This window comes from Mucilaginibacter sp. PPCGB 2223, from assembly GCF_001705515.1.
Lineage (GTDB): Bacteria > Bacteroidota > Bacteroidia > Sphingobacteriales > Sphingobacteriaceae > Mucilaginibacter.
The window spans coordinates 519,043-634,385 of record NZ_MDJS01000001.1 but is presented as its reverse complement, the minus strand read 5'-3'; the positions used below and the strand labels follow the sequence as shown (position 1 = coordinate 634,385).

84 protein-coding genes (2 of these 84 only partly in view) are annotated in these 115,343 nt (G+C 45.7%); 35 read left to right on the top strand and 49 right to left on the bottom strand.

The features are described 5' to 3' along the window. A protein-coding gene (locus tag BEL04_RS02440) for an amidohydrolase family protein (protein ID WP_065999815.1) crosses the window boundary here: on the top strand, window positions 1–462 show its final stretch. Its footprint begins 963 nt before the window's first position; 462 of the gene's 1,425 nt are visible here — the last part of the coding sequence; its start codon lies off the left edge, out of view; it ends in the stop codon at window positions 460–462. Window positions 463–517: 55 nt separating this feature from the next. Next, window positions 518–1,045 carry an HdeD family acid-resistance protein gene (locus BEL04_RS02435; RefSeq protein ID WP_139112898.1) on the top strand — a complete coding sequence of 176 codons (528 nt, stop codon included), beginning with the start codon at window positions 518–520 and terminating at the stop codon, window positions 1,043–1,045. 25 nt (window positions 1,046–1,070) lie between these two features. Here the strand turns inward: BEL04_RS02435 and BEL04_RS02430 are convergent, their stop codons facing one another. The 4 genes from BEL04_RS02430 to BEL04_RS02415 form a co-directional block, all read right to left on the bottom strand. Then, window positions 1,071–2,312: a hypothetical protein gene (locus tag BEL04_RS02430; RefSeq protein WP_065999811.1), complete on the bottom strand. Its 1,242-nt coding sequence runs from the start codon at window positions 2,310–2,312 to the stop codon at window positions 1,071–1,073. 14 nt (window positions 2,313–2,326) lie between these two features. Next, window positions 2,327–4,213: an alpha-L-fucosidase gene (locus BEL04_RS02425; RefSeq protein ID WP_065999806.1), complete on the bottom strand. Its 1,887-nt coding sequence runs from the start codon at window positions 4,211–4,213 to the stop codon at window positions 2,327–2,329. A gap of 99 nt (window positions 4,214–4,312) precedes the next feature. Continuing rightward, complete coding sequence (locus BEL04_RS02420; protein ID WP_083227729.1) at window positions 4,313–5,512, bottom strand: S9 family peptidase; 1,200 nt, start codon at window positions 5,510–5,512, stop codon at window positions 4,313–4,315. A 7-nt stretch (window positions 5,513–5,519) separates the two neighbouring features. Then, window positions 5,520–7,574, bottom strand: coding sequence for a discoidin domain-containing protein (locus tag BEL04_RS02415; protein WP_175403982.1), 2,055 nt, complete (start codon window positions 7,572–7,574; stop codon window positions 5,520–5,522). Between the two features lie 253 nt (window positions 7,575–7,827). On the opposite strand from BEL04_RS02415, the gene BEL04_RS02410 reads away from it, so the two are divergent. The 6 genes from BEL04_RS02410 to BEL04_RS02385 all read left to right on the top strand — a co-directional run bounded on the left by BEL04_RS02410 (window position 7,828) and on the right by BEL04_RS02385 (window position 17,072). After that, window positions 7,828–8,409, top strand: a complete 582-nt coding sequence (locus BEL04_RS02410) for an RNA polymerase sigma factor (RefSeq protein WP_065999797.1) — start codon at window positions 7,828–7,830, stop codon at window positions 8,407–8,409. A 93-nt stretch (window positions 8,410–8,502) separates the two neighbouring features. Beyond that, entirely contained in the window at window positions 8,503–9,477 is a 975-nt protein-coding gene (locus BEL04_RS02405; RefSeq protein ID WP_065999792.1) for a FecR family protein, read from the top strand. A 7-nt stretch (window positions 9,478–9,484) separates the two neighbouring features. Next, window positions 9,485–12,946 carry a SusC/RagA family TonB-linked outer membrane protein gene (locus BEL04_RS02400; protein ID WP_065999789.1) on the top strand — a complete coding sequence of 1,154 codons (3,462 nt, stop codon included), beginning with the start codon at window positions 9,485–9,487 and terminating at the stop codon, window positions 12,944–12,946. A gap of 12 nt (window positions 12,947–12,958) precedes the next feature. After that, a complete protein-coding gene (locus tag BEL04_RS02395) occupies window positions 12,959–14,527 on the top strand; it encodes a SusD/RagB family nutrient-binding outer membrane lipoprotein (RefSeq protein WP_065999787.1) in 1,569 nt (522 codons plus the stop codon). 38 nt (window positions 14,528–14,565) lie between these two features. Next, a complete protein-coding gene (locus tag BEL04_RS02390; protein WP_065999785.1) occupies window positions 14,566–16,155 on the top strand; it encodes a DUF5689 domain-containing protein in 1,590 nt (529 codons plus the stop codon). A gap of 65 nt (window positions 16,156–16,220) precedes the next feature. After that, window positions 16,221–17,072 (top strand): metallophosphoesterase, encoded by an 852-nt coding sequence (locus BEL04_RS02385; RefSeq protein ID WP_065999783.1) that lies wholly within the window; start codon window positions 16,221–16,223, stop codon window positions 17,070–17,072. Window positions 17,073–17,075: 3 nt separating this feature from the next. On the opposite strand, the gene BEL04_RS02380 is transcribed toward BEL04_RS02385, so the two are convergent. The 8 genes from BEL04_RS02380 to BEL04_RS02345 form a co-directional block, all read right to left on the bottom strand. After that, window positions 17,076–17,894 carry a heparin lyase I family protein gene (locus tag BEL04_RS02380; protein WP_065999782.1) on the bottom strand — a complete coding sequence of 273 codons (819 nt, stop codon included), beginning with the start codon at window positions 17,892–17,894 and terminating at the stop codon, window positions 17,076–17,078. 16 nt (window positions 17,895–17,910) lie between these two features. Then, entirely contained in the window at window positions 17,911–19,470 is a 1,560-nt protein-coding gene (locus BEL04_RS02375) for a putative Ig domain-containing protein (protein ID WP_083227727.1), read from the bottom strand. 36 nt (window positions 19,471–19,506) lie between these two features. Further along, entirely contained in the window at window positions 19,507–20,934 is a 1,428-nt protein-coding gene (locus BEL04_RS02370) for an alpha-L-fucosidase (RefSeq protein WP_065999780.1), read from the bottom strand. Between the two features lie 226 nt (window positions 20,935–21,160). Continuing rightward, on the bottom strand, window positions 21,161–21,853 hold the full coding sequence (locus BEL04_RS02365) for a fasciclin domain-containing protein (RefSeq protein WP_065999779.1): 693 nt from the start codon (window positions 21,851–21,853) through the stop codon (window positions 21,161–21,163). A 23-nt stretch (window positions 21,854–21,876) separates the two neighbouring features. Then, window positions 21,877–23,334, bottom strand: coding sequence for a RagB/SusD family nutrient uptake outer membrane protein (locus BEL04_RS02360; protein WP_065999777.1), 1,458 nt, complete (start codon window positions 23,332–23,334; stop codon window positions 21,877–21,879). An 11-nt stretch (window positions 23,335–23,345) separates the two neighbouring features. Further along, window positions 23,346–26,747, bottom strand: a complete 3,402-nt coding sequence (locus BEL04_RS02355; RefSeq protein WP_175403981.1) for a SusC/RagA family TonB-linked outer membrane protein — start codon at window positions 26,745–26,747, stop codon at window positions 23,346–23,348. A gap of 225 nt (window positions 26,748–26,972) precedes the next feature. Then, on the bottom strand, window positions 26,973–28,028 hold the full coding sequence (locus BEL04_RS02350; protein ID WP_065999775.1) for a FecR family protein: 1,056 nt from the start codon (window positions 28,026–28,028) through the stop codon (window positions 26,973–26,975). Between the two features lie 121 nt (window positions 28,029–28,149). Further along, complete coding sequence (locus tag BEL04_RS02345) at window positions 28,150–28,737, bottom strand: RNA polymerase sigma factor (protein ID WP_065999773.1); 588 nt, start codon at window positions 28,735–28,737, stop codon at window positions 28,150–28,152. Window positions 28,738–29,113: 376 nt separating this feature from the next. On the opposite strand from BEL04_RS02345, the gene BEL04_RS02340 reads away from it, so the two are divergent. From BEL04_RS02340 to BEL04_RS02330, 3 genes are all read left to right on the top strand, one after another. After that, complete coding sequence (locus BEL04_RS02340; RefSeq protein WP_139112897.1) at window positions 29,114–30,511, top strand: DUF4403 family protein; 1,398 nt, start codon at window positions 29,114–29,116, stop codon at window positions 30,509–30,511. A 78-nt stretch (window positions 30,512–30,589) separates the two neighbouring features. After that, complete coding sequence (locus tag BEL04_RS02335) at window positions 30,590–30,841, top strand: DUF4342 domain-containing protein (RefSeq protein WP_065999768.1); 252 nt, start codon at window positions 30,590–30,592, stop codon at window positions 30,839–30,841. A gap of 35 nt (window positions 30,842–30,876) precedes the next feature. Then, the gene (locus tag BEL04_RS02330) at window positions 30,877–31,365 is read left to right on the top strand and encodes a cupin domain-containing protein (RefSeq protein WP_065999767.1); all 489 of its coding nucleotides are present in this window, start codon (window positions 30,877–30,879) and stop codon (window positions 31,363–31,365) included. Window positions 31,366–31,367: 2 nt separating this feature from the next. On the opposite strand, the gene BEL04_RS02325 is transcribed toward BEL04_RS02330, so the two are convergent. The 11 genes from BEL04_RS02325 to BEL04_RS02275 form a co-directional block, all read right to left on the bottom strand. After that, entirely contained in the window at window positions 31,368–33,068 is a 1,701-nt protein-coding gene (locus BEL04_RS02325) for a glycoside hydrolase family 28 protein (RefSeq protein WP_065999765.1), read from the bottom strand. 13 nt (window positions 33,069–33,081) lie between these two features. Continuing rightward, window positions 33,082–35,139, bottom strand: a complete 2,058-nt coding sequence (locus tag BEL04_RS02320; protein ID WP_065999762.1) for a hypothetical protein — start codon at window positions 35,137–35,139, stop codon at window positions 33,082–33,084. After that, entirely contained in the window at window positions 35,139–36,722 is a 1,584-nt protein-coding gene (locus BEL04_RS02315) for a glycoside hydrolase family 28 protein (RefSeq protein ID WP_065999760.1), read from the bottom strand. The genes BEL04_RS02320 and BEL04_RS02315 overlap by 1 nt, the downstream gene beginning before the upstream one ends. A 28-nt stretch (window positions 36,723–36,750) precedes the next feature. Next, the gene (locus BEL04_RS02310; protein WP_065999759.1) at window positions 36,751–37,971 is read right to left on the bottom strand and encodes a glycoside hydrolase family 105 protein; all 1,221 of its coding nucleotides are present in this window, start codon (window positions 37,969–37,971) and stop codon (window positions 36,751–36,753) included. Window positions 37,972–38,002: 31 nt separating this feature from the next. Then, window positions 38,003–38,446, bottom strand: a complete 444-nt coding sequence (locus BEL04_RS24660) for a cytochrome c (protein WP_065999758.1) — start codon at window positions 38,444–38,446, stop codon at window positions 38,003–38,005. 73 nt (window positions 38,447–38,519) lie between these two features. Continuing rightward, window positions 38,520–39,800 (bottom strand): sorbosone dehydrogenase family protein, encoded by a 1,281-nt coding sequence (locus tag BEL04_RS02300; RefSeq protein WP_065999756.1) that lies wholly within the window; start codon window positions 39,798–39,800, stop codon window positions 38,520–38,522. Between the two features lie 120 nt (window positions 39,801–39,920). Then, a complete protein-coding gene (locus tag BEL04_RS02295) occupies window positions 39,921–41,612 on the bottom strand; it encodes a RagB/SusD family nutrient uptake outer membrane protein (protein ID WP_065999752.1) in 1,692 nt (563 codons plus the stop codon). Window positions 41,613–41,622: 10 nt separating this feature from the next. Beyond that, window positions 41,623–44,994: a TonB-dependent receptor gene (locus BEL04_RS02290; protein ID WP_083227855.1), complete on the bottom strand. Its 3,372-nt coding sequence runs from the start codon at window positions 44,992–44,994 to the stop codon at window positions 41,623–41,625. Between the two features lie 176 nt (window positions 44,995–45,170). Then, window positions 45,171–46,046: a FecR family protein gene (locus tag BEL04_RS02285; protein WP_139112896.1), complete on the bottom strand. Its 876-nt coding sequence runs from the start codon at window positions 46,044–46,046 to the stop codon at window positions 45,171–45,173. Between the two features lie 99 nt (window positions 46,047–46,145). Next, window positions 46,146–46,718 carry an RNA polymerase sigma factor gene (locus BEL04_RS02280; protein WP_175403980.1) on the bottom strand — a complete coding sequence of 191 codons (573 nt, stop codon included), beginning with the start codon at window positions 46,716–46,718 and terminating at the stop codon, window positions 46,146–46,148. Between the two features lie 166 nt (window positions 46,719–46,884). Further along, window positions 46,885–47,988, bottom strand: a complete 1,104-nt coding sequence (locus BEL04_RS02275; RefSeq protein WP_066003358.1) for a Gfo/Idh/MocA family protein — start codon at window positions 47,986–47,988, stop codon at window positions 46,885–46,887. Between the two features lie 210 nt (window positions 47,989–48,198). On the opposite strand from BEL04_RS02275, the gene BEL04_RS02270 reads away from it, so the two are divergent. Continuing rightward, window positions 48,199–51,141, top strand: coding sequence for an endopygalactorunase (locus BEL04_RS02270; RefSeq protein ID WP_065999750.1), 2,943 nt, complete (start codon window positions 48,199–48,201; stop codon window positions 51,139–51,141). Window positions 51,142–51,149: 8 nt separating this feature from the next. Here the strand turns inward: BEL04_RS02270 and BEL04_RS02265 are convergent, their stop codons facing one another. Beyond that, entirely contained in the window at window positions 51,150–53,141 is a 1,992-nt protein-coding gene (locus BEL04_RS02265; RefSeq protein WP_065999748.1) for an alpha-L-arabinofuranosidase C-terminal domain-containing protein, read from the bottom strand. Window positions 53,142–53,441: 300 nt separating this feature from the next. Between BEL04_RS02265 and BEL04_RS02260 the strand changes: the two genes are divergently transcribed. From BEL04_RS02260 to BEL04_RS02250, 3 genes are all read left to right on the top strand, one after another. Continuing rightward, window positions 53,442–55,187: an alpha-keto acid decarboxylase family protein gene (locus tag BEL04_RS02260; RefSeq protein WP_065999747.1), complete on the top strand. Its 1,746-nt coding sequence runs from the start codon at window positions 53,442–53,444 to the stop codon at window positions 55,185–55,187. 28 nt (window positions 55,188–55,215) lie between these two features. After that, complete coding sequence (locus BEL04_RS02255) at window positions 55,216–57,204, top strand: hypothetical protein (protein WP_065999746.1); 1,989 nt, start codon at window positions 55,216–55,218, stop codon at window positions 57,202–57,204. A gap of 152 nt (window positions 57,205–57,356) precedes the next feature. Further along, window positions 57,357–58,121: a DUF4157 domain-containing protein gene (locus BEL04_RS02250; protein ID WP_217493595.1), complete on the top strand. Its 765-nt coding sequence runs from the start codon at window positions 57,357–57,359 to the stop codon at window positions 58,119–58,121. Window positions 58,122–58,127: 6 nt separating this feature from the next. On the opposite strand, the gene BEL04_RS02245 is transcribed toward BEL04_RS02250, so the two are convergent. Further along, the gene (locus BEL04_RS02245) at window positions 58,128–58,727 is read right to left on the bottom strand and encodes a trans-aconitate 2-methyltransferase (RefSeq protein WP_065999745.1); all 600 of its coding nucleotides are present in this window, start codon (window positions 58,725–58,727) and stop codon (window positions 58,128–58,130) included. A 90-nt stretch (window positions 58,728–58,817) separates the two neighbouring features. Between BEL04_RS02245 and BEL04_RS24490 the strand changes: the two genes are divergently transcribed. Next, a complete protein-coding gene (locus tag BEL04_RS24490) occupies window positions 58,818–60,038 on the top strand; it encodes a DUF4157 domain-containing protein (protein WP_217493594.1) in 1,221 nt (406 codons plus the stop codon). A 10-nt stretch (window positions 60,039–60,048) separates the two neighbouring features. After that, window positions 60,049–60,693 carry a DUF2625 family protein gene (locus BEL04_RS02235; RefSeq protein ID WP_065999742.1) on the top strand — a complete coding sequence of 215 codons (645 nt, stop codon included), beginning with the start codon at window positions 60,049–60,051 and terminating at the stop codon, window positions 60,691–60,693. Window positions 60,694–60,739: 46 nt separating this feature from the next. On the opposite strand, the gene BEL04_RS02230 is transcribed toward BEL04_RS02235, so the two are convergent. The 15 genes from BEL04_RS02230 to BEL04_RS02165 form a co-directional block, all read right to left on the bottom strand. Next, window positions 60,740–62,092, bottom strand: a complete 1,353-nt coding sequence (locus tag BEL04_RS02230) for an ATP-binding protein (RefSeq protein WP_217493593.1) — start codon at window positions 62,090–62,092, stop codon at window positions 60,740–60,742. Next, window positions 62,089–66,252 (bottom strand): contractile injection system tape measure protein, encoded by a 4,164-nt coding sequence (locus BEL04_RS02225; RefSeq protein WP_065999737.1) that lies wholly within the window; start codon window positions 66,250–66,252, stop codon window positions 62,089–62,091. Before BEL04_RS02225 ends, BEL04_RS02230 begins: the two co-directional genes overlap by 4 nt. 2 nt (window positions 66,253–66,254) lie before the next feature. Further along, on the bottom strand, window positions 66,255–69,542 hold the full coding sequence (locus BEL04_RS02220; RefSeq protein WP_065999734.1) for a hypothetical protein: 3,288 nt from the start codon (window positions 69,540–69,542) through the stop codon (window positions 66,255–66,257). Window positions 69,543–69,545: 3 nt separating this feature from the next. After that, window positions 69,546–70,352 carry a hypothetical protein gene (locus BEL04_RS02215; protein ID WP_065999732.1) on the bottom strand — a complete coding sequence of 269 codons (807 nt, stop codon included), beginning with the start codon at window positions 70,350–70,352 and terminating at the stop codon, window positions 69,546–69,548. Between the two features lie 6 nt (window positions 70,353–70,358). Beyond that, window positions 70,359–74,150, bottom strand: coding sequence for a hypothetical protein (locus BEL04_RS02210; RefSeq protein WP_065999728.1), 3,792 nt, complete (start codon window positions 74,148–74,150; stop codon window positions 70,359–70,361). A 12-nt stretch (window positions 74,151–74,162) separates the two neighbouring features. Then, window positions 74,163–74,585 (bottom strand): GPW/gp25 family protein, encoded by a 423-nt coding sequence (locus tag BEL04_RS02205; protein ID WP_065999724.1) that lies wholly within the window; start codon window positions 74,583–74,585, stop codon window positions 74,163–74,165. A gap of 2 nt (window positions 74,586–74,587) precedes the next feature. Beyond that, on the bottom strand, window positions 74,588–74,890 hold the full coding sequence (locus tag BEL04_RS02200) for a PAAR domain-containing protein (RefSeq protein WP_065999722.1): 303 nt from the start codon (window positions 74,888–74,890) through the stop codon (window positions 74,588–74,590). A gap of 15 nt (window positions 74,891–74,905) precedes the next feature. Next, on the bottom strand, window positions 74,906–76,711 hold the full coding sequence (vgrG, locus tag BEL04_RS02195) for a type VI secretion system tip protein VgrG (protein WP_065999720.1): 1,806 nt from the start codon (window positions 76,709–76,711) through the stop codon (window positions 74,906–74,908). 2 nt (window positions 76,712–76,713) lie between these two features. Beyond that, the gene (locus BEL04_RS02190; RefSeq protein WP_065999718.1) at window positions 76,714–77,409 is read right to left on the bottom strand and encodes a hypothetical protein; all 696 of its coding nucleotides are present in this window, start codon (window positions 77,407–77,409) and stop codon (window positions 76,714–76,716) included. A 4-nt stretch (window positions 77,410–77,413) separates the two neighbouring features. Continuing rightward, complete coding sequence (locus BEL04_RS24140; RefSeq protein WP_175403979.1) at window positions 77,414–77,578, bottom strand: DUF5908 family protein; 165 nt, start codon at window positions 77,576–77,578, stop codon at window positions 77,414–77,416. Window positions 77,579–77,580: 2 nt separating this feature from the next. Then, window positions 77,581–78,021: a phage tail protein gene (locus tag BEL04_RS02185; RefSeq protein ID WP_065999717.1), complete on the bottom strand. Its 441-nt coding sequence runs from the start codon at window positions 78,019–78,021 to the stop codon at window positions 77,581–77,583. Between the two features lie 156 nt (window positions 78,022–78,177). Beyond that, the gene (locus BEL04_RS02180) at window positions 78,178–78,636 is read right to left on the bottom strand and encodes a phage tail protein (RefSeq protein WP_065999716.1); all 459 of its coding nucleotides are present in this window, start codon (window positions 78,634–78,636) and stop codon (window positions 78,178–78,180) included. A gap of 48 nt (window positions 78,637–78,684) precedes the next feature. After that, window positions 78,685–80,316, bottom strand: a complete 1,632-nt coding sequence (locus BEL04_RS02175) for a phage tail sheath C-terminal domain-containing protein (protein WP_065999715.1) — start codon at window positions 80,314–80,316, stop codon at window positions 78,685–78,687. A gap of 11 nt (window positions 80,317–80,327) precedes the next feature. After that, a complete protein-coding gene (locus BEL04_RS02170) occupies window positions 80,328–81,149 on the bottom strand; it encodes a hypothetical protein (RefSeq protein WP_065999713.1) in 822 nt (273 codons plus the stop codon). 2 nt (window positions 81,150–81,151) lie between these two features. Beyond that, the gene (locus BEL04_RS02165) at window positions 81,152–81,715 is read right to left on the bottom strand and encodes a DUF4255 domain-containing protein (protein WP_065999712.1); all 564 of its coding nucleotides are present in this window, start codon (window positions 81,713–81,715) and stop codon (window positions 81,152–81,154) included. A gap of 262 nt (window positions 81,716–81,977) precedes the next feature. On the opposite strand from BEL04_RS02165, the gene BEL04_RS02160 reads away from it, so the two are divergent. Next, entirely contained in the window at window positions 81,978–84,038 is a 2,061-nt protein-coding gene (locus BEL04_RS02160) for a glycoside hydrolase family 18 protein (RefSeq protein ID WP_065999710.1), read from the top strand. 302 nt (window positions 84,039–84,340) lie between these two features. On the opposite strand, the gene BEL04_RS02155 is transcribed toward BEL04_RS02160, so the two are convergent. After that, window positions 84,341–84,523: a hypothetical protein gene (locus BEL04_RS02155; RefSeq protein ID WP_065999708.1), complete on the bottom strand. Its 183-nt coding sequence runs from the start codon at window positions 84,521–84,523 to the stop codon at window positions 84,341–84,343. 356 nt (window positions 84,524–84,879) lie between these two features. Here BEL04_RS02155 and BEL04_RS02150 point away from each other — a divergent pair, with 356 nt between their 5' ends. The 7 genes from BEL04_RS02150 to BEL04_RS02120 all read left to right on the top strand — a co-directional run bounded on the left by BEL04_RS02150 (window position 84,880) and on the right by BEL04_RS02120 (window position 89,806). Then, window positions 84,880–85,449, top strand: coding sequence for a phage tail protein (locus BEL04_RS02150; RefSeq protein ID WP_065999706.1), 570 nt, complete (start codon window positions 84,880–84,882; stop codon window positions 85,447–85,449). 40 nt (window positions 85,450–85,489) lie between these two features. Continuing rightward, window positions 85,490–86,032, top strand: a complete 543-nt coding sequence (locus tag BEL04_RS02145) for a phage tail protein (RefSeq protein WP_065999703.1) — start codon at window positions 85,490–85,492, stop codon at window positions 86,030–86,032. Between the two features lie 37 nt (window positions 86,033–86,069). Next, window positions 86,070–86,618 carry a phage tail protein gene (locus BEL04_RS02140; RefSeq protein WP_065999696.1) on the top strand — a complete coding sequence of 183 codons (549 nt, stop codon included), beginning with the start codon at window positions 86,070–86,072 and terminating at the stop codon, window positions 86,616–86,618. 134 nt (window positions 86,619–86,752) lie between these two features. After that, complete coding sequence (locus tag BEL04_RS02135; protein WP_065999694.1) at window positions 86,753–86,989, top strand: hypothetical protein; 237 nt, start codon at window positions 86,753–86,755, stop codon at window positions 86,987–86,989. 73 nt (window positions 86,990–87,062) lie between these two features. Then, window positions 87,063–87,989: a methionyl-tRNA formyltransferase gene (locus BEL04_RS02130; RefSeq protein ID WP_254659513.1), complete on the top strand. Its 927-nt coding sequence runs from the start codon at window positions 87,063–87,065 to the stop codon at window positions 87,987–87,989. A 152-nt stretch (window positions 87,990–88,141) separates the two neighbouring features. After that, window positions 88,142–89,158, top strand: a complete 1,017-nt coding sequence (locus tag BEL04_RS02125) for a fatty acid desaturase (protein WP_065999690.1) — start codon at window positions 88,142–88,144, stop codon at window positions 89,156–89,158. Between the two features lie 15 nt (window positions 89,159–89,173). Continuing rightward, a complete protein-coding gene (locus BEL04_RS02120; protein ID WP_065999687.1) occupies window positions 89,174–89,806 on the top strand; it encodes an HAD family phosphatase in 633 nt (210 codons plus the stop codon). Between the two features lie 40 nt (window positions 89,807–89,846). Here BEL04_RS02120 and BEL04_RS02115 read toward each other — a convergent pair whose 3' ends face one another. Both BEL04_RS02115 and BEL04_RS02110 read right to left on the bottom strand, forming a co-directional pair. Further along, on the bottom strand, window positions 89,847–90,743 hold the full coding sequence (locus BEL04_RS02115) for a glycosyltransferase family 8 protein (protein WP_065999685.1): 897 nt from the start codon (window positions 90,741–90,743) through the stop codon (window positions 89,847–89,849). A gap of 65 nt (window positions 90,744–90,808) precedes the next feature. Beyond that, window positions 90,809–96,244: a PKD domain-containing protein gene (locus tag BEL04_RS02110; protein ID WP_139112895.1), complete on the bottom strand. Its 5,436-nt coding sequence runs from the start codon at window positions 96,242–96,244 to the stop codon at window positions 90,809–90,811. 279 nt (window positions 96,245–96,523) lie between these two features. Between BEL04_RS02110 and BEL04_RS02105 the strand changes: the two genes are divergently transcribed. The 4 genes from BEL04_RS02105 to BEL04_RS02090 all read left to right on the top strand — a co-directional run bounded on the left by BEL04_RS02105 (window position 96,524) and on the right by BEL04_RS02090 (window position 100,930). Next, the gene (locus tag BEL04_RS02105) at window positions 96,524–96,793 is read left to right on the top strand and encodes a YtxH domain-containing protein (protein ID WP_065999683.1); all 270 of its coding nucleotides are present in this window, start codon (window positions 96,524–96,526) and stop codon (window positions 96,791–96,793) included. Window positions 96,794–96,875: 82 nt separating this feature from the next. Beyond that, entirely contained in the window at window positions 96,876–97,541 is a 666-nt protein-coding gene (locus BEL04_RS02100) for a cytochrome b/b6 domain-containing protein (RefSeq protein WP_065999680.1), read from the top strand. A gap of 446 nt (window positions 97,542–97,987) precedes the next feature. After that, window positions 97,988–100,525, top strand: a complete 2,538-nt coding sequence (locus BEL04_RS02095; protein ID WP_065999677.1) for a DUF5686 and carboxypeptidase-like regulatory domain-containing protein — start codon at window positions 97,988–97,990, stop codon at window positions 100,523–100,525. 66 nt (window positions 100,526–100,591) lie between these two features. Continuing rightward, window positions 100,592–100,930 carry a hypothetical protein gene (locus BEL04_RS02090; RefSeq protein WP_065999675.1) on the top strand — a complete coding sequence of 113 codons (339 nt, stop codon included), beginning with the start codon at window positions 100,592–100,594 and terminating at the stop codon, window positions 100,928–100,930. On the opposite strand, the gene BEL04_RS02085 is transcribed toward BEL04_RS02090, so the two are convergent. From BEL04_RS02085 to BEL04_RS02070, 3 genes are all read right to left on the bottom strand, one after another. Next, window positions 100,927–101,724 (bottom strand): ThuA domain-containing protein, encoded by a 798-nt coding sequence (locus BEL04_RS02085; protein ID WP_065999673.1) that lies wholly within the window; start codon window positions 101,722–101,724, stop codon window positions 100,927–100,929. The genes BEL04_RS02090 and BEL04_RS02085 overlap by 4 nt on opposite strands. An 837-nt stretch (window positions 101,725–102,561) precedes the next feature. Next, window positions 102,562–105,114 carry an ABC transporter permease gene (locus BEL04_RS02075; RefSeq protein WP_065999670.1) on the bottom strand — a complete coding sequence of 851 codons (2,553 nt, stop codon included), beginning with the start codon at window positions 105,112–105,114 and terminating at the stop codon, window positions 102,562–102,564. A 60-nt stretch (window positions 105,115–105,174) separates the two neighbouring features. After that, complete coding sequence (locus BEL04_RS02070; protein WP_371327576.1) at window positions 105,175–105,906, bottom strand: ABC transporter ATP-binding protein; 732 nt, start codon at window positions 105,904–105,906, stop codon at window positions 105,175–105,177. A gap of 115 nt (window positions 105,907–106,021) precedes the next feature. Here BEL04_RS02070 and BEL04_RS02065 point away from each other — a divergent pair, with 115 nt between their 5' ends. After that, on the top strand, window positions 106,022–106,702 hold the full coding sequence (locus tag BEL04_RS02065; RefSeq protein ID WP_065999669.1) for an arylesterase: 681 nt from the start codon (window positions 106,022–106,024) through the stop codon (window positions 106,700–106,702). Here the strand turns inward: BEL04_RS02065 and BEL04_RS02060 are convergent, their stop codons facing one another. Beyond that, entirely contained in the window at window positions 106,703–107,041 is a 339-nt protein-coding gene (locus BEL04_RS02060; RefSeq protein ID WP_065999667.1) for a helix-turn-helix domain-containing protein, read from the bottom strand. It abuts the gene before it with no gap. Between the two features lie 194 nt (window positions 107,042–107,235). After that, the gene (locus BEL04_RS02055) at window positions 107,236–110,070 is read right to left on the bottom strand and encodes a hypothetical protein (RefSeq protein WP_065999664.1); all 2,835 of its coding nucleotides are present in this window, start codon (window positions 110,068–110,070) and stop codon (window positions 107,236–107,238) included. A gap of 186 nt (window positions 110,071–110,256) precedes the next feature. On the opposite strand from BEL04_RS02055, the gene hscA reads away from it, so the two are divergent. Continuing rightward, the gene (gene hscA, locus BEL04_RS02050) at window positions 110,257–112,113 is read left to right on the top strand and encodes a Fe-S protein assembly chaperone HscA (protein ID WP_065999662.1); all 1,857 of its coding nucleotides are present in this window, start codon (window positions 110,257–110,259) and stop codon (window positions 112,111–112,113) included. Between the two features lie 69 nt (window positions 112,114–112,182). On the opposite strand, the gene BEL04_RS02045 is transcribed toward hscA, so the two are convergent. Continuing rightward, a complete protein-coding gene (locus tag BEL04_RS02045; protein ID WP_065999659.1) occupies window positions 112,183–113,073 on the bottom strand; it encodes an SMP-30/gluconolactonase/LRE family protein in 891 nt (296 codons plus the stop codon). 148 nt (window positions 113,074–113,221) lie between these two features. On the opposite strand from BEL04_RS02045, the gene BEL04_RS02040 reads away from it, so the two are divergent. The 4 genes from BEL04_RS02040 to BEL04_RS02025 all read left to right on the top strand — a co-directional run. After that, the gene (locus tag BEL04_RS02040) at window positions 113,222–114,079 is read left to right on the top strand and encodes an SPFH domain-containing protein (protein WP_065999652.1); all 858 of its coding nucleotides are present in this window, start codon (window positions 113,222–113,224) and stop codon (window positions 114,077–114,079) included. A gap of 1 nt (window position 114,080) precedes the next feature. Beyond that, entirely contained in the window at window positions 114,081–114,593 is a 513-nt protein-coding gene (locus BEL04_RS02035) for a hypothetical protein (protein WP_065999650.1), read from the top strand. A gap of 10 nt (window positions 114,594–114,603) precedes the next feature. Next, on the top strand, window positions 114,604–114,777 hold the full coding sequence (locus BEL04_RS02030) for an Arc family DNA binding domain-containing protein (protein ID WP_065999647.1): 174 nt from the start codon (window positions 114,604–114,606) through the stop codon (window positions 114,775–114,777). Between the two features lie 134 nt (window positions 114,778–114,911). After that, a protein-coding gene (locus BEL04_RS02025; protein WP_065999645.1) for an acetyl-CoA C-acyltransferase crosses the window boundary here: on the top strand, window positions 114,912–115,343 show its beginning. The gene runs 747 nt beyond the window's last position; only the first 432 of its 1,179 coding nucleotides appear in the window; the start codon lies at window positions 114,912–114,914; the stop codon falls past the right edge of the window.

Sequence of the window (115,343 nt, the reverse complement as noted above, 5' to 3'; positions counted from 1 at the left end):
GCCGCATTGTTGCCTGAAGCCAAAGAAATAGTGCAGCGCAGGTGGGAAGCTGCCCAAAACCGCGACCAGGCAAGCGCCAGCCTGTTTAAAAAAGAACTGGCCTGGGAAAAGCAATATTACGACCTGGGCGGGTTGCTGGTGGCCGGCACCGACCCTACGGGCGCAGGCCGCGTGGTGAGCGGCTACTCCAATCACCGCGAGATCGAGCTGCTCACCGAAGCCGGTTTTACGCCCGAGCAAGCCATCAAAATCTGCACCCTGAACGGCGCCGTTTACCTCGGTCGGCAAGCGGATATAGGTACCATAGCCGTAGGCAAAAAAGCCGACCTGGTACTGATGAACGGCGATCTGAGCCAGGATATCAAAAACATCCGCAATACAGAACTGGTGTTTAAAAACGGTGTGGGTTTCGATTCGCAAAAGATATTCGATTCTGTGAAGGGGCATGTCGGCATGAATTGAGATCGCACCTAAAACTATTTGGCTGCTAAACAGTTATTCCATAAATTTTTTGGTTGTGGAAATTACGGTCGACCGCAGTATCAGGCATTGGTGGGTATTTGTTTTACGGGGCGCATGCTTCTTTTTCCTGGCTATATATTTGTTTGGCTCACCCGAAAATGCCCTGCAGGTAATGGGTTACCTGTTCAGCCTGGTTATCCTGTTTGCCGGCCTGACCGAAATATTCCATGCTTATAACGATGTGCTATCGCCTGTGCGGGGCTGGTATTGGATCATCGGCATCGTGGATATTATCCTGAGTATCGTGCTTTTTAGCCATGTGGGCGCAAGCATAATTATTCTGCGTATCATACTTGGCCTTTACATCCTGTTCCGCGGTATTTCTATTCTGAGCTTCCGCGGATCGTTCGGGCGCAGCTGGTGGGTTACCATCGGCGGGTTGGTCGTTTTTATTTTCGGTTTGATCGTACTGTTCAACGCCGGTTTCGGCAATATGACGATGGTAACCTGGACGGCCCTTGCCTGTTTACTGATGGGTTTGCTCAATATCCTGTTGGGGCTGCGGATGAAGCCAAAGAACTAACACAGCGCCAAAGGTCATCATCTTCTTACAAACCTTTCAGATGCCTGCGGTTCTTTTCCCAGAGCAGGCGGGCGGTTATTTGCGGCGATTGGGCGATCTTATTGGTTTTTATTTCGATACTGCCAATCAGCTGGTATGCATCCGGGCGTATACCGGCCCAGTAAATGTATTCATCGCGTACATAGTCGTCACCGCCGCCGTGGCCCGTGCCGGTTGTACCGTCAACCCTTCCGGCAAATTTACCATCCTTTACGGTGCCCAATACCACATCGATATACGTATTGGCAAAGGGCAGCAGGTCGCTTGGCTTTAAGCCGTACAGGTTGCTGTTGTAGGCCAGCACCAAACCTTCCGAATCATAAGCAAAATGGTTGGTATCTTCGGTGCCGCGTGGTTGTGCAAGCGAATAGGGATAAATCCGGCAATCCGAGCCCATGGCCGACCGGTTTGGGATCGCGGTACTGATAAACCAATCGATATTGGGTTTAGCAATGGCGATATATTTTGCCAGGCGTGCCGGGTCATCATTCAAAACCTGGTGGCATAAAGCCAAACGCGTAAAGCCGTCGGTCAATAACCAGGCCTGGTTCCATGGCGCGGGCTCGTTAGCCTTATAAGTATTGGGCGCACCCGGGAAATAATAACGGTTATGATCATTGGTGCGGATAAAATGCGGGATGATCCAGTTATCGATCACATAATCGCCTTCGGTAATGTATTTCAGGGCGCGTTCTTTATAAGTAGCGCCGAAATTGTTCGGATCGCCGATAGTTACCTTATCATTCCAGATAGCCGGTGTTTGCAGGATAAGATAAGCGCAATAAGCCATGTGCCCTAAAGTAGCGCCTTGCTCTACCCCCGCCCCGGCAGGCAGTTTACCCGGCGCAGACGAGGGCCATACCGGTTCAACTTTGCCTGTCCAGCACATCAGTTTCCCGCCTTTTTCGGCAGGTAAAATATCATCCCGGCCGGATAAGGCGTCATCGCTCAGGGCGATCATCTTATCCAGTATCTCCTTGTCGTGCGATACTTCGTACATCAGCCCGCAGGCTTCTGTCAGCTTGCCCGGGTTGCCGAAAACCCAGCCGTTACCACTGTCAGGCGGTGGCAGTTCGAGGTTGCGTATATGGTTTTTAAAAGCGTTTATCTCGTTTTGCGTTACCGAACCGCTCAGGCTTTCAATGATCATCGGGCTGCCTGCCGGCAGCGGTTTGAAGGATGCGCAACAAAACGCTAATAACAATACCAACAGCCTGTTTGCTTTCATGATGCTTAAATTGATCAGTTTACGGGTATCAGGTGAACTTCAAGCAGCTTCATCAGGTTAGCTTTGCTGATTTGCTGTGCATTTAGCTGCAGGGTATGCGTGCCGGGCTGCAGGTTTACCGTGCCCATCTCCTCTTCTTTTACCTCTTCTTTAGTTGCCGATTCAGCTTTTCCGTTCTTTACCAGGTCGCCCAGCTTCAGCTCATAAGTACCTTCGTCGGTATTATCGGCCAGGTATTTCAGCACTACCCTAAATTTAGCAGGTTGTATGAGCCTGAAATCCCACTGTATGTGCTGATCGGTGCTCTTCCATCCGTCAACGTAATAATGATTGGTTTTACCATCGCCAAAACCAAAGCCTTTACCCATTAGTTTAGCATCAAAAGCCAGTAAATGATTGGCTATAGCTGCTGATGCAAGCCTAACCGGGTCGGTTTCTATCTCACCCCTGGTTTCCAGCACGATTACCGTGTTGACGGCATCCGGGGCCTGTGCGGGCACTTTAATAGCCATATCCAGCGGATCGATGCGATCAAAGCTTAATGCTTTCTTTTCAGGATCGGTCAGTAAATAAGCTTTCGCAATATTGCTCTTCAGGCCGCCAACCACCAGGCTGCCGTTTGCCGGCCAGTTAAATACATGCAGGTACAACAGGTTGCCTTTGCGGGTTGATACGCCCCAGCTTTGAAAAGGCAGCGGGGTTTTGGTAGTTTGATAAATGCTTACCGAATTTTTGTCCATCCATTTGCCGATGCCGTTCAAAATGGCTTTGTCTTCAGGCGCAAACTCGCCATCGCCCATCGGGCCGATATTCATCAGCAGGTTGCCACCGCGCGAGGCAGCCTTAGCCAACAGTTGAATAAAAAAGCTAACAGGTTTATGGCTTTTATCGAATTTTGAGTATCCGTACGATTCGTTGGTTGTCGGGATGGCTTCCCAGTCGCCTTCCACAGGGAAGAACTCAGCGGGCCTGTCGGCAGTATTTTGATAATCGCCCATTTGCAAACCACCACCGCCACGTGCTAAACGGCCGTTCACTACTACATTCGGATCGGTTTCGCGGATCGCTTTCAGTATACGGATATTTTCGGAAAGAGGTAGCTTTTGCGGGGTATCGAACCATAAAATATCCGGATGGTATTTGCGGATCAGCTCCTTGATCTGCGGGATAGCTTTGGTGTCTACATAATTCACCGCTTTGGGCAAAAGCTCAGGGTGTATATCATACCAGTCGCGCCCGCCGAACAGGTTCAGATCGCCGCCCGGGTTCTGATAATCCCAATCGTTGCCCGGCGCATCCGGATGTTCCCAATCGAACGCATGCGAATAATAGAAGCCGAATTTGAGGCCGTATTTTTTGCAGGCAGCCGAAAGGTCAACCATCGGATCGTGCTTCCAGGCAGTTTGTTTGACCACGTTATAGTCCGTCACATCCGAGTTAAACATCGCAAAACCGTCGTGATGTTTCGATGTAATGATCATATACCGCATACCCGCCGCTTTGGCCGTTTTAACCCAGGTATCGGCATTAAACTTTACCGGGTTAAACTGATGTGCCAGCTCCAGGTATTCGGCACGTGGTATCTTTTCCTTACGCATCAGGTGCTCGGCGTAGCCGCTTACCTGTTTGCCTTTCCACTCGCCGCCGGGCAGCGAGTAAATGCCCCAGTGGATAAACATGCCGAAACGCGCCTCGCGCCACCATTGCACACGGGCCTCATGCGTTTTCATCGACTCTTTCCACCAACCGTTCTTTGCCTCGTCAATTGCCTTCTGATCGCGGCCGGTGGCCTTGTTGGCCATGGTTTTATCCTCGTCGCCTTTGTTTTGTGCTTGCGCGATGTTTAGGCCCAGGCTCAGGATAGAGAGCAGCAGGTACGGTATACCGTTTTTTAATTTCATATAGATATTTGTAAGATATGATAAGCTAAGCTACCAATGGTGCGATACATAGAATTCAATGATATTTACAATTTATTCTGCCGAATCGTAGAAAGATTGCTATTTAACAAACATAACTTCACCGGACGACTGCAACCCCCGGTTATCAGTTACCGAAACATACCACATGGTTGTACCCAATGGCAATACGGCAGCTGTTACACGGTTATTGTTCAGCACGGCTTCGGCCGATTCCCATTTCCGGTTCATCAACACGCTGGTCGTATCACAGGTAAAGTTTAGACAGGCCTTCACTACCGGTGCATGAATCTCGATTTTAGCGCTTACCCCTCTACCGGCGCGTTCAGATTTTTCTATCTTATTCAGCGGCGTAGTTTTATTGAGATAGCTGTTGATAAACGCAAATATCTCCCCATTGTCCCAGCCTGCGTGATGGCTGTGTTTTAGCCCGATCTTGATGCAAATATTTTTATCCTTTACCAGGCTATAAGTTTTCGAATAGCTGCCGAGGTAAAAATGCGGATCGTTAGCTCCATTCAAAAACAGTATCGGCATTTTGGCTTTGCCGATATAGTTCGACGGATCATATTGGTTTACCCAGGTTTGCCTGTCTTGATCATTTAGTTTTAGCAATTCTTTTCGCATCGAGCTGTTCTGCAGCAGGTAACCGCAACCGTAAACAGGCACGGCTGCTTTGTAACGGTCATCCACACCCGATAACAGGCAGGTAATAATGCCGCCCCAGCTTATTCCTGTTAAAGCTGTGCGGTTCACATCAACTTCGGGGAAACTCCTGATCAGGTTATGCGCCAGTATTACGTCGGCCACAGCCTGGAACATCCATTGTTCGCTTACCTGTGGTGTGATCGTAAAATAAGGAGTCAGCGCGTTAGGCTCATCAAAGCCACCATCGATATGTTTCTTGCCCGGACCATTGCCGCGCGTATCCATCGCAATGGCCGCATAGCCTTTCTTCGCCCACATTATTGCCCATTCGCGAAAAGCTGCTCCGCCACCGCCATGAACCAGCACCACAGCGGGCAGGTTTTTATCTTTCGAGCGGTCGCCGCTCAAGGTGCCCGGAGTAGCGTAATAAGCAAACACGTTTTGCGTTTTATTTTTATAGAGCAATCCCTCGTAAATAATACCGATAGCCGAGTCGGTACTTACTGTTTTGTACGATGGCACATCATATATGCCTTTCACGTCCCACAAAGTGCCTTTTATTTGCGCTTTTGTTTGATATGCAGATACAAGCAATATCAGAATCAGTATTGTTTTAATGATATACTTCATCATCCTCAAATTATTTGGTAGGCTTAACCAGGTATAAACCAAAATCGCTGATGGCCGGGTATGCTGATGATTTCAGGACGGTCAGCCTTACCTTCCACACCGTTGTTTTGGGAAAACGGGCTATCTTGTTCTGTCCGACGGCTGTTCCCCGGGCAAGCAGTTTCCAATCGCTGTTAACCTGTCCCTCAACCTTGTATTCCTGCACATGTTCAAGGCCTTTCGGCTCGCTTATCTGTAAAGTGTTTATGTCAACCGGGCCCTCCATGTCAACTTCAAGGTAGGGCGTGGCAGCATTATCATTTGCCGCCCAATATGTTTGTGAACTCCCGTCGAGCGCCTTATCGCCGTTATATTTCAGGCTGTTTTCGCGATTACCGCTGGTATTCACGGGCCGGTGGAATGCCTCGTCCTTACCCAGATCCTTATCTATCAATACAGGCACATACTGCGGCTTAACCTGTTTGTTTTTAAACTCTGTTATACTGTTTGAGCTATAGCCGATGTTCTTCAATGCCTGCATCCCTAAACGTTCTTTCAATTGTGCCAGGTACAAACTTTGTATGGCCACCGGTTTATTGTGCGAATCAAATGTTCCTTCGGGCTCAATTGGTGCGCTGTCGAATAAGCGCGCAGTTTGCTGGCGGGTACCTATGCAGCCGATGGCCCAATTGGTTGCGCCTGGTGGATTCTGAATAATATACGTTTTAGCGATACAATTCCAGGCAACGGCCCAGCCCATCGTCCAGCCGTGGCCCGAGCCTGCCACGCCCCGGTTCATAAAATCGATACCCCCATCAGGCACTGTGCAATTATCAACCAACATGCCGGTGGCCCAGCGCTGATGCGGCTGTATGCGGCTGCCCAATCCTGTAAAGGTGCAGTTGAGCAGCACATTCGGCCCGGGCACCAGTACCGATGTCCACACAAAATAGGTATTGCCGCCGTTTATCTCACAACGGTCAATCAGGTTCTGGCTGCCTTCCAAACTAAAATCGGTTGGTTTTGAGGCGCCCAGGTTAGTATAGGTGTGTTTTACCACAACATGCTCCATGGTAATGCGGTTACCTGCGAGCACAGTGGCATTCATGGTTTCTTCGCACAAAACATCTTTTACCCAGCAATCATCGCCCCCTACGCGTATGGCCGAATAAGGTGCATGGCCGTAATCGCTCTCCAATGGCGGGCATTGGATATGCAGGTTTTCGACACCCACCTGCGTAATTCGTTGTGAGGGTTCTGCTTTGGCGACCGTAGTGCTGGTTGCGCCTAAATATCGCGCGTCATAACAGTCGGATACCGGTATATTAAGCGCTAATTTATTACCCGTTATCGCGACTATTTTACGCCTGATAACACCCTGCCGTGTTTTAGCTATCCAGGTTTCCTTTTTGCCATCGCGATACATGTCATCCATCCGCATAAAATGCACCCAGGCATCGGTAACCGGGCGGCGGATGATCACGGTATCGCCCACCACAAATGCTTTGGCATCGGCAACCGAAATGATATTAGTGCCCGCAGGCACATAAGCATCTGTAATATAGGTTTGCGTCGAGGCTATTTCTCCGTCGTCAGCTTTTTCGGTGCTCCCCAGCCTGATATTGGTATTGTTCCTGCCGATAATAATGGCCGCATGCGGGTTGCCGGTCATGTGTATGGTAGTGCCGTTTTTATCCATTCCGCTGCCCTTTAAAATCACGCCGCTTGCCGACAGGATGATCGGGCCCGAACAGGTATAATTACCGGCAGATAACAGCACCGCTCCGCGGGATCCGTTAATCATCGGCATAGCGGCAACTTCCTCGATAGCGGCCTGTATTTGCTGCAGGTCATCAGCGCCACCCGATGGTTTTATAATTTTCTTTACCGCAATATTTGGCAATGCCACGCCTCCGCCCATATACCCTGCGTACGAAAAATCCATGATACGGTCGCCGCTTGCGGTTGTTTTGTAAGTGAGCTTTCCGTTTTTACCGGGGTGTACCCATTGGCTTTGCGGTTTGGTTTGTGCTGTTAAAACAAGGGGCAATATCGTTAAAAGAATGTTGAGTATCGCTCGGTTCATGATCGTTGATAATGTTTGGGCGCGGTTACGCCGACCATTAACAAAATAACCGATAAACGATCTGTGGTTAGTAAATGATAATGGCAATTTACTATGTTGGATAAACACACCTGTTAACTGCCGTCGGATAATTTAAGTCTCCAACAATGGCCTGGCATAAATATGTGTAACCTTTTCGTGACCGTATCTTAATAAATATTTAACACAATGTTTTTATTTCAGCAATATACCGCCGGTTACTTTTGTTGTTACAATGATCACAGAAAATATGCCAGTTTTGAGCACGCTGGACGGTTTTAAAAGCATATTTAAGGAGAATTATTCCCCCCTTTTCCGTTACGTTAACGGCATAGTGAAAGACGATGCCCTGGCGAAAGATGTTCTGTCTGATCTTTTTTTAAATCTCTGGCAGGAAAAAGACCGGCTAAGGATCAATAACATCAAACCCTATTTGTTCCGCGCGGCAAAAAACGGCGCATTGGGGGCGCTTGCCTCACGTATCCAAACCCTGTCTATTAACGACGACTTTTTTGATATCCCGTCGGACACTTTCACGCCTTTCGAAAAATTCGTGGCCAAACAATCCATCGTCATTGTCGAGGGGCTGATCAATAAACTGACACCCCTGCGCAAGCAAATTATCGAACTGCGTTTGCTGGGACTCAAATACACCGAAATAGCCGAAGCGCTGGATATCCCCGAAAAAAAGGTCGAATATCACCTGCGCGAAGCTATCGAGCAATTAACCAGGGCCATCAGGCATACCAACCTGGATAAGGCCACTGTAGCCGGCGGCCTAACGATGGTTACCCTGCTTTTCGCGATGTTAAAGTAGTTTTCTCTGCCCCTGCCATTATTAACAAACATTTAACAAACACTTAACTATTTCTTTTGGTGAAAAAGGGCGGTTTGCTGCTCTTCTCTGCAAATGACTACAATAAACTGGGAACTTTTAATCAACTACATTAACGGCAATTGCAATCGCCATGATGCTGAGTTGGTACAGAACTGGTGCGATGAGCAGCAAGAGAACCTTTATCTCTTAACCTATCTCGAACGCCGGCGGGCCGAACTGCAACAACCGCTTAAGCAGACCGATATCGACGAACAGTGGCTGCGCCTGCTAAGCAGGATGTTTCCCACCGGCCAAAGCATTACCGGCAGGGCCAACCCTTTAAAACCCTTTTGGTTTATAGGTCTGGCGGCAAGTTTATTACTTGTGAGTGCGCTGGGTTGGTTTTATTATAAAAATTCCTTAGCCACCGATCAGCTGCAGATAGTGCAAACCAATGCCAACACCCGCAACAGGGTTACGCTGCCCGATGGTACATTGGTTTACCTTGCCCCCGATTCAAAATTAACTTTCAATGGTTTTGGCGGCGAAAAACGGGAAGTGAATTTATCAGGCGAAGCTTTTTTTGATGTAAAGCACCTGGTCAACAATCCGTTTATCATCCATACCGAAGAGCATTTATCGGTTACGGTACTGGGTACTTCGTTCAACGTTTTCGTCCGCAAACACCTCAACCCCGAAGTAAAAGTGGCGACGGGTTTAGTGGGCGTAACAACTACCGGTCAACACACCCATTTCCTCAAAGCCGGCGAACAGCTCACCAGCAATGTCGACAGTCATCTCGTGAGTATCAAAACAGTAGTCGCCAAAGATGCCTCGGCATTACAAAGCGGCACCCTGTATTTCGACAACTGCGATGCGAACGAGATAGCTCAGAAAATAGAACGCTGGTATAGCATTAAAGTAAAGGTTTTGCCTGGCGCAAAAAATGCCCGCCGTTTTAGCGGCGAGATGAAAGACAACGGAGTTGCCGAGCTTTTAAAAGGCTTGAGCTACGCAACCGGTATCCGCTATCAATTTGAAAAAACAAACACACTACTCTTATTCTGATTTGCTTATGAAACAATTTAGACTACAACTAATCCCAAAAACGGTTCCCCTGCTGTTACTTTTCTGGCTGTGCTCGTTACAGCTGGTAGCGCAGGTAAAGATGCCCGCACAATTCAGCTTTCAGCAAAAACGCCTCACCGTCCAGTCAATTGCCGACAAACTTAAAAGCAATTATGGCCTCCGGGTTTCATTTGATGCCGAAGTGAACATGCAACAGGTGATCACCTTTACTTCGGAAAACATTTCCTTCGATAACCTGGCACTTGCTTTAGAGCAGCAGGCAGGTATAGGTATGAAAAATATCGACGGTAACATCGTGATCAAAAAACTCGAGATAATTTCGGTAAGCGGTACTATATTCTCTTCGGACGATAAACAGCCGCTGACTGGTGTAACCATTACCGATGCCGGTAAAAAATACCTCGGCTCAACCGATGTTGCCGGCAGGTTTTCGGTACGCATTCCGCGCGGCTCATCCATTAACTTATCGATGGTTGGTTATACCCCGCAATCGCTGATTTATAATAACAGCGTTGCCGCTTTAACCATTACCATGATGATATCCAGCTCGACGCTTAACGAAGTGCAGATCACTACGGCCCTGGGTATCAAGCGCGATGAAAAGGCCTTAGGTTATGATGTAACCGTTGTTAAAGGCGAACAACTGACTGACGCGTTATCATCCAACTGGAGCGATGCGCTTGAAGGCAAAGTAGCAGGTTTGAACCTGGTGCGTTCAAATGCGGGCCCGACAGGCACCAACAAGATCATCCTGCGCGGAGAGAATAACCTCACGGGTGATAATGAAGCGCTCATCGTGGTCGACGGTGTGGTGATCAACAACGGCAGCGGCAGGCGCACGGCTATCTCGGGCGAACAAACTTACGGCACCGGCAGTGATAACATGCCTGCAGATTATGGCAGCAGCATTGGCGACATTAACCCGGAGGACATTGAAACCGTAAGCGTTTTAAAAGGCCCCGCAGCAGCTGCATTGTACGGACAGCGTGGTGCCAACGGTGCTATCATCATCACCACCAAATCGGGGTCGGTACATAAAAAAGGCATTGGTATCACATTCAACTCCAACGCGTCAATCGAACAGGTTAACCGCTGGCCCGATTTTCAATACGAATACGGCCAGGGTTTGGGTGGCGCTACTTATTATTCGTACGGCGCAGGGCCTGATGGCGCAAGCACCAGCGGCACAAGCTCGGCTTATGGCCCAAAATTCGACGGGCAGATGTTTTACCAGTTCGACCCGGTAACGCAGGCCCAGGGCAAAACCCGTACGCCATGGGTAGCCTATCCTAACAAGATTCACGATTTTTTCAATACCGGTAATACTTTAACCAACTCGATCAGTATCGACGGTGGCTCGGATAAAACGACTGCCCGTTTTTCGGCAACCAACGTTTCCAATAATTGGATCGTGCCAAACACCGGCTACGGCCGCAACACCATATCAGCGTCTATCAACTCAAAAATGAGCGATAAGCTGACCATCACTACAAAAATCAACTACCAGAATAAATTCAGCGCTAATTTACCCGGCGCCGGCTACGGTAACCAGGCCATTATGTACTGGTTTATCTTCTGGCAGCCAAATGCCGATATCGACTGGCTGAAAAACTACTGGAAGCTTGGTCAAACCGGCCGTGTAATCGAATATCCTTACAGCTCTTTCCCCGAAAACCCTTATGCCGTTGCTTACGAATTTATCAACAAATCCAACCGGAACGCGGTCACCGGTAACGTACAGGCTACTTACAGCATTACCAAGGAGCTAAACCTGCAATTACGCTCGTCGATAGATATGTCGTACGAGAACCGCTCGCAGGATCGGCCTTACAATGCCGGTACCAAATATCCTAAAGGCTCATACCGCACACAGGATATCTTTTCGCAAGAGGTTAGCGCCGATTTCCTTTTGCGCTATAACAAAGCCATTGGCCGAAATTTCAACGTCACCGCCACGGGCGGCGGCAGCGTGCTAAAGAACACCTTCAGGGAAAACGAGATACGTGCCGATTCGCTCACCTTCCCCGGGATATACTCACTGGCTAACAGCGCCGGTCCGCTGGTTGTTAACCCCGGTACAACGCCATACTATACCCAATACGCCATCAACAGCTTTTACGGTGTAGTTTCTGGCAGTTATAAAAGTATTGTGTTTTTGGATGTTACCGGCCGGCAAGACTGGAACAGTGTTTTGGCCACATCGCAACGTACCGATAATGTAGGCTTCTTTTATCCTTCGGTAAGCGGCAGCTTCATCCTTTCGGATGCGGTTAAATTGCCCGATTTTTTCAGCTACGCTAAATTACGCGCTTCTTATTCGAGCGTGGGCAGCGGCGGAACCACACCTTACCGTACATCATTTGCTTATGTATCTGCAGGCAGTACCTACTCCGGCGGTTTGCAGAACCCCAACACATTGCCAAACGTTAACCTCGAACCATTGCGTACCGAAACCTATGAAATTGGTACCGATGTGCGTTTCTTTAAAAACCGTTTAGGTTTCGATCTCGCCCTGTACTCGGGCAATACCAAAAACCAGATCCTGAACCGAATTATCGATCAGTCATCAGGATATGGCCAGGCAGTTGTAAATATCGGTAAAGTACAAAACAAAGGTATCGAGCTGGCTGTAAACGGCACACCGGTACAAGGCGGCTCAAAAGGCTTAACCTGGATGACTAACTTTACCTTTTCGGCCAACCGCAACAAAATATTACAATTATCGGATAGCTCACTGGTGTTATTCTCGGGCCCGACAGGCGGCGGGCAGATTGTTGCCAACGTGGGCGGCAGCATGGGCGATCTTTACGGCCGCGGTTACATGCGTGCTCCTGATGGCCAGGTGGTGTTCGATTCGAAAACAGGCGTTGCCCTGCTTTCGCAGAACCTGGTATACCTGGGCAATACCCAACCAAAATGGAAAATGGGCATCAGTAACGATTTCCGTTTCCGCGGCTTCCATTTAAGCGTGTTGTTCGATGGTCAGTACGGTGCCGTAGCATACTCGCTCACCGCCTATAAACTGGCCGAGCAGGGTAAAACCACCAACACCTTACCAGGCAGGTACGGCGGTATCATTGGTAACGGTGTGGTGCAAAATCCAAACGGAACCTATCGAAAAAACGATGTAATCGCTACCGATATCGACCAGTACAACCAATCCAACTTTGGTGTCAATAATGCCGAGGGCGCAACCTTTAGTACCAACTTTATCAAATTGAGAGAGGCCCGCTTAGATTATACCGTACCGGTAAAATGGACCACCCGTGTTGGTTTACAGCGTGCAACCATCGGCGTGTACGGCCGCGACCTGTTCATCTGGACAAAATGGCCCGGGTTTGATCCCGAATTCGGTACCATAAACGGATCGGACATTGTGCAGGGCTTCGAGATCGGCCAGTTCCCGTCAACCCGTACTATCGGCGCCAATTTAATTATCACACTTTAATCAGCTATCACCATGAAAAAAAATATTTATAGTGCGATTTGTATCATCATGTTGCTGGCCGGCCTGCAAACGTCATGTAAAAAGGGTTTTGAAGATTTAAACACAAACCCTAATACCACACCCAATGCCTTGCCTCAGCAACTGCTTGCTCCGGCCCTGGTTAATACATTAACAGTTAACATGCTGCGCAACCGTTCATTTAACAACGAGCTGATGCAGGTTACCGTAGCCGAAACCGATGGCGAAGGTGCAGTGTTCAGGTACGACATCAAAAATACCTGGGGCGATTATACCTGGAACGGCTGGTACCAGCAATTAACCAATTTCAAGGATCTGTATAAAATTGCAAGCCAGCCGCTTACTTTAAACAAAGGATACCAGGGCATATCGCTCATCTGCCAGTCGTGGATCTATTCGATGCTCACCGATACATACGGCGATATACCTTACTTCCACTCGAACGAGGCCCGCGACAGCCTGATCTACGAGCCGCCCTTCGATCGCCAGAAAGATATTTACCTGGATATTTTCAATCAGTTGGAAACCGCAAATACTTTACTGAATGGCGCTGCCAACGTAGTGGGATCGAGCGACCCGGTTTTTAACGGTAACTGTGCCGAGTGGCGCAAACTGGGCAATTCGCTTTACCTGCGATTGCTGCTCCGCCTGTCGGGCAAAGCCGAAGTATCGGCACAATGTATCGCACAGATCAAAAAAATGATCGATACCAGCCCCAGCTCATATCCTGTTATGACCAGCAATGCCGATTGCGCTATTTTACGCTGGACAGGATCAGGCTACCTCACCTCGCCTTACGTAAATAACGTTCGCGAACAGGACTGGCGCTCACCTGCCATCGGCCTGTTCTTTATCAGCCACCTGGTAAACTGGTCAGATCCGCGTATCAATATCTCAACTTTTGCAACAAGCGGGTTCAACAGGTGGGGAATTGCACAGGGGCCCAACGGTTTCGATGGTGTGCCAAGCGGTTATTCTCCCGGTAACCCGCCGACAAAAGAATCATATTTTTATTCAAATACCTCGGCTGTTTCGTTAATGAGCGACCCGATGACCGGGATGATCATGAACTACTCCGAAGTACAGTTCATCTTAGCGGAAGCTTCGGTTAAAGGCTTTATTACCAGCGGATCGGCTCAAACCTATTGGGAAACCGGCGTTTTAGCCGGCTTAACCTTATGGTTGCCAACCTGGCCAAACCCGGTTGCAGCGGGTGTACCTTCACCGGCGCCAACCACTGCTTCAACTGATTTCCGCAATTATCTCACAGGTGCCAACATATCGTGGAACGACTCCGAATCGGTTGATGCCAAAATGGAGCGCATCCATTTACAAAAATACTACGCTTTGTTTTTGGAAGATTACCAGCAATGGTTCGAGTTCCGCCGCACCGGTCACCCTGTATTGCCATTGGGGCCAGGGCTGCTTAACAACAGTGTAATGCCTGCGCGCATCACTTACCCGCTGTATGTACAATCGGCCAACCCAACTAACTACAAAGCAGCCGTGGCGTCGCAAGGGCCGGATGTGATCAGTACACAGGTTTGGTGGCAAAAACCATAATTAACGAATGCGTTTTAAATTAATAAAACCTTATTAAGATGAAAAAAACAATATTTTACGCGCTTTTGCTATCGGTAGCATTTACCTGGGCCGGTTGTGGTAAGTCTAATAATTATCCGGGCGGCACGGTTAGCCCTTACATCCCGATCTACGATCTGCGTAACCTGTACAAGGGTTCGGATGTGCCGTTAAACACCAACAACATGTACGGTTGCGACAAGGTAACCGGTTTGGTAGTATCCGATTATACGGGCAATAACCTGCCTTCGGGATTGCTGATACTGCAGGATCACCGTCGTTTATCATTGCTTCGCGGTATAGCCATAAACATTGGTGCAGATGCTTCAAAATACCTGTCGGGCGATTCAGTAATTGTAACTATCGCGGGCGGTACTTTATCAAGGATCAACGGTACCCTGCAGATCACCAATGTGCCTGCCAGTGCAGTAACCAAAGTATCAAGCGCTAACGATATCGCGCCTAACCGTGTCCCGGCGAGTTCGATATTGAAAGACCCGTCGACCTACGAAAGCACCCTGGTGGATATCGTTAAAGGTGGTTTCGACCCGCTGCCTACGCCATCCGATACCTATGCCGGCGACAAAATTGTTAACGATGGTTTTGATAACATCACCCTGCATACCGAGGCAAACGCAACTTTCGCAGGCAACCCGTTACCCGGTACCGCTAATTTTAACGGCGTAGTATTTACTTCGGTAGATGCCAACAATACCCTGATACCGCAGGTACGTATGCGCAAAGCCGACGACGTTCAGATACTCAGCTCGACTATCAACGTTACGCCAATTGTGGTTGCAGGCTTCATTAACGATGTCATCGGCAGCGATGGCAATTACGAATACATCCAGTTATTAGCCACCCAGGATATCAACTTCACAACTACACCTTATTCGGTAGTGGTTACCAATAACGCAGGCGCCTCCACTCCTGCCGGTTTCCCAACAAATGGGTGGGCAACAGGCGGTGGTTCGGTAGCCAATGGTTCGGTAGCTGCCACTACTTTCCGTACTTTCAAATTCAACTTAACTTCGGGTACAGCAGCCAAAGGCACTTATTTCTATGTGGGCGGCTCAGCTAAAATGATCAATGGTTCAGGTTCGACCAGCATGGCATCATCAAACTGGATCAGGGCATTTAACTACACCACCACCGATGGCGATGGCTTCGGTATCCGTAACGGCGGTTTCTTTGCCAACAGCGGTAACGCTTTTGGTATGGCTGTATTCTCCGGCATCAACGTAACCAAGGATAGCACCCCGATCGACGTGGTATTCATCGGTTCGGGCGGTTCGCTGTTCCAGGCCGGCAACCCACCGGCAGGCTATAAAATTGCCAATAACGATTTTTATGACATTATTAACCCTATTACATTGGCGTCTCAGCCGTACTACCGTCAGGGTTCGAACACGCTTTGCTTTGCCTACACCACTCCTGCCGATCTGGGTTATTTTTACAAATTGGGCGGTGTATACAACCCACGCTTAGGTAAATGGGTTAAAGCGCGCAGCCAGCAAAACATTATCCTGACCAAAACATCTGCCATAACCGAAATTGAGGGCGAGTTCCCGGTAGGTTCGGGCATTGTGGCAACAACATTGGCAAATTAAACACACTTGTTTGAAAAGCGGATCGGATTTATCTCACCGGTCCGCTTTTTGATAAAAACACTATCATGAGCAGTCGTAAAGATTTTCTTAAATCAAGTATAGTTTGTGCCGCAGGTTTGAGCCTGCTGCCGGCTATCAATACTTTTGCGGGGCAGCCGGTACATCAGCATCGTTCATCTGCAGGGAAATTTAAACTGCGTTTTGCCCTGGCGTCCGACGGGCATTACGGGCAGCCGGACACCGATTCGGACGGCTTTTACAACGACCTGGTCAAATGGCTGAACAAAGAGCATCAGGTCAATCATTTAGATATGGTCATCATCAACGGTGACCTGGTACATAACCGCCCCGACCTTCTACTAAAAGTAAAACAGACTTACCTGGACAAACTGCCTGTGCCTTATTACACTATCCCGGGCAATCACGATTTTGCAGATGCTGCCGTATGGAAAAACGTGTTTGGCTACGAGGATAAATATGTGGTAGATAAAGGTGACATCGGTTTTGTGTTTGCCAATACCGCCGATACCAAAGGCGGTTACGTTTGCCCCGACGGGGCTTTCCTGAAAGCTTCTTTAGAACAGTTCAAAGCCAAACCCATCGTATTCGTCATCCTGCATATCCCGCCGCACCAATGGTTGCCTGAAGAGAAAACCATTTTTGTAGATTGCCCCGAAATTGTAGAACTGCTGCACAGTTATCCCAATGTAAAAGCGGCATTGCATGGGCACGATCATAGTTTAGACGGTATCCGCTATACCGGCAAACTTCCCCATCTGTTCGACTCGCATTTCGGTGGTAACTGGGGGACGGCTTACAAAGGTTACCGCATTGTGGAGGTAGGCGTGGATAATAAAATATCAACCTACCAGGTAAATGCAAGCCAGAACCCGATGCTCAATAGTTTTACCTTTTAATGGTTATTCAACGTTCTTTATAGAGAAATAGGCAAATTTCAGGTCCTCATCCCTGATGTACGACGGGGTTTTTAAGCTGCGGTATATCCCCCATTTCGGGCGGCAGAACGAAGTACCGTTTCGCCACAGATCGATATCCGGGTTACTGTAACTTAACAAAACTTTTCCGTCACTTACCCTCACGATCTCGATGCTGTAGGTACCATGGGTATCGTACTTTAATTTTTCGATCGCCTTTACCCATTGCCCCTTAAAATCAGCCAAGTCGACGCTTTTTAAAACGCCCTGGCTGGTTTCTTTACCCGAGCCGGTATGGATCACTTCCATTTTATCGGGGTTACCAAAGCGTGGCGTCAGGGTGACCACCGGCGCTCCTGCATCACCATCACCGGCCTTGATCTGATGAATATGGGTAAAGCTCGGCTGGGCTTTAAAATTACTGTCTAACTTAAACTCCCATTCATACTGCACGGTTTTGCCCTGCTCGCCTTTAACTTTCTTGTCCGACGGGCCGTACGTTTTGATCTCGTTGCGCTGGCGGTCAAAACTATGGCAACGGTCATTATCTATCGCTGCATGGATATGGAATACGAATACCCATTGCTTCAATTGCTCATCATAAGCTTCAGTTATATGTTTTACAGGGTGCACACAATCCGGCACTTCGTACGCCGTACCGCCTAATACTTTGCTGATCTGCTGGTAGGCGTCTTCGCCCCCACCATTTGCCTTTAAAACTACCTGTGCGTGTAAACCCGGCGCAGTTAAAAAAAGCAGCCCGGCTAACCAGGCTGCTTTTACTAAACAATTATTAACATTCATTTTATGAGTTCTCTTTTTATTTTGCTTTACGCAGACTAACCAAAACCACGCCATGCTGAGCTACGTCGGCTTTAAATTCACCCTCAAAGGTGCCCAGGTCCTTCTGGCGCCACAGATCGCGCACAATATATTTCCCGGTTATTTTCAGATCGGCCCAGTTTAATACCACCTGTTTGGTTCCCTCGTCGCCGGGATTGAACAGGCCAACCGCCTTCGAACCATCTTCCAGGTCTTTAGCCATTACACCGGCATCGCCCTGGCGCGAAATTACGGTAGCCTGTTTACCCAATGCATCCTGGTTAAGTGCCAAAACTTCGTCGTTAGTTAATAAGCTTAAGGTAAAGGCGTCGAGCTTGGTGAGATCGCAACCCAACAGTAACGGTACCGACATCAGGCACCAGGCACTAACGTGTGTGTATTGCTCATCAGCCGTGAGGTTGCTTGGATGATAATCCTTACCCCAGCCAACAACACCTACAACCATCATATCGGGGTCATTCCAATGACCCTGACCCGCATAGGGTTCCCACTTGTCCTGTGAGAACAAGCGAGGCTTTAAACTTTTCCAGCTATCGCGGATATCACCACCGGTACGCCAGGTGTTCGACACTTTCGACAGGTCGCCGATCGAAGCAAACGGCGTGCTGTTCGACAGGCTGAAAACGATATCGCGGCCGCTTGCCCGTAACGCGTCGAACATTTGTTTGGTTTCGGGCAGTTCGATCGGGTTCCAATCGTATTTCAGGTAATCCACTCCCCATTGGGCCCATTGTTTTACATCCTGATCTACAAACATATAGCTACCTATCTTATACGGGAAAAGCTTTTTGTTGCGCGGCACTTTATCGGTTTCGGGCGTACGCACAAATGTACCCTCCGGGTTATCGGCCGAACCGCCGACATGATGGCCGTACGATTCGATCCATGGGGTTGAGTATATACCTATTTTTAAACCCATGGCATGGATCTCGTTGCTGGCTTTCTGAATATCCGGGAAAGTTTGAGGATTAGGCTGTATCGCATGAAACTCACCCCCTCTTTCGCCCTGCCAAACATCATCGATGTTCATATAGCTCCAGCCATGATCAATCAGTCCCGATGTTACCATCGCCCTGGCATTGGCCAGCAACAAGTCTTCGGTAACCTTGGTGGCATAGATATTCCAGCTGTTCCAACCCATTGGCGGGGTAAGGCATATATTCTCGCCAACCACAATCTTAAGCGGGCGCTCGGCTTTACCGGCATTATTTTTAGCTGTAATTTTAATTTCGTATGTCCCGGGCTTATCAACCGCACCCGAAAAACGGCCGGTATTTTTGTCGAATCTTAGCCCTTTTGGTAATTTACCCACTTCAAATTGCACCGGTTTATTGCCCGATACCGGTACCGTGAATAAAACCGGATGCCCGGGGCGGACGCCGAATATTTTAGGCCCATTGATATGCGGCTCCGGTCCGGCTTTCGGAGTGAGTATATAAGCGCTGTTATCTGTTACAGCAGTTTGGGCGTTAGTAATTTCCGGGGCCGCTAAAACGCATATCAAAGCAAGGCAGGCCGGCAGTTTTTTTATGGTCATTATTCAGATAGTGATCTAATATTTATAAAATTATAATTAGTCGATCGAACCCGACTTCATTGTACCTTTAGGTGTTACATTGTCAGCACCAACGGTGCCTTTTACTTCGAGTTTAATTACCGATGCAATTTTGTCGGGAGCGTTCGCAGGTACGTCAACAATCACACCGTCACCCTCTTTTTGTGATTTCAGGGCCGCGCCATCAGCAAGTAATTTAGCTGATAAAACCTCATTTTTTAAACCTGGAACAACTAATTTACCATTAGCGGGCCAGTTAAATACCGATAGGTATAAAGTTGTTTTATCCCCTTCAATTTTTTTGGTGCAGCGCCCCCATGATAAAACAGGCAGCGGGCTTGCAGTAGTGGCATAAATAGCCTCGCTGTTCACCTTCATCCACACGCCGATCGCTTTCAGATCGTCGATGCTGCCTTGTGGGAACTGGCCAAGCGGGTCGGGACCAACATTCAACAGGTAGTTACCGCCTTTCGACGCGATATCGCACAGGTTGTGTATCAGTGTTTCAGGAGATTTCCATTTGTTATCATAACTCTTATAACCCCATGTACCATTCATGGTCATGCAGGTTTCCCAATCCTTACCATCCAGTTCGGCAAGGCTCGGTATTTTTTGTTCAGGTGTTTTGGTATCGCCGGGGAAGTTAGGGCGTTTCAGCCTGTCGTTGGTAATGATGTTGGGTTGCAGCGCTAAAACAGCGTTCAGTTTTTCGGCATACTCATCCGTCATACCGGTCGGGGTATCCCACCATAATACAGCTACATCGCCGTAATTGGTCAGTAACTCTTTAACCTGCGGCACGGCTACCTTGTCGATATACTCACCCATAGTGGCGGTAGTCTGGTACGGATCCCAATGCCCGCTGTGCTCTTTGGTGTAGGCATCTATCTTAGCCGAATCCGGGTTAGGCCAGCCTTCGGCTGCCACTTTACGGGCTACAGCGCCGCCCGGGTTGTTCCAGTCCTGCGCTTGTGAGTAATAAAAGCCCAGTTTAATACCATATTTTTTACATGCGGCGGCCAGCGGTTTTAATACATCTTTACCGTAAGGCGTTGCGTCAACGATGTTCCATTTGCTTGCATTCGATTTAAACATGGCAAAACCATCGTGATGTTTGGCCGTGATCACAATATATTTCATACCGGCATCCTTAGCCATACGCACCCATGCATCGGGGTCGTATTTAACCGGGTTAAAGTTTTTGGCTGCCGCCTGATATTCGGCTACCGGGATTTTACCCCGGTTCATGATCCACTCGCCGCCATGGCCAACTTCGTGGCCCTTGTACATGCCCGCCCACTGCGCATAATCGCCCCAGTGGATAAACATACCGAAGCGTGCTTCGCGCCACCATTTCATCCGCTCATCGCGGCTTAACTTTTTTTGGGCAAATAATGTAGTAGCACACAACATAAATGCCATCAAAACTGATAGTATCTTTTTCATAAGTTCTTAATTTCTTTGTTTTTTTGATGTATGAATAACGCATTTATTCGGTTTGCTTTGTTAGCTGTAATTTACCTGTTGTTAAGTAATATTAGCATCGTTTGTAACATATGGCTTTACATTTTGCAGTAGCCCCGGTAACCAGCCGGGGCTTTTGACTTACTGCATTTTAACCCGTAACCAATCGGGTGTGAAGGACATCAAACACCTGTTTAAGATGTTTCTATTATTTGGTTTGATAGAATAAAACCCTGTCGATAACTTGGATAGCGCCATTAGTTGGCAAAATATTGCTTGTACGCACGGTTACGTAAGCTACCGAATTCGAAAAATCGTTTAACCGCAACGGGTAGTTCTGATCGTCGTTTACCCGGAGCAGCATGATCGATGTGGGATTTAGCGGATCGTAGCCCTGCGGTTCCAGCGTATTACCGGTTACGTTGTTGGGCCCAAGGTTGTTGAATGAGTATGCCCCCTGCACAATAAGATACAACAGGTAGTTTTTAACCTGATCTTTCGGATAATCGCTCCATTTGGTACCGGGCTTGCCGTTAACAAGGTATTTGCCAAAAAAACAGTCGGTTGTTATGGTAGGCACCTTATTAACTACTGTAGTACGGTAAATGGCATCGTTGTGTAACAAGATGAACGTGCGATCCGGCTTGATATATTCGTTAGTATCAATGCCCGAGTACTCTATAGCCTGGCGCATCAGCTTAAATATGGTGTCTTTACCTGCATAGTTATAACTCCTGGTTTTAATATAATCCCAGGTAGTCATGTTGATATGCGGATCGAGCACGTAGTGTTGATAGTCGGCATTTTCCTGGTACTTTAAACCGGCCAGGTTACAACCCGAAAAGGCAAATATCGCTACCGATAAAAAAAGACCAAAACTTATATTTTTTAACTTTTTCATAATCTGTCTTCAAATGATGTTTATCAATATGGTGGATTTTGGGTCAGTTTGGTATTGGCGTTCAATACGTTCTGGTTAATTGGCCAGTATATTTTACGTGGGTCGCCAAAACCTGTTGCCGGAAAGCCTTTGGCTATATCCCTCTGATTGATGAGCGGTGTCATAGTGCTGATGATGATGCCGTTGCGTTGCAAATCGAACCAGCGTTTAGCCTCGCAGAACAACTCGATCTGGCGTTCTTTCAAAATTCCGCTAAAGCCATTATACAGGGTAGATACACCATATAGCATAGCGTCGGCTGTAGGGAAATCGGTAGCCTTGTAAGCGGGCAGGCCGGCGCGGGTATGCACCATGTTCAGGTAAGCCAGGGCATTGGTCAGGTCGCCGGTACGGTTAAGCGCTTCGGCACGCATCAGGTAGATATCGGCCAGGCGGTACAACGGGAACAACAAGTTTGCCTGGGGTGAGTTAGGATAGATCTGGTTACCGTTTTTATCCAGGTTAACTGCATAGTACTTCAATATTTTGTCATGATTACTCACTTTAAAATCAACCGTTTGCGCACCCCTTATATCGGCAGTAGTGGTGGTGTAATACGACCATAAAGCCGGGTCGACAGCAAAATCACTGTTGGTGTCGCCTGCGCCGATCTCGGTCGAGGTTTTGTTGCCGCCGTCAACTGTAAAATCCCAGTTCAGGCTCCAGATACACTCTTTAGTGTTTGATGGCGAAATGAAATTATTTTTCCAGTTAGCAGTGGCTTCGAGGCTGTACCTGTTCAATTTAAACAGGTTATCGCACCATTTGATAGCGTTAGCGTAATCCTGGTTGTACATGTACACATCCATCAGTATGGCGCAAATACCGCCGATGTTCACATTCCACACCACGTTAGCAGTCGGATCGGCCAAACTGTAAGCGTTAAGCAGGTCGGGCAATATCTCAGTGCTTACAATATCTGCGGCCGGTGTAACGCCTTTATATGGATCAGTACTTTGATTTTCATAGGGTTCCGTCCATAATGGCACATTACCCCAAAGCCTGATCAGCCAGAAATAGCAATACGCCCTGATACTGTAGGCTTGTGCCAGCAGGTCTTTAGATTGGATGGGATCCATGCCGCCAATGGTAGGAATGTATTTGATGGCAAAATTAGCACGGCTAATGGTAGCATAGATCAATGTCCAGTCGGCGCCGTTTGTAGTTGGTGTTAATGAGTTGATACATAAAGGCAATCCATCGTTATAAGTTGGGTGATAGGTTAAATTATCACTCCGGCCATCGCCCCAGTAAATGTATTGCGAGTTGAACATATCCTGCAAGCCATCGTACAAACCGGCCATACCTGCTTTGGCGTCATCAGGTGTTTTCCAAAATTTATCGGCTGCCAGTTGACTTAATGGTGGCTGATCCAACAGTTTTTTGCAGCCAAACGTTGATGCCAATATTATCAAAAAGGAGATCTTAAATATCTTTTTCATAAAGGTGCTTCTTAAAAATTAACATTTAAACCTAAACCCAATTCACGCCTGCGCGGATAGCGGCCATTATCATTACCCGGCGTAAGGGCCGAGCTGGACGAGAACTCCGGATCGTACCAGCTATAGTTGGTCCAGGTAGATAAGTTGGCTCCGTATACGTAAGCGCCAACGTTCTTCATCTTGAACCTCGTGGCTATCCGCGTTGGTAAATTGTAGGTAAGTTTGGCATAACTAAGCCTGATGAATGACGTATTCTCGAGGAACCTCGTCTGCGTTCCAGGGAAGTTGGCCGTTGAATTTTTGCGGCCCATATAAGGCACGTCGGTGATATCGCCCTGGTGCTGCCACGAATGGTAAGTGGTATAATTATCGGCTACGATACCCGATGTTGCCAGGTTATCCAGCGTTTGGCGGGGGCTGTCGTATGCGCTGCCGCCCCATACGGTATTAAAGGTAAACGACAAGGTAAACTGTTTGTAAGTTATGGTATTGATAATAGCACCGTAGAACGATGGCTGCGCGTTGCCTAATATCTGACGATCGTTGGCATCGATCACACTATCGCGCTGAACATTGTCAAATATCATGTCGCCTCCGAGCAATAAAGCGCCACCGGCATACATGTGGTGAACGGTGCCGGTATATGGCTGACCATCCAGCAAATAGCTTGAAGCGGTTTTACCATCGGGCGAAACACCAACCGGTGTCAACCTGTTCCAATTGCCGTCGTAGGCATTCGATGCATCATACTGGTAAACACCCAGGCCTTTGTAACCATAAAAATCACCAATACGGCCACCTTCCTGTACAAGGTAGGTAGCGCCGCCCGATGTGGCCAGGAACGGTTGGTGATTATATAAGCTTTTAATGGTATTACGTTCGATAGATAATGTGGCATTGATATTCCACATCAGTTTTGATTTGGCTATTGGGGTAGCGTTTACAGTAAATTCCACACCGTTATTGCTGATGTCGCCAACGTTAACATATTCCCCGGTAAACCCGGTTTCAACAGGCATGTTTCGTTGATAAAGCAGGTTTTTGGTTGTTTTTTGATAATAATCGGTAGTAAAATTAAGACGGCCGTTAAGGAATTGAAGATCTAAACCAATGTTTTTCTGAATATTGGTTTCCCATTGTAATTGCGAGTTACCAAATTGATTACTCAACACCACACCATTTATGGCGTTATAAAATGACGAGCCGAAAGTATAGAGTAATAAACTTCCATTAGGGGTAACACGGTCATTACCCACCTGGCCATAGCTTAGCCTCAACTTTGCATCCGATAAAAAGCCTTTAGACCAGTCCATAAACTTTTCGTGCGAAAAGCGCCATGCGGCCGATCCGCCATAAAAATCACCGAATTGATTGGATGATCCGAATCTTGATGAACCATCTTTACGATATACGGCGCTAAACAAATACCTGTCTTTATAAGTATATCCCGCACGGGCGTAGAATGATTCGCGGCTTGTTGCACCGGCATTGGTACCGGTATTGGTCAGGTCGATGGTACCGTCAACGTTTGATGTATAGATAGATTCGTTAGCATAATTAGAACCAGCAATTTTGAAGCTGTTATCATGTGTTTTTTCGGCGCTTACCCCGGCAACAAATGTAAGGTTACCCATTTTGCCAAGATTTTGATTGTAGTTAAAAAATCCTTGGTATGCCCAGTTGGTGTTGACGGCAAAGCTCTCTTTACCGCCGTTTACCAGTGGGTTGGCACTACTCAATAATTTCGGGTCGAAAAAAGTGTTGTGAGGTACAGACATCCCAAAATCGAAGTTGTTGGTAAAACGCAGGTTTTTAGTGATGGTATACTCTATCTGGTTAAAAACATCACCATTATAAGTATCGGTAACGTTTACCTCGAGCAAGGCCACCGTTAAAGGGTTTCGCCGCCCGCTGATATACCCCGTTAAACTACCGTCAGGATAATATAAAGCCAGGTTCGATGGTCGCTGAAAAGCCTGGTTAATGGTATTGCCCTCGTTGATGTTGTTGTTGGTATTGTAGCCAAAAGATAACCTGTTGGTATATTTAAATTTGGGGGCAACGCGGTAATCTAAATTAAAACGTGCCTGCAGGGTTTTAGAGTAGCTGTTAACGATTAAACCCTGATCGTTAATGTAACGGAGACTTGAATAATAGGTCAGATTTTTTTCACCACCGCTCACACTGAAATCCACGATGTCCCTGTTCGCGGTTTGGGTGATCACATCCTGGTTATCGTTATCCGAATTAAACACCACGTTTAGCGAGTCGTTGGTTGTAGCGGCTGTGCTTGGGGTCTTCCCGTTATATAAATTACGCTCGATACGCAGATCGCGCGAGTTAGGCTGTTCGAGTTTGTGAGCCATCCAGCCAAATATGTGCGAGTATTGTGTTGATATTAATGGCTTGCCGGCAACACCGCTTTTGGTGGTGATCAATATAACGCCGTTAGCTGCCTGTGAGCCGTAGATGGCCGCAGATGCAGCATCTTTCATTATCTCAATTGATTGGATATCGTTAGGGTTTACATTATCGCCCGATTGGCTCAGGATACCGTCTATCACATATAAAGGCGAGTTGCCCGCGCTCGAGAAGGTAGATCCGCCACGTATCTGGATCGAGCCTGTTGCACCTGGCTCGCCCGAGTCGTTAGTTACCAATACCCCCGTGGCCTGCGATTGCAACGCATCGATGAGGTTTATAGGATGACGTTCTTCGATCTGCTTGGCGCTGATAGTTGATACGGCTCCGGTCAGGTCGCTTTTTTTAACAGTTTCGCCGTAACCGGTTACTACAACCTCGTTCAGGTTGTTCGAAGTTTCGTTCAATTTCACATTCAGGGTTTTGTTGCTGCCCACAGCCTGCTCATAAGCTACATAACCGATATAGCTGAATATCAGCACAGCCTGATCGTTAGGTACGGTTATCGAATATTTACCGTTCACATCGGTAACGGTTCCCTGGTTGCTGCCTTTAACACGTACGCTTACGCCGATCAGCGTTTCGCCCTTACTATCGGTAACCACACCGGTTATAACCAGTGGTGGCGCAATAGCCGGTGCTGCTTTATCCGTTTTGGCTGGTTCTTTTTGTTCTGCTTTCTTTAAAACTATCAGGTTGTTCACCACCTGGTAACTAACGCCCTTGTTCCTGAAAAGGTCGTTCAAAACAAAGCCGAGTTTTTTATCTTTTGCATTTACAGATACCGGGGTCTGCGTCGAAATAAAATTTTCGCTGTACACAAATTTGGTATTCACCTTTTTCTCGATCATGGTTAAGGCGTCCTGCAGCGCGACATCTTTTACCGAGATGCTAATAACCTTATCAAGAGCAGCTTGTGCCCTCGATTCCTTCGCGAACGAAATACCTGTTATGGTTATTAACAGGACTATCTGGCTAAGTGTTATTTTCATTATTTTATAAATGTCAATTGGATATGGTATAATTTTTTTCATACTTTTAGTTGTTTCTTTTGTGAAAAAATTGAGACAAAACAGCCCTTGTCCTGCTAAAAAGCAGGTTTGACCGGGTGATAAACCAGGGGTGGTAACGACACCTCTGGTTTAGTTATGAAAACAAATGGTTAGGTTCTTATTTCTTCATATGCACATTATTTAGGTTTGGGTTAGCTTGGTTAGTTAATTTGGTCGTGTCTTCTTCAATTCTATATAATCGTTATTAACAGTATAATCCAGGTTCATCGACAGGTGCAGCACTTCCAGGATGTCGGCCAGATTCTGATCAGAAAAATCAGCTTTGATGCGGTACTGCCCGATATTCGCGTCGGCTGCAGTTATGCGTACGTCAAAAGTCCTGTTCAGCACCTCAATAACTTTTTTAACCGGCTCGTTATTAAACGATACATTCTCGCGTTTCCAGCATAAGATCATCGCTTTATCAGTCAGCATAGATTTTTGCAGGCTTTGATTAGTTTTCGAATAAATTGCCTGCTGGTTTGGCAACAACATTACTTCGTTCGAATGGTCGTGAACCCCAAAAAAGTTTTTTAATGATTGCATGTACGATGACGGCATGCTTACCGAAACCTTACCGGTTAATACGGCAACCTGGCTAACCGGGCTCTTATCCGAAGCGTTTACCTTAAAGCTTGTACCCCAAACGCGCGTAACTATGCTGCCGCTGTAAATAGTAAATGGGTGGGCAGGATTTTTAGTTACTTCGAAAAAGGCTTCGCCATTCATTAAAATATCCCGTTTATCTTTGGCAAACTCTTTCGGATATTCCATCACCGACAGGGGGCTTAGCCATACGGTACTCCCATCGGGCAGGGTTTGTTTAATGTACGACTGACTGGTATTACGCACCACTACTCTGTCGGTCCATTGCGGTATCTGATTAATTAGCGACTTGTTTTGAATATAGATCAATATCCCCAGGGCCATAATAAAAACAGCCGCCATAACCGATATCAGGTAAAATATATTACGTTTCGGAAACGAAAAGCGCCTTAGCCCTTTTTCAGTTTCTGCTGTAGTATCTGTATCTATATCTGCCTTTATACGTTCGAGCAACTCTCTTTTCAGTTGCTCCTTATCGTCTGCAGGTAGGTGGCTCAACAAATCCTCATCCTCTTCAAAAGCATCGTACCAAGCGTAAACCCGCGCCAGTTCCTCGTCTGTGCATTCTCCGCGCAGGTATTTTTCAAGCAATTCGGGTGCGATCTCTTTTTTCATGAGTTATTTGCAGTAAGAAAGGTTATTTACAGGTTTATATAAGTACAGTGCGTTGGGAAGGCTGTACCCCCTACTCTCTGATAAAAAAAATTTCAGATCGGCAAATTAACAGCATGATGGATCAAATATTGATCATTACCCAGATCAGGAGTATGGTAATAAATTCCTTCAGATGAAGCTTTAATATCTTTAAAGCCTTGGTCAAATGGTTTTCCACTGTTTTTTCGGAAATACCCAATTGCAGCGCAATCTGTTTGTTGGATTGAAATTGTTTACGGCTTAGTTCGAACACCGAACGGCATTTATCGGGTAGTAAGCTTATCCCTTCTTCCAGGTTTAATACCAGGTCGCGCAGTTCAACTTCCTGTTCGGTGCTGTTATCATATACGCGAGATAAATGAGTTATCGACTCCGTGTAGTTTTTGTGAAGGCATTCTTTTTGATAGTAAGAAATGACAATATATCTTACAGACGATTTAAAATAGGCTGCCACTGACGTATTGATAACGGTTGTTGCTCTTGTTTTCCACAGGCTCACAAAGTATTCCTGCACTATCTCTTCTGCTATCTCTCTCGATTTTACCCTGCGGTATGCCGCCGAGAACAACACCGACCAATACCGCGAGTAAAGCTCATCAAACGCTTTTATATCGTTGTTTTTCAACAATTTAAACAGATCTTCATCAGATAGTTGTTCGGGTGTGTTCATTCAGTCATCAGCCTTTATCAGGTACTCACCTATCCGTGCTTTAAAAGCCAATAGGTTGTGTGTAGTAACGGATCAGTATCCTCGTTTAAATACCGATCACATCATTTACAATTGGTATACTAAAATAGATTTAGTACCCCTTTACAGGCTATTGTTGTTTGGCTTTTTATTAAGTATAATTGGCATCGCCGCTATACTTTTATTACTAAAACGTGTAAATACAACTGAAGTTCCGGGTAGCGCCCGCATTGGCTTAACCTCCTGCAAAATCAACTCTCAGGTCTTGGTAAATATATATTGTGAACAACTGCATACAAAAAATAAGCCGGGAGCCGCCAGGGTTTTTTATTTTTACAGAGGTTTAAACTCTGATATAATGAAAGCCAAGTACCTTATCACTATTCTGTTATCATCATTTGGGCTATACTCGTGTAAAACGTTACAGCCACTTGCACCGGCTGCCAGTACGGCCAGCATCCCTAACATCATTCAGCCTGTATCCAATATCGAAGTGCCTGTAACCGCCGATCTGAAAAGCTATTTTGTACAGGCCGAAAACTCGGTTCCCAATAAATACGCCGATAACCAGCAGCCTTGCCAGGGCCTGCGCTACAGTTATACTTTTACCCGCACACCTTTTACCATTACCGGCGCTAATAACATAGTTAATTTGAAGTTCATCGGCAGCTATGGTTTTACCGCATCGTACTGCGCCAAATGCGCTACTTTACTCAGCTCCGGCCCGCAATGTGTCACTCCGGTGATATCGGCGCAATGCGGTGTGGGCGAACCGCTGCGCCGGATGGAGATATCCTATCAATCCACGATCAACGTGATGCCCGATTATCACCTGCGCTCAAAAACTATCCTGTACCCCGCTCCCAATCCCCTTGACCGCTGTAATGTGTTTTTAGGCAATATCGATGTTACCGACAGGCTGATCAGCTATCTCAATCAACCTTTGAACGACCTCGGTAAGCAGGTAGATGCCAAAATCGCGGCATATAATATTAAACCAATGATCGAAGAATTGTGGAAAAGCATTGCCGGCGAATTTAAAATACCCGGCGTGGGCTACCTGTATGTAAACCCACAGGCCGTACGCTTAAGCAATTTTAACCTTAGCGGAACCCTGCTTAATTTTTCAGTGGGTCTGTCGGCAAAACCTGTAGTAACTACAACCAGCGTTTCGCAGCCTGCAAAACCATTGCCTGATTTGAGCACTTATGTACCTGCCAAAGGCTTTAACGTTTACCTCGACCTGGTTGAAAATTATGAGCACCTAACCTCGATGATCAACCACGAAGTTACCGGCCAGAAGATACCCGCAGCCGGCAAGGTGTTTATTGTTGATAGTACCAAAGTTTATGGCCTGGGTACCAAAGTGGCTATTAAAATCAACTTCAGTGGTTCGAACAACGGAGTGATTTACCTGGTGGGAACGCCAACTTACGATGCCGTAAAACATGAGCTTTCGTTCCCCGATCTGAGCTTCGACCTGCAAACACGCGCCTGGATGCTCAAAGCCGCCAACTGGATGTTTAACGGTAAGATAACCGATGTTATCCGTCAGAAAGCCATTTATAACTTCACCAGGTTTATTGCCGATAACAAGATCAGGTTGCAAAACCAACTGAGCCGAAACCTGGGCAACAACGTCCATTCGGATGTTACTGTACAGGATATGGATATCCGGGCCATCTTCCCGACTGCTGAAAAACTGATCGTTCGTACTTTGCTGGATGGACAGGTGAAGGTTAAGGTGGTGATGTAGTATAACTTTGCCTGTGAGGGGATGTAACAATACTTACCGGCTATAGTCAAAACGCTATACAATTTAAAACACAGCATCATGACTATAAAAGAAACCTTCGCCATGCATGGCGAAAACCTGTTGAAAAAAGTAAAAGAGCTCATCGCCGAAGGGAATGTTACCCGTATCACCATCACCGATAAAAACAATAAAGAGATCGCTACTTTCCCCCTCACCATCGGTGTGGTTGGCGTGCTGCTTGCCCCGGTATTTGCCGCTGTAGGCGCAATTGCCGCTTTTGTTGGCGATTGCAGCATTATTGTTGAAAAAGAGGTCGACGAGGCAAAATAAAACCCCTATACGGTAAACCTCTTTTATATTTGTGCATGGATATACAAAACGCCGCACGCTGGATTGCTAAGCTTAAATTACAGCCACATCCGGAAGGGGGCTATTATAAAGAGGTTTACCGTTCTGAAAACCAGGTGCTCAGGCCATCGTCTCCCGACTTAAAGCAAGCCTGCACCTCCATATACTACCTGCTTGAAGATGATGATTATTCGGGCTTTCACCGCCTAAAATCCGACGAGCTTTGGTACTTCCATAAAGGCGCATCGCTCCATATCCATGTTATCGACGAACAAGGCAACTATTTAGTGCACGAACTTTCGGATGAACCGACAGGCAGTCTCTCTGTTGCTCTTAAAGGCGGTCAGTGGTTCGCATCGCAAATCCCGTCAAAAACAGGTTATGTACTGATGAGCTGCGTTGTAGCGCCCGGCTTTGAGTTCTCAGAGTTCGAAATGGCAAAAACGGATGATCTTTTGGCTGCATATCCACAGCATGCGTCTATCATCAGCCAATTGTGTCGATAGGCTTAGTCGCGTAGCTTTACCGCCTTTGCCTCTGCCCCGTTACTAAATACCAGGTGCTTTTCTGCTTTCGACAGGTCGCCACCGTCAATTTTAATATTGCTGCTTTCGGCACCTTCAACCTGCAATAAATTGGCCACCGGGGTCAGCACACGTAAAGCCGTCAGCAATACATCCTGAGTTTTGATGAATCGCAGTAACGACTCTGCCCCATTTTGCCCCTGGACGCTCAGCCCGTTAACGGCGGCATCCTGTACCGTATCAAATATCAGCGCCGGGCGCAAATCGGGGCTTGCCATTTCAAAACGCATATTGTGCATGGTCAGCCCACGCACATTGCGTGCATACATACCATAAGCAGGCGGCACACCTATCTGGTAATATTCGCCGGCAACCTTAGGCACATCCCTGACCGCGCCCTGCTCGGCTGTTCCTTCACCGGGATAAGTGATATGCACATCATTAAACGAGATATTCTCCAGGTAGCTTTGGTTCATCCCGTTTAAAACGAGGCACGAGAATATTTCACCCGGATTATAATTGCTCGGGTGCTCCGAATCGCGCAACGGCACCGGTTTCACTACCGTAGCGTGAATATTATTGAACGATATATTTTTAACGATGCCCGGCGTTTTTGGCGTACCCACATTGGCCGAATCGCGCTCGCCGTTACCGATGGAGATCGGCCCGGTAACATCTTTCATGACGATGTTCGAGAACGAGATGTTTTCGAAGCGAGACCCCGGCGAACAGCGCATTTTTATCGGGCAACCATATACTTCGTAAAGCAGGCAGTTTGAAATAGTAATATTCTCAGCCACACCGCCGCCGAAACGAAATACCGACCAGCGCGTACTAAAGGAGCAATTGGCAATCGTAATAAACTTACAACTGCCGAATAGCGCACAGGCGTCGTCCTGGCTTTCCACATCGCAATTGCTTACGTGCACATACTCGCTCCCAATAAAATGGAAACCGTCGTTATTGTTGATCACCTTGCCGTGGATGTGCAGCCCTTCCATTTTTACATAACTGCACAGGCATACCCTTACCGAGTGGTAAGCGCTATCCAGCAAAGTCAGATCGCGCACCGTAAGGTTTTTGCATTTGTAAAAAAGCAAGTGGTACGGCCGGTGGTTACCCGAAATACCCGCAGGCGACGGCGCACCTTTTACCGGGCTGCGGAACCTGCGCCCCTGCCCGTCGATAATGCCGTTACCCTCGATGGTGATATTATCCGCATTGGCAGCAAAAAATAAACCCACGTTGCCGTCGTTCATCGTCCAGCCTATATCCAGCGGGATAGCTTGTGCAGCATAATACTGCTTGCCATCATCTGTACCCAGTATTTTACCCTGGGCGGCAATATGTAAAGTTACATTGCTTTTTAACTCAACGGTACCCATAACAAATACGCCAGCCGGTACCAATACCGTACCGCCCTGGTCGGCCGTGCAGGCATCGATAGCGGCCTGTATTGCTTTGGTATCCAACGTCTTGCCATCACCTTTGGCGCCAAAATCACGGATGTTATAAACCCTGCTTCCTGTCAAATTATCTCCTTTAGCAGCTTTAGGCGCAGCCACCGCTGTATTGCCAAACAGGTTAAAACCCATCGTGGCGGCTACCGCCGGAACAGAAACCCGGCCTATCCATTGGCGGCGCGAAAGTTCATTTTTTTGCTGATCGTTATCGGTGTTGCTCATAATTGTGAGATTTCTATAGGTTTATTGATGTCATTGCGCCATCGGTAATGGTATAGGTGTGTTTCTTATCTCCCTGTGTTATAGTAATAGCTATTTTATCTTTCCCTTGCCGGGATATTTTCAGATCGAACACCTTTCCAAACGAATGGATATTATTCAAGCTCATTTCGTTCCAATCTTTCGGCAATCGTGGCGTACAGTTGAAACTGCTAAAGCCGATTGGCCGGATGCCGAATAAGCCTTCGATAAAAATGCGGCAATACAAACCGCTTTCGGCCGAAAGATGCCTTTGATTTCCTTCGGGATAAGCTTCAACCGGGTACGGCACGTGCTCGCCTAAAAGCCTGCGGCGCGAGTAATAGCGTAAAAAGTTCATGGCTTTTTCCGTCTCGCCCGTTTGCAGTACGCCACGCAGAGCATAAAGGGTCGAGCGGTCCCAGAAAGTTTCTTTGCCGGCCTGGGTAGCCAGGCCATCGGCAGTCCACAGTCGTGGCGAAAACAAAGCATCAATCGTGCCTTTGCTGCGATCAAAAATACCGACGGTTAGCGGCAGGCATATCCAGGCTCGTAAAACATCATTGGTTTCGTAATAGCGATAAGTATCAAATCCTTCTACTTTGGCTCCAAAGTATTTTTCCATAGCTGCTCTTAACTGAATTGCCTGTGCCGTGTAAGCATCGGTTTGTGCTTTTGGCTGATGCAATTGTTTACCCAGGAAAGCGGCCGAGATCAAACCATCATAATACAGGCAATTAGTTGATAAATTAGCTTTACCCGATGGGAACCGGCCTTCCAACTCATCGCTTTTTGATTCGACAACACCCTCGCTGTTGATGTGCCTGCGGCTATACTCCAAACACCAGGTAATGAGTGGCCATAAAACCTTTGCCGAATCCACATTACCGTAAGTCAACGCATACCGTGCCGCACCCGAAGCGATCATATCCTGGTCGCCCCTGTCGCCGGCCCCTTTCCAAACGGTATCGCCTTCAGCTACGATAGAGCTTGGCAATGCTTTATAATCCGGGTTCATATACCTGGCGAACAAGCGATAACAATTCATCGCCGAAAGGTTACCGATACGATCTCCCGAAAAAGCAAAAAACGGACTAACATATTCGGCCTGGTCATTAGCCCAGATAGCTGCATAGTAAGCCAAACCTCCCGGGCCATGCATATAGCCACCCTTGGTTTTATAGATGCTTTCAGTTGCACGTATTTTGGCAAAAGCAAATTCGGTGTTCAATACGCTATCAGGCGTTTGCAATTGCAGTGGCGATAAAATTTCGGCCACACGGTTTGCTCTCGCTTTTTCTTCCGCGTTAATATCGATGGTCATCAGCTGCGCCGGATGGTCTGTAGCCAGGTAGCAAATAGCAAATGTTGCAGATTGGCCAGCCTGCAAAACACGCCTGCCCTGGTTTACTGAACGCATGATCACCGTATGCGGCCCGCCTTTACTGCGCAGGGTATCGGTGGTTACTTCCCTGTTAAGGTATTCCATCGAAACGGTTACCGGCTTATCGCTAATGTTGGTAAACGCAAATTTTTCGATAGCCATGGGTTTGTCAACCGAAGGGAACATGCTTCGCTCTATCCTCACCAATGCAGGGTTTCCGGCTTGAGCCGAGATCCGCATAATGCCTTTGTGGTTAATACTTTTGGCACTAAATCCAAGGTCGCCCGAGCGGCCGCTTTTCGTCAGATCGGTTCGCAACAACCGGTTATTGATGTAAAACCGGGGTAGCTCATTATCACGAAATGTGTACGAGATATGGCTGCGGGTATTATCGGGGAGCATACGGAAAGTTGGGAAGACTACCGTGCGGTTAATGCTCAATATGCCCGAGGTATCTACGCCGTATTCAACCCATAACGATACCTTTTCGCCCGACATTTCGATATGGTCGGCATGTGGCAGCCTGCCTTTAATATTCCAGGTGATGCTGCCGTCAGGTTGTATCGCCCACCTGTCATTCTGTTTTGGCAATACAATATTTTGGGCAGATGCCGGTAGCTGCACCATCAGGAGCAAGCCGGCAAAAAATGTAATGGATTTGATCGCTTTCATTAGTTAGCAGTCGGTACAGTTACCGGTTTTTGATAATCTATTAGAGTTTTGATGCCAGGGGTTTTATTGCTCTGCAGGTCAACAGCGGGTTTGCCATCTGCCTCAACACGTACAAAACTTTCGGCACTGCCTTTAACTTCCGTATTACTAATCTTCGTGCCGCTCACATTTTCCAGCCTGATCACTGCCTGCGCACCGGTAGTTTCGGGTATCGCCCAGCCGTTCAGTTCAACCCGCTTTCCATCCTCACAAATAAATGCCGGGCGAACATCGTTACTACCCAAAGTAAATTTGATATTGTTGAGCTTCAACCCATCCACATGCCGGGCCCAAATGCCGTAAGCAGGCACCAGCGGGCCAAAAGTTTTCACCTCGGGATATTTATCAATAGCCTCCGGAACAACCTGTCGCGAATTAACAGCAGTACCGCCACCGGCCAATTGTATCTCTATATTTTCCAGTGTCAGATCTTTAATGTAATGCCCCGGCACACCTGTTATCAGTATGCCCGAAGGCGGCATCAGTTGCGCGTTATCCGCCGCCTTTGCTTTCACGTTCCGGATCACGACATTTTCCAGCGTCCCGGTCTGCTGCTGGGTATCCTGCCCTTTCCTGAAAACACTTAGGCGTGATCCCAAACGGATCAAAATAGGTGTTTTAACCTCCACCATTGTGATGTTTGATATCTCTACATTGCGCAGGTTCGCGCCGTCTACCGTCAGTAATTTGATGCCACCGTTGGTTGTGTTGTAGATATAACAATCGGATATTTTGATATTCTCAAACGCCGCCATCGATTCGGTTCCCATTTTAATGGCACCCTGGTTACTCTTAAGCCTTAAGCCGCTGGCTACAATATTGCTGCATGGCATTTTGCTCGATGTGGTTTTAAAGCACAGTGCATCATCACCACTTTCCACATCACAGTTTTTGATCGTCACGTCCTGACAACCGTCTATATCGATACCATCATTATGCGCAACTCCTACACTTACGATCTTTACATTCTCGATATCCAAATGCCTGCATTGAAAGTAATGCGATGTCCATGCTGCTGAATAATGCAGCGTTACTCCATTTAACTTAACGCCATCACACCTGACTATCTGTAGCAGAAAAGGCCTGCGCCCCCATCGCTTACCTTCCGGGCGATCATCCGTCAATATCTGTTGTGCTTTCAGTTTTGATCCCTGCCCGTCGATCATTCCTTCACCTTCGATGCCGATATTCTTTACATCAACCGCGGCAAGTAATGCCCAGCCTACATCAACCCCCAGGCCTTCGGTAAACGGATCGAGGTTTTGGTAATCATTCACATCGGTACTGCCTAACAATACAGCACCTTTTTGGAGCGACAGGATAACATTATTTTTAAGTGCGATGGTACCCGATAAAAACTTCCCTTCGGGAAAGATCAATCTACCACCGCCTTTTTTACTGCAATCATCTACCGCTTTTTGTATCGCGATGGTATTTAAGGTCGTACCATCGCCAACGGCGCCATATTTGGTTATGTCGACATCCGCCGCAAAACTATTTACAGTAAACAACAACAGCAAAAGGCCAATGCCATAAAGTTTCATACGATGATTTATAAGTTCGGATATAAAACTATTTGGCAGCTTTTTCAGCTTTGATCATTTCGGTACCGGCCAGTAAAAACGCGCCTAAACCATGGGTATCGTTCAATGCAGTCGGGCGGGTATAATAGAATTTCAGAGCCGTGTCCATATTGGTACCAATACATACATCCTGCAATTGGCCGTCTTCGGTAATTTTAGATGTTAATCCTCTCCAGCCTTCTTTGGCTATCGAAATATAATTTTCATTGATCCAGCCCTGGTTCACAGCATGTGCGACAGCGTATGTAAACATAGCAGTTACGGATGTCTCCTGGTACGAATCCGGTTTATCCAGCAATTGGTGCCATAAACCGCTTTGATCCTGGTAACGGGAATAGCCCACGATCTGCCTTAACAAAAATTTGATCAGCTCAGGTCTTTTCGGATGGTTAGCCGGGAGGTAATTTAACAACTGGCATTGCGCCACAGCCAGCCAGCCGTTGGCACGGCCCCAATGGCCCACACCGTTCATCTCCACATCCGAATAGTAGTTATGAATGAATAGCCCTGTCATCGGGTCATACAGATATTTGTTAAAATTTTCTACCTGTTTTATAGCATCGTCGAAATATTTGCTATCGCCTGTAATTTTGCCCATACGCGCCAGGAAAGGTACGCTCATAAACAGGTCATCGGCCCATAAGGTCATGTACCTTGGTTGCGGACGCGATAAAGTTCCGTCCGGCAGACGTAGTTGTTTGTGCGAAATATAATCGGCGGCCCTGTCAAGGTAGGCACGGTAATCTGTGCGGTGTGCTAAAGCATCCACATCACATAAACCGGCAGCCATCGAGCCGCAGGCATCCAGGTTGCCCATGCTGAAGAAAGCGCCGTATTCTGCCTTTGGCGCTTTGGCTTTGTGCAACTCTTCAAAATATTTAATGTTATCGAAAATGAATTCGAAGTTATGTTTCGAATAGTCGGCATATTTAGGGTCGTTCAACACTTCGGTAGCCTGAACCATCCCGATGGTTAACACACCGTTAACGTACATCCATTTATTGTAGGTACTTTCTGCTTTCACATCGGCCGATTGGGCAAGGCCTTTGGTAGAGTCGTACTTTTCGCCGGTTTTTGCATTAACGAATTTAAAGCTTGTGTTTTTGATCACATTATCGGCAACACGGCGTACCAGTTCTTCTGTTTTTGATGTTTGGCCGAAGCTTATTGTTGAACAGCAGACTAACGCTGCAAAGAAAAGAGATTTCATTCTGTTGGTTTTATTGGTTAGGTTAATTTGATTATTTCTTATTGTTACTTCTTACCGCTTTCACTTCGGCAAGCTTAACCGCGGTCGCCTTGTTGCCAAAGCTGCTGCGTACATAAGTTAGCACATCGGCAATTTCCTGGTCTTTTAAAAAATTTTGCGGCGGCATATTGTTCGAATACGATTCGCCGTCGATATCCACATTCTGGGCAAACCCGTTCAGTACTACTTTGATGATCCGCTTTTTATCGCCCAGTACGTAGCTTGTCTTAACTAACGGAGGGTTCATGTTCGGCACACCGCCGCCATCTGCCATATGGCAACTTAGGCAATGTTGTGTATAAACAACTTTTCCGTTGCTGATCGATGCCGATGAACCTGTGGCTGATTTTGTTGATTTGATTGGCTTGTTTTGGGCTGATAGATGAAAAGTAAGGGCTGATAAAAAACAAGTGATAACAATTAGAGATCGCTTCATATATTGGTAAAAGGTATAGAGTTTATAAATAGTACAGTGGGCTAACGATTGCGTACCCCCTATTGCTTAAAATTTATTTTTGATTGTAGATGATGCGATAGATGGTTCCTTTGCTATCGTCGGTCACATAAAGCGAACCATCAGGGCCTTGTGCTAAACCGCATGGCCGATGATCGGCTCGGCCCATCGCGGTTTTTTGAGGCGAACCCGAAAAATTATCAGCAAATACTTCCCAATCGCCGGCAGGCTTACCGTTTTTAAACGGTTGAAAAACCACGCAATAACCTTTTTGTGGCTCAGGTGCACGGTTCCACGAACCATGGAAGGCTATAAAAGCACCATTACGGTATCTCTCCGGGAACATTTTGCCGGTGTAAAACAAAAGACCGTTAGGCGCCATATGTCCTGGATAAGCCATCGCGGGTTCAAGATATTTGGCATCGGCTTCTTTTTTGCCATCGCCGCCATACTCGGGCGCTATAATTTTTTTATGCCGGATCTCATCATAATACATAAACGGGAACCCTGCATTGTCGCCTTTTTTTAAGGCGTACATACATTCGGCTGGTAATTCGGCCGACATTTTGGTATCATACAACTCCGGCCATGAGCTGTTGAGGTTATCGCGGCCGTGCTGCATTACAAATAACTGGTTATCCTGCTGGTTCCAATCGAGGCCAACAATATTGCGCAGACCGGTAGCGTAACGGATACCATCTTTATAAGTCTGGTTAAGTTTATTGGCTTTGAACTGCCATATCCCGCCGGCCGAATCGAGCAAGGGGCAACCGGGTATACCCGGCGAGTGAAAACCGCGATCCTGAACCTGGCAGGCACTTAGTGGTGAGCCTATATTGATGTAAATATTGCCGTCATTATCCAGCACCAGCGATTTTGTTTCGTGCTGCCGCCCGGCTTTTAACCCGTAAATTATCCTTTCGGGATGTTCTGTATCAATTACTTTGTTTTGGTTATCAAGTTTATATCTGAATATCTCGGTATTGGATGAGGCATACATGTATCCATCTTTAATATACATGCCTGTACCGCCATAATTGCCAAAGCCATTAGTAATTTCGGCTTTGCCATTACTGCCTTCGTGTAAAACTAAAATACCTTTGCCTTCCTTTGGCTTTGCCAGTTTTACATAAATATCGCCCTGCGGTGTAACGGCCAGGTGCCGCGCCTTTGCCCCTACATCGGCAACGCGGAGCGCGCCGAATCCGGCGGGCAAAGTAAGGCCCGCATTATCTGCATCGGCAACTACCTGGTTATCCGTTTTTAAACTATACAGGGTAATGCTTGTTGCAATTGCAACTGCCGGCAGCAGGTATTTTAGTACTGTTTTTTTCATTATATATATTGGTTAAAAGTGTTTACATCTAAAAATTGCAGCAGCCCCCGGTAACCAGCCGGGGGCTTTGATACTGCATTTACCCGAAAACCGGTCGGGTGTGGAGAACTTAAAATTTCTTTAGTTCCATCCAGGGAAATTCCGGTTATTATCATAAGCCGGGCCAACTATTGTTCCATCTATCTGTGTCTGTGGTATTGGCCGTAAAACATCAAAAGGTTTAATATTGGCCCTGGCGTCGGCATTATGTAATTTAACCCGGGTTAAAAGTGTGCCTGTGCGGGCCAGGTCCTGCCAGCGCGACAGCTCACCGCAAAGCTCGCGCGAGCGTTCATCTAAAATAAAATCGAGTGTTAAGGTTGGTAATGTTATATCCATCGCCGCTACATTACCTGTAGGATAAGCGGCTCTTTCCCGTATCGCGTTGATATAGGGCAGTGCCTCGCCCGGCCTGTTATCCATAAACAAGGCCTCGGCTGCGATGAGATAGGTTTCGGCAAGGCGGTAAATGATGATCGGCCTTACCGATGGCGCGTTCTGATCGGTGCGCTTATCGTCATAATACTTGGTCATGGTTGGGTAAAGCGTATTCACATATTTGCTTGGCACCACTACCTGGTAACGGTATTTGGCTATCTGGGCCGATGTCATTTCAACGCCGGGCATCCATATCGCGGTATCGCCAACTGCATATTTGGGATTACCGCCGGCATCCTTAGGTATTGTCGCCGCGTTATTTGCTATCCATGCCGATTGAAAACTTTTAAAGTAACGGGTATCATTGGTTTTATCTTTAAACGCGGTATCAGTAAGCCAGCGGGTAGGCATTACACGGGCATAGGGCCTGCCATCCATAACATCGCGTTGCATACCGGGTTGTAACTCATATCGCGAAACAAAAAAGTGCAGATATAAGTTATCGGGCCCGCTGTTATTTTGCGTGGCCGAGCCATTATAAGCCAGGCTCGAGGTATGCTGAACCGTCCATAATATTTCACTATTGGTTTCATTGCCCTCGGCACACACTTTGCCAAAATCGGCCAAAAGCTTAACACCGCCGGCCGGGGCAACTGTACTGATGATACTGGCAGCCGTTGCAGCCGCATTTTTAAAATCGTCGGATTGTTTGGCCACGGTATATCCCCTGGTTAAATACACCTTGGCCAGAACATGCATGGCGGCAATTTTTGTAGCCTTGCCTGGCAACACACCGCTTGTTTGCGGGGTAGCCGGTAATGATGCTATGGCATCGTTCAGATCCTGGATAATGAAAGTATATACATCGGCCATTTTATCGCGTGTGGCCGATAAGGTTGGCGTGCTTTGAAAATGTTTATTTAATGTTACATCGCCCCAGTTTTGCACCAGTATAAAATAATAGTTGGCACGTAAAAACTTGGCTTCGGCGACCATTTCATCTCTTGTTGCGGCAGCAATTCCACTCAGGTTTGGCGCGTTGTCAACAAGCCCGTTACAGGTATTGATATAGGTGTAACAGTTTTTCCATATTGTGGCGATGGTGCCATCCGATGTATTAAAACCGCTGCTGTACCTTACCAACGCGGCTGTACCATCAACACCGGCCTGAAACTCATCTGTTCCGCCAACGGTCATTTCAAAATAAGTATCGGGGCCATAAATGTTACGGAAGCCCGAGTAAGCAGCATCCAAACCAGCCTGAAAACCTTGCGGTGTGTTGAAGAAATCGGGGGTAAGATTTGATACCGGTACTTCTTCCAGTTTTTTATTACAAGCTGTATTCATCAGCCCGATAAACAGGCAGCTTAATAAATAAAGGTGTATCTTTTTCATAATTTCTTTCTTAAAGCGTTAAATTAAGTCCAAACGTCATCGACCATGTTGCAGGCGTATCCTCGCCCAATTTTCCGGCCGATTCGGGATCTATACCATGAAAAATGTTTTTATATGGCGAAAACAGGATGAATGGGTTTTCGGCTGTAGCATAAACTTTTAAGGTGCGCCCGCCTAATTTGGCAACCCATGCCCTTGGTACAGTATAACCCAGGCTCAGGCTCCTTATTTTTAGATACGTTGCACTGAAGTAACTTAATGTTGATGAATAGGTTGGGTTGGTTAGCGCGTTAGTCGGTTTAGGGAAGTAATTTTCGTTATTGTAAGGTGTCCAATACGTAATGTTTAAGTTATTGTAATTGCCCTGCAAAGTATTTAAAAAACTGCCGCTTTGATAGATCTGCGAGGTTAACGTACCACCTACACGGTATACCGCAACAACAGTAAAATCGAACCCTTTAAACCCGATGCGGTTAGTAATCCCCCCCGAAAACAGCGGTTGATCCGTACCGATAATCATCCTGTCGTTGGCATCCAGTTTGCCATCGTTATTCAAATCGAGCACTTTAACCGTACCTATTACCGATTGGCCGCCTGTAAGCGTTAAACCATATTTTTTAGCCAGGGCGCTATCAGCCGGCGTATTTTGCCATATGCCGATCTTCTTATAATCAAATATGCTGCCCAGCGAGTGACCAACAAACAGGTTATTGGTAATATCAACTGTGCTGCCATTAGCAAGCGAGGTCACCTTGCCACGGTTAAACGTGATATTAACATTGGTACTCCAGGTTAAGCCGTTTTTGCCGTGCGAATCGATGTTAACCGAGTTAAGGTTGATCTCTAAACCTACGTTCTCTGATTTACCAACATTAGTTAAGATAGTGCTTGGGATACCCGATGTTGGCGGTAAGCTTTCGGGCAATAATAAGGAACGTGTATACTCGTGGTAAGCATCTATGCTTCCGCTGATGCGATCCTTAAAGATACCGAAGTCGAGCCCGGCATTAACAGTCCGGGTATACTCCCAATCCAGATCAGGATTGGCAACCGCGGTTGGATAAGCACCAATGGTGTTTTTTGTACCGTAGTTATAGGTAGCCGATGACAGCACGCCAAAGGTTTTATAAGGTGATATTGCAGCATTACCTACGTCGCCATAACTTAATCTTACCTTCAGATTTGATAGTACATCTACATTTTTCAGGAAACGCTCCTGCAAAGCATTCCATGCAAATGCTACCGAAGGGAAGATATGATATTTATTCCCGTCGGCCAATCTTGATGAACCGTCCGAACGTAAGGTGAGCGTAAGCAGGTATCTGTTATCATAACCATAGTTTACACGGCCCATATACGATATCAGGTCATATTTAGCGTACGAACCTGTTGCCGAGAAATTAGAGCCCAGCTGCGGGTTGTAGTACTGCACCACATCAGCCAGCAGGTTGGTGTAATTAAACGCGTTGGTTTGACTCTGATTTTCCTGGAAACTGTACAAACCTGTAAAACTGATATGGTGTTTTTGGGCGAAGGTTTTATCGTAGCTTAAAATATTCTCGAGCGTATAGTTGTAATTATAAGTACTTTCATTTTTGGCCGACGATTGTGCACCCTGGTTGTTATAAGTTGCTGCGGCATAAAAGTTACCGTAAACCTCAGGCTTTACCTCGGCGCCACCGTTAAACCGATAGGTTAATCCGGGCGCAAGTTTAGCTTCCACATAGGCTGTCGTAAAAGTTCCTAAACGCTTCCGTGTTTCGGTTGAAGCCCCGGGCAACAGGTTATCGAGCGGGTTCCACACCTGGTTGGCGCTCCCGTTCACATAGCCCATTATTAAAGCTCCGGTTGCATCGTCGTAAGGTGTAGCCAGCGGGCTTGCCCGCAAAGCCTGGCCCAGCGGGTTGGCGTTTTCACCGTCGACATAAGTCAGGTTATTCAGGGAGCTTAGGCCAACCTTAACGTATTTCCCGATTTTTTGATCGACACTTAGTTTAAGCGAGTAACGAGCAAAGCCCTGCCCGGCATAGATACCGGTTTCGTTATAATAACCGGCCGAAATATCATACTGGGTATTTTCGTTACCGCCAGAAACACCAAGCTGATGATTGGTTAAAAACCCGTTTTTATAGATCAGATCCTGCCAGTTGGTGCTGCGGCCTGTTTGCAGCGAGGTTAACTCCTGCGAACCAAAGGCGCCGCTGGTTAATATCCGCGGGTCATCCGGGCTTGTATATAACGGGTTGGCCGCTGCGGCATTATAATACGCCCATTTTTTCAGTAAGGCGTACTGAGAGGCATTCATCACATTGTATTGCGCTATCGGTTTCGAGAAACCGGCATAACCACTATAGGTAACAACCGGGTCGCCCGAACGACCGCGGCGGGTAGAGATCAGGATAACGCCATTGGCACCACGCGAGCCGTAGATCGCTGTCGAAGATGCATCTTTTAATACTTCTACCGAAGCGATATCGTCAACATCCAGATCCTGCATGCTGCCGGTGTAAGGTATCCCGTCTACAACAATAAGCGGGTCGTTTGATGCTGATTTAGAGCGTGTACCGCGAATTGTAATCGATGGTAATGAACCAGGATGGCTGTTACCACCGTTTTTCTGCACATCAATACCCGTGCCCTGCCCCTGCAATGCCTGTACCAGGTTTGAGGATGGCACATCTTTAAGCGCCTGCGATGAAATTGAAGTAATGGACCCTGTAACATCCGATTTTTTCTGTGTTCCGTAACCTACAACTATTACTTCATTAAGTGATTTGTTATCGGGCAACATCACCACGTTGATTACGCTCCGATTATTAATAACCTGCTTTTGTTCGATATAACCGATAGATGAAAATATCAGCGTGCCCGTTGCCGGAACATTGATACTGTAATTACCCTCGGCATCGGTAACAACACCGATGGTAGTGCCCTCGAGCCGTACAGATACACCGGGCAAGGTTCCCGAGGCATCAGATACCTTACCTTTAACGGTTATGTTTGCCGCTTCGGCACTGATCTCCCCAATTAGTGAAGTTACTGCAGCAGTGACATTTTTGTTTTCAGCGGCATCAGCCTTTTTATTATAAATTACAATGCCGTTGTTGATTTCTTTATAGGTTAATTGAGTATTGAACAGCAGATCAGCCAATACAACGGCCACACGCTCGTTTGAGTAGCTATGGGGCGTAGCGGTATAACCCTCAAGATCGACAGAGTTATACGAGAATCTTACCGACCCGCACCTGCCTATACGTTCAATTGCTTTCTGCAACGTTTCGTTTCCGACAATAACTGTAACATGCGAATTGACAATTTGACTGCTGGCTGGTTTGGCAAGCAGCAACTCGCAAAACACGAGTGAACCAATTATTGCTATCATCGATATTTTCATGAAAAAAACGAATAACTGAGTTAATTTTTTTATCATATTTGTAAGGTTTTAATAATTAAAAACTATGTAAGTCATTGGTTTAGCTTCAGACCCTTTCCAATGGCATACATCACTATTCTGCAATACCCGAGGCATTTTTGTCCGGGTATTGTCTTTTGCGGGAGTTAAGATTTTTCCAGACTAACCTCCTTCCCCTCTATCGTATAATTCAGGCCATGTATAGTTTTAATAATTTCGAGTACCTGTTTCAGGTCGTCGGTACTTAAAAAATGGATAGTGGTAACCACATCCTTCATTTTAGCACGATCGTACTTCACAGTAATACCATAAACATTTTCCAGCGTCAGCATCAGGTCTTCAAACGGCACATCATAAAGGTTAACCTCGCGGGCTTTCCAGGCCGACACTTTTTGCGAATTGATCTGGCGGGCAGTATGGGTATCTTTCTTCTGATTATATATGATCTCTTTGTCCGGCGTTATCATGCCAAAACTTCGTGTTTTATCGCCCACTTCAACCAGGCCGCGCACCACAGTTACGCGTACATCATTTAATTTGGTGTAGTATTTAACATTAAATGCAGTACCTAAAACCTGTACGTGCATATTGCCATAGCGCACTATAAAAGGATGGTTGTCATCATGCCTGATATCAAAAAAAGCTTCACCGTTAACCAATCTTACTTCTCGTATCCTGGCAAACTTTTCGGGGTACGATATAGTTGAGCCTGAGTTGAGCCATATTTTAGAACCATCGGGCAGCGAAATGATAGATATGCGCCCTTTGAGCGCGGTTATGCTGAGCAACTTATCGTTATTGGTTTGCCGGGATTTAAGCAATAGCCCAATTGATGTAAAGAGCAACAAGGCTGCAGCTGCGACATATTTAAAAGTTCTTGTTTTAAAAAAATGCCTGTCTGCATAAATATGCCTGTGAATATGGTTAAGCATACTCTTTTCGATGGCCTTCATTATTTTTTCATCGTACAGATGATCTTCGCCAAGATCGTCCCACGATTTTGGCTTGCTTTTTTTAAACATCGGATAATTGCTTTTTAGGTTTGCGATACTATCTGCTAAAAACAAAGAGTATTGGCGTAATACAGGTTAATACAGTTTATGCTGGCCGAGGTACCAGGCTTATTTAAAAAAAATATAAAAAAGAATGATGCCGCAGGTGCCGACGCGCGTGCGGAGAATTTTCAAGGCGCTGGAGAGCTGATTCTTAACTGTACGGGGGGTAATATTCAGGGTTTCGGATATTTCGTTAATGCTCAGATGTTCGTATCGCGACAGCACAAACACGCGCTGCATTTTTTGCGGCAGCTCTTCTACCTGCGTACTGATGTTTTGTGCAAGTTCTTTGGCGATGTAATGATCTTCGCTGGTATGTGCGGGCTGATTGTCAAAATGCAATAGCTCTTCCAGTCCGCGTTTTTTAACCTCGTCCTTTTTATAATGATTGATAATACTGTTGCGTAGCGAAGTAAAAAGGTATGATTGATGATATTGATTAACATCTATGCTGTAGCGGGCATTCCAAAAGTTAATAAATACGTTCTGAACCAGGTCTTTGGCATCCTCAACTGAGCCGGTTGAGTGGTAAGCCATTTGGTATAATTGCCGCCAGTTTTGCTTGTAGAACTCATCAAATGCCTTAATATCTCCGTTCTGGATCAAAGATATCAGTCCATTTTGAGTAGCTTTCTTCAACTTAATCAGGTTACTTGGTCAGCTCATTGATCATCCATCAGGGAGATTGATCAACAAAGCAATAATTGGTTAAGCAAATACAGCATAATTTTATTTAGGTTAATTCAGTGATATTTACATTTTATTAAGCCAGGTTGTTATAAATACCGCTGTACCACCCTTACCGTTATACATTTACCAGTTCCCGTTTGCCGCTCTGCGCTGCCTTATAAATAGCCTCGATGATAGCCAGATCGCGCCTGCCTAATTCGCCGGGAACGATGCTTTCGGTATTGTTCAATACACATTGGGCAAAATTATCCATCTGCAGCGCCTGTTGAAATGGCGGCGTGAAACTAAGCGGCCCGCGGCTGGTCTCTACCACCATTCCGCGATAGGTAAAAGCATGCTCTTTAAACTCAATCCAGCCTTTTGCTCCCTCGGCCTTAAAATGATCGGCGCTGTGCCGGTAACTGGTAAAGGCGGTGCATTCGGCGCCATCGGCAAAATGCATTGTCCAGTTCATACCCTCCTCAACATCGCTAAAAATATCGGGGCGCGTTTTGGGTATTTCGCTCGCTGTCACCGACACCGGCGCTACGCCATTTGCCGCCATACAGGCGCCGTGTATAATATATACTCCCAGGTCCATAATGGGCCCTCCGCCCGCAAGCTTCTTATCCGCCCGCCAAACTTTGGTATTCATCACAAAACCCCGATCACCGCTCATCTTGGTAAATGTACCGAAGTCTTTATCCCGGGCCAGTCGCATTAATTCCCGGTGATAAGGATCGAAATGCAGGCGATATCCAACAGATAGTTTAACGCCGGCCTTTTTACAAGCCTTGATCATCGCGTCGCATTCTGCCACGGTATTAGCCATAGGTTTTTCGCAGATCACGTGCTTGCCTGCCTTTGCCGCGGCAATAACATGTTGTGCATGCAGGCCGTTGGGCGTAACCACGTATACAATATCGATATCCGGGTTATGGGCAAGTTCTGCCATCGTATCATAACTGTAAATATTACTTTCGGGGAAACCATGATCTTTTGCCCATTGCTGCCCCTTGGCCTTATCGCCTGTTACTACTCCTCTTAATTTGCAAAACTGTGTTTGCTTAAGCGCAGGCCCCAATTGCCCGGTACTGTATTTACCCAGGCCAACTAATGCCACGCCTAATTGCTTTTGCGGGTTCCCGAAAGCTGTTAACGATGGATAAGTAAGCAGCGCGGCAGTACCAATACTTAATTGCCCAATAAATGATCGGCGCGAGACAAAGTCGTTTTTCATATCCGGAATATTTTTATGTCGGTTTATGCGATTGAAATTAGCCAATTTAAAAATTGACCGTATAGGGTTTGTCATTAAATGTCAATATCAATGAATAGTATGCCAATTCCGCATCAGACAGGCATCATATTTAGATGAAATTTTACATCGGACAGGTATCACCCGTCTGCCTTAAAATATTATTATATCATTTTGTTCCCGAATATTATCATGAAAAAAGTATCTGGCTTTATTCTTTTATTGCTGACCTGCACCTGCGTAATGGCTCAAAGAGCTTCGACGTTGAAGCTGGGCACACAAATAACCTACGGCAAAAACGCTACAAATATTGCCCGTATAACTAACGACACGATAGTAGTTATAACCGGCAGTACTTACCGGTATACCGTTGATACGCCCGAGGACCAGGGATTGGTGTCGACAAAAACCGACGTAAAACAATTGCCTTTGCAGCTTGCATCGGCAGATGGTGTTGCTCAAAAATATACAGTTACAGATAAAAACGGATCTATTAAAACTGATGGCGATCTGCTGGATGGCGACCGGCTTACTGTTACAACTCAGGATGGTTCGGCTGCAAGAACTTATTATATAGTGATAAAGCCAATGGCGCTTAGTGGTAAATTAATATTATCTCAATCATTCTTTACGGTTAATACCAATCATACTTTAGCTCTCTATTTTACAGCAGGCCAGCGCAGCCCAGATGCCGGTGTTAAGATATTTTTACCCGATGGCATTAATGCTACAATGGATAATACCACTGTAAATGTTATCGGCCGTGGCGACGTTAAATTAAGCGGACTGGCTACGCAATCTATCGGTCGCGCGGGTACCAAATACTCATACCATAAAGTTGGTGATGCAGAAATCAAAAAACTACCCAATGGCGGCTCGATGATCACATTCAGCCACCTCGATTTCAGGCCGGCAAACGGCGCAGATTTAAAAGTTGTCATTCACGATGTAAATCTTAAAAAAACAGGTTCGTACTTATTCAGGGCACAGTACACTACATCTGCGCCCGAAAAGTTATCCAGTGCAGGTACAGGCACAGAAACCGCGTCGCTAACGGTAACGCAACATGTTTCTGACTTTGAAAGAGTAGCTAACCGGCCGTTACAATACAAAGAAACGCCCGACCTATATACCAAAGCCACATTTAAATGGGGAACGGGCATTCAAAATGTGCAGATATTGCAGTCCTTGGATAAAGGAAAAACCTGGTCTGCCACGCAGGCATATGTCGACACCAAAACATCAACAGCAACCGTTTCGGGCTTAAAACCAAACCAGCTTTACACTTTTAAGCTCAATGTTAAATCGGGTTCTAACAAAGGTTTTTCAAATACAGCTCTGTTTTATTCAGGCAAGATGGATGTAAAGGCTTTTGGTGTTAACGGCAATGGCACCGATGATAATACAGCAGGTATCAATCAAGCCATCGCCTATCTTAACCAGATCGGCGGCGGCACTTTGCTATTCTCAAAGGGGACTTATATGGTTCGCACGATTCATTTGATGAGCAATGTGTATTTGTATGTAGAACAGGATGCCAGCATTAACGCTCTAAAAGGGGGTGATGCGCCCGAAACGACCTGGTTCAGCGACAGGAAGTATCGCTCAGGCTTATCGCCTACCGATGCCGGCCCTTACGCCGATCCGGAAAACTACATGACCAAGCAGGATGTTGGCCACCACTACTTTAACAACGCAATGTTTTTTGGCGAACGGTTGGATAATATCAAGATCATCGGTAATGGCACTATTACGGGCAATGCCAACCTGGTAAACGGCGATGGCGTAATGAAAAACACCCCGGATAACCGTTGCGACAAAATGTTCAGCCTCAAGCTGTGCACCAATATCGAGATCGGCGGTATTTACCATAAAGAAGACCTTTGGTACGATGAAGCTAAGAACGAGCCTTATTACATCGGCCCAAAAGGTGCAAAAATTGAAGATGCGGAGCACATGCTGAAGATTGACCGTACCGGGCATTTCGCTTTATTAGCGACAGGGACAGACAATATCAATGTGCATGATACCTACTTCAGCAAAGAGCATCAGACCAACGTGCGCGATGTTTACGATTTTATGGAGTGTAACAACGTTACCGTTACCAATATTTTTTCGCGCGTTAGCAGCGATGATGTGATTAAACCAGGGTCAGATTGCTCTTTGGGCTTTACACGCCCAGTAAAAAACTATATGGTGCGCAATGTTATCGGCGATACCAATTGCAACCTGGTGCAGATCGGCTCCGAAACCGCCGACGATATCATGCAGGTTTACGTGGATAATATCTATATCCTTGGTGCCAACAAAGCCGGTTTTTCCATCTCTACAAACGACGGCGCGCACGTAAAAGATGTTTACCTGAATAGCGGCCGTACAGGGCCAATCCGCTACCGGTCGAAAATGTACCGAGCCACTGCGCCGTTTTTTATATCCATATCAAACCGGGGTCGCATCATTGGTGCCGAAGCGGGCAGATATAACTTTACCGAGGATGGTAAAAAGCATGATGAGTTATTGATTAAAAATGTCGACATCGGCCAGGTTGAAAACATCAACCTCAAAGGGATCGACGTTTACGAAGTATACGGCGGCAGCGCTTACAACGGCAAAAAATGGAAACCTTATGATGGTACACAGCGCAAGGCCACAGCTATTGTAGCAGGTTATAAACTACCCGATGCTGCCGATGTAACCGGTGGGCTGGACTTTAAACTGCCAAACGGCAAGCATACCGGCTATATTAACAACGTTACTTTTAACGATGTCAATATCCTGGTTAAAGGAGGTAACGCTGCAGCAGATACTTTGGCCAACCCAGGCGAATTGGGTGTTGGGCAATACAACGTGGCCGACTTAAAGTTAGAACCATCCTACGGTATTTGGGCACGTCATGTAAAAGGCCTGGAGATCACCAACAGCACTTTTAACTACGAGAAGCGCGATAGCAGGTACCCTTTATTTCTGGACGATGTTAATGGTACGAAAATTAGCGGTGTAAAAATGGTCAAGCCGCAAGATAACAATACCCTGATCGGACTTAAAAACGCAAGTGGGTTAACTATCAAAAACACCCTATATTACAAGGACAATTGGGGTAATGCACCCACAACTGTCCCTGATGTTGGTAAATAAGTACTTCTTTATTTGGTATCGATCTGCAAAATATTGATGGAGTATGGAGCCAAGGTCCGGCTGAAAGTCTGCCCCAGGCCTTTGATAGTAGTTGTTACGGGTACTATTTTTTGAGGTTCGGTAATGCTGTTGGTATCTTCGGGTTTATCGGCTTTCAATTCAATCAGTGTACCATTGGCATTCACATTTCCGGCGCCTTTCAATTCGATATCGACAGCCTGGGCGGTACCAAGTGTATTTACTATTTTAATATAAATTTTGCCCGTTTTACTATCTTTAGTTGCTACATAAAACATGGCAGGGATAGCTTTTGGGGTTTTGCCTGCTGCCGAATCGCGCCCGCTTAGTTTTTGCATTTTGGCCGGGATGTTTTCGGAACTGATCGCTATCACCTTATCTCCCTTATTTTCATTAAATATTTTTTGCGCATAGTACGATGGCGAACCATAACTGCTCAGGGCATTGTACCCTATCAGGTCCGATTTCCATTGCATGCCGCCCGGGTTAACGTTCACAAACAATGGCGCATAGCACGACATTATTACAATATCCGAATTACGCTCCATACCGGTCATCCATGCGGCATCGCCCAAAGCGGCGTTAAAGTTAGGCGTTGGCGAACCTTCGCGCGTGGCCCACTCCCCTACAAATATTTTTGGCCCTTTGCGGTCGTAATCATCATAATGGCTGGCATCGCTTTCCATTTCGGATGCGTTACGGTAATAATGTTCATCAATCACATCGGGTTTCCGTAATGTTATCGGGAACCTCGATCCCAGCCCATCGCGACCGCCAATGGTCGATATCAATTGCAAGTTGGGGTACTTAGCTTTTATCGCATCGTAAAATTGTGCAAAACGCCCATCATAACTTCCCGAAACATCAAAACCGTCCTCGTTACCTATCTCGATATATTTTAAATTGAAGGGTTTAGGGTGCCCGTTTTGCGCACGCACTGCTCCCCATTTGGTATTTACATCACCGGTAACGTATTCTATTTCTTCTAATGCTTCATCAACAAAAGGTTTTAACAGCGGGCCGGCTTCTAAATAATCGCGGTTCAATGTGTAGCCAGCAAATACCGCCAGCACCGGGTCCATATGCAAGTCCTCGCACCACTCCAGGTATTCGAGCAAGCCCATCCCGTCCGACGAACGGTAGCTCCAGGTACCCATGTGCCCGGGGCGCTTATCCAGGCTGCCTAAAGTTTTCTTCCAGTTAAACCGTGTCGAAAACATCTGCCCTTCGAGGTAATTACCGCCAGGCAGGCGTAAAAAAGCGGGTTTCATATCAGCAAGCAGTTGCATAATATCAATGCGGTTGCCATTTGCTGTACCATGATAAGTTGGCGGGAACAACGATACGAGGTTAAACCAGTACGATCCGGCTTTGCCGGCCGATATCACCAACCGTGCGTCGGCTGTCGGCTTAACATCTTTAGCAGTGGTTAAACTGTATTTATATTGCTGCCATTGATCGTTAACACCGGCTACCTGTGCCGTGGCATAAACAGTTTTGCCATCGGTACTTTCCAGGCTGATGGTTAACGTGCCGCCTGTTGCATCTGTCCGGGCATAAAAGCTGCCATGATAAGTAGTTGCCGGCTTTACGGGTATCCCCCAATAACCATCGTTGGCTATGCCCGTTCTTGCTCCCGCCTGTTCAATGTCCAATCGCAAACAGGTTGTCAATGCCTCATTAATATGATGCTTATTATCCAAAGCAATCGATGCTTTGCTATCGCCGGATTGTACCAGCGCCCAATGGTCGGGTGCCTTAGGATTATCCTTAAAAATGCGATTACGGATCAGTTCGGCGTACAATCCCCCATCGTACGAATAATTGATCTCTTCAGTCATCAGCCCGTACAGTGCCGGGCTTACTTTCGCCGGTGTGTTATCTAATTGCAGGGTTAGTTTAGTCTGGCTTTGCGCCGATAGGCCTGCCATACACAGGCCAAATAAAATAGCTGCGCTTAAACGCGTGTTTTTTACAGTCATTATTTGATTGGTTTATTTTGAAATTGGCTTTAATTGTCAATTCTACAATTTAAAAATCAAATAAGCAAATCCCAATCGCAGCCATGATAAATATATCTTTGAGAAAATCTTACCTGGATGTAAAAAATACCATTATCTAAAACGTTGCAGATTGGCTTAGCACTAATGTGAGATTATTGGTTCAATGAAGTAAACATCTCTACAGGAAGAACTTTTGCACAATAAATATTATTTTAATAATATAAATATAACATTATTGTTATTATATTTAGTCCACCTAAAAATCAACTACTTATTGCAATGACGAATCAGCCTTTTACGGTTGCCGATTACCTGTTAACACGGTTAAAGCAACTCAATGTTACCGAAGTTTTCCAGATCCCGGGCGATTATGTGAAGCATTTCACCCAAACACTCGAAACTTTTGAAGGTGTAAACGCCATAGGCTGCGCCAACGAACTCGATGCCGGCTACGCTGCCGATGCCTATGGCCGTACCCGCGGATTGGCAGCTATGTCGCTTCAATACGGCGTAAGCACCTACAGCGCGCTCAACGCAGTCGCAGGCGCATATGTCGAGTGTAGCCCGATTGTGGTGATCAGCGCTACGCCCGGCAGCGATGCCCGTAATATCACCAATATGTACGACGTGCTTTATCACCACTCGACAGGCAATTTACAGGCCGATGAAGAGATTTATAAGCATGTAACCGTTGGCGCCATCACCCTAAGAACATCGGTAGGTGCAGCCGAAAAGATAGACAACCTGATCGTGGCCGCGTTAACACACAGTCGCCCGGTTTACATTGCCTGTTACAAAGAGGTCTGGGCCGAGCCCTGCCCTAAGCCATCCAACATTCCGTTAAAACCGGTCATCATCAAAAGCGAACCATTGGCTTTGCAAAATGCTTTAACGCAGGCATGGTCGCAAATTACACAGGCTCAAAATCCTTTAATATTTGCCGGCGTCGAAGTACTGCGCCACGGCCTTGCTCCTCTGTTACAACAAATAATTGATGCCAGCGGATTTTTATATACCACAACCACCCTGGGTAAAACCGTGCTGGACGAAGGCGGTGACAAATTCATCGGCACATATGCAGATGCTGCATCGATAGACAGTGTGGTGCAGACGGTAGCCAAATCTGACTGTTTTTTAACGCTCGGCACCATCATGACCGATGATTACCTGTTCTTCATCGAAAACCAATACCCTAACGTGGTATTAGCCAATACCGAGCAGGTCCGCGCCGGTTATTATTTATACGAAGGTGTTACCATGCGCGATTTTATGGAAGGCTTACTGCATCTGTTTAAAACATCCAAACCAAGCACCACTCCGCCTACCGTACCTGTCTATCCCCTTAAAACGGCAGCGCCGCTGCAACCGGCTTATCCCAACCCATGGAAGGAAAACTCCGACGCGCAATGGGATAAATACCCCGAAGTCATCACCTATAACCGTTTCTTCCAGCACACCATGAAGTTTTTAGCGGACCACGACCTGTTGAAAGATATCATCATGACCTATGGTGTAAGTAGTTCACTCTATGTTGCCACCAATGCTTACGGTTTAAAACAAAACAGCTTTATCTCCTCGGCCGCATGGCAATGTATCGGTTTTGAAACCGGGGCCGCTATGGGTGCGCAGATGGGCAGCGGCAAACGCGCCTGGACAGTGGCCGGCGACGGTGGTTTTATGATGGTCTGCCAATCGCTGTCTACGCTTGCGCGGAATAAATTGAATGCCGTGATCTTCGTGATGAGCAACCAGGTTTACGCCATTGAACAGGTGTATGTGGATATTACAGCATTTGAGCCCGGCCCTGAGCATAAATTCGACGCGTTCGATATTCTGCCCAAATGGGATTACCTGGCCCTGGCCAAAGCATTTAATGCCGACGGTCACCGCGTCACCACGATAACGCAACTGGAATCTTTGCTTCAAACGCTGGCTCATACTGTCGACAAACCTACGTTGGTTGAAGTGGTGATCCCTCAAAAAGATCTACCCGGCCAGATGTACCGGCTCGGAACTATGCCTTAAATCTTAAAACCTGTCATAAACTAAAAACATGAAGAAAACTTATTCCATTTTTGGAGCCGGCGCCGCCGGCCTTTATACAGCGTGGCGCTTGCTAAACGGCGAACCCACAAGCGAAAAGGGCAAGGTTAAACAGCTGGTAGCCGGCGATGTGCTCGAATTATATGATTGGGGCAATTACGACTTTTTAGGCACTACCGACAAAACCCGCCCGGCAGGTGCCCGCGTTTGTACCTGGCACTATCAAAACAAAAGCACCAATTCGTACCTCGAAGTAGGCGGCATGCGCTATTCCGACTGGGATGGCACACCCAACGGTCAGGGTCATCGCCTGGTGACAACGGTGATTAAAGATCTGGACCTCGACCAGTATTCGATCCAGTTTAACGAGTCGGACCTGCCTTTGTATTATCTGCGCCACAAACACATGTATCTTAACCAGATAAATACAAATAACCCTGCGCCGTATAAGGTTGTTAACGACGGGCAGTATTATCCGCCCGATAATGGCTTCTCGGTTGTTGGTAACCTTGCCGTAACGCCTGCCTACCCTGCTACCCGTAACGATTGGTATAATTTTTACCGCGACGGCGCTATTAAAGTAGATATGCCGGCATCGTCGGTATTTAAAAAAGGCGATAAGGTTAAAAACATCGGTTACTGGAATTTGATGTTCGATCAGTTAGGATCTGAAGGCTTCAACTATACAGCCGATGGTAACGGTTACACATCTAACGTCATTAACTGGAACTCGGCGGTGGCCATGCAGGCCAACAATGAGTTCACGCCTGGCAATCAGTACAAAACGTTAACCCATGGCTACTCGAGCATGTTTAATGCCTTGTTTGATGCGATAGTAAAGCTGGCTAAAGAAAAAAACGTCCATTTTGAATATCATCCTAATACCCGCCTGCACTCTATTTTGCAGATCGACGGTAAAGTGCGTTACACCCTTGCCACAAGAGAAAATCCGAACAAAAAATCAGCCTCAAAGACTACTGATGCTGCGTGGATGGCTATGCCCCGCGCCGCTATCGATCTCGTGGCCCAGGCGACACGTTACGAGGATCATGCCGGCGTAGATGTGCTTAATCATCGCAAAGTAGCCCTGTACCTCGAATCGGCAGTACTGCAGCCATCCTATAAAGTCGGGATGTTTTTTAGCGAGCCCTGGTGGCTGGATAAAGCCAAATACCCGGCCCCGATCCGTTTGTATACCATTACTACCAGCGTCATCACCGCTCTGGAAGGTACTGTTATGGCGCCATACCTGTATCAAATGAGCCAGGATATTACGGTAATGAATCAGCCTTTTTATACCGCACAGCTCATGTTCAACGCGGTGCAAAACTCAGTTGGTGCCCAACTTACTCCCAAACAGAAAGAGGTGCTTACTGCTGCAGCAGTATTGCCCAACACCATTGGCCCAAGCGTAACCGATATGCCTATACGCCAGGTAGTGTACTTTGGCAATAACGCGCTGGATAAAACCGGCACGCCTGTTTACGGCATTTTAGCCAGCTATGATGATGAGCAATACACCAGTTTTTGGGAAGAATTGGAATACGGTACAGAATCGGAAGAAAAAATACCTTTTTCAGGGAATTATCAACCGTTAGACGGCCCACGCAAGGCCAAACCGGTAATGGTAAACATGCTGCGCCAGCAATTAGCTGCCCTGCACTTTGGCCCCGATGCCGATTACCATACCGTGCCCGAACCGCTGGAAACCCGGTATATGGATTGGTCGTTGCCGCCGTTTAATGCAGGCTACCACGCTTATGCGGCGCATTACGATGTATGCGACGTGCAACGCAAAATCCGCAAGCCGTCGCAGTTGATACCCGGCGCCGATGCCAACATCTTTATCGTTGGCGAGGCTTATTCGAACGATCAGGCCTGGGTTGAGGGCGCATATTGCACTGCCGAATCTGTACTGAACGACTTTTTTGATATTAAACCCATCATTAATAATATCGATTATCCGTTTATTGCTCCTCCACTGCCCGGAGAAGAGTAAAAAAGATTATAAATCATCGTGTAAATAGCTGCTATGTGTCACCAATGGTCACGTAGCAGCTTTTGTTATCAACAGATATTTGATCAAAACTTGCAGATATCAGGATATAATGATAGCTTTATATAATATACTTCTTTTCAATCTTTAAGTATATGCAAAGCATCTTCGCAGAAAAGAATAAAAACGGTTCATCAAACGCTGCTGCCAATCAAAGCAGTGGCATAGTGCAGGGCAAAAGTATGTCGGCAGTTGGTGTGCTGCAAAAAAAAGGACCGGAAGAAGAGTTACCTGCTCAAGGTAAATTTGTTACGCAACTGAAAGGGCCTGAAGAAGAATTACCTGCTCAAGGCAAATTTGTCGCACAGCTAAAAGGGCCTGAAGAAGAGCTGCCTGCTCAAGGCAAGTTCGTTACCCAGTTAAAAGGTCCCGAAGAAGAGTTGCCAATGCAAGGTAAATTCGTTACGCAATTAAAAGGGCCTGAAGAAGAACTACCTGCTCAAGGTAAATTCGTTACACAACTCAAAGGACCGGAAGAAGAATTACCTGCTCAAGGTAAATTCGTTACCCAGCTAAAAAAAAACAATACAGGGTTGCCCGATAATTTAAAATCGGGCGTCGAAAACCTCTCGGGGATGTCGATGGACCACGTAAAAGTACACTATAACTCGCCGCAGCCCGCCCAGTTAAATGCTCACGCTTACGCACAAGGTTCGGATATTCACGTAGCATCCGGCCAGGAAAAGCATCTGCCGCATGAAGCATGGCACGTAGTGCAACAAATGCAGGGACGTGTGCAACCTACCATGCAAATGAAAGAGAGTGTACCCATAAACGATGACAAAGGTTTAGAAACCGAAGCCGATGTGATGGGCGCCAAGGCTATGCAGATGAAAGTCTACAATGCAGCGAGGTACTAAATACCACTATTTATACATCCAGATCGTAAAATCGTCGGCAGCGTAACTGTTATTCAGAATCACGTTCGGCGATAATTTTTGACAGTATTTTACTATCGCATTCATATCATAAGCTACCAATAACCCCATAGGCGCAATATCGCTGAGCAGGTTAAAGCCGAATGCTATATTACAGGTTTTGAACAGTTTATCAATAATGCGGTAAATAAATCCAGGTTCGTTATTAAAATAGTTCAGGCTGCCGCTGGCAAACACATAGTCGGCCCGCGGCAAAATTGCGTTGCTAAAATCGCCGTATAAAAAAGTGGTATCAGGCAGATGCCCGTAACGTTCGATAGCGATAGTCAGAAACTCCTGCATGTTATCGATACCGGTATAAGTAATATCAGGATATCTTGCCCCAAGATAATCACGTAGGTCGCCATAACCGCACCCCACATCCAATACCGAATGCCCGGTCATATCGCCAATATCCGCCAGCGCATCAAACCGTAAACGCTGGCTATTGTTGTCACGCCAGCCTAAACTTCGGGTATCCCCATTGCCATGCTCCTTAATACACGCCTGATTAAAACGGTAAATATTTGCCCAGTCTATCAAACCCATATTTTTTCACTTAAGTTGCTTAATACAATTTATATTGTTGCCACTATTAAATTATTTTAATATGTTTAAATAGTGTAACCATAAATCGCTATGGAAAACATATCTGCCGCAAAACAAACACAAAATACATCAAAAGCTATTGCTAACCAAAGCAATACCACGCGGGGTAAAAGTATGCCGGCTGTACCTGTATTACAAGAAAAATCTCAATTAACAGCAGAAGAATTACCCGAGCAAAAAGAATTCGCTCCTAAGCAAAATGCATACAAAATGCAGTCCCCGCCTTCCGTCCAACAACATAAAGCCGACTTACAACCTTTTACTGCAAACAAAACATTGCAAAAGAAAGATGATGACGGTGCTTTAAGCGCGCCAACCAGGTTTGTACCTATTCAAAAAAAGGAAAACAAAACCGGCCTGCCCGACAATTTAAAATCCGGAATTGAAAATCTCTCGGGAGTTGATATCTCTGATGTAAAAGTGCATTATAACTCTGCTAAACCGGCACAGTTGCACGCACACGCTTATGCACAAGGTTCCGATATTCATATCGCCTCGGGACAAGAAAGGCACCTCCCTCACGAAGCCTGGCATGTTGTACAACAAAAACAAGGCAGGGTAAAACCGACATTACAAATGAAAGGCGGCATAAATGTAAACGAGGATATGGGCTTGGAACAGGAAGCGGATATTATGGGTGCCAAAGCGCTCGGTTTTTCCGAACCCGTCAACGTTGATTCAAAAAATGGCGATAGTCATTCTTCATCCGGTGTTGTTCAGCATAAGGTTTTGCAAAAGAAAAGTCTGGCCGAACTTATAGAAGAAAGCCCTTTGGAAGCGCAGGTTCTGGCGTTTGAAGAAAGAGAACGTGAGGAAAAAGAAACGGCCCAACTGAAAAAAGATGATGGGAGCATACAGGCAAAGACCATTCAAAGAAAGAGAGTTTCTGATGGTGCTATTTTAGGATCTATTAATTCATCCGTATACCCCGAAAGTGTGCAACATATCACCGATGCGATTAACTCGGGACAACCAAGCAGAGTTACCATAAACAGGCCCACTGCATCCTCAAACCGCAGAAAATCTTTGCGAGGGATACCGACTATCTCAGGAACCGACAGAGATGAGTATCCTATGGCCGTTATGTCTGAAGGTGGCACAGGAGCGAGCGTAAGGCATATCGATCCTTCTGATAACCGTGGCGCCGGATCTTCGATCGGGCACATTTTCAGGCAAGGCGCTCCGGATGGCACAACTGTTGATGTTCTGGTATTACCGCAAATGGACGGCTCAACAACTATTCAACTTTAAAAAATAAATTATGAGCGAAAAAAATATTAATGAAACCTGGGATCAAATTCAGAGCTGGGTGAATACCGCAAAATCATCACAACGACAAATCGAAATTCTTCATACTCATCCCCATTCTGCGACAGAAGTGTTTCAAAAAACGGGCATTAATGAATCAAGTTATTTAGGAATAGTTATTACCCATACAGGGGGTATTTTGGTAGATAGCGGCTGGTTGCGCATACTGGGTTCGGGTAGCGAAAAGTTGCCAAGAAGTATTGAATCATGGAATTTTCCGGGTACAGGTAAGCAACAACGTATGCCCCAGGCTATACTCTTTGCAGATGATGTACTCGGTGGTTTTTTTGCCATTAATAATGGAGCTTTTAATACCCCCCTTGGCGAAGTATATTATTTTGCCCCTGATACCTTAGAATGGGAAGGTTTGGATGTTTCTTTCGACAATTTTTTAAAATGGGTTTGCACAGATCAATTCGAAGAGTTCTATTCTGCATTCAGATTCGACAACTGGCAAACCGAGATCAAATCAGTTTCTGCGGAGCAATTTTTATCTATTTACCCGCCACTATGGTCAGATGATGTTCCAATCGGCGAGCGTTCAAAAAAAGCAATATCAATTGAAGAAGCCTGGCAACAAACCAAGGGTGATAAATAACCGCTAACATTCCGGCAGGATGTATTTTCCACTCATTGATGATACTTCACACTGTCTTTCCATCCTTCCTAAACTCTTTACGTATCCCCTCCAGTACGTCATCATACTTCATAATATTATCACCGCGTTTGATTGCCATCAACGAGCAATAGCGTACAATATTGATGATAGCGCCACCAGCCAGTTCGTATTTAACAGCAATCTCATCAAATTTTTGCGACAGCATGGGCTCAAAGACTGTTTTACCCGAAAAAGCATTACGCCAGAGCTGCCGGCGCTGCTCGGGGCCGGGCATCGGAAAGTGTATCATCGATTGAAAACGACGGCTAAAAGCTTCATCCAGATTGGCCTTTAAGTTGGTAGCCAATATTACCACGCCAGGGAAATCCTCAACCCTTTGCAATAAATAGGCAACTTCCTGGTTGGCATGCCTGTCGTTAGAGTTATTGGCCGAAGTACGCTTGCCAAATAAAGCGTCGGCTTCATCAAAGAATAATATCCAGTTTTTATTTTCTGCCTGATCAAAGATGCCGGCCAGGTTTTTTTCGGTTTCGCCGATGTATTTTGATACGATCATCGACAAATCGATACGGTAAACATCCAGTCCGGATGATTTACCCATCAGGCATGCGGTTAGCGTTTTACCTGTACCCGGCGGGCCATAAAACAGCGAACGGAAACCAGGCTTTATTTTTTTATTCATTTCCCAGTCCTTCATCAGGGTATCGCCATGCCGTATCCAATCATTTATCTCGGCAACTTCCTCCATTACAACCGAATCGAGAACCAGGTCAGGCCAATCCAGCATTGTCGTTATTCGTTTTGCGGGGAAAGTTGTACTATATTCGGGTTTATGGCTTTCGCCGAGAATAAATAAGCTTAAGTATTCTGGTGATATGCGCAGGATACCGCTCAGCAAAGGCTCGCCGGGTTGCTGGCTCTCGAGCTTCAGAATATTGAATTTATTGAAAAAATGGCCCCCTCCAAAAATATCGAATAACACAAAACGACGCGCAATGTCATTCCCGGCAAGGATAAAAGCTAAAGTTTCGCCGGTAGGTAAAAAGCCGCTGTGATTTTGCCCTTTTACTCCGCCAAACTCGGTAAAACCACGGTCGTAGGTCGAATTTCTTACAAAAAAAACATCCAGCAAGTGTGGCTGTACATGTGGTGCAAGCGCCAGTAACAAGGTTAAGCGCTCTGCAAAACTCATCTTATAATGGCGGACGATGCTTGAAAAAGTAGACGTATCCTGATCGATATCTGGTTCGGGTATCTGCACAATATCCGTAAACTCCGTATCCTGGCCGAAATACAATTGCATCCGCGTATCAATTATCCGGGCCAGCCATTGCATTTGCACAGCCAGAGCCTCGGCATTTTTTTTAACTATGTTCATATCCATTCTACATATAAAAATTTATCCATCCATGGTGTTCTGATCATACCAATGGTCCACGGTAAAAATTGTAACAGCACATCGTAGCCGCGCTGTTCAACCTTGAGGTGCCAGGCATCTTCCCTGAAAACCAACGAGCCTTCGCGTATTAAAAATGTACCACGCAGGGCATCCACGCTCGAGTTTTTTAGTTTATCCCAGTTATTTAATACAGCTTTCAGCAAATCCTGCGATACCTGTTTTTCGGCCTCTGTCATAACAATTTCGGCCGGCACCGGTTCTTCGATGGGTAAATTGCATAATATTTTATTCAGTACCAGCGCATGTTCGGGGCTGTTGCTTGTCCCATCAACCAGGTATTGTAATAAATGCACTGCTCTTAACCGGGCCTCATCGCTTACAAACTTACCGCCGTGCATCACCCCTACGCGCACAAAAAAAGTTGGGATAAACGGATTTAGCAGCACCAGGCCCGCGTTATGAATATAAATAGCATCATCTGGCTTCGCCATCGATCGTTTGCCCTCATCCCTGGCTTCGTCTTCCTGCTTCTGCAGGGTTTGTTTCAGTTCGTCTTTAACCTGGTTTGTTTCGGCGGCTTTTTGTTTGGCCGCATTCAGATCGGCCAGGTTTTGTAAGGCTTCATTGTTAGCCTTATCCAGTTGTTTTTTAATGTTCTCTGCAGCTTTAGTACCGGCTTTCTGAATATCAAGCTCGGTTAAGGCGGCCGCAAGTTTTCCGCGAAAAGCGGGTAATATCTTCATGTCGGCAGAGGCCGCATCAACTAAAACATCGGCTAAGGCAGTAAACAACCTTTGGTTTTGCGCTGCAATAAATCGAAAAAGCCCTTTAATATAAACAATAAAGCTTGCGGCACCAACGTGCCCGCCCAGCATTAACATATTAAATTCCCGCACCAGGTTATTCAGTTGGTAACGATGCAGGGTATCGGTTATTTTATCTGCAATGAGTGTTTGCAGCTCAGCAAGCCAGGCTAAATTTTCGGTGCCGCCAACCAGGCTAATATTGTTATTCAACAGGTTCTGCACCTGTTCGTTGGTATAATAACGGGCAATATAACGGGCGGCCGAGGGCTGCTTCAATAAGTTCATAATGAGTTTCCGGCTATCTGCCCGGTCGATATTCAAATGTTCTTCTATCAGCGTCTTAATCTGCTCGTCAACGCTCTGAATTGAGCCTAAAGCTTTGATATATTGAACAATATCTTTTTCGATATGCTCTTTGAGTACACGCGCCACATTATTCTCAGCCGTATTGGTGGTTAGCGAAAACAGGTTGTGTATCTGCAACTTAGCTTCAGCCAGGTAATTGGCCTGTTGCAGCATATTGTTTAAGGCATTGGGTTGGGCATAATGCAGCGCCAGGATCAATTGCTTTAAAATTACCGGCGTATTTGTTATGGTGGCCTGCCTGAAAGCATCGGGCAATTTGCCGTGCATCAAAAAATAATGCAATAATGCCTGCGCCTCTTTCAGTATATCATCTTTTTCAACAGCATTTTTTCGTTGCTTTTCGCGATGCAGGTAAGCGCTGATCAATTGTTCGATGCTGCCTTCAATTTTGCCCCCGGCACCTGTTGCAGCATCTTCCCTGGTATAGGTTTTCAGTTGAGCCGCATCTTCCATCAACTGTTTATAGGGAGATGGCAATGCCTTTTTCAGGACTTTGAGCAATTGCCTGATTACTGCTGCAATATATGCAGGATTGGTGCTCTTAAACTGGTCGGGTAGTTTTTGCGTCGCAGCAAAATGTTTTAATATACGTAACACCTCGGCTGCCACTTCCTGTTCTGCAGGCTCTTTTGCGTATAGGTAAGCAGCTATCGCCTCGCTGATATCAATGGAATCAATAGCCCCATTTGTTAGTATATCCTGGGTAAGGGTAAGGATATCCTCTATCGATATATCTTCACTTTTTTTACCAGTTTCCGCGATTGCCGCTTCCAAACTTAGCAGGTAAATTTCCCGATCGCCGGCAACCGGAGAAGAATCAGGCAAGGATGTTTTAAGCGACGCTGTTTTTTTTCCCGTTTTAGCAGAGCCGATCGCACCAAACACGCTCTTTAATTCGCGGATAACACGCGGATGATTGCCTGCACCGGCTTTTTTAAAAAAGTAGGAAATCGCCTTTTGCAGGAAAACGCGATCGTTTAATACTTTATAATCGCCGGCCTTATACTCATCCCAGAAAAGGGTAAGCAGCACGGTTTCTATTTCTTTGATAGAGATGCCGAACTGCAGGGCCTTTGCTGTTTCAGCAAATACAGCTAACAAATACTTGTAGTGTTTAACAGCTTTCGAAGCAGTATTTTGCTGTGCAAAAGCATCCATCACCAGTTCGGCCGGAAACTGGTAAATAACGCGCCTGCGGATGTGTGGCATGGTGCCGCTGTACTTCAATAATAAAAATGCCTCATTGGGCGCTTGCGCCAGTAAGGACAAAAACATATTTACCGGCCCCTGCTCAAAGTACGAACTTCCCCACCATGGAATGCTGCCGTAGTTTAACCAATAGAGCAATATATCTTTTATCACGACCTGCCTTTTCTCAGCAGTAGTATCGCGATGGTAAGCAGCACCCCGCCGACCCGGACTATCCGGTTTAAATTCACTCAGTCCCCTGTCATCGTCGGTATCGTTAAGCAGCATAGCCAAAAGTTTAAACAGGGGCGCCTGCTCGATATTATCCTGGTGCACCTGCCCGATGCTTTGCACCAGGTACATCAGCATCTCAAAATACTGTACGTTATAATTGTCGGCCAGCTTGCGGATGTTGCTTTTCAAAAACATCCGCCTGTTAAAGTCCGATCCGCTTTCGACCAGTAGGAAATCAAATACAAACTTCCATACAGCCTTCTTAAAATCCTTGCTGTCGGTATAAACTACCGGCTTTTTTACATGGATATCCTGTACCTCGTTTACGTAATTGATAATAAAGGCAGCATCGGCAGGCTCCAGTATTTTAACTATACCACTTATAACTTCATCGTTAAAAACAGTAGTTATTCGTTTACGTACTTCTTCGCTTTGGCCAACTGTGATGATCACACCACGCACAGTTTTCGGAATAACCTGCAGCAGGTGAAGCAATACGCGGGCAAGTTTATCCTGGTCGTAAGGTTCGCTCCACCAGGGCAGGCTGCCAAAAACCAGGTAGTGTTTAATGAGTTCGAGGTCCTGCAACACAGCTTCCTCATCTGCGGTGCTAACGTATGCTCCTCGTCCACGTTTTGGCTGCGGAGCATGGTTAAACTCATCAACCGACAGATCATTAATAATGAGCAGTAGTTCGTTACTCTGCCTTTCGGTCAGGTTATATTTTGTAAGCGCTTTGGCAAGCAGAGTCAGGATATCAGCGTAGGCACGGTTATAGTGCCTTGCCATTTGTCCGAGCGTTACGCTTACAAACATTTTGCGGTTAAAAAACGATCCCCGGTCGACCAGGATATAGGTTAAGATGAACAGCCATAAAGCCTTTTCAAACTCACTTGCAGGCGCGCTTGTGATCAGTTTTTCTTCACGATGGGTTTTAGCAACGGTGGCATGATAATCAAAAATAAAATCAGACTGAGCCGGTTCTAAAATCCGAATGATACCCCGAATGACCTCTTCAGGAAATTGCTGTACCAGCCGCTGCCGCACATAGCTGTGCTGACCAACGTTCATGATCAGCCGTTTCAAAAGCACGTCGCCATGGGCAATCAAATATTGTATCACCTTTAGCGGGTCGGTCAACATGTCACCGCTTGCCCACCAGGGTATGGTACCGGTCAGTAAAAAATACTCCAGTAAGCTGGTATAACTGTCTTCAGGGGTTTTGATGCTCCCCTGTACCTGTCCGTCTCCGTTTGCTGATGGTATTAAAGCCAGCCTTGCCCTGATCGCTTTTTCAAGCTCAAGCAGTATCCGGTCTGTCAGTTCATATTCGAGCTGGTTATTGGCAATATGGCCGACATCAATTTCCACATCCCCCATCGACAGTACCTGTTCATCGGGCACCAGCCGTGTAAACAGCTGCTCCATCGCATCCGAAAGCTGGTTATGAAACAAGTCACTGATCCTGTTTTGCAGACTGTACGCTGTGCCGGCCTCAGGAAAGGTCACATCAAACACTTGCTGCTGTACAATGTGGTTCGGCATGGCTAAGCAGAATGGCTATTATCCAAATGACCGGCCAAAAATCTAACCAGGTCGTGCGTATCTTCTACCTTACCCGTTATCAGGCTTTTTCTCCATTCGAAGAACAGCTCTTCGAACCGTTTCATCTTATTCAGCCCGAACCATTTGATATGCAGGTTAATATGCGCCGGTGCATGGTATTTCAGTAACCCTTCGGCGCTGGCCATAAAGCTCTTGTCCTGAAAACGCGCGGGCCACTCCGGCAATATCACAGTCATATTAAAGCTAAAGAAGTCCTCATTGATCATTTCGTTATCCTTAACATGTACCAGCATTTTAAACCTCGGGTATAGCTGCTGCCCGTATTGGTTAAGCAGTGAATACAAGCTAACAATGTCTGTATAAACATTGCCGGTATGGTTTATCAGCTTACCCATCTGGCTAATTTCGCTCATGATAGCATTGTTCACTGTTGTTGATTGCTGTTTGGCCAGGTCTTCTATATGATTGGCTTTATCGAGCAGGTCCTTAACATCCGCATAATAACTGTCGATTAATACTTTCAGCTCACTTTCCAGTTTGGTTTTGTCAGCATGGGTCAGGATCACTCCGGGCTCTACCTTGCTTTTGTTTCTGATGGTTAAAAACTGGTTGGCAATATCCAGGTTAAGCGCGGCAATAATTTCGTTTTGCGTGGCCAGGTATTTGTTCCGCTCGGCAATAGCTACATCTTCGGCGCCCGCTTTATCGGCAAGTACGATAGCGTTAGCAGCCAGGTGCGATGCTTGTTTTAACAATGCATCTGCTTTTTTAACAAAGTCTTGCGCCCTGTCGGCCCATTTGGTATGGTGAATTTGCTTGTTGGCGGCAGCGAGTTCGGCAATTTGCTGGGCAAGATAAAAGTCATCGCCCGGGCTGAATTTTAAAAGCTTAGCCACAATCTGCTCACGCTCGCCAAAGGTGAGCAGGCGGTTATGTTCAAAAATCACCTGGTTATCATCTCGGTATAGTTTAAAGCCGTAAGCTTTAGAGTTAACCGACGGACGCAGCAGGATGTGCTCCACAACATAAAAACCTTCGGATTTTGTACTTAAAGTAACCAGGTTACTAACCAGTTTTTTGATAGTCGATATCGCAGGCGTACCCGCATTTTTTATCCTGGTTAAGATCGTCCAGCGCTCGGCATCGGGCGCTTTATAGAGCACCAGGCTATCCTCTTCCTGGAAAGGGTCGGGCCCGATGCGATAATGGTTAATGTTAATGCCGTGCTTCAGCACCGATATGTTCTGCTGCCGGTATACAAAGGCATCCTTTTCGGAGCTTTCGGCGCCGGCCAGCAAGCCGTTGTCTATCAAATCGCTCACATCTTTTTTAGAGAGTACGATTTTCTGCAGCTCGGGGCTCCAGTCAACCTCGGTATCGGTCTTCTCATCACGGTAGTATACGTTTTTATAATGTTCGGGTTTTTTAAACTTTATATTAATTTTTTCAAAAATATTGGTAAGCGGCTCTGTTCCATCATTATTGATATAGAGCAGCTTACGCATCTTACTTTCAAAATTATACCCGGTATCATTTTCTTTCAGGTAATCAAAAGCACGTGCCCGGTTGTAATTTATTTTATGAAAATCTTTTAAGATCGAAGCTTTCCACCTGATTTCATTACTTACCCTGCCAGGCTGTTGACTGTTACGGTAAAGCAAATTGTACAGCTTTACCGGATATACCACAACCGTTTCGTTAAACCGGGCCAGCAGGTGATCGAGTATGCGGTTCTTCCGGTCCTCAAAATCAGCATCCGATTCGATGTTGGCTTTGAGTGCCTGCATATAACCATTGTTCTTATCGCTTTTAAACTGTTTCCAGTTGGTTTCATTAAACTTCCACCCTTTGCGTTTGCTTTCCGCCTGTTCCTGTTCGTCCTTCACCATATCGTAGGATATCAAAAGTTCCTTCACACGCGGAATATTGTACAGTGTATTGGCGAAATAAGTTTGGTTATCTGCCTTGGTCAAATCGTTGGTAAAAAAAGTATCGATGTTATCCAACTGGCTTTGATAATTAGCCAGTATCTGCTCAAAAAGCATCAGGTAGGCTTTTAATTGCTTGGCCTGCGCTTTACGCTCTTCGGGCACTGAGCTAAACAACCCTTCCTCGCCTATGCCATATATAAACGGGAAGTAATTTTGAATAGAATAATACTCGGATGTATTTCGATAAGTACCGGTCAGATCTGTCCCCGACCGGTAAAATGACTTAACGAAATCGCGGTATTCATTTTCGATGACTTTTTGCAGCAGGTCGCCAAACATGGTTTTACGGATGGGCGGCACCCGGTACTTATCTACAAATAAATTAATACTGATGGATGAGAGGTTTTCGATATTGAGAAAAGCAAATTCGGAGTCGGCAAGCTCCAGTATTTTTACAGGTTCGGCGCTGTGCATTCTTTCAATGGTCAAAGTTTTCACCAAAACCACACCGGGCACTGCCGATATAGCGCTGGCTATATTGGTCGAGTCGAGCGTCTTTTGCCTTGGGCTTAATTCACTATCGGGTATCAGGCCATTTCTCAGGAAAGGACCACAATACATCTCATCGACGGTGAAACCGCGTTTGCTCAGCTCCAGCTCGGTAAAATGCTTTACCGGTTTGTTAATGTTGTTTTCGAGCGTAAGGTAAATATTGGCCAGCACCTGTTCTGGCACCAGGTTGGCCTCGATCTGTATATCGGCATGTATCGCAACCTCAACGGGTTTCAGTACAACAATATCGTTAAAAATATCCTCGCACAGGTTGCGCTTTGAGCTATATGCTTTTAATACGCTGGCGCTTACCGTTGCGGGATCGGCCTCGCCGGCAAGCCACTGCTTGGCAAATATTTTATTTACCTGCACCACTATGGTATACAATCCCCTGATGGTGTTGGTATCGTTGGTGGGCAGCAGCGGTATCAGCCATACGTTGTCGGTTTCTTTTACTTCATCGATAATTGCCTTGCGATAATCGTTGATAGTTACCGGGTTGCTGGTGAAGATGTTCTGCTTCTTAAAAAACGAATTGGCCTCGTAATTAATGCTGCCGTCCTTATCGGCAAGCAGGTCGGTAATATTAAAATCGCTTTGATAAGCCAGGTCGGTAATCGCATAACAAAGCTGCTCCAGAATGGTAACACCGGGATCGTGAAGGTTAAAATCCGTCCACACATCGCCGCACATCCGCTGTATCAGTTCGATACCATGGCTTCGCAGTGCAGCAAAATCGAGCGCAAGCTGTTTATCACTATTATCATTCAAGGCTGCATCACTCATCGGCTATGTCTTATCGCTATAATAGTAATCATCACTCAAAAATAAGCTATCGTCCCACAAACGGCTTACGGTATAAAATATCTCCACTCCTTCGCCGAAGTTTGAGCCTGTTTTTATTTCGAGCGCGTAATTTGTCGAGTCGCCTGTCCAGCGCAAATGTATCTTGTTCCAAAACCAGCCGAAGTACCCGTTTGTACGCCGTACTTTGGCACCCTTAGGGCCGAAAATACTTAACGCCGTGGCGTGCATTATGGCACATTTGCCTGTACCCTTTTTGCCTACACGGGCAACTATCTCAAATGCCTGGGCATTGCGTAAATTTTTAATAATCGGTTGCCATTTACCATCTGCAGATACCGAGCCCGATTTATAGGTGCCGATACGCCCACCCATTCCCACAAAGCCATCGACTTCCATTTTGTATTGCGGCTCACATTTTTTACCTATACCCACCTTGCCGTTGGTATGGAAAAATACACTGTTTGTATCAGGGTCGGCTATCGGGTCCGATGTATCTGCCGAATCATCAATCGGTTGTATTTTTAACGCATCGGGGTCTGTTTTATCCTTCCCGATCACGAAAAATGGCTCAATGGCATTGATATTTTTATAAAACGAAATCAGGCTGTTATACTTCTCATCGGCATATATCTTCAGCCCGTTTTCTTCGTCTTTCGAAAAACCATCGTCATCCTTGTGCACCATGGAATTTATCAGATCAGAATAATGCTCCTCTGATGGTATCTTACCGTTTCGAAAATACGCCAGCAGCCTTTGCCTGCCCGAAATTTTGATTGGTTTATTTTCCATTTTCGTTTAATCTAAGTTAAAAGGTATCACCAGGTCAAAAAGATCAGGCATATCTTTATTATCATTATGTTCGTGCAGTTTTTCATCTGCAATTACGGTATTTTGCCTGTCCTGGTTAACCAGTAATTCGTCCATCACCGCAAACTCGCTTATACCGGCTCGTTTTGGCTTTACCGGCTTCATATCGTCTTCTACCGTGATAAGGTGTGTGCTGTTGGATATCAACACCGTTTCGGGCAACGAACCGCGGATATACATCTCGTTATTGTTCGCGTAATCAACCGCGTGAGCCACTACTTCGCCGTCGTCATCAATGGCCGTATAAAAATGTACCAGCGAAAAACCGGTAACGTATTTGATATAAGGCCGCTTTTTGATATAATTGAGCATTTCTGCAATGTAAATGCTGCTGCCTATTTTAAATTTCGAATTATCATCGAATAGCCACGGGCATAAATATCGTTTGATATCATCGTTAAGCTTCCGGACGTACATCCCGGTATCAGGCAGGCTGTCATCGGCAAATTTTACAGTGCAGATCACTTTTATCCGCTCATAAACCGGGTTCTCCACATCCAGCTTTACAAAGGATGGTATGGCCCGTTCCAAAAACTTTTTAACCTGATAGCGTATCGACAAATTCACTTTCGGCTCATCGCTGGTAAACAGGTTACCGCTCTGATCGCGCGGGATTAGAACCACGCGCGGGTTCGGCCGGTATTTTTCTACATAATCAGGCGGGTATTGCTGCGGACTGATACATTTAGCCATCAATATCTCCGGGAAGCGTTCGAGGATAGCCTGCTCGATATCCCTGTTGGTGAGCAGTTTTTGGCCATGACGCAAACGTTCGCTTACGCGGATGTAAAACTGGTCGTCGGTTTCAGGCGCTTTACCGCCAAACGACGGGAAAAGCTGAACGATATTCTGTATACCGATAACCTTGCTTTTAAACGATTTGATACTCCCCGCAGGGATATTTAAAGTTTTGGTTCCACGGGTAACCACCCTGGTAGCCGCCGCCGCCTGGGTGTAGATGCCTATTATTTTTGATTTGACGTTAGTGTTCCCTTTCATCGATGCACGGATCCAGTACAAATTGGGGTTTGCACGGGTATTGCCGGTGCTTAAATCGGCCGGTAGTTTTATTTTAACGATGCCCGAATTGATGAAATTATTAGTGGTATCAGCCAAAACATCCTTTTCGGTCAGCAGCACCCAGGTATTATCGTCCATATAGCTCCAGTATACCTGCTCGGGCTTCTTGGAGAGATTGGTAAAATTGTTTTCTTCCATCTGGAAGAACAAGGTAAGCTCCTGCTTGGGGATGATATTTTTTAAGCCGATGTAAAGGTTGTTCCCGTGATCAAAATTAGGGATCAGGTTATACGGCGCACGTTTTTTACCCGGATATATTTCTTCGTAACCAAACGGGTAAAGGTGAAACATCTTCAGATCCACCCCGTCGGCACTGCGGGCATTAGCCGCGCTCAACCCTTCGGAATGTTTCAGGGTATAATCAATACTTAACGACCGGATAAGCGGAATATAAGGCTGATTAGGCAAAGGAAGCTTTTTCGACTTCTTGGCATTATGCATCACTACCTGTGGGAATATCTGCGGAAACAACCTGTGGCCGAACGCATCTTTGGGCGCCGTCAGTTCGATCCTCACTGCACCTTCGGCAAAGTTTTTATCCTGCAAAACATCTTCTTTATCCAGCAATGGCTTTTTAACCAGTTCAAGCCGTTTGATATCAATATTTTGCAGCTCCGTGGTATTGCTCAGCACACCGTCATTATTCTCACTCTCAAACAAACTGAACTCCTGCTGCTGAACGGGCTTGGGTACTGTTTTGCCGTCGGTAAGCACACTTAGTTTTACCCGGAACGAGCTGTTGTTAATACCATTATTGTACGCCTGGTAATAAACGCCCCAGCCACCGGGTTCTTTCGGTATGTCTATCCAATCAAGCTTAATGCAAAAACCAAGCGTGTAACGATTAAATATGTTTGAGTTTTTAATATCGAGATACGAGCCGGCAGAAGGTTGCGGACCAAATATCTGGCTTGGGCTGGTAGCGCTTATCATACCCACATTGTTTTGCAGCTTAACGGCTCTGCTGCCACTCACATCGGCTGTAATGCTGATACGGTTTATCTTAACATTTTGCAAATAGGTAAAAGGGTTATTTACCGAATAATTTTTGAGCAGGAAACGGAATATCGGCCAGTTGGTATCGTAAGTTCCTCCATGTATTTCGGGCCGGTACACATCGATCACCTGGTCGGCCTGGTTAATGTGCATCTCTATTTCCAGCCGGCGCTCGTCTTCGTTTAATAAAGCACTGTACCTCTCAATTTCAACCCAGCCCGTCACATCGGTATAGTGTATCACAAAGGCGTCCGACAATAGTTGATGACTTACCGCTTCTATCTCCTTTTGCGCAACGTTAGAATAATTAGTAAAGTAGGCCATCAGCCCCATATACGAATCATCTTCCAGATAAATATGGAATGTGATCAACCGGCGCCCCTCGGGTTGGTACAATACCGGCGAAGCCAGTATAATACCGATGTTCGACATATCCATCGACCGGGCATTATCCGGTAAGCCTTCCTGGTCTTCGCCCAATACCGGCCATGTAGTTACCGGCGTTTGATCCTTTTGGACTACCGAAGCCAGGCTCGAGCCATAGGTCCCGTTGTAAACCTGTGTTTCTTTTACCATTCCCGCCAGGTTTTTCAATTGGATGCGCTCGGCGAGGAATATAGTTTTAAGCTCTGCTATCTGCGCACCGGTTACTAACAGGTCCTCATTGAGTTTAAACGTGGCGGGGTTTTGCTGACCGGCTATCTGTGCCAGCAGATCTTCGCCCTGTTTCAATAAAACGTAGGGCGAAGCGTCGTCTTTTTCAAAAACAATGTGCACACTATCGGCAACAGTCTTTTTGTGTTCGAGGCTCAGTATGCGCTTATAATACAGGTCGAGATGCTCTTTGGTGATCTCGTTGATTTTGTATTGCAGATGCTTGTACAAATGTAAAAACGCAATATACAAAGCCAGGTAAGGCGGGTACTCCTGGGTAAGCATATTGTTGCTTTTTAAATAAAAGCGTGTTACACCTAACAAGTGGTTACACTTGGTGCTGAGATCGTTAAAAACCCTTTTTATAGCCGGCATCGCATTGATGATCCGTTCTTTGGGTGTAGCCCCGACAAATATTGCCTCTTTGTCGCCTTCTTCGGTATTGATATTGATAAAGTAATCGGGGGTTTGTACTTCAAGCTGCTTGCCGAATACCTGTCGTGCCTCATGGGTATACCGGTTCAGTTTTAGAGCCTCATCATCAAAACTGTCGACTATCTTAAACAACTCCTGCGACATCCGCCCCCGGTTGGATACGTTGAGCAAACGCTCGCGCAGATCGTACAGCAGGTTAAACACATGCAGCACAAAATCGAACATGGTTTTCAATGCCGAAAACAAGTCTTTTTCGTTCGCGGCAAGGTAAAGCTCATCTTCGTGCTGCGAGAACAGGTTGATCTGCGCCTGCATATCAAACTTCGATATGAGCATCAGCAGGATGTTAATGTCCGATTTAAAAAAATCGTCCCAGGCGCCTTCGGGTTTATTGCTGATGTTATAATAGGTGAATTGTGCCGAAAGATTAGTGATGAACTTCAGGAAATCAGGAATATCGCGTTCATCGATATCAATAAAATCGGGCATGAGCGCTTTAACATGGCGTTCATCCTGGCTCGTGCCTTCGTTTAAATTGGTTAGATCGATATACATTACGCTACAGCACTAAACAGAAACATTGGTACCCTCTCCCTGCAGGTAAAATGGAAATACAATATTATGCCTGGTGTTGGTGATGATGATTTTGTAGTTTACCTGGATATGCAGCACACCGTCGAGCTCATCGCGGTCGATAATTTTTGCGTCGATGAAATTAACACGTGGCTCAAAATTAAGCAGGGCATGGTAAATAATATGGTTAAAATTGGCTATCAGGGTCGAATCGTTTATTTCAAAAGCCAGGCGTTTCAAATCGCAGCCAAACTCGGGCTGCATAATGCGTTCGCCTGGTGTTGTGTTGAGTATGATGTGCAGGCTTTGGGCGATATCTTTCTCATCAGATACCATACGCACCATTTCGGGCGATTTGGTAAACGCCGGCGGGAAAGACCATCCTGTACCTAAAAACGATTGTATATCATCGGGCATAATTATCCTCCAATTAAAACTGTAGGGCAACCCAGCACCACTGTACCGCCATGTGCACAGGTATCGCCCATGCGCACAGCAGGTTTGTTGCATATCATCACTGTTGACGAGCCTTTAACCAGCGAATCGGGCGGGCCAACGCATACTGCGCTATCACCCATCACAGCGGCCGGCATCTTTCCGATGAGCACCGTAGGTGCTCCCGGACCAATAATCGGCCCGCCTACATGAGGTATTGGTGGTACTCCCGGTGTCATCATCGGGCAGGTATGCATATCGGTTAATCTTGCGGCTGGCATTCCCATATCTTTATTTTTTAATTAATTAATCATTACTATACCGCCCTTAATGGTGGTTTGTCCCGATGCCGAAACCTCGGCGGTAGCGTTACCCTTGGCCGTAAAGCCCATGTTGGCGGTAGCACTTACATTCATACCCGAAGCAACCAGATCCTGGGTGGCGCTGAGGTTTATTTTTTGAGTAGCTGTAAGAGTTATGTTACCGGTGGCATTAAGTGTAATATCTTTATTGCTCGACATAGCGATGCCCGACGAGGTCATTTTGATCGAATTGCTGTTCTGGTCGGTAATCTCGATCGATTTGGCATCATCGCTCAATACAATTGTATTGTTGCCCGGGGTTAAAAAGGTGATCACTTTTTTCTGATCATCAAAATTGATCTTTAAGCTGCTTTTGGTGATGATGGATTTGATGTAGTTGTTTTCGTCGGCAGCCGGGTTAACCGGTTGTTTGCCGCTGCTATAAAGCGAACCCAAAATGATAGGGTAACGCGGGTTGTTCTCCAAAAAGCCGACCACAACCTCATCCCCTACTTCGGGCAAGAAACCTGAACCTGCGGTAGAAGTAGCATAAAAATTCGCCATCCTTGCCCAGATACCGTCCGAAGCTCCGGTACCGCTCGAAGCCAAGGTGACCTGTACGCGGTACTCGCTGGCCGGGTCGCCCGATAGTTTTTTAACTGTTGCGACCTGTAAACCGCCAATGGCGGGCAATTGCCCCACGGCTGCCGGGTAAGAGATATTCGCCCGTTCGGCAACGGGTATATTATCCAAACCAAAAGTGGCATAGGTAGTCCATGAGCCATCTTCGATAACATGGTTCACGGCCGAAACAAAGGCATTACCGTTAAAGCGCGCGCCCACGTTGGCCAGTGTGATGATGGTGCCAGGCATCACCAGTTCGCTGCCTATAAAGCTCACATTGCCTTTTACGGCTGTCATCCGCATGCGCATCAGGTTGCCATCGGCCCAGGCCTGTAACTCGTCCTGCAGCATCGGTGTGCCTGAGGTTATGGTCAGGGCCGTCTGCCCCAATTGTGCCGACATGGTTTTTGCCGTAATATTACCGGGCGTAGTTACCGAAGGCTCAGCGCCGCTGGCAGTGAGCAAGGCAAGGTTTTTAATATCCCATGCCGAAGCTGTGATGGACGGAGCCTGCTTTTCGGCATTTAAAGTGGCACTGAACGATCGTATCGAATCGCCCGCGGTTACGCTTAAAACAGCCGAAGTTGAAGTGTCCGGCGGGCCGACATTTACGCTGCCATCATTACCCAAAGTAACAATGTATCCATAAAACTCGGCCCGCGCGAGCATAAAGTCCCAATCGGATGATAGTTTTTGAAAAACCGTTTCCTGCGAAACGGAGGTGCTTTTTACCGTGGCACTCAGACCCGAATAGTTACCGATCAGACTGGTAATGATATCGCTGTCCGTTTTACCGGAAAACTCGGCCTCGGTACGGTTATAGGTCATCGCAACCGCTTTATGCTTGCAGGTAAGTACCACTTTGTTCGATTGATCGTGGGTGATCTGTACCGACTGTTTAACGATATAACCCGAAAATATCAGCGCCGCTACATTGGTATAGCTGGCTTTGATCTGTATCTCGACACCGGGCTTGCATGTATCGCTGTCGCTTAAAGGGAAAGTACCTGTCGAAATATCGCCATCGATGATAACTACTTCGGCAAACGATATGCGGTTAACCTCGTGTGTTATGTTAATCGAAACAACCGGACTGGTATCCGGCAGCGCGCTGCCGCCCACGGTAATAGCGATGGTTAATTGCGGGTTGGCGATACTTAACGGCGAAGGTGCTGCGGCCATAATTATTTGATATCGTTGGTTAGTGGATGGAAATATAATACATCGCCGGGTTTTATCGCATTAAAGCTGCTTAAACCGTTCCGTTTAGCTACTTGTATATAGTATTTGCTGTCGCCATAAATGCGGTAGGTCATCAACGGCAAAGTGTCGCCGGCCTTTACCACGCGCATGTGCGTTAAATCGGGCGAAGATTTTTCAGCCTCTTTAGCTTTGGTCTGATAGTCGATGCTTTCGGCAAAAGTGGCGTCGATGTTGGCGCGTAACGCGTTGCCATCGGGTGTAAACAGCGTATAGCTGATATCGGCATTTTTGCAAATGCAGGTAAATTTCAAGCTTCCCCAGGTAATAAGCAGATATAACGGCCGGTGCAGATCGCCCTGGTAGCCGAGCGTTAAAGCGGTAAAAGCATTTACATAAGCATCTACATTAGCATAACTACCCAGGGGTACAATACCTGTGCCATCTACAAAAAAACTTAGTTTAAGATCACTTTTGCCTATACGCTTAAAAACCTGTGTAGGTGCGTTGGCATCCACCTCGGGGGTGGTTTCGTACACTGCGGTATAATTGCGCGAGTAGGTAGACGGATTGATAAAAGCACTTATCTCACCCTTCTTCTGGGCAACACAGGCAGGATCGTCAAACCCTTCTATCTTTAATTTAACCAGCGTACTGCTGGCTGATGCGGCTGCTGCCATAGGTTTATCTTTCGGCTAAAGTATTTAGTTTAGCCATTACTTTATCCACACATTCTTTAACGATGCTGCTTTTCAGTGCATCAATATCTTTAATTTCGGGGGCGTCTCTCCTTTTTGATTGATCGTCCACCGTTACTTTAATTTTCAGTTCCCTGATCTCGATCGGCATAATCAGCTTTTGGTAAAATAGTCATAACTCAATTCAAGGCTTTCTACTGCAATCGTATTACCCTGTGCTTTCAGATCTTCAACTTTTAAGGCTACCGGATAAGCGTTCACAAAATTCCAGGTAATGATGGGGCTCGAGTTTTCGTCCATCAGGTATATCACAACCGTCGCGGGTGTAAACGTAAACTGCCCCAGTGCGGTTTGTGCCCACGATATGATCGATGATCCGGTTAGCACGCCGCGCTTCAGGGTCAGGTTTTCGTACTTAGCCGGCACCGGGAATTTGTGCACGAAACGGTTTTCGCCGCCTTCGGGCACTTCTTTAATACCCAGCTTATAACTCAGGCCGCTCACTTCCTGAAAAGCGCCTTCGTTGGCCCCGGTCATGTTGCCAACATTCACTTGAAAATAAAACCCTACAGGGGGATAATATGCATCGGCCATTGTTAATCAATTACTTAAACCATCGGGGAATAAGGCACCCCTATTAAACAACAAAAACCACTTTTTAAAGCGGCAATCGGTTTTATCCTTCAGTAAAAAGCTGGCCAACAGGTGGTTTTATGCCTACCTGCCGGCCAACTTGTTTAATTTTTACTATTAGTTAGCGGCAAAGGTTAAACCTTCGTGCGCCAGTTCCATACTTTCAACGGCAACTTCGTTCCCGTCCGACTTCATGTCGGTACCGGTTATTTTGCATGGGAACGCATTAAGCAACGTCCATGTCATTACCGGTGCATTGTTCTCATCCAGCAAACTTATAACTACACTCGCTCGCTTAATGGTGTTCATTTTCGTGGCCATAAACGCTGTATACAAGGCAGTATCTTTAGTGAACATACCTTTTTTAAGTGTGATGTTGCCGAATTTTTGTAGACCCGGCATTTTTATGGTCGAATAAACTTTACTGTTACCTGCGCGGTACTCAATAACCTGCGACTCTGCCGATAAACCGGTTACTTCCTGGAAAACAAGCTCGGTACCTGCAATTTTTACCTGAAATGAAAACTTGACCAACGGCCACACCGTGGTCGACTGTGCTGATCCATCATCTGCCATGACTATATATTTTAAATGTTAGTGATTAAATTAGGTTAATAAGTTAAATTATGATTGTTGCATTTGTTGCTGGAACGTGATGATGATAAACTCAGCAGGGCGTACGATAGCTACTTTTACGGTAACCAGCATTTTGCCGTCGAGGATATCATTGGCCGTCATGGTTGAACCAAGTCCGATCTGTACATCAAAAGCCTGCTCCGGAACCGCACCGGCCAATGCTCCTTGTTTCCAAAGGTTGGTCAGGAAGTTATCGATCATACTTTTCACAGTGATCCAGGTGTTGGCATCATTGGGTTCGAATACGTAAGCGCGGGCCGCTAATTTGATCGACTGCTCGATCATGATCAGCGTACGGCGAACATTGATGTAGCGCCAGTCCTGGCTGTTGCCATCCAGCGTACGTCCTCCCCAAACCAGGGTACCGATGCCAGGGAATGCACGGATCACGTTGATCGATTTACCAGCCATCACGTCAACGTTAAGGCTTTGTTGTTCTTCGCTCGAAATGTTTACCGATGGTGCGTTCACCAGGTTAACCGAAACGTTGGCAGGCGCTTTCCATACGCCACGGCTTGCATCAACCATGGTGTATAAACCTGCCATAGCGCCGCTTGGTGGCAGTTCGTTCATTTTGGTGCGAATTTTCTCCAAAACTGCTCCATAGGTCGGGCTCACTGCTTTTAACGATTGGAGGAAGCTATCTTTAATCTTCTTAGGCTGATCGTTTGCTTTAGCCAGGTCTGCGGTAGCTTTAGCTACATCTTCTGGTGTTTTAGCAGCGGCAAGCGCATCCTGTGCCGTTTTGATCGCATCGGCAGCCGCTTTACTGTCGGTATCGTATTTGGCCAATACTTGTTTTGCTGCTGCTTCGGGAAAGAAATCGGCAGCAGCTACAGCGCCAAGGTCGATATTATCCAGGTCAACCTCGGTCGGCTGTACCAGGGCAGTTTTTAACCATGGGTAATAAGCTGCACCGTAGTTTAACGCGTTGATGCCTATATCGTCGCGGAATTTGCCTACAATATCAGATGTTTGATCTACCGGCGATTGCTGAGCCAGGTCTAATATTGCGAAACGGCTTTGCGTATCAGCGCAATGTTGCAATGCGGTAGTATAAACGGTATTGTAAGCGCCATCGCCCAGAGCTATGGCATCAGGTATAACTACCAGAGTAGGCTCCGGTTCTTTTTTCAGGATATCGAAAGCAGACACCGGGTTATCGGTTGAGCCTGTGAAATCGGTAGACAATACTTCAAGACTTGCTTTACCGCCATACAGGCCAACAGAATGAATGTAGCAAGGGCCACCGCCATTGGCATAAAACATACGAATGCTATCGAACAGGTACAGTGTGTTATCTTTAGCGATATCCACATACCAGGTATCGGCACCTACAATAATGGTGTTTTCAACATGCAACGCTGCTTTTTTCTTATCGTCATCGCTGGTAACCTTGGTGATGGTATACTTCGCTTTAAAACCGGCACCAAATCTTTCGAGGTATTCGGCAAACGAAGTAATACGCGTAGGCTTGTTCAACAACGAGTTACTGTATAAATCAGCCTTTTCGGTATAGCCGATAAACACGGGCACTGCGGTTTCTACCGCGACTGCCGAATTTGGGAAAGCGTCCTTCTCTTCGATATAGACGCCCGGGGTCATGTAAGTTGATGCCATGGTAATTTGGATTAATAAATAAAAATGTCTGAAATGTTAGTAGAATTATGATTAGGTATCTTTGAGATCGCACTGATATCTGGTTGAGGCAGGGCCCTGATAATCACCTTGTACTTTAACGAGCCTTCCTGGTAATTTTCGGCAAGCTGGAAGGTTTTCGCCGGGTATTGGCTTAATTGCATCTGGCTTCCTGATACAAATGCTTTCACTTCTTTATTGCCGGGTAAAGTAACACTTAACGGCTCGCCGAATTCACTTCCGCCCTCTCCGTCGATTATGGCCGGGCTGTTTAATTGCTGCAGGTGGCCGCTCATTAAAATATAGCGCCAATAGGTTGCCCGCGACTGGAATCTGATGAAACACTCGCTTTGCAGATCTGGTGCCAGTACCAGTTCCAATATCGCAAATGGCTTTACAAAAAAATACTGTTTCAGATCGGCAACAGCCACAATATCCTTAGCCGAAACAAAATCACCGGCATGCAGCACCGCTCCCGCCGTATTCGCGCGATTACCCAAGTAATAAACGCTTGTGCTTAACTGCTCCGGTACATCGGCGGTATAATTAAAAAACAGGTTGTCTTTTAATACCAGGACAAACTGCAAAGTCAGTCCTTCGTTCAATACACTTTCGCGGGTACGGCCCGAAGCACCATAGTTTTCATCGTACAATAAATGAAAGCCTCCTCTGAAAGCTTTCAGGAACAGGCCGTTATTGTTCATCTCGCGAGTCGTGGCATCACTTATCTGTACACTCAACGCATTGAATATGCCATCAGCAAAGTAGCTATGGTTAAAGTTAACTTTAGTAAGCGTATTAAATACTGATAGCATATCTATCTGTTTGTTAAATTACTATCGCTGTCGATACCCGAAACAACTGGCCTGTACTCCCTGATGATCGATTCGTCGAACGTAAGCATCCTCATTTTGTATATTACCGATGGCATGTACTTAGCACCAAGCGAACCCCATATGTTGTTAAGCTGTTCGGGCGTAATACTTGCCATTTCAAAAACCAATTTGTCAATGCTTTTATCGAGCCTTGGCGTATTGGATGTTGTAAACACGTTTTTATATTGAAAATAGGCAATGATAAACGACAAAAACCTCAATGCTTCGGGGTAGTTGCCGGCGCTGAAGTAAGACGAAAAAAGGACATACAGGTTAACATGCGTAGCACCCGATTTACTTACAAACGAGTTACCCGCCGCACCACCCGACGTCTCCTTTTCGATATTTACCAGCGTTATCGCTACTTTATTTTCGCCCTGTATTGCTACGGTACCATCCTGGTTAACTAAACCCGACAGTATAACCTTGTCTTCGCTTATCCGGAGCTTGTTTCTGAAATACTCATTAATCTCATCCGCTAAGCACGACAATGCCTCATATATCATATACAGTTATATCTACAAAATAAAATCTCTACTAAATTCAAGGTCACACACCTTATACCGAACGGCCTTCGATAAGTACATTGATAATAAGCCCGGGGAGCATTAACTTATAGGTTAATAAATAACCTATTTATTAAATAGACCTACTATAAATGATTCAGGTTCAAATCATCAGTAACATTACGAAAAAAACCGTAAAAAAAAATATCTGGCTAAATATTTTTTTTAATCTTTATCCTAATTTTATACGCATCACTCAACCATGATCAAAACCTTATTATTTATTGTATCAGTTTGCGTATTGATATCACTCCAAAGTCTGATCGTAAATCCAGGTGTTTATGCGGCCGATAAATCGCCTAATGCCATATGCCATCAGCAGGTAGACAGTTTAAAAAAACAAGCCACCGAAAAAGCTAAAACCACTTTACTGGGCAAGATCGTAAAGCCATTAAAGGCAATCATCCAACCTTTCAGGTTCAGGCACAACGAAAAGGTCCGGGTAACCAAAATCATTCATAATTACATTATTAAGGATTCGCTGGCGGCAACCCAGCAATCAGCAACTGCTGCCAAACAAATCAAAGGCCTTACCGATTCGTTGCTGCTTTTGCAAAAACATTTAAACAGCGTTGTTACACAGGCACAGCTAACTAAACTGCTGGATAGCATCAAACAAAAACAACATAAGGCCGACAGTATTGCAAATGCCAGTAAAACGGCGGCTAACACCAAACCAGCCACGGTTGATACGCCGGCAAAAGAACGCAACGCCAAACCGCCGGTTGCCGATGCCAATACCAGCCAGGTGGCTAAAGCCGAGGCGGAAGCTAAAGCCAAGCAGGCCAAGCTCAATACCATCCGCAAATTGTACAACGGTACTATTTTAATAACTGATACCTCGAAAAATAAGGACACGGCATATATTAAGCGGCTCAGCCTGGGGCACCAGGCACAGGTGTTGGGCTATTATTCGGATGTATCCGAAAACAATATCAAGAGCTTTAATTTTAAGTTGCTGACCACTTTAGTTTATGGCGTAAATCTGATTGATAATATCGATAAAACCGAATTGAGCAATAATGTATCGGCCGTTGATAGCGCTAAAAAAGCCAATTGCAAGGTGCTATTGTCCTTATACAACAACAGCCCGGGAAGTACATCGAAGTTTTTAAACAGCAATACTGCCAAAACCGGGCTGATAAGCAGGGCAATAAAAATGATGCAGCAAATTGGAGCGAACGGTATCAATATTGATTTTAATGGGTTAGGCGCGCATCAAAAAGGATATTTTGTAGGCTTTTTAGCCTCACTCCGACAGGCTTTGCCCAAAGGCGCCGTACTAAGTGTTACCTTGCCTGCCGATGATAAAGGTGTTGCCTACGACCTGGTGGCCCTGGATAAATATGCTGATAGTTTTATCATCGACTTCAGCGAGATCATCAACACTCCCGGTCCGCTGGCCCCGTTGGATAACGGCAGTAATTATAGTGTTGAAACCTGCTTTGCACTGTATCTCGATCAGGGTATACTTCCATCCAAATTTATTATGGGCCTAAGCTATAGCGGTGTGATATGGCAGAATAAACCGCAGCAGTTTTTGCGCTATATACCTTATAATAGTATACGCACCAATTACTCCGACGCTACGGTTATTTATGGCAAAGGCGAATCATCGGCGCACATCGAGGCCGATTACGGTAAAACCTATATCGATATCTGGTACGATGACGAAAAAACTCTGGGCGAAAAATACGATTACGCATTAGAGAATGCACTTGGGGGCGTATCCGTTAAAACCCTTGGCGATGATAACGGCTACGGCGAACTGCAAAAAGTACTGGCGAGTAAATTCATCAAAATTGATACGACGACGATTGATACGAAGATCATTAAACATACGCTGATGGCTTCTCTGCTTGAGTTCGGGCGCTTATTGGTTACCAACCCCTGCGGCCAACATATCAACCCAACTTACAGCCAGGTTTTAGGACTCATCAATATTGTGCTTATCCTGGTGCTTTTAGTTGGCGGAGGCGTTTTGTTTTACCAGGTGAAGACTCAAGGCGAAGCCTGGGAATGGCGGCAAAAAATGATCTACGGCCTGGTGGCGGTCTTTGCCATCTGGACGGTGTTCTTTTTAATGTGGCTTTTCTTTTGGGATCAAAACCCTTACTTCGGCCCGAGCGACGGTAAAAAGAACGTAGGGCATTGTATTAATATATCGTTCATTATACTCTACATCATCCTGATATCGGGCATTGGCGTGGGTGTACTTATCCGCTGGGCGTACCAGTTTAGTACCGATACAGAAAAACCGTAGAACTCAGATTTCGCTGTTTGAGGAGTATTTAAAAGACGAATCGGCAAACCGGCCAAAAAGGTTTAAGGGCGATCACACATAGGTATTGACCCAGATGAGATTAAGGTAATTTCTGCCTATACTACTCCAATAATTAAATAAAGCGGATGCATTTTTAATAAACTTAGTAATAAGGAAACAAAGTGCAATAAAACGTTGGAGTCACTCTATCTAATAAACAGAGTAACATTCCTTTAAAATACAGCGCGCCTGCCTTTCAATCAAAAGGTAAACCAGCAATATGAATAAAACAATTATTGAAGTTAAGACAGTGAACCTTTAGAGCCAAATGAAGTGGTAGCCTCATGCAAGCCCGGGTGGGGCCCACCTTCTATGCTGGCGCTGCTAATTAAAGTAATCTCGGGTTCTGCCCATATTTTTTTTTCAAAATTGCCTTTTGATTGCTCCTTAGGCAGGTTGTTATTTTGCTGTAGAATAGTTTCCATATCAATTTTTGGGTGATACAAATAAACAAAAAATATATCAGACAAAATAATTTCAGAAAGAAATTGTTTTTAAATGCTTTGCCTATCATCATGCTATCCCTTTGAAGAACAGCTCCGCTGTAAGTATGTCCAATTAATCTTCGCAACAAATAATGTATATTTTTTTTGTTTTCATCAGATATTTTTATCTACATTTAGAACACTGAAATATCGCCGTATAAATCCCCAATCCGAGGTGTTTCAATATTAACTTAGCGTTACCACAAAGTAATTGCACTGTCCTTGTGCGGCCGGACCATTAGTAAGCTTTTTATTAATTAATATATTTTTTTTAACAATTATTAAACCTTAACACTATGTCAGATCAGTTTTTAGGCGAGATCAGGCCTTTTGCCAACAATTTTGCGCCCAGGGGTTGGCTTCAATGCAATGGGCAGATACTACCCATCAGCAGGTATACGGCCCTGTTCTCGCTATTAGGTACCATGTACGGCGGTAATGGCTCAACCACTTTTGGGATACCCAACATTGGAGGTACAACGCTGTATAATGCCGGCCAGGGGCCGGGACTACAGGATTACGTTCAGGGTGAAAACGGAGGCGCAGATGCTATTACCATAATAACCAGCGACATGCCGGCACATAACCACACATTTACAGCCGATAATGCCCCGGTGGCTATTGAAAGGGGTTCTGAAACGAACGCGCCTGCTGCTAATGTTTCCTTCCTCGCCAACGGTTTCGCAAAATCAACGTCGGTGGGCAATGGCGCGGTCAACACCTTTGTCACAACAGCACCCAACACCACGATGGCGCCCAACATGATAAGCCCGGCAGGCGGCGGCCAGGCGCACGAAAACAGGGCGCCATTCTTAACTATCAGTTATTATATCGCTTTAGAGGGTGTTTTCCCTGCAAGAAACTAAAGCTGAACTTAATCATCATTTATTTTAATAAGATATTAACATGGAACAATATTTAAGCGAGATCAGGGTTTTCGGTTTTAATCAACCACCCAGGGGCTGGGCGCTTTGTAACGGGCAAATTCTGTCGATAGCACAAAACCAAGCTTTATTTTCATTGCTTGGCACCACCTATGGCGGTAACGGGGTGAGTACTTTTGCTTTGCCAAATTTAATGAGCAGGACCATGCTCGGCACAGGCCCATCACCTGTATCGGGCGCTAATTATGTATTAGGCGAAATTGCAGGTGTTGAGAACGTAACTTTACTTCAAACACAAATCCCTCAGCATATCCACATCGTTGCGGCACAGACAGCAGCAGGCACCACCAATGTAACCTCCACTTCGAGAATGGCCGTTGCCAAAAGTGTCTTAGCTGCTAATGATGTGATCAATGCCTATGCCACCGGTACGCAAACCCTGGTACCTTTAGAACCGCGTACTATCGGCACCACAGGCGGCACGCAGCCCCATAACAATATGCCACCGTTTTTAGTAATGAACATTTGCATAGCTACGCAGGGCATTTTCCCATCGAGGAACTAACTGAATTTAACCAATTTTAAACACAAAAACATCAAATATGTCACAACCATATGTAGGCGAAGTAAGATCAGTTGGTTTTACCTTCGCTCCCCCGGGATATTTTAAATGCGACGGCAGTTTAAAGCCGATATCGGAATACGAGGCTTTGTATACTTTAATAGGAACAACTTACGGCGGCGACGGTGTAAACACTTTTGCCGTGCCCGACCTGCGCGGCCGCATGGTAGTACATCAGGGCACCGGCCAGGGTCTTTCCACAAGGACAATGGGACAAATTGGCGGCACTGAAAGCGTTACACTTACCACTCAAACCATTCCGGCGCACACCCATACTGCCTTTGGTACGGCAGCTACCGGCAACGCAGCCTCGCCAAACGGCGCGCTGCTGGCAGCACCTGTAGACGTAACAACTCCTGCCACTACCGTAACACAATGGGTGCCCAATACTGCGTCGCTGAACCTGCAAACAATCGATCCGGGAACAATACAACCGGTAGGCAACAGCCTGCCGCATGAGAACAGGATGTCCTTTTTGACCATTAATTATATTATTGCCTGGTCGGGCATATTCCCGTCGTTTAATTAAAGGCATTTAGCAGCAGATAAAGCATATATACCTTGCATATTAGTGCTAAGGTATATATGCTTTTAATAATTATTTTAACAATTACTTATTGATGTTAGCATTTGAAATGCTAACTTTAAAAAAAATAATAACCAATGAAAAACCATTCAGAGATAACTGACAACAAAAGTCAGCCAGAAAAAAAAGTTTGGCAACCGATGACGCTTGTACTGATAAGCCAGGGTAATATTAACAGCGGTCCTACCGCAGCACATAACGAGGCTTCTTTCACTTTTAAATCAAGCAATCCGGCCCATACAAAGAAATACGGCTATGTTAAAGGCGTGCCTCATGCGGCTACTTTTACTTTTTCGCATTTGCAACATTCTTAAAAGAGCAACAGGCTTATTGGCTTTACCTATACTTTTATAAACATTCCTAAGTAATTTGCATTACGGCAGATTCATGCCTGAGTTACTACACATGCGCATAGGCGTTATCACCAACACCGATACTTTTATTCCTTTTGTTTACGCACTTGTAAGTCAGCAGATATCGGTGCATATTTATTTTTCGCCTTCGCCCGATGATTTTGTCAATCAAAAAATATCGGCTTTTGCGCAGCAGATTAATATTAATGTCACTCAGGAGAAAAACCCTGCCGACCTTTATAGCTGGCTGATTAAACATAATTTTGATGTTTGTTTTATGCTGGGCTACAAGCACCTCATCAGGCTCGACAAATTAAAAACCTGCCCTACCCCGCTGTTCAATATCCACTTCGGCACGTTGCCTGCTTACCGGGGGTCAACCCCGGTGTTCTGGCAATTGAAACATGGTCAGAAGATAGGCGTCGCCATCCACAAAGTATCCGAAAAATTTGACGACGGCCCTATCTACTGGCTGAAAGAAACTGATATCCAACCGCATTTTAATTATGAGATAGCCAACCAGGTATTAGGGCAAATATGTGTAGAGGGCGTGTTTTATATTTTGAGCTTACTGCTCAACAAAATGCCTTTGCCGGTAATCTCAGGCATTGGTAGCAGGGCCTATCAGCAACGTCCGGCTTTAAAAGATGTAAGCATTGACTGGCAGCAAATGCCCGCAGCCGAAATTTGTAATTTGATACGCGCCTGCAATCCCTGGAACAAAGGAGCGCTTAGCATATTTAATCAACAAGAAGTAAAACTGATGGATGCACAGGTTATAAATACAGTTGTAAGTGCCAATACCGCACCCGGCACTATCATCAATGATGAAAACTCCCTGCATATTACATGCTGCGATGGCAACGTATTAAACATTAACATGCTTTTTTTCTCCGGTTTTTATCTGCCTGCCTATCAGGCTAAAGTATTCGGTTTTGTTAAGGGGCAGCGCTTGTGTTGATACTGGCAACATAAGCACCAATGGTTAGATATCATCAGTGTTTACGTAAACACCCATAACAGTTATGACAAATTATTGATAACTTAACTCATCCTATTTTACTACCTTCGGTTTTTATCTGCTTCAAATGAGCAGGTTCATATTTTAACTGTATGCCCAAAATAAACAAGTTCAACTGGTCTGACGAAAGCGAACCTCACAAAAAACGAACAAAAAAAATAATTACCGACCATCCCGAGATCAGAGAGCTTATAGGCCGCAACCCCTATACTTTTTTGGTGATCGTGCTTTGCGTAAGCCTGCTGGTAGGCATAGGCATCGCCTTGCAAAATAGCTCGTGGTGGCTGGTGGTAACGGCAGCTTATTGTATAGGTGCATTCGCGAGCCATGCGTTGTTCATCTGTATACATGAGTGCGCACATAACCTGGTTTTTAAGAACCGCACATTAAATACACTTGCCGGCATACTGGCCAATCTGCCTCTTTCATTCCCCAGTTCAGTATCGTTTCAAAAATATCATATCAAGCACCACTCCTACCAGGGCGTGGCCGAACTGGATGCAGATATGCCTTTTGAGTGGGAAGCTAAACTGATCAGCAATTCGTGGTACGGTAAAGCCGTGTGGTTATTACTGTTCCCGATATTCCAGGCCTTGCGCCCTTTCAGGCTAAAGGAGATACAGCTTTTTGACGCCTGGACAGCCGTAAACTGGATCGTTGAAATTGCTTTTATGGCTTGTATGATTTATTTCTTCGGAGCCAAGACTACTATGTTCATGGTGTTCAGTTTCTTTTTCTCCATCGGTTTACACCCTCTCGGTGCGCGCTGGCTGCAGGAGCATTATCTTACCCATGGTGACGAACAGGAAACCAAAAGCTATTATGGCGTTTTAAATAGTGTTAACCTGAACGTGGGTTACCATAACGAACATCACGACTTTCCTTCGGTACCCTGGAATAATCTTCCCAAAATAAAATCAATAGCAAACGAACATTACGAAAACCTGGGCTACCATACTTCGTACACTGGTTTATTGTTCCGCTTTTTGTTCGACAGAGACCTGTCGCTTTTTTCGCGTACATTACGCTCAAACCGCGGCGGGAAACAAAAGATCAGCTCAACAGCCGATGATATAAAAAAATTTGACGCTATAGCCGAAACGGTGTAATATATTTGCGCCCGCATGGATCAGATTAAAAACATCATTTTTGATTACGGAAACGTAATTTTCAGCATTGATTTTGCTTTAACGCAACAGGCTTTTGCCGATTTGGGTATTACCAGCGCAACCGAGTTTTTTGGGCACCGTAAGCAGGACGATATCTTTAACGCTTTCGAAAAAGGTGAGATCACCGCAGGCGAATTCAGAAACCGCATACGCGAAAAGGCCAATAACCCCGGCTTAACCGATGAGCAGATAGACAATGCCTGGAACAAGATGCTTTTAGGTATTGCCAAAGGCAATAACGATTTGCTTGCAAAGCTCAAAAGTAAATACCGTACTTTCCTGCTCAGTAACATCAACGCCATACATTACGATGCTGTGATGGACTATCTGCACCATGAATACGGGTTTGAGGGAAATGATCATTTGTTCGAGAAAGTGTATTATTCGCACTTTATAGGCAAACGTAAACCCGATGCCGAAATTTTTGAGCACATCCTGTCTGATGCGAACCTGAAGCCAGAGGAAACCCTGTTTATTGACGACAGCCCGCAACACCTGGAGACCGCAGCAAAACTGGGTATTCACACATTCCTGATGACAGCGCCGGATACCATACAGGCATTTATCGCGCGGGAAAAATTATTGTAGGAAATCGGTGTAATCTCAAATAAAAAAGTGTAACCCTACACTAAAACTTCTTTTTGATCTTAATCCAGATATTTTTTAACTTCTTGGCATAGCGGTTCAATTCACCGATGGGTTTGGCATTGCGCCATTCGGTCATTTTCAGATATCCGTAAAACTGCTCCTGGTATTTAGGGTTATAATTATACGAGGTGTAAAAGGGCTTACGCGATATAAAATGCACCAGGAATGGTTTTTCGATATCGCCTGAAGCAAAATAATTCCACCTGGCATCCAGTTCGAGCCATTTATTGGCCAATACCACATTAAAACCGTATTGATCGGGGTAGTTGGCGAATTTGATATTATCGTCAATACAATCAATGATCTTTTGTGCATAGTTACCCTCGGTCCATTTGGGCATATTGAAGATCAGCAAACCGGTATTGAAGTATTTGGTATCAGGTGCAAAGCCCAGCTCTTTGTAATTGAAGATACCGCCCCAACTGTTATCGAAAGTAAGCAAACGAGGGTCCTGCACGGCAGCTATCACGTTATCGGCCAAATCGTGGTTGTACAGCTTGCTTACATCTTCCAGCACAATCATATCCACATCCAAAAACAAAGCTTTTTTGGTATCTTTCGGTACGATATGTTCAATAAACAGGCGCAGGTAGATAGTTACCGGGTATGATGTCCTGTCGAGCGGAAGCTTAACACCGGGCGGAATGGTATCCTCCATCTTTACCCAGGTAATGCTGAACATATCCGCGCTTACCGAAGCGTGTATTTTTTTCTGACTACTTTTTTTTACGCCGTCAGCTATCACATAAACAGCGATATGTTCGCCGCTTTTATGGTTCATTTCGATGGATTTGAGCAGCGCCGCCAGGTGAATAACGTAATGCTCATCGGTAACTATGACTACTGGGATAATACCTGATGCCGGATTTTTACTCATTCGTGTGCAGTATGTACCAAAAATAATTATTTACCCGACAATTACGTAATAAATCCCTATCCGGATTATCGCACCAGGTTAAGTGTGCCGCTGCGCTGTGGTGCTGAGCCATTATAGCTCATTCCCCGCCATTCCAATCCGTTCTGGAACGTTGCACTGGCCTCCCAGATATAAACGCCCTGTTGCGCCAGTTGCCCGTGTATGGTACCATCCCAGCCTTCGGTCGGTTGTCCCTGGGCATTCAGCTTGTTGGTTTGCCATACCAACTGGCCAAAGTTATTATAGATACGCAGCGACATTTCTTTAATGCCTGAGCCGATGGCTTTAAAGGTCGTCAATTCCCTGTTGCTGCTGTTCGGCATAAAGGCATTAGGCAGGTACATTTGTCCCGGCACACCGGTAATACGCACATGGTGAATAACGGTATCGGCACAACCCTGTACGTTGTAAACAATTAAACGCACTTTGTAATAACCGGTATCGGCATACGTATGTTCGGGGTTTTGCTTGCTTGCTGTTTGCCCGTCGCCAAAGTTCCACATCCAGGTAACCGGGGTGCTGCGGCTTGTTTTATCGGTAAACGTAAAGGTTTTGTTAGGATAAGAGATCACACTATCCTTCTCAATAAATTGAGCCAATGGCGGTGCGGTTATAGTAATATACGATTTTTTAACCATGCTGCCCGGGCAACCCATATTGGCAATTGCCGTGAGCGTTACCGTGTAGGGCGAATGTGTATAATCGAACCTGTGCGTTGGGTTCACGGCAGTAGATGTCGTCCCGTCGCCAAAATCCCAGATATAGGTATTGGCTACAGGTGTTTTGTTGGTGAACGTTACCATAGCGCGTGTACAGGCCTGGGTGATATCGGCAGTAAAATCGGGTGCGGGTTGCGGATATACAGTAATTACGTGTGTTGCATAATTAACCGAGCAGCTATTGGTTGCTTTTACACGCACGGTGTATGTACCGCCTTTTGTAAACGTATGCGTGATCAGCTCTGGTGAAATGTTACTTTGTACAAGCGGACTGCCATCACCAAAATCGTACTCGAAATTGGTGGCACCTGTGGTATTGTTATGGAAAGTGACCGTCCATGGCGCACAACCTGCCAGTTGAGGCGCATCAACGATCAATGCAGGTACGATCGAATTCGGCGATACGGTTACGGTATAAGTTTGTGTCTGTCCAATACCGCAGGCGCTTTGTGCTGTGGCTTTGATGGTGTAATTCTGCGTTTTGGCGTTAGTATAGGTATGATGAACGGTTTGCGTATCAGGTACGGTTTGTACCGGGCTTCCGTCGCCAAAATCGTACGTATATGTAGCTCCTCCGCCTATCGAACGGTTGACCATATTCACGGTAAACGGCGAGCAACCCATTACGTTATCGGGCGTGATGATGGTTTTAGGCGAGTTATGAACAGTAACTTTACTTGTAGTTACTTTGATACCGCAGGGAGTATTCGCGGTAAGTGTAACTGTATAAACAATATCTTTACCAGTTGGATCGGCCTGAAAAACCACGTTGCCGGGGTTAACGGCAGTCGATTTAACTCCGTTGCCAAAATCCCACACAAAGGCAGAGTTGGTAAGCGGGCTTGATGCATTGGTAAAATTAACCGTTAACGGCCCGCAGCCCGAGCTTACGTTTTGTGCAATGACCGCCGTAACTTCTTTGGTTGTGCTGAAGGTGTGCGTAAACACATTATCGCCGCAGTTAAATTTATTGGTGGCTACCAGTTTGATATCTACACTCTGGCCATCGGTATTGATAGTATAACCCGGGAAAATTAAGCCTGTTCCTATAGAAACACCGTTAGCATACCAGGTATATTGTGCGTTACGGTCAGGGTAATCGGTAGCTGCGATGTTATGGCTATCGATAACAAATGGCGCGCAGGATTTATCAGTAATATAAACATAGTTGGCTTTCGCCGACGGGTTTGCGGTAATGCTCACCGCATTACTGCTGTTTTGAAAAGCGCCGGTACAAACCTGGGTGCTGATATTACGGCGGTACATTGTGCTTACGGTCAATACCGGCGGCTGATAACCGATCGAAGTCGCACCGGCTATATCTGCCCAGGTTTTGCCGTTATCGGTACTGGTTTGCCATTGGTAAGCATAATTTGTACCCCCGCCTGTGGCCTGACTGCCGGTTAGCAGAGCAGGCTGATTATTGGCGCAGATAGTTTGATCGGCCGTGATGGTATTGCTGGCTATCGGTGGCAACACGTTAATCTGTATGCTATTGCTGATGTTACTGCACGGCCCCGAAGTTACCACCTGCCTGTACCACATCGAGTTGGTAACCAAAACAGTTAAATTAATTCCGCTTTGACCGCTAACCGGGTTCCAGTTCACATTATCGGTACTGCTTTGCCATGCATAAGCATAGGTTTTATTACCGCCTGTTGGGTTCGTACCTAAAATAGTGACAGTCTGCCCCTGGCACACCTGCGGCTGGTTAAAGCTGATGCTGCTTGCCAGAGCAGGCAGATCGGTAATGGTTACGTCGCTCGTGCTTGGCGCGCAGGTTGATGCGCCGGTGATCGTCCACCTAAAAAGATATTGCTGGCCACCAACCAAACCGCTTACTACGGTATTTGGCTGAGTAGCATCGGCAAAAGTAACGCCCGCGGCATTGCCTGATACTACCGACCACTGGCCGGATGAAGGCGCTGGCGCATTACCCTTCAGCACGTAAACAGCCGAATTGCATATCTCCTCATTAGACCCGGCATTGGCCTGTACGGGCGGAGGCAAAATATTAACTGTTACAGTAATTGAATTACCGCTGCAGCCGTTAGGGCTCACCGGCGTAATAACATAAGTTGCTGTTGACGCTGTTGTAGTAACTGTCGTATTTAAAATATCATCGATCTTGGCTATAGAAACTGCGGTAGCCTGATTTGTATTGCCGGTTACGCCGGCACTCGCAGTACTTGTCCAGGTATAAGTGGTACCCGGCAAATTCGAAGCCAATACGATGCCAGCTTTAATGCCACTGCAAATGGTGTTATTGATTAAAGTTGCGGTAACTACAGGATTAGGTGTAACAGTTACTTTATAAGTAAACGAAACACCGTTACAGCCATTACTTACCGGTGTGATGATATAAGTTACCACTGCATTGTTTACCGGGTCGGTGTTCACAAGCACGTCGCTGATCGGGCCGCTGCCGCTTGCTGTAAAACCGCTGGCATTAACTGTCGCCGAGGCTGTCCAGGTGAAAGTGCTTCCGGTAACAGTTGCAGTTGGCTGATAGTTAACTGCTGTACCGGTACAAATGGTTTTGCCGGCAGTGCTGGTTATGTTATTTGTAGGATTGATGGTGATCAGTACATCGCTGGTTACTATATCACAAGGCTTGGGGTTAGTTGTCGATGCTTTCAGGGTTAGCTTAACCTGCCCTGCAGCAATCTCTGCTGCCGAAGGCGTATAAACTGCGGTCAGCGTATTCCTGTCGGGTGCAAAAGTGCCGGTACCCCCTACCCAGCCGAAGCTTTGCGGGGTCGGGCCCGTTATGCTACCTGCTAAGGTAACCGTGCTGCCCGGGCAAACACCGGTTTGATTCGGGCCAGCGTTTACCGTCGGCGACTCTTTAAAGCTTAATTTTTGTGTTGCCGAAACGCTGCCGCAGGTGTTTTTGTGCGTAACAGTAACTGTGTAAGTACCATAATCGTTAAATAAGATCTGCGGATATTTTGAGTTGGCTGTGGTTCCGTTCTGGAAAGAATACCCGCCGCCGCTTACAGCCCAGGTGTAAGTGTCCGGCTGGGCAAGCGTTGTACCGCTGAATGTAGCCTGCGTGAGCGGACTCTTATCATCAAAGGTAAAGAGCTGCATTTTACCGCAAAACTCGTTATCGGCGGCCAATTTGGCTACCGGGCTCGTATTGATAATAATGGTTTGTGCTGGCGTGTTGATCGGGCCACAGGCAGCGTCGATACTCAGCATCACTTTATAAGTACCAGCTGTGCCGAATATAAACTTAGGCTGTTTGCTGTGGGCGTTGGTACCATCGACATAGGTTACGGCGGCCGGACCGGTAACCGTCCAGGTATAGCCATGAGAACTACCGGAACAGCTGTTATCAACAACAGAAAGATCGGTAGGGATAATGATCGACGAACTACAAAAAACCGAATCGCTCAGGCTGAACTTTGGCTGAGGGGCTGCTTCTACGCAGATCGTTCCCGAAAAATCTGTAGCGCCGCAGCCATCGCCGCTTTGTTGTAAGCGCAGTAATACAGTGTGGGTGCCTGTCGTGGTAAAGGTATAAGCAAACTTATCATTCAGGGCCATGTTGGTACCCTGCAATTGCCCATCCACATACCAGCTGTACTTGGCGTTTGAGTTCCGGCAATTTGAAGTCTGGCTGTTAGCGTCGTCGCCCGGGAATGAGGTATTAGTGAAAGATACCGGCACATTTAAGCACGCGTAAGCACCGTTGCCGGTAAAGCTGTTGCTTGGCGGTTGCAGCACCTTGGCATAGCTGGTAACCTGCGTACCAACCGAACCACAGAACGGACTGATAACCAGTATATTTACCGGGAACACATTAGTATGCCCGTTGCTTGTCACACCGCAGGATGGCGTAGCATAATCGTGTGTGATCTGTCCGCCGGAGGCGCTGATCTGACAATAAGTATATTTGGTATTGGTACCATCGCCCCAATCAACTGAATAGATATTACCGGGGTAGTTTTTTTGTAACCCGTTGGCCGATGAAATATCCATATTGTAAACCAATGTGCCTTTACCGTTTATTAAACACACAGTATTACTACCCGTGGCGCCAAAACTGGTGTTCACCAAGTTATTGATGAGGGCGTAAGCTTTTGTTGCGGTAAGGCCGCCGCTTGTAGCTTTAACTAAAATTGTATAATGCGATGTTACCGCATTAAAACTCGCGCTTGGGTTTAATGTAAGGGTGTTTTCAAGGTTCTGACTTAATTCGTTATAAAAAGCAGCTGTTACCACACTGCCAGATGTGGATTGATTTAAAAAATCGAAATTTCCTGGGCGACCATTACAGTTACCGAATACATCCTGGCTGCTACTGCTGATGCTTTGTGAAGTTATCTTGGCCGACAAAGCCGATCCTTCAATAATATTGATGGTCGCTCTTGCAGTTGCAATTGCGGGGCTGGTGGCACGTACCTCAAGGTTATAACTACCAGGAGTTAAAGATGCAGGCAAAGTACCGTTTACGAAAGTGGTATAAAAACCATTGAATGTACCGATCTTGGTATCGGGAATGCCACCTGGAGTTGATGAAATATATAAATTAAAAATATTATTCTGATTGATGCAGCCCGTAGCATCGCTGATGCTGAACGGCACGGCTATGGTTGAGCCCGGTGAATATGGACCGGCGTCCAATGCCCGAAGGGTAATAGTTTGAGCTTTTACCTGACTTATAGCCACTAATAACACAATGGCGCCTATCAGCAATCGCTTTAAAATTAATTTAGGGTTATACACGTATTCCACAATGACCTTTCCTTTTTCGTTACGTGGGTGGTTATACGGAGGTAGGTTTCAGGTAGTTTCATTATTAGAAAATATTTTCCGATAGGTTGAATATTACTTCCTGTTTTTCCAAAATGGCGGCAATTCTGTCAAAAATTACCTAAAATGAAAACATCGGGTGCATTTATCGCTGTTGAGAAATTATAGAGGCGTAAAATAAATTACATATTTTAAACACAATCCGGTTTAAGCTGTTCATCATAATAACAAGACAATAATTCAACACTTAATACCATTATTATGAAAGATCAGACAAAAATAATAGTAGGCTTATTAGCCGGAGCCGCGGTTGTAGCTGCTGTGGGCATTTTATTAAACTCGGACAAAGGCACCGAGATCAAGGAAGAAATATCAGACTATTTTGCCGATCTGATCAAGTCGGTAAAAAGTAAAGTACAGTCCACCGCCGACGACCTGTCGGAGTATAAAGACAATGCCATAAAAAATGCCCGCTCCATCATCAAAAACAAGGTGGATAAAGCAAGCGATGCGGTGATATCTGGTAATTAAACGCTAATACTGCTTAGATCAAAATGGGTTTTCAGCAATGTGAAGACCCATTTTTTTATCTTTAAAAAATTTCAATCCAAACATGTCAACAATTGAACCCCTGAAAACAGAACCGGTGCATCCGGCTCCGGTAAAAAACTATAGTGCTGCCATCAGGCTATGGCATTGGCTCAACGCCATCGTTATATCCGGGTCGCTGATCACAGTTTTGATCAATTCAACAATCCTGAATACCCGCGGAAGTGCCCCAACAGTGCTATCTGCCATGCAGCGCGACAGCGCGAACGTTACGCTGAAACAAGCCCGTACGGCCGTGCATGCTTTAAATGATAAGGTTTGGGACGTGCACATCTGGTTCGGGTATTTCCTTGCAGCCTTACTCCTGCTGCGCCTTATTGCCGAACTTACTCAAACGGCAGATCAAAAATTCATAAGGCGGTTCAGGGATCTTTGGAAACAATTTTTTTATATTAAAAACCAGCGTGAACCGGTGCGGCATGCGCTTGTTGTAAAAAGTATTTATGTTGCCTTTTATATCACGTTGGTTGTTATAGTTTGTACAGGGCTTAGCCTTGCATTTGATGACGTCTTGCCTTTTATGAAAAACATAGGGCACGATGTTAAGGAAATACACGGTTTCTGTATGTATTTGGTGCTTGCGTTTATTACTGTTCATATTGTTGGAGTATTCCTGGCCGAGCGTAAGGACAGTAAGGGCATCGTATCTGACATGATCAACGGAGGCTAACTATTCTCATCGTTTTATCTACACCTGCAATATTGCAGCTTGTCGTAATTCTTATAATTCAAAAAAATTCACCTCAACGCATATTTATTTCCACAATAAACATACTTTTCGTTGCAATCTTTCTACAAAAGGCTTCGTCTGTTACAAGTTCACTAATAATTAAAAAATACAAACCGGCGTATAAAATGAAAACAAAGTGAAATGTTATATTTGTAACAGTTTTGTTTCGAAAGAACAGGCTCACCCCCTTCTATTGAGCTAAGGATTATTCCCTGACCGGGCCTCCATTGCCTTTTTATGGGAAATAACAACCTTTTTAAAAACAGGTATACACTTGTGGTATAGCATTTGCAATCTATACTTAAACTCAGTAAGCGATGTGAGTCTGTACGGAGCATCGATCAATGAGTTTAATGCCCTATATTTAAATGCTGTTTAACTAAAAGATGTTACCTAATATAAGAACTACAGGTTATTTACGCCTTACTGCTGCAATTGTTTTATTTATTTGCGGCGGCACGTTTATATCGTCGGCTCAAGGTCAGGGGCGGTTGGTTACAGGTAAAGTTACCGATGCACAAACCGGCGAACCTGTACCCTATGTTACTATCTCGGTTAAACTGAACAACGGTACGCGGCGCGGCACCGTGACTGACTTTGATGGCCTGTATCATATTACAGTACCGCAGAACATAGCGAAGGACTCTATATATTGTACCTATATCGGCTATGTCCCATCGCAAAAAAAATTACCTGCAACAGCATCGCCCGAGGTTAATTTCCAGTTATCATCTAACAGCAAAATGCTCGCTGCGGTCAATATTACGCCAAAAGCATACGTTAACCCCGCCTGGGATATAATGGCCAATATGGTAATCCACAAACCGGATAATGACCTGCTCAAACTCAAAAGTTATCAATATCAAAGTTATAACCGCATCGAACTGTCGTTATCGAACATGAGCGAAAAAATGAAAAAACGCCGTGTTATACAGCAGATACTGCCGATAATGGACAGCCTGAAAAAGACTGCCGGTGACGACGGTACGCCTACCCTTCCGATATTTATGTCGGAAACAATATCAGATTATTACTATCAAAATGATCCCAAACGTAAAACAGAACACGTTGAACGCACCCGGGCGACAGGTGTGGGTATTGAGGACGAAACACTGATATCGCAACTGGTTGGCACTACGTTTTTGCAGTACGATTTTTACAGCAATTACATGAAGCTGGCCGGAAAGGATTTTATATCCCCTTTAACAGATAGCTGGAAAACATTCTACGACTACGAACTGATCGACGAACACGATAAAATTGCCGGTAAGGAATATTACAAACTAAGCTTTAAACCCAAACGCTCGCACGACCTGGCCTTTGAAGGTATTATGTGGATCACAAAGGACAGCTACGCCGTGTACCAGATAGATGCCAGCGTATCAGCTGATGCAAACCTGAATTTTATTAACAAGGTCCGCATACAGCAGGAAATGTTTGAACCCGCCGAAACTACCGCCTGGCTGCCAGCTAAAACGCGTATTACGGTAAATATATCGAGCATATCCAAAAACTCATCGGGCTTTATAGGCACGTTCTACCTGTCGAACAAGAACTTCGAAATCAACCGCAACTATCCCGAAAGTTTATTCAAAGAGCCATTGGTAATGGCCGACGACGTAACCAAAAAAGATGATAGCTACTGGATAAAGAACCGTCATGATTCGCTTACCGTGGCCGATAAGCGCGAATACCAGGTTATCGACACAGTTAAAAACCTGCCCATTGTTAAAACATATGCCAATTTAGCCGGTACGCTGATCACAGGGTATTATAAGGTTGGTAGTATCAGCTTTGGCCCATACCCCTATACCTACAGTCACAACGATCTGGAAGGCAGCGTATTGCGCATAGGCGCTATTACCAATACCCATTTTAGCGACAAATGGATATTAGGCGGTTATGTGGCTTATGCATTTACCGATAAGAGGTTTAAATATAATGGATCGGTTGATTATATCCTGTCGCGCAAGCCCTGGACACAGGTCGGCATATCGTTTTTACACGACATAGGCCAGACAGGTTACCAGTTTGAAAATTTTGCCATTAATGGGAATAATGTATTCAATGCGTCGATACTGAACGGGCAGTTAAGTATACGCGGGCCGTTTTATCAAAATGTGATCAAAAGCTATTATCAAACCGACATTGTGCCTTCCCTCCGTGCCAGGATAAGCCTGACTCACAGTACCTTTAACCCATTGTTTGATTTTATTTACCACGACCCGAACGACCTGCTAATTTACAACCATTACGAAACCGCAGAATTAGGTGCCGAACTGCAATGGAGGCCGGGCGCGCGTTTGCTGCAATCGTCAAAAGTAAACAGGCGTGTAAACATCGGTAGCGGCAATGATAACCCGGTAATTACTTTACGTTACACGCATGGCTTTAAAGGCCTGGAGAGCGATTTTAACTATAATAAAATAGCTGTTAACCTGCAGCAGAAGCCGCATTTAGGCATGTTTGGCAAGGGTGATTATTCGTTAACCGCAGGCTTTATCCCGAGCAGTGTACCTTACCCCCTGGTTGAAAACCACCGCTTTAGTTTTAATACCATGCGTTATCTGGAGTTTGCCAGCGATAAGTATATATCGCTTAGCTATACCCAGCACATGGAAGGACTGATTACCAATAGTTTGCCGCTACTAAAAGCATTAAACCTGCGTACTGTAGCCGTAGCCGATATCCTTGAAGGATCGTTATCCGAAAACAATAATGAAGCCTTTCGCAGGGGTCGTACGGCTGTAAATAAAAGTCTTGGCGGCATACCTTATATTGAAATGGGCTATGGCCTCGAAAATATCCTGAAAATTATCCGTATCGATTTTTTATACCGGATGACGCACATGGATAACCTGAACCTGCGCGGCGAAAGGCCCAACCGCTTTGCCTCGAGGCTTACACTGCAATTCAGGCTGTGATAAAACCTATATACCAGGTATTTGTTATCGATGATACACAACGGTTAAAAGCTGTGTATCATCATCATGAAAGCATTCAAAACCAATAAATATTTATCTGCCCGTCATCTGCAAGGATACTTAAATGAGCATTTAAATGATTTGTTTAAAGCCAAGATACAGAAGGATATCGCTATGCAGATAACGTTGACCGGTGAGCATACTATCGAAATAGGTCAACCCCAATTTTACGACTCATTTTTGTATAAGATGATCGTAAAAGGCGACGAGCTACAGCTCATCAAATCTGAACATTATGTAGACGATGTTTATAATCTCGCTCTCGAAGATATCGTGCTTAACCTTATAGAAAGTTACATCGGCCAGGAGAATATCGTCAGTGTATTTGGCGAGATATCCGGTTAATAGCGTCTGTATGGATGCCCGTCGTCGCGGGCGTTTGATTGACCATTGGCATCCTTGCCCATCGCATACTCAATTCCGCCTAAAAGGTGTTTCAAAAACAAAGGCTCTGAGTACGATTCGACAGTATGGCCAAGCGCGGTATAAAATGCCCGGCCGCCATCAAACACATGGTACCAGCTCAGCGGGTGCTCACCGCCGTTAAGGCCACCTTTGTAACTGGCTTCATCAATAACGATCAAGAATTTAATGTCGTCGTTATACCAGCCGAAGTTGTACCATTCGTCGGTACGTTTCCAGCTCAATGGCAAATTTTTGGTTGCCGGGTGGTTTGGATTAACAATTTTTAAAGTAGCAGCCTGTACAGGAGGGTTGCTTTTATAATAAGCGCCAACCAGGCGCCCGTACCAATTCCACTCGTATTCGGTATCGGTAGCCGAATGTATGCCTACAAAGCCACCACCGTGATTAATATAGTTTTTAAAGATCAATTGTTGTTCATCTTCAAGTATATGACCCGAAGTGTTTAAAAAGATAACCGCTGCGTATTGCTTCAGGTTCTCATCGGTAAAGTTATCCGAATTGGTTGTGGTATCCACATCAAATTTATTTTCTTCGCCCAGCTTGATAATGGCATCGATGGCTGCCGGTGTCGATGCATGGAGTTTCCCGGCGGTTTTAAAAAAGATCAGCACTTTAGGGTTTGCAGCGGCAAACACTCCATGAATGCACAACACAATGAAAAGCAACGAGAAAAGCAGATATCTGAAGCGGGTATAATTGAATTTGACAGCCATATATCGGTTAAAATTATTTAAATAGGGTAACGATCTAAAGATAGTTTTTTTCAACGTTAAACGAATGTGCGTATGTCAATATTATCTGGCGGTGAAAAAGTTAAAATATCCTATAAACAAAAAGAGCTTCCAACCGAAGCTCTTTTTGTTTATAGGTAGACTGTAGAATATATGATGGATCAGGCAACCAAACGGCGTTTGCCGCTATTGCTTCTGGAGTTGCAAAATTTATTTGACTTGTAGGTCTGAAGATCGTTTTCGATTATTTGCTTTAATTCCTGATCAAACCTTTTCATCATTAAGGCGCTGCGATTAATTATCAGTTTTTCGATTATTGCGTTTATGTTTTCCATGGTTGATATTTTTTAGTTACGTTAATGTTATACCCAATTTAGTGCCAATTGATAATTTATGTTGAAAGCAGGTTTATTGGGGCTATTCTAATATTTAATCAGTCTTAAAAGCCGTTTTTTTGTTTATACTAAGTGTATAGTATTTGAGTCATTTATGTCGCTACATTTTATTTTAAAGTGCTTGTATTGGGTTTAAAATGCCTACCGGTATGCAGGGCATTAACCACCTGCTTAAGGTGAACCGAACTTGCAATTAAAATAGCTATTAGTAATTTAACGATCATGGCTGTTGTTGTTTGTTGATGTAAAAGTATCTCGAAACAACATTCGGGCCCATGTATATTAGGTAAAGCCGGCCGGATTCTCGGTAAAATGAGGTAAAATACCGATGAACGATTTGAAAAACCACCGGTGAAAAAGAAAAGTCGGTAGAAAAGAAAAAACTCCCGTATCATAATACAGGAGTTTCGATCGTAAAAGTTATTTAAACATCACGACGAAGAACCTCTAACGGAGGTTTATTTAAAACTCCGCGACTGTTCAGCAAGCCAATGATAATAGTTAACAGGCTGATCAATGCGAAGATCCCCGCTACTGCCAGCCAATCCGGCGAGAACACCGCATCGAATGTATATTTAGCCAAAGCCCAGCTACCCGCCATCGAGATGAGGATACCCGTAGCCGCGGCAAGTGCGCCTAAAAAGAAATATTCTAACGCTGTGATCGTCAGTATTTGCCTACGGCTTGCTCCCATTGTGCGCAGTAATACACTTTCCTGGATACGTTGATATTTGCTGATGCGAACAGAAGCTATCAAAACGATCAGCCCGGTAACTATACTGAATGCCGACATGAATTTGATGACAAAGCCTATTTTACCAAGCAGTTCGTCAATAACACTAAGGATCAGGCCAAGGTCGACCACCGAAACGTTCGGAAAATTACGTACCACTAATTGTTGAAAATTTGCCGACGCTTTACTATCCGGCACCCGGGTTATCTCGACAAAAAACTGCGGGGCCTGTTCAAGAACACCTGCCGGGAAAACTACAATGAAATTAGTTTGGACACGTGCATAGTTAACCTTACGCAGGCTTTTAATCACCGTCATCATTTGCACACCCTGCACATTAAACAATAGCTTGTCACCGATTTTTAACCGGCTGTGATGCGCAAAACGCTCCTCGACAGATATAGGTATAACCTGATTAGGCGACGATTTCGGCACCCACTCCCCTTCGCTCAGCTTTTCTGTACTGATCAGCGAATCGCGGTAAGTAACCCGGTACTCGCGCGAGAGCACTTGTTTTGGTGGCGTATTCAGATCATTACTTTTTTTGAGCTGTGCCTCGGTTTTGCCGTTTACTTCCAGCAAATTCATGGTAACGATAGGTACCATTGAGCTTACAGGCAGGCCTTGCTTTTTGGTTAGGGCTGCAATATCCGATCTTTGATTGGATTGAATATCGAAGAGGATCATGTTAGGTTGATGCCCGCTCGACGATAAGGTTACGCGCTGCAAAAGTATAGCCTGAATAAAAAACAGGGTGCAGATAAAAGCCGTACCCAAGCCTATCGATACGATCAATATCACCGACTGGTTATTTGGCCGGTATAAATTGGAGAAGCCTTGCCGCCATAAATAGCTCCAGCTAAACGGAAAGAACTTGCGTACCAGCCACATCAGCAAACGCGCTACCAAAGTGAGCAGCAGGAAGGCCACCAGTATACTGATGGTAAACACGATGGTCTGCGGCACATCCTTAAGCTGCAGATAGGTAAAGCTGCCGATAAACACGATGATCAGTACATACACGAGCCATTTGAGCGGGTCGCGGGTAATATTGCTTTCGGCAAGCGAAAGGCGTAAAGTGTTTAAAGGGGATATATTTCGTATGGAGATGAGCGGCGATAAGGCAAACAGGATGGATATGATAATACCCAGGATTACACCCTGCCCGATAGCATACCACGAAATGGTGATGGCGATATCAACCGGTAAAAAGTCTTTCAGCACATAAGGTAAGATATGCTGTATTACTGTACCTAATGTGGCGCCGATGATCGAACCGAGAAGACCTACCCCGCTGATCTGGATGAGGTAGATCAGAAAAGCCTGCCATGAGTTGACACCGAGGCAGCGCAGCACTGCAACGGCATTGATCTTTTCGCGAATGTAGATGTTGATGGCACTGGCCACACCTACACAGCCTAAAAGCAAAGCAATAAAACCGACCAGGGCCAGGAAACGGGTCAGGTCTTCGAACGATTTACCGGTTGCCTCTTTTTGCGACTGGATGGTTTGATCGCTGATATCTTCTTTTTCCAAACGCGGTTCAATGCGCTTGGTGAGTTTTTCCATATCAACCAGCTTATCATATTTAAAATAATAGCTGTATTGTATGCGGCTTCCAAGTTGTACCAGACCGGTTTGCTGTAAATATTGAAACGGGATATAAACTACAGGCGCCACGCTCGATTGGATACCCGTTTGCCCGGGAGCTTTGTTTAATATGCCGGCAATCTTAAAACTTAGCTTGCCTACGTTTATCGAATCGCCCACTACAGCATTGAATTGCAAAGCAAGGGTTTTATCAACCAGGGCCATTTGCCCATTGCGGAAATCTTTACCCGCCGATTCGGGTATGGTTTCTAAAGCGCCATAGTATGGAAACTCTCCCTGTAAAGCCTTAACCTGTACCAAACGAGTGCCGTTGCTTTTATGGAACAACACCATCGAGCCAAAGCTCCGCTCCTGCGATTTACGGTCGCCCAGCGAATCGATGAGCTTTTGTATGGACTGTGATACTGGTTTATTGGTATTTAATACCAGGTCGGCGCCTACCAGCGTAGCGGCCTGGTCGTCGATATTCTGACGCAGGTTATCGCCAAAGGAATAAATGGCAACCAACGCAGCTATACCCAATACAATAGATGAGATGAACAGGAACAGGCGCGAACGATTACGCCGGCTATCGCGCCAGGCCATTTTAAACAGCCAGGGCAGGTTTATGTTAGTCGATGGTCGATGGTCCATAGTCGATAGTAATGTTTTAACGGAGTGTTTGAATAATAGATATCAAGTTTTGGCTATGGACTATTGACTATCAACTATGGACTGCCTAAGTTCATCACTCACAATATGACCGCCCTTAATGCGGATGATGCGCTGTGTTTTTGATGCCAGTTCCAAATCGTGGGTAACCAATACCAGGGTGGTGCCGGCTTCGCGATTCAGATCGAATATCAGCTTAACCACTTTTTCGCTGGTTTCGGCATCAAGGTTACCTGTAGGTTCGTCGGCAAATAATATCTTAGGCTGATTTGAAAAGGCCCGTGCCAGAGATACGCGCTGCTGCTCTCCGCCCGATAGCTGCATAGGATAATGATGACTGCGTGAAGCAAGGCCAACTTTATCCAATAACTCCATTGACCGCGCCTTGATGTTTTTTTCGCCGCGCAGTTCAAGCGGTACCATCACATTTTCCAAAGCGGTCAACGTAGGCAATAGCTGGAAGTTTTGGAAGATGAAACCAACGTGCTGGTTACGCACCTGGGCGCGTTCATCTTCGGTGAGGTTATCCAGTTTGATACCGTTCAACTCGACAGAGCCGGCCGACGCACGGTCGAGACCCGCACACAGGCCCAGCAGGGTTGTTTTACCGCTCCCGGAAGGGCCGACAATGGCTGCTGTTGAACCTGCGGGAATAGAGAAATTGATATTGTTTAAAACAGTTAAAGGCTGCCCGGCACTTTGGTATGTTTTACTCAGGTTTTGAATGTTAAGTATGTTATCCACCAGAATATATTTTGGAATATGAAAGGGCATTTTCTAATTTGCTGCCCGGTAATTGTTATTTATCTATAAAAATAGCACAATAGTTAAAACAGGCTAACAGCACAGTGTTTTTAATTATTGTTACTGCAATTTAGAAAAACATTTTATGCGAAAGTTACAGGCCATCGGCACTATCTTCATCATCACATTGTCATTTGCGTGCGGCAGCGGCCAAAAGCAAAACGATCAGAAAGATACTTCAAATACTGCGGTGGCATCCGCACAAAGCGATACTAAAAACATTTTGGTATTTGGTGATAGTTTAACTGCTGGTTATGGGCTGGATGATCCGGCGTCGGAATCGTACCCGGCTGTGCTGCAAGGCAAAATCGACTCGGCAAAACTGCCTTATCACATTATTAACGGAGGTTTGAGCGGCGAAACATCAGCGGGTGGAAAAAACCGGATAGACTGGCTGCTGAAGCAAAAAACAGATGTGTTTATCCTTGAGCTTGGTGCGAACGATGGGTTACGGGGAGTACCGGTAAGCGAAACAGCTAAAAACCTGCAAACTATCATCGATAAGGTTAAAGCCAAATATCCACAGGCTAAACTTGTGCTTGCCGGAATGATGGTTCCGCCAAATATGGGAGCCGATTACAGTTCAGCGTTTAAAACTGTGTTTCCGCAACTGGCTGAGAAAAATAAAATGATATTGATACCGTTCCTCCTTCAGAATGTAGCAGGCATAAAGCAATTAAACCAGGCGGACGGCATACACCCAACGGCAACAGGGGCGAAAATTGTGGCTCAGAATGTATGGAGTAAATTAAAGGGGATTTTGTAGTTACTCGTTAGATACCCGGCGCAACTCTTCGTGCAGCGATATAACCTGTTGTTGCAGGGTCAGTATCTGTGCTGCATAATCGTCCACTTTGCTCCTGGCTTGTTTCAATTCGTCGATACGGGCCAGATTCTGCTCAGGTGTTTCTGACGTTAACAGTTCGACAACCGAAATGTTAAAAATACTTACGATCTGTTCCAGGCGCGACAGGTTAATGTCGGTAACGCCTGTTTCAATTTTTGAGAAAGCCGGAACCGAAATGTCCAGTCTCTTGGCTACATCGCCTTGCGACCAGCCGTTTTGTTGTCTCAGCATCTTAATTTTTTTTCCTAAATCTTGCATCTTTAGTCATAAATTAATAAATAATAGTGTGTTCGGAATAATAAACGGTATAGTCAATAGCAACGGGCCGCTGGTAGTACACGGCCCTGTCAAAGAACTTCCATACAAAAAGGATATTCGTATAAAATCGTGGTAAACATAATCAATTTTTAAGAAATTGACCATTATTTATGCGATAAGATATGTTTTTAGTATTAAAAAACGCTTAAAGGCAATACTAACTCTATTCTGTTGGCTCCATTTCCGCCAAAAATATCAGTATCGAGCAACCGGCTGTACCTGATGCCGAAAGTAAACGGTAACTGGTTCCATACCTGTGTATCAAAAAACACCTCGGCGCCCGTTGAGCGAAAGTTAACATTGAAAGTACTGCCATTGCTGTGAAATAAAGTAGCCTGGCTGTAATCGTAAAAAGCATTGGCTCTTATCCGTTGGAAAAATATAGCGTTGGCGACACCGGCATCGGGGTAAACGATCGGAAAATGATAGTTTCCGGCCAGTTTATATACCTGGTAAAGATTAACCGAAGTATATCCGCGGGAAAAGGGGAAATCATTGGAAAAACGGCCGGCATCGGCTTTATCACGCTGCTGGTAAGCACCGCTTAAAACAATACTATGGTTTATGCCTATACCAGGTAAAAACAAGCTGCCTGTAGCCAGGAGTTGGTTAGCGCTGATATTACTGATGGAAGTTTTATAATCAATACTAAAGTTTTCGCCAATGTGCGGGTAGATGTTCTTTTTTGCCTGGCGGCCGTGGCTGGCAAAATTCACATAGTTATCGAGGTACCAGATCGACCGGTTATTGGTCGGGTTATCAAATGGCGCCGGGAAATAATTACGGCTGTAAAACAGGTTGCTGCCGAATGCCAGCGAAGTAGTATGATGACCTTGCGTGAGATTTAAAGGTATCGCAAAACCCAAATACGTTTGTAGTTGATCAAAGTAAACAGGGTTACTGTTGCTATCGTAAGCTTTGCGATTGGTGATATAATCTATACCGGCGGTTAACCAAGGGAACAAAGCGCCATAAGTGGTGCCAAAGCCAAACTCACTATAACCCTCGTTGCGATTGTAATTGTATAACAACTCTGATTGCAGGGTGTTCAGCACGTTCTGCCCCACGAGGCCAAAGCTGTAGTTAGGATCGTTAAAAGATGGCTGTAGCGTGTGGAAATTGATGAGATGGAAAGCCTTGTTGTATTTGGTTACTTCGGGATGGTCGTCGTTTACTTTGGCAAGCAGGTCGGCAGCTTCGCCCTTATCCAACACCGATATGCCCATATTTGATAAACCACCGGGCACTTGGTTACCGGCAACGGGCTCCCATTGCATTGTGCTGTTTGCCGATTGGTTAACGTGGTAGCCATAAGCAGTGAGACCTACCCAGGCAATTTTATTCCCGGCAATTGCCGGTTGGTAATTACCGATACTTGCCCTAAGCGAATCATTTTGCAGGCGGAAGAGTTTTTTATCATGCAGGTCCAATACAAACAAACCATCTGTTTTACCGCTGGTGGCCGAAAAATAAACTTTGTTATCTTTTATAACAGGGAATACTATAGGCTGCATGGTCGGTGTCAACAAATAATCGGCATTGCCGGTGGTAATATCGATCAGGGCAAGCGTCATACTTCCGCCCGGGATACGAATGGCCGATAATATCTTACCCTCGTAAAACTTGGGGTAAGTGTAAAAAAAGTTGCCTTTGTTTGGGATAACCTGCTTTACCGTACCATCAACATTCAGGATATTCAACTCGCTTTTGCCATCAGGAGATATCTTTACCGCTACAATACTTTTACCATCGGCGCTAAATGCCGGTGCAAAGTACTTGCTGCCGGTTGTAACACGGGTTTGATCGCCTGTATTAACATCGAGGATGTTGAGTTCAGAATAATCGCGATAGCCCCAACGGGTATCCGGCCGGTAAGAAGCGTAAATGATCTTACCATCGTGATAGTTAAAATAGTTATCCAGTGCATAATCGTGTACGCGGATCACTTTTTCCTGGTTACCGGTACGAATAACAAAAGATGGTACATGATCGTATGTTGTTTTTACATACACAAGGGTATTATCATTGATGTAGGCGGGGTATTCCTCATCGGCAATAAAATGCTGATCAGGATTGGCTGAGCGGTTTGCCGAAACTCCCTGGGGGTTTGTTAAATCAAACTGCTGCTTAAAGTGATTGAACGCGTCGGTGCGGAACCGCCTGAAATCGATACCCGAATAATTTTTAACAGCTTTTTGCAATGGATAGAACAAACCATCGAAAGCGGCGGCATCATGCGTTACTTTTTTCCAGAAATCATCGCCATATTTTTCGCGTCCGTAAGCTATCAGCATATAGCCTGTGGGGTACCAGTCGGGCGTATAATCGCGGTACGAACCGCTGCGCAGTTTCATCCAGCTATAGTTTTTACCTGCCGCCCATAAAGCACGGTAACCATCAAAGTAAAAAGGTAAACGCCCTCTGCCTTGTTTGGTTACGTAAGTTTCGTTATACACGGCATCGCCTTCGAAAAACCAGTTAGGCACGGTTAATTCATTGCCAACTGCCTGACCGCCTTCGCCAAAAAGCACATGCAGGGCCTTTGAAACACCAACATTAAAATTATTGAACTGCTGCACGTGGCGAAACTCGTGCACGGCTAATTGATCAGTCCAGCGCAGGCTGCCCAGCTCAAAGCTGTTTTGTTCGGGTGTTAAAAAAAACTCGCTGCGGAAAGGCGCCAGGCCCACATAGGCGTTCGAAATAGTGGTTTGATTTTGCAGCACGATACTAATCTGCAATTGCTTATCGCCCAGCGTTTTTTTAACCGGCTGATTAATCTGGCTTACAATATTTGATACGCGTACCGCTGCCGAGTCCATCCCTTGCGGAAAAATGACTTTTGCCGCATCGGTATTTACCTGGTTCCATTTGATAGATGGCGGGTTGCCGCCAAATTGCTGCGCTTTTGTTAAAGTGGCAGTCAGGACAAAAGCCAATAGTATAAATGGTTTCAGGTTGGTGCGCATTGTGATCAGTATTTGAAGGTGAAATTAAGAGAAATATTGTGAAGTTTTGATGAAGACGTGCAAATGTCGCGTTGCATCGTATAACGATGGGTTTGAAACCCATCGTTATGGTAAAAACGGAACCTGTGATGACACGCCATGTGCAAAAACTCCATACATTTGCACCTCGTTGTTTAAATAGTAATTATGGCTAAAATTTCCATCAACCTGGCAACGGGTTCGCTGCAAAAAGAAGAGATCATCGTCGGTATCGACCTGGGCACAACCAATTCGCTGGTGGCATTTATCGATCCGGATAAGCAACCCAAGGTGATCAACGATGCCGGCAAAGGTGTACTTGTACCTTCGGTAGTGCATTTTGGCTCTGCAGGTGATATTACCGTTGGTAACGAAGCCAAAAACTATTTGCTCACCGACCCGCAGAACACCATTTTTTCGGTTAAACGTTTGCTGGGTCGCAGCTACCACGATATTGAAAATTACCAGGAATTCTTCTCATACAAAGTTATTGATGACAATACCGAGAGTCTGGTGAAAATCAAAGTTGGCGACAAATTTTATACGCCGATAGAACTTTCGGGCATGATACTGAAAGAGCTGAAAGACCGCGCTGAGCATGCGCTGAAAACCCCTGTTAATCGTGCCGTGATCACTGTGCCGGCTTATTTTAATGATTCGCAAAGGCAGGCTACGCGCGATGCAGGTAAGCTGGCCGGGTTAGATGTATTGCGCATTGTGAACGAACCTACCGCAGCAAGTTTGGCTTATGGTATGGGCTTGGATCCGGAAGAAACCAAGACTATTGCGGTTTACGACCTTGGCGGCGGAACATTCGACGTATCGATATTACAGATACAAAACGGCATTTTTGAGGTGCTGGCTACCAACGGCGATACTTTTTTAGGCGGCGACGATTTTGACCGCGCCATATTGGATTACTGGATAGAAAATAATAAACTCGACCGTGCGACCTTACAGCAGAACCGCGAGCTGGCGCAGGAATTGCGCCTGAAAGCCGAAGAGGCTAAGAAATCATTCAGTCACCAGAGCATATTTAACGAAAAGGCGGGCGACATCTGGTGTACGATAGATAAGCAAACTTTTGAGCAATTGATACTGCCTAAGGTTGAGCAAACCATCGAAAGCTGCCGCAAGGCACTGGCCGATGCCAAACTGGACGTGGGCCAGATAGATGAAGTGGTGATGGTAGGCGGATCGACACGTACGGCGCTGATTAAAAAGATGGTATCGGAGTTTTTTGGCCGTAAGGTACATGATGAGGTAAACCCCGACGAGGTTGTTGCTTTAGGCGCCGCAATTCAAGCTGATGTATTGGCTGGCAACCGCTCGGATATTTTGTTATTGGATGTGACGCCGCTTTCGCTGGGTATCGAAACTATGGGCGGCCTGATGGACGTGATCATCCCGCGTAACTCGAAGATACCGACCAAAGCCGGTCGCCAGTACACCACATCAAAAGACGGCCAGGTAAACATGAAGATCGCTGTTTACCAGGGCGAGCGCGACCTTATCAAAGAAAACCGTAAACTGGCCGAGTTCGATCTGAAAGGCATCCCGGCCATGCCGGCAGGCTTCCCGAAAGTAGACATTAACTTTATACTGAATGCCGACGGTATTTTAAAGATACAGGCCATTGAGCTGCGCAGCGGTGTAAAACAGGAAGTTGAAGTAAAACCGGCCTACGGCATTACCGACGACCTGGTGGAGCAAATGCTGATGGACAGTATTACACATGCTAAAGAGGATGTTGCCCAACGCATGTTAATTGAAGCCCGCACCGAGGGTGAGCAAACGGTATATACCGTTGAAGGTTTTATCAAAAAACACAGCACTCATCTCAGCGAAAACGAGATCGCCGATACACAGGAATACGTTACTAAATTAAAAGAAGCACTTACTCAAGGCGATAAGGATTCGGTACATAAAGCTATAGACGAGTTGAATGAATTTACCCGCCCGTTTGCCGAGCGATTGATGGATGAGGCCATTAGTACTGCGATGAAGGGGAAAAGTGTGGAGTAGTTATCAGTTGTCAGTTCTCGGTTGTGAGTTTTTTTGCAACTGACTACTGAAAACCCACAACTGACAACCCTATTCAACCCCGCGTACTTTCATCTTAATCGTATAAATCCCTTCTGAGGCTGTAATAAATAGCTCATCTTTATTTTTGCCGGCAAAGCACAGGTTGGCCGTCCATTTTTCGGGGATGACGATGCGGGCTATCTTTTTGCCTCCAGGATTGTAAACCGTGACACCATTTCCTGTAAAGTAAATATTGCCTCTTTCATCCAGGGTCATGCCATCCGAGCCTTGTTTAATTACCAGTTGCTTGTCGCTTAACCTACCGTCTTTGCCTATCGCATATTTATAAGTTTTATTGGCTTTGATATCGGCAACGTACAGGTATTTGCTATCCGGCGTACCTACTATGCCGTTTGGTTGCTGCAGGTCGTCGGCAACTAAAATTGGCTCGGTTTTGCCTTTGGGCAGATAGAACACATATTGCCCCTTCATATCGCTGGTTGTCCTGTCCCAGTACGGGCGCTGGTAGTATGGGTCGGTAAAGTAAATACCGCCTTTGTTATCTACCCAAACGTCATTCGGGCCGTTAAGGCGGTGGCCCTGGTAATTGGTGAGTAACTTGGTAATCTTTTTATCCGGACTAATAATCCATAGCTCGTCTTTCTCATCAGCACAAGCCACCAGGTCCCCTTTTTTATCAAAATATGTACCATTGGAGCGGCCTGCCTTATCCATAAAAACAGATAGCCTACCGTTCACATCATACTCCCAAATTTTGTCATTGGGCTGATCGGTAAAGAAAACGTTTCCTTTTTTATCTACAGACGCGCCTTCAGTAAAACTAAACTGGTGTGATATTAAAGTGGCTTTGAGGGTCGTATCTACCACATTTTCATCAGGATTAGTTTGTGCAAAAACACCAAGCGGCAGCATCAAAAAAACAAATAAAATGTATTTCATGAGGTTAAAATTGGTAGTCGAAGATAGTCATCTTAGTTGAAAAACACTGTTGATTTTCAGCGATGTTTAAAAATATTTTCACAAAATATTTGGATTTTCAATTTCAATTTTTGATATCTTTGTGATATCATTTTAAATCAATTTCACAATGAACTCAGAAAAGATCATCACCCCGCCGTCAGGCTATCTGGCATTTGTTATATCCCTGGTTTTATTAGTATTGGCCATCGTTTGTTTCAGCATGGAAATTATTGTTCCGGGTGTTATATTGTTATTGTTCGATATGCTTTTCGTGATGCCGGGCCTCATTATCGTTAACCCTACCCAATCGAAAGTATTGACACTGTTCGGTAAGTACTTAGGTACCGTTAAACAGGACGGCTTTTTTTGGGTAAACCCATTCGCCATTAAAAAGAAAGTATCCTTGAAAGCTTATAACGTAAACGGCCAGCAATTAAAAGTAAACGATAAGGCAGGTAACCCCATCGAAATTGCCGCCGTAATTGTATGGCAGGTAATGGATACCGCCAAAGCTTTGTTTGATGTGGAAAACTACATCCAGTACGTTAATATCCAGAGCGAATCGGCTGTGCGTCACCTGGCCAACTCGTTCCCGTACGACAATTACGAGGACGAAGAAGCCCGCATTACTTTACGCGACGGCGCTGACGAAGTAAGCCATATGCTCGAAAACGAACTGAACCAACGTTTGGAGCGTGCGGGCATTGTAGTAATCGAAGCACGGATATCGCACCTGGCCTACGCTCCCGAAATTGCCAGCGCCATGCTGCAAAGGCAACAGGCATCAGCCATCATCGCGGCACGCCGCCTGATTGTGGAAGGGGCAGTAGGCATAGTGGAGATGGCATTAGCCAAACTTTCGGAAAAAGATGTGGTGGAACTGGATGAAGAACGCAAAGCAGCCATGGTAAGCAATTTATTGGTGGTATTGTGTGGTGAGCGTAATGTTACGCCCGTAGTAAACACCGGCACCCTATATCATTAATATGTACAGGGCATTTAACTTACTGCGAACTTCGGAGCTGACGTTAGTGCGCCGGAGTTTCTTTTTTCCGTGGTATGAGCTAAGCGACGGGCAGTTTGCCTATGGTAAATTAAGCTACGAAGGTTTTTTCAGGCGCAGAGCCGTGATTGAATTGGCCGACCGTACTTACCGGGTTGATTTCGCAAGCTTTTTTTCGCGTATGATGAATATCATCCTGAACGGCGAAGTTATCGGCAGCTGCAAATTAGGCTTATTCAGCAAAGCAGAGCTAAAGATGAATGATGGCTTTGAAGCCGAATTTACGCGCGATTCGGTTTGGACAAGGGGCTTTGCCTGGAATACCAGTCGCTTTGGTGAGATCATCAAGATGACCGAGGCTTTGTTTTCCTATAAAAAAGTCATCACGATCACGATCGACCCGAATTCGGTCAACGTCGACAATATGCCGCTGCTTTGCTTTTTAGGATCGCATTTGATTATTTTGCGGCGCAACAGGCGGAGATCGGCTCAATAAACAAACAACAATGGCAGAGAAAAAGGCATTTGTGCTGAGGATAAACCCGGATATTTTAAAAGATCTGGAGCAGTGGGCTGCCGACGAGTTCAGGAGCACTAACGGGCAGATTGAGTACCTGCTGCAGCAGGCTGTCAATTCGCACAAAAAAAGCAAGAAAAAAAGCGGCAAAAACGAAAGCTGAGCCAAATACCAATGCCGTTTTGAGTTTATAAAAGCTGTGTAAAATTAATAGCGCAACAACAACCCTTCGCGATAAAATACGTTATAGATGTAGCAAATGATTAAATTTGAACCGACCAAATTATTTACATCTTTATGAACGAAGTATACATCGTTGCCGCTGCCCGCACACCTATCGGTAGCTTCGGCGGCAGCCTTTCCTCTTTATCAGCAACACAATTAGGCGCTATCGCCATTAAATCCGCACTCGAAAAATCGGGCCTGAAGCCACAGGACATTAACGAAGTGTATATGGGCAATGTGCTATCGGCCAACCTGGGCCAGGCACCGGCTACACAAGCCGCAAAATTTGCCGGTTTACCCGATATGCCTACCACCACCATCAACAAGGTTTGCGCTTCGGGCGCGAAAGCCATTATGCTGGCTGCGCAGAGCATCGCCCTGGGCCAAAATGATGTAGTGATTGCCGGCGGTATGGAGAGCATGAGCAATACGCCCTATTACCTGGATAAAGCGCGCACAGGTTACAGCCTGGGCAACGGGCAGATTATTGACGGTTTAATTAAA

Bases quoted from the DNA above. Each gene is read 5' to 3' on its own strand.
- BEL04_RS02160 (WP_065999710.1), top strand. From the start codon at position 81,978: ATGATCAAAACCTTATTATTTATTGTATCAGTTTGCGTATTGATATCA.
- BEL04_RS02185 (WP_065999717.1), bottom strand. From the start codon at position 78,021: ATGGCCGATGCATATTATCCCCCTGTAGGGTTTTATTTTCAAGTGAAT.
- BEL04_RS02150 (WP_065999706.1), top strand. From the start codon at position 84,880: ATGTCAGATCAGTTTTTAGGCGAGATCAGGCCTTTTGCCAACAATTTT.
- BEL04_RS02310 (WP_065999759.1), bottom strand. From the start codon at position 37,971: ATGAAATCTCTTTTCTTTGCAGCGTTAGTCTGCTGTTCAACAATAAGC.
- BEL04_RS02030 (WP_065999647.1), top strand. From the start codon at position 114,604: ATGGCAGAGAAAAAGGCATTTGTGCTGAGGATAAACCCGGATATTTTA.
- BEL04_RS02135 (WP_065999694.1), top strand. From the start codon at position 86,753: ATGAAAAACCATTCAGAGATAACTGACAACAAAAGTCAGCCAGAAAAA.
- BEL04_RS02295 (WP_065999752.1), bottom strand. From the start codon at position 41,612: ATGAAAAAGATACACCTTTATTTATTAAGCTGCCTGTTTATCGGGCTG.
- BEL04_RS02400 (WP_065999789.1), top strand. From the start codon at position 9,485: ATGAAACAATTTAGACTACAACTAATCCCAAAAACGGTTCCCCTGCTG.
- BEL04_RS02390 (WP_065999785.1), top strand. From the start codon at position 14,566: ATGAAAAAAACAATATTTTACGCGCTTTTGCTATCGGTAGCATTTACC.
- BEL04_RS02090 (WP_065999675.1), top strand. From the start codon at position 100,592: ATGAAAGCATTCAAAACCAATAAATATTTATCTGCCCGTCATCTGCAA.
- BEL04_RS02340 (WP_139112897.1), top strand. From the start codon at position 29,114: ATGAAAGCCAAGTACCTTATCACTATTCTGTTATCATCATTTGGGCTA.
- BEL04_RS02040 (WP_065999652.1), top strand. From the start codon at position 113,222: ATGAACTCAGAAAAGATCATCACCCCGCCGTCAGGCTATCTGGCATTT.
- BEL04_RS02035 (WP_065999650.1), top strand. From the start codon at position 114,081: ATGTACAGGGCATTTAACTTACTGCGAACTTCGGAGCTGACGTTAGTG.
- BEL04_RS02420 (WP_083227729.1), bottom strand. From the start codon at position 5,512: ATGATGAAGTATATCATTAAAACAATACTGATTCTGATATTGCTTGTA.
- BEL04_RS02210 (WP_065999728.1), bottom strand. From the start codon at position 74,150: ATGTATATCGATCTAACCAATTTAAACGAAGGCACGAGCCAGGATGAA.
- BEL04_RS02055 (WP_065999664.1), bottom strand. From the start codon at position 110,070: ATGCGCACCAACCTGAAACCATTTATACTATTGGCTTTTGTCCTGACT.
- BEL04_RS02350 (WP_065999775.1), bottom strand. From the start codon at position 28,028: ATGAAAAAAGAGATCGCACCCGAATTGCTTGAAAAATACCTGCGCGGA.
- BEL04_RS02200 (WP_065999722.1), bottom strand. From the start codon at position 74,890: ATGGGAATGCCAGCCGCAAGATTAACCGATATGCATACCTGCCCGATG.
- BEL04_RS02220 (WP_065999734.1), bottom strand. From the start codon at position 69,542: ATGAGTGATGCAGCCTTGAATGATAATAGTGATAAACAGCTTGCGCTC.
- BEL04_RS02165 (WP_065999712.1), bottom strand. From the start codon at position 81,715: ATGATATATGAGGCATTGTCGTGCTTAGCGGATGAGATTAATGAGTAT.
- BEL04_RS02100 (WP_065999680.1), top strand. From the start codon at position 96,876: ATGTCAACAATTGAACCCCTGAAAACAGAACCGGTGCATCCGGCTCCG.
- BEL04_RS02335 (WP_065999768.1), top strand. From the start codon at position 30,590: ATGACTATAAAAGAAACCTTCGCCATGCATGGCGAAAACCTGTTGAAA.
- BEL04_RS02315 (WP_065999760.1), bottom strand. From the start codon at position 36,722: ATGAAACTTTATGGCATTGGCCTTTTGCTGTTGTTGTTTACTGTAAAT.
- BEL04_RS02175 (WP_065999715.1), bottom strand. From the start codon at position 80,316: ATGGCATCAACTTACATGACCCCGGGCGTCTATATCGAAGAGAAGGAC.
- BEL04_RS02260 (WP_065999747.1), top strand. From the start codon at position 53,442: ATGACGAATCAGCCTTTTACGGTTGCCGATTACCTGTTAACACGGTTA.
- BEL04_RS02215 (WP_065999732.1), bottom strand. From the start codon at position 70,352: ATGGAAAATAAACCAATCAAAATTTCGGGCAGGCAAAGGCTGCTGGCG.
- BEL04_RS02345 (WP_065999773.1), bottom strand. From the start codon at position 28,737: ATGAACACACCCGAACAACTATCTGATGAAGATCTGTTTAAATTGTTG.
- vgrG (WP_065999720.1), bottom strand. From the start codon at position 76,711: ATGGCCGCAGCACCTTCGCCGTTAAGTATCGCCAACCCGCAATTAACC.
- BEL04_RS24490 (WP_217493594.1), top strand. From the start codon at position 58,818: ATGGAAAACATATCTGCCGCAAAACAAACACAAAATACATCAAAAGCT.
- BEL04_RS02140 (WP_065999696.1), top strand. From the start codon at position 86,070: ATGTCACAACCATATGTAGGCGAAGTAAGATCAGTTGGTTTTACCTTC.
- BEL04_RS02125 (WP_065999690.1), top strand. From the start codon at position 88,142: ATGCCCAAAATAAACAAGTTCAACTGGTCTGACGAAAGCGAACCTCAC.
- BEL04_RS02285 (WP_139112896.1), bottom strand. From the start codon at position 46,046: ATGTTTAAAAAAAGCAAGCCAAAATCGTGGGACGATCTTGGCGAAGAT.
- BEL04_RS02330 (WP_065999767.1), top strand. From the start codon at position 30,877: ATGGATATACAAAACGCCGCACGCTGGATTGCTAAGCTTAAATTACAG.
- BEL04_RS02060 (WP_065999667.1), bottom strand. From the start codon at position 107,041: ATGCAAGATTTAGGAAAAAAAATTAAGATGCTGAGACAACAAAACGGC.
- BEL04_RS02230 (WP_217493593.1), bottom strand. From the start codon at position 62,092: ATGAACATAGTTAAAAAAAATGCCGAGGCTCTGGCTGTGCAAATGCAA.
- BEL04_RS02405 (WP_065999792.1), top strand. From the start codon at position 8,503: ATGACTACAATAAACTGGGAACTTTTAATCAACTACATTAACGGCAAT.
- BEL04_RS02250 (WP_217493595.1), top strand. From the start codon at position 57,357: ATGCAAAGCATCTTCGCAGAAAAGAATAAAAACGGTTCATCAAACGCT.
- BEL04_RS02320 (WP_065999762.1), bottom strand. From the start codon at position 35,139: ATGAAAGCGATCAAATCCATTACATTTTTTGCCGGCTTGCTCCTGATG.
- BEL04_RS02325 (WP_065999765.1), bottom strand. From the start codon at position 33,068: ATGAGCAACACCGATAACGATCAGCAAAAAAATGAACTTTCGCGCCGC.
- BEL04_RS02275 (WP_066003358.1), bottom strand. From the start codon at position 47,988: ATGAAAAACGACTTTGTCTCGCGCCGATCATTTATTGGGCAATTAAGT.
- BEL04_RS02255 (WP_065999746.1), top strand. From the start codon at position 55,216: ATGAAGAAAACTTATTCCATTTTTGGAGCCGGCGCCGCCGGCCTTTAT.
- BEL04_RS02235 (WP_065999742.1), top strand. From the start codon at position 60,049: ATGAGCGAAAAAAATATTAATGAAACCTGGGATCAAATTCAGAGCTGG.
- BEL04_RS02180 (WP_065999716.1), bottom strand. From the start codon at position 78,636: ATGGCAGATGATGGATCAGCACAGTCGACCACGGTGTGGCCGTTGGTC.
- BEL04_RS02145 (WP_065999703.1), top strand. From the start codon at position 85,490: ATGGAACAATATTTAAGCGAGATCAGGGTTTTCGGTTTTAATCAACCA.
- BEL04_RS02385 (WP_065999783.1), top strand. From the start codon at position 16,221: ATGAGCAGTCGTAAAGATTTTCTTAAATCAAGTATAGTTTGTGCCGCA.
- BEL04_RS02115 (WP_065999685.1), bottom strand. From the start codon at position 90,743: ATGAGTAAAAATCCGGCATCAGGTATTATCCCAGTAGTCATAGTTACC.
- BEL04_RS02355 (WP_175403981.1), bottom strand. From the start codon at position 26,747: ATGAAAATAACACTTAGCCAGATAGTCCTGTTAATAACCATAACAGGT.
- BEL04_RS02065 (WP_065999669.1), top strand. From the start codon at position 106,022: ATGCGAAAGTTACAGGCCATCGGCACTATCTTCATCATCACATTGTCA.
- BEL04_RS02190 (WP_065999718.1), bottom strand. From the start codon at position 77,409: ATGGCAGCAGCCGCATCAGCCAGCAGTACGCTGGTTAAATTAAAGATA.
- BEL04_RS02075 (WP_065999670.1), bottom strand. From the start codon at position 105,114: ATGGACCATCGACCATCGACTAACATAAACCTGCCCTGGCTGTTTAAA.
- BEL04_RS02205 (WP_065999724.1), bottom strand. From the start codon at position 74,585: ATGCCCGATGATATACAATCGTTTTTAGGTACAGGATGGTCTTTCCCG.
- BEL04_RS02170 (WP_065999713.1), bottom strand. From the start codon at position 81,149: ATGCTATCAGTATTTAATACGCTTACTAAAGTTAACTTTAACCATAGC.
- BEL04_RS02130 (WP_254659513.1), top strand. From the start codon at position 87,063: ATGCCTGAGTTACTACACATGCGCATAGGCGTTATCACCAACACCGAT.
- BEL04_RS02120 (WP_065999687.1), top strand. From the start codon at position 89,174: ATGGATCAGATTAAAAACATCATTTTTGATTACGGAAACGTAATTTTC.
- BEL04_RS02045 (WP_065999659.1), bottom strand. From the start codon at position 113,073: ATGAAATACATTTTATTTGTTTTTTTGATGCTGCCGCTTGGTGTTTTT.
- BEL04_RS02245 (WP_065999745.1), bottom strand. From the start codon at position 58,727: ATGGGTTTGATAGACTGGGCAAATATTTACCGTTTTAATCAGGCGTGT.
- hscA (WP_065999662.1), top strand. From the start codon at position 110,257: ATGGCTAAAATTTCCATCAACCTGGCAACGGGTTCGCTGCAAAAAGAA.
- BEL04_RS02360 (WP_065999777.1), bottom strand. From the start codon at position 23,334: ATGAAAAAGATATTTAAGATCTCCTTTTTGATAATATTGGCATCAACG.
- BEL04_RS02155 (WP_065999708.1), bottom strand. From the start codon at position 84,523: ATGGAAACTATTCTACAGCAAAATAACAACCTGCCTAAGGAGCAATCA.
- BEL04_RS02095 (WP_065999677.1), top strand. From the start codon at position 97,988: ATGTTACCTAATATAAGAACTACAGGTTATTTACGCCTTACTGCTGCA.
- BEL04_RS02070 (WP_371327576.1), bottom strand. From the start codon at position 105,906: ATGCCCTTTCATATTCCAAAATATATTCTGGTGGATAACATACTTAAC.
- BEL04_RS02395 (WP_065999787.1), top strand. From the start codon at position 12,959: ATGAAAAAAAATATTTATAGTGCGATTTGTATCATCATGTTGCTGGCC.
- BEL04_RS02105 (WP_065999683.1), top strand. From the start codon at position 96,524: ATGAAAGATCAGACAAAAATAATAGTAGGCTTATTAGCCGGAGCCGCG.
- BEL04_RS02430 (WP_065999811.1), bottom strand. From the start codon at position 2,312: ATGAAAGCAAACAGGCTGTTGGTATTGTTATTAGCGTTTTGTTGCGCA.
- BEL04_RS24660 (WP_065999758.1), bottom strand. From the start codon at position 38,446: ATGAAGCGATCTCTAATTGTTATCACTTGTTTTTTATCAGCCCTTACT.
- BEL04_RS02225 (WP_065999737.1), bottom strand. From the start codon at position 66,252: ATGCCGAACCACATTGTACAGCAGCAAGTGTTTGATGTGACCTTTCCT.
- BEL04_RS02380 (WP_065999782.1), bottom strand. From the start codon at position 17,894: ATGAATGTTAATAATTGTTTAGTAAAAGCAGCCTGGTTAGCCGGGCTG.
- BEL04_RS02365 (WP_065999779.1), bottom strand. From the start codon at position 21,853: ATGAAAAAGTTAAAAAATATAAGTTTTGGTCTTTTTTTATCGGTAGCG.
- BEL04_RS02415 (WP_175403982.1), bottom strand. From the start codon at position 7,574: ATGAACCGAGCGATACTCAACATTCTTTTAACGATATTGCCCCTTGTT.
- BEL04_RS02410 (WP_065999797.1), top strand. From the start codon at position 7,828: ATGATCACAGAAAATATGCCAGTTTTGAGCACGCTGGACGGTTTTAAA.
- BEL04_RS02085 (WP_065999673.1), bottom strand. From the start codon at position 101,724: ATGGCTGTCAAATTCAATTATACCCGCTTCAGATATCTGCTTTTCTCG.
- BEL04_RS02290 (WP_083227855.1), bottom strand. From the start codon at position 44,994: ATGATAGCAATAATTGGTTCACTCGTGTTTTGCGAGTTGCTGCTTGCC.
- BEL04_RS02300 (WP_065999756.1), bottom strand. From the start codon at position 39,800: ATGAAAAAAACAGTACTAAAATACCTGCTGCCGGCAGTTGCAATTGCA.
- BEL04_RS24140 (WP_175403979.1), bottom strand. From the start codon at position 77,578: ATGCCGATCGAGATCAGGGAACTGAAAATTAAAGTAACGGTGGACGAT.
- BEL04_RS02425 (WP_065999806.1), bottom strand. From the start codon at position 4,213: ATGAAATTAAAAAACGGTATACCGTACCTGCTGCTCTCTATCCTGAGC.
- BEL04_RS02370 (WP_065999780.1), bottom strand. From the start codon at position 20,934: ATGAAAAAGATACTATCAGTTTTGATGGCATTTATGTTGTGTGCTACT.
- BEL04_RS02265 (WP_065999748.1), bottom strand. From the start codon at position 53,141: ATGACTGTAAAAAACACGCGTTTAAGCGCAGCTATTTTATTTGGCCTG.
- BEL04_RS02375 (WP_083227727.1), bottom strand. From the start codon at position 19,470: ATGACCATAAAAAAACTGCCGGCCTGCCTTGCTTTGATATGCGTTTTA.
- BEL04_RS02270 (WP_065999750.1), top strand. From the start codon at position 48,199: ATGAAAAAAGTATCTGGCTTTATTCTTTTATTGCTGACCTGCACCTGC.